Genomic DNA, 113,916 nt, shown 5'->3' with positions numbered 1-113,916 from the left:
ATTGCAGCATCAGTTCGGTGGAATTGACCGGTCGCAGGGCAAGGTCGCTGCCCGGCGGCAGGCGGTTATGGCGCGAGCTCGGATAGCGCTCGGCAAACCGGCCAACCACGCTCTTGTCGCGTGATTCCTTCAGGACGTCCCATGCCTTCTCGACTGCCTCCGAATTGCCGGTGGTCGTCTCGGCCGAGGCGAGCTGATAGCTCGCCGGTGGCGGACCGGGCATGCCGATCTGCCCGGTGGCTTGGCCCGGCTTAGCCGACTTCTCGAGCGAAGCCAGCGCGACCCGGGCGCTCTCGACATGCTGGCCAAACGGATAGAGATCCAAATAGGCGCGGTAGGCCGCGAGCGACTTCTGTCGCTCGACGATCTTCCAGGCGTTCGTTTCAGCCGTCTGCAACTGCGCAATGCGCTGGTCGATCTCGGCCGTATGCGCGCTCGCCGGGAATTGCTGGGCGAAACGGCGCAAGGTCGCGATCTCGTTGGTCGAGCGGACGAACTCCCAGGCGAGCTGCTCGGCATCTGCTCCACCATCGCCGCTTGCGATGTCGGCTTCGCCGTTGAGATAGATGTCGCCCTTCGGCAGCGTCCCGTAGATTGCCGGCTCTTGTGTCCCGGTCTCCTTCCAGACTTCGTCGTGCACGATCCGGAAGAGATAGTTGATCTCGAGTTGCGGCGTTTCGACATGGCGCAGGAGCGAGCCGGAGTAGGGGCTATTCCGCCCGGCCCCGTCGGCCGCCGTCGTGCCGGCAGCGGCCGCAAAGGCAACGAGCACGTTGTCGCTCACCTCGACAGGGGCAAGACCGCGCGTGTCGGCCGCGAAGGGCGTCGGGGAACGGGGGGTGCCGGACACTGGCGCGGCCGCCTTCGATGGCCGCGACGACAGCGCGCGTCCCGCGGCGGCGACCTTCGTCGTTTCGAACGGGTCGTTGCGACAGGCGTCGAGAACCACGAGGCCGATGATCTTCGGCATCACGGAGATATCGATCAGGGTCTCGAGATTGATCGCCTCGGCATAGACATCGATCTCGGACTTGATTTCGGCATCGACCGGAATCAGCCAGTTCTTTCCGTCCATTTCGACGCCATGGCCTGCGAAGAAGATCACCGCCTTGTCGGCCGTCTTCGCCGCATTGCCGAATTCGATGAGGGCCTGCCGGAAATGATTGTAGTCGAGGTCGGCGAGGTGTCTGACGGAATATCCCAGACGACCCAGCGACGTCGCCATGTCGGCGGCGTCGTTGGCCGGGTTGATGAGTTTTGGGACCTTGCGATAGTTGCTGTTGCCGACAACGAGCGCGATCCTGTCTCCGGCGGTCGCCTGCAGTATTGTCGAAACGAGCATCGACAATGCTACGCAGCTGAGAACGGCGATCCGGCGTGCCAGATCCTGCAACGTGAAGAGGGGACGCGAGCTTGCGAGAACGAAAATCCCGAAATGGGCAGGCATCGGCAGAAACTCAGAAAATGAAAAATAGCAGAAACGGGCTAAGGCGGCTTGTTCGTGGATTTTACAGCAAGGGATGCTGGATGACGACATCAAAGGCGTCCGTGTTCAGGATTTCGTGAACCGGGAGTGGCGATGCTTCGACCAAGAGGCTGCACATCGCGAGCGGTGAAACCAGTCGCGCTGCGCTGGTGTTGATGGCGCAGGCGGCCGAGGCCGGCGACATCTTCGGAGACTGCGGATGACCAGGACAGTCAAGTTCGCCCGTGCGCCGATTCTGGCCCTGCCGCTGCTCGTCGCTTTGTGCAGCGTGGCCCGCTGCAATGATCCGGCCGAGTCGTCACGCGACTCGATCATGCAGAACGTTCGAGAGGACGTGCGGCGGCACATCCGGGCACGGGAAGCAGGCAAGCCTAAGAAAAGTTCGGAGCTGAGCCAGGCGGCAACGCCGCGTGGGGCCACCAAGAAGCGAAACCGCTCGACGGCAGAGTAGAGGGACGTCGGCGCGAACCCTGCGTTGAGTTGCGTCTCGTATCCTGGAGTGGCGCTCGGCGTGCAGCGCGGCCTGGGAAAGTGTTGCATATGAGCATCAACTGATGCGCTTGATCAACCCGACCCCCAATTTCGCCTAATCGGGTGAAGACGCCGGGGTGCTGTGCGAATAAATTCGACGCCAGAAGCTTGCGGGAGTTTGTCTCCCGCCAAGGCTCGGGGCTGAACCAGCAGGGGGCTGATCGAATACCATGAGGGCAGGAATTTTCCGCCGCGGCTTTGTCGTGGCCGTACTTTTTTTGCTTAGTCTGTTTGCGACGCGACCGGCCTCCGCACAGGAGGTCAATGTTCCGCAGCAAGTCATCAACAACACCGTTCAGAACATCATCCAGAACGTCCGCGACCAGATTCAGCATCGCAGGGTCGTTGCTCCTCCTGGAATGCTGCGCTTCAGCGGCGAGGCGTCGGATTTCGACCGTGGTGATCCGTTCGCCGCAAGGGGTGTCAGCAATCCGTTCGGTGCGCTGGCCTACGCCAAGGCTCCGGCACTTGCGGCGCCGCCCCCGGCAGCCTGGCTTTACGGAGCGAACCTCGTCGGCAGTGGCGACAGTGCGCAATCGAGCGGGGTCCAGGTCAGCGTTGCGACGGTGACCGGCGCGGTCGATGTGACCAAGATCGGCATCTTCACTGCAACCGACGCGCTGACCTTCATCGGGACTGGCTCCCACTCGTGGGCGCACACCTTCACGAATGGCGGACTGACGGCCGATGGTTCAATTCCATCGACTTCCGGCACCCTGTCGTATCTCAACGGCGGTTTCTCGACTGACTTCACCGCGCTTGCGAGCTGGACTCGCACCACATCCAATCTGCCCCTTGCCGCGACCGCGGACGGCACCGGCATGGCCTATACCTGGAACGGCCAATACCGGTTCGACTTCCCCTACACTGTGTGGTTCGAGCCCACCGTCGGCGTAACCTATTCGGAGAGCTATACCGCCAATTTCGGCAGCAAGACGGGCGATTCAACCGAATTTCACGGTGGCATGCGCGCCGGCTTCGAGACGGACTGGCTGGGCTTTAAGGTCCAGCCGTCGATCTCGGGTCAGTACTACAGGATCGTTGACGCGAGCGGCGCCGGCGCCGTTGGAGGTGCGGTCCCCGTTGCGGCCGGCGTGATCGGTACTAATGGTCTTCGCGGTTCCGCAAAGGTCAACGTGCTCTGGACGCCGCAGCTGTCGTCCTACCTCGAAGTTCATGGCAGCAGCATCACCTTGCCGGACCCCCTGCTGCCTGGGGTTGGCGGATTCGGAACCTCGATCGCGGGTACTCAGGCCGGCCTTCGCTATACCTGGTAGAGTGATCTCGAAGACGGATGCCCGCCGTGCCCGGCGGGCATCTTCTTGCGCTCCTCTCGCGCCTGGCGGAGGCAACATCCCCCGCGGCGCCGTCGCATGGGTGAAACCGAACGAAAAGGCCGCCTGAAGGCGGCCGTTTGGTATCAAACCGGACCTTTTCGGTTGTTCAGCGAATCTCGGACGTGCCCGCGCTGGTCACCACCACCGGCTTGCCGGCCTTGATGACTTGGGTGGACTGGGCGGTCTGGCTGTAATCGGCATGGGTGCGGGCCGCAATCCCGAAGCCGGCCACGGCAATGCCGGCCACCAGCGCCACCACCACGATCTTCAGGTGGGTCGCACGATCAGCAGAATGAATTGAGTGGTTCATCTGAGCCTCCCGACGGGCTTTGCCGTCGTCTACGGGCTCATCTTCTAAGCGCCGTCTGTTTCCGGATGGTTTCGCGGGTTCCGCAAAATGGTTTCATCTCGCCCGGCCGGCAAGTTTCATTCGGACGGCCGCGCTGGGCTGGTCTGGGGCGCCGTTTGGCCGCCTGATCGTCTTTCGGTGATCGCCGCCGAAGCCCGCTGATGTTGCAGCAACATACGGAAATATTGGAGCATTTCTAAGAGTCCTTCTAAGAAGCATTCAATTAGGGAATTCCCGCGCCCTCACATAAGCGTCATCGCGAGCGCATGCCGTTCCGGGGACAGGCGGCATGACGCATCGAAACATGCAGCTTTGGGGTGGCGCGTTGAACAGTCTTGGAATGCTGCGGTCGGCCGTGTTGGCGACCGCATCCGCTTGGGTTTTGATGCCTCAGGCATCGCTTGCACAATCTTCCGCGCAGAGTGGCGCGCAGAACATTCCGCCGGTGACGGTCACGGCGCCGGAAGCGCGCCGCCGCACCGCGGCGACGCCTCAGCGCCGCGCGACGCGGATCTCGGCGCAGACCCCTGCCTCGAACAGGCCGCAGCCACGGCGCGACGTCGGCTTCGTCGAGACGCCGCGCGGGCCGGTGAATGGCTATGTCGCCGGCCGCAGCTCGTCGGGCACCAAGACCAACACGCCGATCATGGAGACGCCGCAGGCGGTGTCCGTCATCGGTGCCGAGCAGATCCGCGACCAGAAGCCGAACAAGCTCGACGAGGTTCTGCGCTACACCGCCGGCGTGCGGGCAGGGACTTTCGGTACGGACACGCGCAACGATTGGTGGCTGATCCGCGGCTTCAAGTCCGAGGACATTGGGCTGTTCCTCGACGGCATGCAGCTGTTCTACACGTCCTATGCGAGCTGGAAGCTGCAGACGCCCAACATGGAGCGTGTCGAGGTGCTGCGCGGTCCGTCGGCGGTGCTGTATGGCGGATCGAGCCCGAGCGGCATCGTCAACGTCATCAGCAAGATGCCGCCGGCCGAACCGATCCGTTACATCGAGACCGGCGTCAACAACTTCGGCAACGCCTATGTCTGCTTCGACATGGGCGGTCCGGTTGCGACCAGTCCTGATAACGGCAAGCTGTTCGCGCGCGTGGTCGGCCAGGTCCAGAACGGCGGTACGCAGGTCAACTTCACACCTGACAACAACTACTTCATCGCGCCGTCGGTCACGTGGAAGCCCGATGCCGACACGACCTTCACGGTGCTGGCGTCGGCCTCGAAGCAGGATACCCGCGGCATCAACTTCCTGCCCTATCAGGGCACGGTGACCAGCGCGCCGTTCGGCAAGATCCCGACCAGCTTCTTCGTCGGCGATCCCAGTGTCGATAAGTTCACGCGCGAGCAGGAGATGCTCGGCTACCAGTTCGAGCGTCATCTCACCGACGATGTGACGTTCCGTCAGAACGCGCGCTTTGCGCATGTTGACATCACCTATCGCGGCTATGTCGGCAACGGCTGGGACAACATCAACACGGCGACGATGGGCCGCTATAACTGGTATGCGAAAAACACCGCGAATCAGGCCAATCTCGACAACCAGCTGGAGTATCGTTTCAACACCGGCGCCGTCAGGCACACGATGCTGTTCGGTGTCGATCTGCGGGGCTATCAAATCGACGATTACCAGGCCTTCGGGTTCGGTGTGCCCTCGATCAACGTCTTCAATCCGGCCTACGGAGGAGCTGAGGTTCCGCTACCCGGCTCGCCGTTCCGCAACTTCCTCATCACGCAGAAACAGGCTGGTACTTACGTTCAGGACCAGATGAAGCTCGGCAATTTCACGCTGGTGCTGAGCGGCCGCAATGACTGGGTCGAGACGACGCAGGAAGCCCGGGACACCGGCGCCACCGTCGCCAGCCGCGACGACAGCAGGTTCAGCGGCCGCGCCGGGTTGATCTACAATTTCGACAACGGCATCTCGCCTTACGTCTCCTATTCAACGAGCTACAATCCAATCATCGGCCTTAATGCGTCGAACCAGCTTTTCCTGCCGGAGACCGGTAAGCAGGCCGAAATCGGCGTGAAGGTCGCGCCGGTCGGATTCGACGGCTATTTCACCGTTTCGGCGTTCGACCTTGTCCGTCAGAATGTCCCGACAACGGTGCCGGGCAGCGTTCCGCTCCTGCAGAACCAGACTGGCGAGGTGACCTCGCGCGGCATCGAGCTCGAGGCGGTGGCCAATGCCACGAAGGAGCTGAAGTTCATCGGTGCCTTCACGGCCTATAATCTCTTTGTGAGCAAGGATCTCGATCCGACGCTCGTCGGCAAGACGCCGACCAACACGCCCGAACTCCTGGTGTCCGGCTGGGCCGACTACACCTTCAAGGACGGACCGCTCGCGGGCTTCGGCTTCGGCGGCGGCGTACGTTACATCGGCTCGTCCTGGGCCGATACCGCCAACACGCTCGAGGTTCCCGCGGTCGTGCTCGGCGATCTCGCGCTCCACTATGAATGGCAGAACTGGCGGACGGCGCTCAACGTGATCAACCTGACCGACAAGATCTACGTCGCGAGCTGTGCGTCGGCCACGTCCTGCTTCTACGGCGACCGTCGGCGCGTCACCGCCAGCGTCTCCTACAAATGGTGAGGGCAGGCGAGGGCAGGGCCGGAAGGCTCTGGGACGAAGCGCAACCGATCGTGACGTTCGCTCGGCTCCACCTGGGCGTCCGCTGATCTGCGGTTACGATGAGCTCGCGGGCCATGCCCCCCGGCCCAAAGCTCATCCGGGCGCGGCGCGAGCGACCGGCAGGTCGCCGCCGCGCCCGCGACCGGCTTGGAGCCAATCGCGGGCACATTCGCCGGACGAGCCCCGGTCCTGTGATGACGCATGGCTCCTCCGATTACTCTGAGCTGTGGACAGGTCTTTCCTGCACCTGAGGCGGCCGCACCAGCATGGGTCCTGGCCGCGCCGATCGGCAAATCGGTCGCCGCGATAACGGGGGGAAGTTGCCCCTGCGGCGCTGCGCTGCCGCACCAAAAACCGGAGCATTCGGTCGATTAGCGCGCAGCGAATAGCTGGCTCGGCCCGAGCGCCGCAATCGCAGAACGGCTGACCTGCGAGACCGTGGCAGCCCTTGCTGGGTGGGGCGATCTGCTCCATACCAGCCGCGGGGTGATTCCGGGATTTTCACCGTTCTGGGGGCGGCAAAGGGCCTGAAAAGAGCGTGTCTTGCGCCCATTGGTGCACTGCGCTAAGGCTCAGAATAATTCCAAATCGGACGAATCCGTGGCTGTCCCGAGGCTGCGGGAAAAGGGCTCGCCAATGAGCGGCATTCTGCAGAACTATCTTCCACTCGTCGTCTTTATAGGGGTAGCGGGCCTGATCGGCCTCGTGCTGCTGATCGCGCCGTTCATCGTGGCGTTCCAGCAGCCGGATCCCGAAAAGCTGTCGGCCTACGAGTGCGGCTTCAACGCCTTCGACGACGCCCGCATGAAGTTCGACGTCCGCTTCTATCTCGTCGCCATCCTCTTCATCATCTTCGATCTCGAGGTGGCGTTTCTGTTTCCCTGGGCGGTGGCGTTCGGCAAGCTTGGCGCGACCGGCTTCTGGTCCATGGTGGTGTTCCTCGCCGTGCTGACGGTCGGGTTCGCCTATGAATGGAAGAAAGGGGCCCTCGAATGGGATTGAACCCGGCTACACAGTCCGCAGGTCCGGTGATCGCACCGGCCCCGAAGGGCATTCTGGATCCTTCGACCGGCAAGCCGGTCGGGGCCAATGATCCGTTCTTCCTCGAGGTCAATTCCGAGCTGTCCGACAAGGGCTTCTTCGTGGCCGCGACCGACGACCTCATCACCTGGGCGCGTACCGGCTCTTTGATGTGGATGACCTTCGGTCTCGCCTGCTGCGCGGTCGAGATGATGCAGGTCTCGATGCCGCGCTACGACGTCGAGCGCTTCGGCTTCGCCCCGCGTGCCTCGCCGCGTCAGTCCGACGTGATGATCGTGGCGGGAACGCTGACCAACAAGATGGCGCCGGCGCTGCGCAAGGTCTACGACCAGATGCCCGAACCGCGCTACGTCATCTCGATGGGCTCCTGCGCCAATGGCGGCGGCTATTATCACTATTCCTACTCGGTCGTGCGCGGCTGCGACCGCATCGTGCCGATCGACATCTACGTGCCGGGCTGCCCGCCCACGGCGGAGGCGCTGCTCTACGGCGTGCTTCTGCTGCAGAAGAAGATCCGGCGCACCGGCACCATCGAACGCTAAGGTTTTACGTCATGGACGACGCCAAGCTCGACGCCCTGGGGCAGACGATCGTTAGCGCGCTTCCGGGCGCCGCGACCGGTCACTCGTTGGCCTTCAACCAGCTCACCGTGGACGTCGAGGCCGCCAGGATCGTCGAGGTGGTCAAGTACCTCCGCGATGACCCGAACTGCCGGTTCGTCAACATCACCGACATCACGGCGGTGGACTACCCGGATCGCGAGAAGCGCTTCGACGTCATCTATCACTTCCTGTCGCCGACCTTGAACGCGCGCATCCGGCTCAAGGCGCAAGCCGACGAGACCACGCAGGTGCCCTCGCTGATCGACGTCTTCCCCGGCGCGGACTGGTTCGAGCGCGAAGCCTACGACCTCTACGGCGTGTTCTTCGTCGGCCATCCCGACATGCGCCGCATCCTCACCGACTACGGCTTCGAGGGCCATCCGCTGCGCAAGGATTTCCCGCTCACCGGCTTCGTCGAGGTCCGCTACGACGACCAGGAGAAGCGGGTGGTGTACGAGCCGGTCCGGCTCAACCAGGAATTCCGCAAGTTCGACTTTTTGTCTCCTTGGGAAGGTGCCGACTATCCGGTGCTTCCGGGCGATGAAAAAGCGGGGCCGAAGGTCTGATCATGAACGAGCAACCGCAGAATCTTCGTAACTTCACGATCAACTTTGGTCCGCAGCATCCTGCGGCGCACGGCGTGCTGCGCCTCGTGCTGGAGCTGGACGGCGAAGTGGTAGAGCGCGTCGATCCGCATATCGGCCTGCTTCACCGCGGCACCGAGAAGCTGATCGAGCAGAAGACGTACTTGCAGGCGATCCCTTATTTCGACCGGCTCGACTACGTCGCGCCGATGAATCAGGAGCACGCCTTCTGCCTCGCCGCCGAAAAGCTGCTCGGCATCGAGGTGCCGCGCCGCGGCCAGCTGATCCGCGTGCTCTATTGCGAGATCGGCCGCATCCTCTCGCATCTGCTCAACGTCACCACGCAGGCGATGGACGTCGGCGCGCTGACCCCGCCGCTGTGGGGCTTCGAAGAGCGCGAGAAGCTGATGGTGTTCTACGAGCGCGCCTCGGGCAGCCGCATGCATGCGGCCTATTTCCGTATCGGCGGCGTGCATCAGGACCTGCCGCAGAAGCTGGTCGACGACATCGAGGCCTGGTGCGATCCGTTCCTCAAGGTCGTCGACGATCTCGACCGTCTGCTCACCGCCAATCGCATCTTCAAGCAGCGCAACGTCGACATCGGCGTGGTGCCGCTGAAGGAAGCCTGGGAATGGGGTTTCTCGGGTGTGATGGTGCGCGGCTCGGGCGCGGCCTGGGACTTGCGCAAGTCGCAGCCCTATGAGTGTTACGCCGAGATGGATTTCGACATTCCGATCGGCAAGAACGGCGACTGCTACGACCGCTACCTGATCCGCATGGAAGAGATGCGCCAGTCCGTGCGCATCATGAAACAGTGCATCCAGAAGCTGAACGCGCCTGACGGCAAGGGCCCGGTCGTCGTCGAAGACAACAAGGTCGCGCCGCCGCGCCGTGGCGAGATGAAGCGCTCGATGGAAGCGCTGATCCACCACTTCAAGCTCTACACCGAAGGCGTCCACGTGCCGGCCGGCGAGGTCTATGCTGCGGTCGAGGCGCCCAAAGGCGAGTTCGGCGTCTATCTCGTCGCCGACGGCACCAACAAGCCCTACAAGTGCAAGATCCGCGCGCCGGGCTTTGCACATCTGCAGGCCATGGACCACATCTGCCGCGGCCATCTGCTGGCCGACGTGTCGGCGATCCTAGGATCGCTCGACATCGTGTTCGGAGAGGTCGATCGGTGATGGCGCAGGCGCCAATCCAGTTTGACCGTGCCTCGGGGGCCCTTGAAGGGGCCAACCTGTGGGAGCGGACGGCTGCCTTGGCGCTGGTGACGGGATCGAAGATCTCTTCGCACTTCTCGCATATGGGCTACATCGCCTGCGCGAATTTGCTGCGCAAGACGCTACCCGAGCGCAACATCGCGATCAGGCTCAATCCCGACGCGGTGTTCGAATTCCCTTACGGCGACGGCTATTGGAGCAAGCTGCTCAACCGCTCCTACATTTACGAGGACGAGCTCGAGCTCTTGTTCGCCGATTCCATCGACGTCGACTACACGCTGCTCGATTGCGGCGCCAATTACGGTTATTGGTCGGTGCTGGTCTCGAGCAAGCCGTTCGGCGCGCATAAGGCGATCGCGATCGAGCCGTCGGGCCAGAACTATTCGAAGCTCGCCAACAATGCCCGCATCAACGCTGGCCGCTTCGAGACCATGAAATGCGCCATCGGCGCGGCGCGCGGCACCGCGCGTCTGTCGGGCACCAAGCACGAAGCCTTCAGCATCGCCGGCGATCAGTCGGCGGGCGGCGAGGAGGTGCCGGTGATCGCGCTCGACAATTTGATCGAGGACGGCAAGGTCGCGGCCACCGGCAAGTACCTGATCAAGCTCGACGTCGAGGGCGTCGAGATCGAGGCGATCAAGGGCGGGGCACGGCTGCTTCAGGCCGACAGCGTCATCATGTGCGAGGAGCACGGCAGCGACCGCTCGCACGCCGTGTCGCGCTTCATCCTCGAACAGACCCCGCTGAAGCTGATCGTGTTCGATCCGCGCAGCAACCGCATGGAGACCGTGACCGAGCTGTCGATCCTCGACCGCATCAAGGTCTCGACCCACGTCGGCTACAACGTTTTCGGCACCGCAAGCGCATTCTGGCAGGACAGGATCGAGGCCATGAACGCCAAGAACCTGGATACCAAGACCGCGCGCCGCATGCAGTGAGAGATTGAAGAGATGTCCGTTCGCCGATTAGCACCGAAGGAAGTCCAACCCGCGAGCTTTGCGTTCACGGAGGAGAACCTCGCATTCGCCCGGCAGCAGATCGCGAAATATCCCGAAGGCCGTCAGGCCTCCGCCGTCATCGCCATCCTCTGGCGCGCGCAGGAGCAGAACGAGGGCTGGGTGTCGGAGGCCGCGATCCGCGTCATCGCCGACATGCTCGACATGCCCTATATCCGCGTGCTGGAGGTCGCGACCTTCTACACCATGTTCCAGCTCGCCCCCGTCGGCAAGAAGGCCCACGTCCAGGTCTGCGGCACCACGCCGTGCCGGCTACGCGGCGCCGAGGATCTGATCCACGTCTGCGAGCACCGCATCCATCACGAGCCCTTCCATCTCTCCAAGGACGGCAATTTCAGCTGGGAGGAGGTGGAGTGCCTGGGCGCCTGCGTGAACGCGCCGATGGTGCTGATCGGCAGGGACACCTATGAGGACCTGACCAAGGAAAGCTTCGGCAAGGTGCTCGATGGCTTCGCTTCGGGCAATCCGCCCAAGCCCGGTCCGCAGAACGGCCGCCAATTCTCGGCGCCGATCACCGGACCGACCACGCTCAAGGAGATCACCTGATGCGTGATCTCGTCGTAACCGGAGGGACCGCGGCCGTGAAGAAATGGGGCTTCGTCGCCATGCACGCCGCGATCGCGGCTGCCTTCATGTTCCTGCTGCAGCGTTACTTCATGAACGCGTCGCAGGAGACCAGTCTGCTCTGGGCGCTGTTCTTCGCCGTCTGCGCCGCCGGACTTGCCTACAAGCAGTCCATTCGTTGATCGGAAAGCACTGATATGCTCGAGGACAAGGACCGCATCTTCAAGAACCTCTACGGCCTCCATGATTGGGGGCTGGAGGGTGCGCGGCGTCGCGGCGCCTGGGATGGCACCAAGAACATCATCGACAAGGGCCGCGACTGGATCATCAACGAGATGAAGGCCTCGGGCCTGCGCGGCCGCGGCGGCGCCGGCTTCCCCACCGGTCTCAAGTGGTCCTTCATGCCGAAGGAATCGACCGACGGCCGTCCCAGCTATCTCGTCGTCAACGCCGACGAATCCGAGCCCGGCACCTGCAAGGACCGCGAGATCATGCGGCATGATCCGCATCTGTTGGTCGAGGGCTGCCTGATCGCGAGCTTCGCGATGAACGCGCATGCCTGCTACATCTATGTCCGCGGCGAGTTCATCCGCGAGCGCGAGCGCCTTCAGGCCGCGATCGACCAGGCCTATGAAGCCAAGCTGATCGGCAAGGACAATCTCAACGGCTGGCCGTTCGACCTCTACGTCGCCCACGGGGCCGGCGCCTATATCTGCGGCGAGGAGACTGCGCTGCTCGAAAGCCTCGAAGGCAAGAAGGGTCAGCCGCGGCTGAAGCCGCCGTTCCCGGCGAATGTCGGTCTGTTCGGCTGCCCGACCACCGTCAACAACGTCGAATCCATCGCCGTTGCGCCCGATATCCTGCGCCGCGGCGCGGCGTGGTTCGCCGGCATCGGCCGCCCGAACAATGTCGGCACCAAGCTGTTCTGCATCTCCGGCCATGTCGAGCGGCCCTGCAACGTCGAAGAGGCCATGGGCATCCCGTTCCGTGAGCTGATCGAGAAGCATTGCGGCGGCATTCGCGGCGGCTGGGACAACCTCAAGGCCGTGATCCCCGGCGGCTCGTCGGTGCGCATGGTGCCGGCCGAGCAGATCATCGACACGCCGATGGATTTCGATAGCCTGAGCAAGCTGCGCTCGGGCCTCGGCACCGCCGCGGTGATCGTGATGGACAAGTCGACCGACCTGATCCGTGCGATCGCCCGCATCTCCTATTTCTACAAGCACGAGAGCTGCGGCCAGTGCACGCCGTGCCGCGAGGGCACGGGCTGGATGTGGCGCGTCCTGACCCGCATGGCCGAAGGCCGTGCCCACAAGCGCGAGATCGACATGCTGCTCGAGGTCACCAAGCAGGTCGAGGGCCACACCATCTGCGCGCTCGGCGACGCCGCCGCCTGGCCGATCCAGGGCCTGATCACGCACTTCCGCCACGAGATCGAAGCGCGCATCGACCAATATTCGCACAAGGCCGATGTCGATGACATCGGGGTCCGCGATCCCGTGAACATGGTCGCGGCGGAGTAAGAGACATGACCAAGCTCATCATCGACGGCAAAGAGATCGATGTCCCCGCCGAGTACACACTGCTTCAGGCGTGCGAGGCGGCCGGCGCCGAGATTCCGCGCTTCTGCTATCACGAGCGGCTGTCGATCGCCGGCAATTGCCGGATGTGCCTCGTCGAGGTGAAGGGCGGCCCGAAGCCGGTCGCGAGCTGCGCCTGGGGCGTGCGCGATTGCCGTCCGGGCCCCAAGGGCGAGCCGCCGGAGATTTCGACGCGTTCGCCGATGGTGAAGAAGGCACGCGAAGGCGTGATGGAATTCCTCCTGATCAACCATCCCTTGGACTGCCCGATCTGTGACCAGGGCGGCGAGTGCGACCTGCAGGACCAGGCGATGGGCTACGGTGTCGACACCAGCCGTTTCGCCGAGAACAAGCGCGCGGTCGAGGACAAATATCTCGGCGCGCTGGTCAAGACCTCGATGAACCGCTGCATCCAGTGCACGCGCTGCGTCCGCTTTTCGGCGGAAGTCGCCGGCGCGCCCGAGATGGGCGCCACCGGCCGCGGCGAGGACATGGAGATCACGACCTATCTCGAGCACGCGCTGACGTCCGAATTGCAGGGCAACCTCGTCGACATCTGCCCGGTCGGCGCGTTGACCTCGAAGCCCTATGCCTTCGCGGCGCGCCCGTGGGAGCTCGGCAAGACCCAGTCGATCGACGTCATGGACGGCGTCGGCTCTGCGATCCGCGTCGACACCCGCGGCCGCGAGGTGATGCGGATCCTGCCGCGCATCAACGAGGCCGTGAACGAGGAGTGGATCTCCGACAAGACCCGGCACGTGGTCGATGGCCTCCGCACCCAGCGTCTCGACCGGCCCTATATCCGCGAAGCCGGCAAGCTGCGCGCAGCGAGCTGGACCGAGGCCTTCGCCGCGATCGCCGCCAAGGCGGCGCGCACCGACGGCAAGCGCATCGGCGCGATCGCAGGCGATCTCGCCGGCGTCGAGGAGATGTTCGCGCTGAAGGACCTGCTCGGCAAATACGGTTCGAGCAATCTGGCGGTGCAGGGCGGCGACGCCTTCGATCCGGCGCTCGGCCGCGGCTCCTACATCTTCAATCCGACGCTCGCCGGCGTCGAGCAGGCCGACGCGCTGCTCATCATCGGCGCGAACCCGCGGAAAGAGGCGGCCGTGTTCAACGCCCGCATCCGCAAGCGCTGGCGTGCCGGCGGCTTCAAGGTCGGCGTGATCGGTGCCAAGGCCGACCTGACCTATGATTTCGACCACCTCGGTGCCGGTACCGAGACGCTGGCCGAGCTCGCGGCCGGCAAGCATTCCTTCATGGACGTGCTGAAGAACGCTGAGAAACCGATCATCCTGGTCGGTGCGGGCGCGGCCGCCCGTCACGACGGCGCCGCCATTCTCGCCGCCAGCGCCAAGCTCGCGCTTGATGTCGGCGCAGTCAAGGACGGCTGGAACGGTTTTGGAGTGCTGCACGAGACCGCCTCGCGCGTCGGCGCGCTGGATATCGGCTTTGCCGCAACCGGCGGCGGCCTCAACGCCGCGCAGATGACGACGTTCGGCACGCTCGACCTGCTATTCCTGCTCGGGGCCGACGAGATCAAGGCGCCGGACGGCACCTTCGTCGTCTATATCGGCACCCATGGCGATCGCGGCGCACATCGCGCCGACGTCATCCTGCCGGCGGCCGCCTACACCGAGAAGTCTGCAATCTACGTCAACACCGAAGGCCGCGTGCAGATGACCGGCCGCGCCGCGTTCCCGCCAGGCGAGGCCCGCGAGGACTGGGCCATCATCCGCGCGCTGTCGGAAGCGCTCGGCAAGAAGCTCGGCTATGACTCGCTTCAAGCCCTGCGCCAGGCGGCGTTCAAGGCCGTGCCGCATCTGATCCGTCTCGACCAGATCGAGGCCGGCTCGGCCGACCAGATCAAGAAGCTGGCGGGCAAGGGCGGCTCGCCCGAGAAGGCGCCGTTCAAGCCTCTGGTCGAGGACTTCTATTTGACCAACCCAATCGCGCGTGCGTCCGCCGTGATGGCGGAATGCTCGCGCCTCGCCTCCGGGCAGATGCTGACCGCAGCGGAGTGAGCGTGATCTGATGGAATTCTTCGAAAGCGCATTCTGGACCGGGTTCCTCTGGCCGCTGATCATCATGGTCGCGCAGAGTGTCCTCGTGCTCGTCGTCCTGCTGGTCGCGATCGCCTACATCCTGCTCGCCGACCGCAAGATCTGGGCGGCGGTGCAGATCCGCCGCGGCCCGAACGTCGTCGGCCCGTGGGGCCTGCTGCAATCCTTCGCCGACCTGTTGAAGTTCGTGCTGAAGGAGCCGATCATCCCGGCCGGCGCCAACAAGGGCGTGTTTCTTCTTGCTCCCTTGGTCTCATGCGTGCTCGCGCTCGCGGCCTGGGCGGTGATCCCGACCAATCTCGGCTGGGTGATCGCCGACATCAATGTCGGCGTCCTCTTCATCTTCGCGATCTCGTCGCTGTCGATCTACGGCATCATCATGGCCGGCTGGTCGTCGAACTCGAAGTATCCGTTCCTCGCCGCGCTGCGCTCGGCCGCGCAGATGGTGTCCTACGAAGTCTCGATCGGCTTCGTCATCATCACCGTGCTGCTCTGCGCCGGCACGCTGAACCTGACGGCGGTGGTCGAGGCCCAGCACGCGCGCGGCCTCGCCAGCCTGATCGGGCTGCCGCAGCTGACGATCCTGAATTGGTACGTCTGGCCGTTGTTCCCGATGTTCGTGGTGTTCTACGTCTCGGCGCTGGCGGAAACCAACCGTCCGCCCTTCGACCTCGTCGAAGCCGAATCCGAGCTCGTCGCCGGCTTCATGGTCGAGTACGGCTCGACGCCGTACCTCTTGTTCATGCTCGGCGAGTATGTCGCAATCGTCACGATGTGCGCGCTGGCGACGATCCTGTTCCTCGGAGGCTGGCTGCCGCCGGTGGACCTGCCGCCCTTCAACTGGGTGCCGGGGATCATCTGGTTCTCGCTGAAATTGTTCTTCATGTTCTTCCTGTTCGCGATGGCGAAGGCGATCGTGCCGCGCTACCGCTACGATCAACTGATGCGCCTCGGCTGGAAGGTGTTCCTGCCGCTGTCGCTGGCGATGGTGATCGTGGTGGCCGGCGTGCTGCATTTCGCCGGCATCGCGCCGAAGTGAGGGCCGTCATGGGTATCAACGTCAACGCCACTGCACGCTCGCTTCTGCTGTCGGAATTCGTCTCGGCGTTCTTCCTCGCCATGCGTTATTTCTTCCAGCCGAAGCCGACGCTGAACTATCCGTTCGAGAAGGGCCCGATCTCGCCCCGCTTCCGCGGCGAGCACGCGCTGCGCCGCTATCCGAACGGCGAAGAGCGCTGCATCGCCTGCAAGCTGTGCGAGGCAGTCTGTCCGGCGCAGGCGATCACCATCGAGGCCGGCCCGCGCCGCAACGACGGCACCCGCCGCACCGTGCGCTACGACATCGACATGGTGAAGTGCATCTATTGCGGCCTCTGCCAGGAAGCCTGTCCGGTCGATGCAATCGTCGAAGGCCCGAACTTCGAGTTCGCGACCGAGACCCGCGAGGAACTCTATTATGACAAGGCCAAGCTGCTCGCCAACGGCGACCGCTGGGAACGCGAGATCGCCAAGGCGATCGAGCTCGACGCGCCGTACCGGTGAGGTGAGGGCATGATCCTTCCCGCGCTGTTCTTCTATCTCTTCGCCGGCGTCTGCGTCGCCTCGGCCGCGATGGTGATTGTCTCGCGCAATCCCGTCCACTCCGTGCTGTACCTGATCCTGGCCTTCGTCAACGCCTCCGGCCTGTTCGTGCTGATGGGCGCCGAATTCCTCGGCATGATGCTGATCGTCGTCTATGTCGGCGCGGTCGCGGTGCTGTTCCTGTTCGTGATCATGATGCTCGACGTCGACTTCCTCGAGCTGCGCGAGGGCTTCATCGAGTACCTGCCGGTCGGCCTCGTGATCGGCGGCATCTTCATGTTCGAGTTGCTGCTCACCGTCGGCTTCTGGGTCATCAATCCCGGCGTCACCAAGACGATCACGGCGGCGATCCCGGCCAATGTCAGCAACACCGAGGCGCTCGGGCTCGTGCTCTATACGAAGTACATCCATTACTTCCAGCTCTCGGGCATGGTGCTCCTGGTCGCCATGATCGGCGCCATCGTGCTGACGTTGCGCCACAAGGAGAAGGTCAAGCGGCAGGACATCAACGTTCAGAACGCGCGCACGCCCGACATCGCGATGGCGGTGCGCAAGGTGGCGCCGGGGCAGGGGCTCTCGGACGCGGATGCGGCGGAGTGGGTGAAATGACGATCGGGCTCGGACATTATCTGGCGGTCGGCGCGATCCTGTTCACGCTCGGCATCCTCGGCATCTTCCTGAACCGCAAGAACATCATCGTCATCCTGATGTCGATCGAGCTGATCCTGCTCTCGGTCAACATCAACCTCGTGGCGTTCTCGACCTTCCTCGGCGACATCGTCGGCCAGGTCTTCGCGTTGCTGGTGCTGACGGTCGCGGCTGCGGAAGCTGCGATCGGTCTCGCCATCCTGGTGGTCTATTTCCGCAACCGCGGCTCGATCGCGGTTGAGGACGTTAATCTGATGAAGGGCTGATCGCATGATCCGGAAAAGTGGGTACCGGTTTTCCGACCAGATCATGCGGAAAGAGTAAGAGCAAATGGTTCAGGCGATCGTTTTCCTGCCTCTGCTGGGCGCCATTCTGGCTGGCCTGATCGCGCTGTTCGGCGCCCATGCCCGCAACCCCTCGGGCGACGAGCTCGAGCATCACGGCGACCACGGCCATGGCGCGCATGCCCATGCGTCCGACAAGATCAACGAGGATGCCTCCGTCATCCACGAGAGCCATCACGACGACGCTCACGACGATCACGGCCATGGCCCGACCGAGCCGCCGGCGGCGGGCTCGCGCGCGGCCGAGCTGATCACCACCGGGCTGCTGTTCGTCTCGGCGGCCTTGTCGTGGATGACGCTGGTCGACGTCGGCTTCATGCATCACGACTACAGGATCCAGCTCTTGCCCTGGATCTTCTCCGGCGACCTCCAGGTCTGGTGGACGCTGCGTGTCGATACGCTCACGGCCGTGATGCTGGTGGTGGTGACGACCGTCTCCTCGCTCGTGCACCTCTATTCCATCGGCTACATGGACGAGGACCCGAACCGGCCGCGCTTCTTCGGCTATCTCTCGTTGTTTACCTTCGCCATGCTGATGCTGGTGACGGCGGACAATTTGGTGCAGCTGTTCTTCGGCTGGGAAGGCGTCGGTCTCGCCAGCTATCTGCTGATCGGCTTCTGGTACCAGAAGCCCTCGGCGAACGCTGCCGCCATCAAGGCCTTCGTGGTCAACCGCGTCGGCGACTTCGGCTTCGCGCTCGGCATCTTCGCGGTTTTCATGCTGGTCGGCTCGACCGATTTCGAGACCATCTTCCACGCCGCGCCCGGCCTCACCGGCAAGACCATCAACTTCCTCGGCTGGCACGCCGACGCGCTGACGCTGACCTGCCTGCTGCTGTTCATGGGCGCGATGGGCAAGTCCGCCCAGTTCCTGCTGCACACCTGGTTGCCAGACGCGATGGAAGGCCCGACCCCGGTGTCGGCGCTGATCCATGCCGCGACCATGGTCACCGCCGGCGTGTTCATGGTGGCGCGCCTGTCGCCGCTGTTCGAGCTCGCTCCGAATGCCCAGGCCGTCGTGATGTTCTTCGGCGCGACCACGGCGTTCTTCGCCGCGACCATCGGCCTCGTCCAGAACGACATCAAGCGCATCGTCGCCTACTCGACCTGTTCGCAGCTCGGCTACATGTTCGTGGCGATGGGAGCAGGGGCCTATTCGGTCGGCATGTTCCACCTGTTCACGCACGCCTTCTTCAAGGCGCTGCTGTTCCTAGGCTCCGGCTCGGTGATCTACGCGATGCACCACGAGCAGGACATCCGCAACATGGGCGGTCTCTGGAAGAAGATTCCCTACACCTATGCCGTGATGGTGGTCGGCACGCTGGCGCTGACCGGCTTCCCGCTCACCGCCGGCTACTTCTCCAAGGACGCGATCATCGAGTCCGCCTACGCCTCGCACAATCTGTTCGCGGTGTACGGCTTCCTGATGACGATCATCGCCGCCGGCCTGACCTCGTTCTACTCCTGGCGCCTGATCTTCAAGACCTTCCACGGCGAGCCGCATGACGAGCATCATTACGAGGCCGCGCATGAGGCTCCGCTCTGGATCCTGATCCCGATCGGCGTGCTCGCGGTCGGCTCGTTCGTCGCGGGCCTGCCGTTCAAGGAGCTGTTCGCCGGTCACGGGGTCGAGGAGTTCTTCCGCGAGTCCGTCAAGATGAACCCGCACATCATCGAGGAGATGCACCACATCCCGCAGACCATCGCCTTCCTGCCGACGGTGATGATGGTGCTGGGTTTCCTCGTCTCCTACCTGTTCTACATCCGCCGGCCCTATCTGCCGGTCGAGCTCGCGAACACGCAGCCGATGCTGTACCAGTTCCTGCTCAACAAATGGTACTTCGACGAGCTCTACGACTTCATCTTCGTCCGCCCGGCGAAGTGGATCGGCTACCAGCTCTGGAAGAAGGGCGACGGCTTCATCATCGACGGCTTCGGCCCCGACGGCGTCTCGGCCCGCGTGCTGGACGTCACCCGCAACGTCGTCAAGATCCAGACCGGCTATCTCTATCACTATGCATTCGCCATGCTGATCGGCGCCGCCGGCCTGATCACCTGGTTCATGTTCGGCTTTGGAGGCCAGTAAATGACAACCTGGCCCATTCTTTCGGTCACGACGTTCCTGCCGCTGGTCGGCGCGCTGATCGTCTATCTGAGCCGCGGTGACGACGAGGCGGCGCGGCGCAATTCGCGCTGGATCGCGCTCTGGACCACGCTGATCACCTTCGCGGTGTCGGTGATCCTGGTCATGCGCTTCGACCCCAGCAACCCCGACTTCCAATTCGTCGAGAAGGCGAACTGGCTCGCCACCGGCATCACCTACCACATGGGCGTCGACGGCATCTCGCTGCCGCTCGTGATCCTCACCACCGCCGTGATGCCGTTCTGCATCATCGCGAGCTGGAAGGCGATCACCAACCGCGTCCGCGAATATATGATGGCGTTCCTGATCCTGGAAACGCTGATGATCGGCACCTTCTCGGCGCTCGATCTCGTGCTGTTCTACCTGTTCTTCGAGGGCGGCCTGATTCCGATGTTCCTGATCATCGGCGTCTGGGGCGGTCCGCGCCGGGTCTATGCCTCGTTCAAGTTCTTCCTCTACACGCTGCTCGGCTCGGTCCTGATGCTGCTTGCCATCATGGCGCTGTACTGGAACGGCGGCACCACTGACATCCCGACCCTGATGCACACCGCCGTGCCGCGGTCGTTGCAGACCTGGGCGTGGCTCGCCTTCTTCGCGTCCTTTGCGGTGAAGATGCCGATGTGGCCGGTGCACACCTGGCTTCCCGACGCGCACGTCGAGGCACCGACCGCGGGCTCCGTGGTCCTGGCCGCGATCCTCCTGAAGATGGGCGGCTACGGCTTCCTGCGCTTCTCGCTGCCGATGTTCCCGCTGGCCTCGCACGACTTCGCGCCGCTGGTGTTCACGCTCTCGGCCATCGCTATCATCTACACCTCGCTGGTCGCCCTGATGCAGGAGGACATGAAGAAGCTGATCGCGTACTCCTCGGTCGCGCATATGGGCTTCGTCACCATGGGCATCTTCGCCGGCACCATGCAGGGCGTCGCCGGCGGCGTGTTCCAGATGATCTCGCACGGCATCGTCTCCGGCGCGCTGTTCCTCTGCGTCGGCGTCGTCTACGACCGCCTGCACACCCGCGAGATCGCGGCCTATGGCGGCCTCGTCAACCGGATGCCGCTCTATGCGATGACCTTCATGGTGTTCACCATGGCCAATGTCGGTCTGCCCGGCACGAGCGGCTTCGTCGGCGAGTTCATGACGCTGCTCGGCACCTTCAAGGTCTCGATCCCGACCGCGTTCTTCGCCAGCTTCGGCGTGATCCTCTCGGCGGCCTACGCACTATGGCTCTATCGCAAGGTCGTGTTCGGAGCGCTGGTCAAGCCGCAGCTGGCGAGCATGAAGGATCTCACCTTGCGGGAGTGCGTCATTCTATTCCCGATGATCGCGCTGACGATCCTGTTCGGCGTCTATCCGAAGCCGGTGCTCGACATGTCGGCCGCTTCGGTCCAGCAACTCGTCAACAATTACAATACCGCCGTGACGGCCGTGAAGGCCGCCGCACTGCTCCAGTGATCGGGCAGGTCAGGATATCGCCATGAGCTTTTCGACTGCAGGTTATCAACTGGCGCCGGTGCTGCCCGAGCTCGTGCTCGCGGTCGGCGCGATGGCGCTTCTGATGCTCGGCGCCTATCGCGGGCAGGAGACGACCAGGACCGTCACGTCGCTGGCGGTGGTGCTCCTGATCGTGGTCGGTGCGCTCGTCTACATGCAGCCCGCGGGCAAGCAGGTGACGTTCGGCGGCAGCTTCATCGTCGACGACTTCGCCCGTTTCATGAAGATCCTGGCCCTGATCGGCTCGGCCGTGACGCTCGTCCTGTCGACCGAGTTCCTGTCAGACCCGTCGCGCCGGATTTTCGAAAACGCCATCCTCGTGCTGCTCTCGACGCTCGGCATGATGGTGCTGATCTCGGCCGGCGACCTGATCTCGCTCTATCTCGGCCTCGAATTGATGTCGCTGGCGCTCTACGTCGTGGCAGCCTCGAACCGCGACAACGCCAAGTCGACCGAAGCCGGCCTGAAGTACTTCGTGCTCGGCGCGCTGTCCTCGGGCATGCTGCTGTACGGCGCCTCGCTGGTCTACGGCTTCACCGGCACGGTGAGCTTCACCGGCATCGCCGCGGCCGCGACGGTCTCGAATGTCGGCCTGGTGTTCGGCCTCGTCTTCCTGCTCGTCGGCCTCTGCTTCAAGGTCTCGGCCGTGCCGTTCCACATGTGGACGCCTGACGTCTACGAGGGCGCGCCGACCCCGGTCACCGCTTTCTTCGCCTCGGCGCCGAAGGTCGCCGCGCTCGCCGTCTTCACCCGCGTCACGCTCACCGCATTCCCCGGCATCGTCTCGCAATGGCAGCAGATCCTGGTGTTCGTGTCGATCGCCTCGATGGCGCTCGGCTCCTTCGCCGCGATCGGCCAGAGCAACATCAAGCGCCTGATGGCCTATTCCTCGATCGGCCACATGGGCTTCGCGCTGGTCGGCCTTGCCTCCGGCACGGTCGAAGGTGCGCAGGGCGTCCTGATGTACATCGTGATCTATGTCGCGATGACGCTCGGCTCGTTCTCCATCATTCTCGCCATGAAGCGCAACGGCCAGGCGGTGGAGCAGATCAGCGATTTCGCCGGCCTGTCGCGCACCAATCCGCTGCTCGCCTTCATGTTCGCGATGCTGCTGTTCTCGCTCGCCGGCATCCCGCCGCTCGCCGGCTTCTTCGCCAAATGGTACGTCTTCGTCGCCGCCATCAAGGCGAACCTGTTCACGCTCGCCGTCATCGGCGTGCTGACCAGCGTGGTCGGCGCCTACTATTATCTCGCGATCGTCAAGACGATGTATTTCGACGAGCCGGCCGGCCGGGTCGATCCGGTGCGCATCGAGGTGCGGACGGTGCTGGGGGTGGCGGGCCTGTTCAACCTGCTGTTTGCGCTGTTCGCGGGGCCCGTGGTGAGCGTCGCCTCCGCCGCGGCAAAGTCGTTGTTCTAGGATGGCCTTCGCGCTCGGTCCTCGCGCATCGGCTGCGGGCTACAGGCTCGCGGCGTTCGAACGGACCGGCTCGACCAATAGCGAGGCGATCGAACACGCCAGGGCCGGCGAGCGCGGCCCGATGTGGTTCGTCACGTCCGAGCAGACCGCCGGCCGCGGCCGGCGCCAGCGCGCCTGGATCGCGCCGCGCGGCAATCTCGCCGCCAGCATCCTCGAAGTCATGGACGTCGCCCCCGCCGTCGCCGCCACGCTCGGCTTTGCCGCAGGGCTGGCCGAGGAGGCGGCACTGGAGAAGGTGAGCCTCGAGGCCGCGCTCCGTCTCGGCGAAGGCCGGCCCCGCTACGCGCTGAAATGGCCGAATGACGTGCTCGCCGGCGGCAAGAAGCTGGTTGGTATTGGCCTCGAGGCCGAGGCCGTCGGTGGCGGCCTTGCCGTCGTGGTCGGCATCGGGACCAATGTGGTCGCCGCGCCCGAGGGCACCCCGACGCCCGCGGTGTCGCTGGCCGCCCTTGGAGTCCAGATCAGCGCCGAGGAGCTATTCATGGCGCTGTCGGATACCTGGGTCGAGTTCCGCGGCATCTGGGACAATGGCCGCGGCTTTGCCGAGATCCGCAGGCTCTGGCTGGAGCGCGCCGCCGGCCTCGGCGAAAAGGTTGCCATCCACACGGGAACCATGACGCTGGAAGGTGTTTTTGACACGATCGACGACACCGGCTGCCTGATCGTCCGCACCGCGGAGGGCCGCCTCGTGCCGGTTGCGGCCGGCGAGGTGTTCTTCGGCCCCGTCGCCTCGGTGGGAGCAGCGTGATGGCAAGGCCGGACGAATTGGTGTTTGCGCCGCTCGGCGGCGTCGGCGAGATCGGCATGAACCTGTCGATCTACGGCCTCGGCAACCGTCACCAGCGCGCCTGGCTCGCCGTCGATCTCGGCGTCTCCTTCGGCGACGAGGAGCATCTGCCGGGCATCGACCTGATCATGCCCGACATCTCCTTCCTGGAGAAGGAGCGCAAGAACCTGATGGGCCTCGTGCTGACCCACGCCCATGAGGATCATTTCGGCGCCATCATCGACCTCTGGCCGAAGCTGAAATGCCCGATCTACGCCACCAGGTTCAGCGCCGCGCTGTTCGAAGCCAAATGCGCCGCCGAGCGCAACGCGCCCGAGATTCCGGTCACCGTGGTGCCCTCGGGCGGCCGTGTCGATATCGGCCCGTTCAACGTCGAGTTCATTCCGGTCGCGCATTCGATTCCGGAGGCACATGCGCTGGCGATCCACACCGACGCCGGCATCGTGCTGCATACTGGCGACTGGAAGATCGACCCGACCCCGACGCTTGGAGCCCCGACCGACGAGAAGCGGCTGCGCGAATTGGGCGAAGAGGGCGTGCTCGCCTTGATCGGCGATTCCACCAATGCCGTGCGCGACGGCCGTTCGCCCTCGGAGGCCGAGGTCGCCCGAACCATCATCGACCTCGTCAAATCCGCCAAGGGCCGCGTCGCGGTGACGACGTTCGCCTCGAACGTCGCTCGTGTCAAAGCGGTGGCTGAGGCCGCGAAAGCCGCCGACCGCGAGGTGGTCGTGGTCGGCCGGGCCATGGAGCGCGTGGTGCAGGTCGCACGCGAGACCGGCTATCTCGAGGGCGTGCAGAATTTCCGTTCGCCCGAGGTCTATGGCCACCTGCCGCAGGACAAGGTGCTGGCGCTGTGCACGGGCAGCCAGGGCGAGCCGCGCGCCGCGCTGGCCCGCATCGCCAATGACGACCATCCTGAAATCACGCTGAACCGCGGCGATAGCGTCATCTTCTCCTCGCGCACTATTCCCGGCAACGAGAAGGCGGTCGGCTCGATCATCAACAATCTGGTGCTGCAGGGCGTCGAGGTCATCACCGATCGCGATGCGCTGGTCCACGTCTCCGGCCATCCCCGCCGCGACGAGCTGCGCGATATGATCTCCTGGGTGAAGCCGCAGATCCTGATCCCGGTCCACGGCGAGGCCCTGCACCTGCATGAGCACGCCAAGCTCGCCCGCGCTGCCGGCGTGCCGCGCGTGCTGGTCTGCCGCAACGGTGACCTCGTCAAGCTCGGCCCCGGCGATCCCGGCATCGTCGGCGAGGTGCCGTCGGGACGTCTGTACAAGGACGGCACGATCCTGGAAGACTCCAAGTCCCGTGCCGTGATCGAGCGGCGGCGCATGGCGTTCTCCGGCTGCGCCTTCGTCGCCATCGCCATGACCGCCCAGGGGGAGCTGGTCGACGAACCCGAGGTCGATCTGGTCGGTATCCCCGACAAGAACAGGGCCGGCGAGACCTTCGACGACATCGTCTTCGATGCCGTGATGTCGACCATCGAAGGCCTGCCGCGGGCGCGGCGGCGCGATCCGGACGCGTTGGCCGAGTCGGTGCGACGCGCTGTCCGGGCCGTGATCAACGAACATTGGGGCAAAAAGCCCCCCTGTCTGGTACATGTACTGACGGTATAGGGAGGGGAACATGTTGGGCCGGCTCAACCATGTCGCGATCGCGACCAAGGACGCCGTCAAGGCCGCGAAGATCTACGGTGCGGCCTTCGGCGCCCAGATTTCCGAGGCCGTGCCGCTGCCCGAGCACGGCGTCACCACCGTGTTCGCGATCCTGCCCAACACCAAGATCGAGTTCATCGAGCCGCTCGGCGAGGCCTCGCCGATCGCGAAGTTCATCGAACGCAATCCCGACGGCGGCATCCATCACGTCTGCTACGAGGTCGTCGACATCATCGCCTCGCGCGACACGCTGGTGAAGGAGGGCGCCAGGGTGCTCGGCGACGGCGTGCCGAAGATCGGCGCCCACGGCAAGCCGGTGCTGTTCCTGCACCCCAAGGATTTTTCCGGCGCCCTCGTCGAGATCGAGCAGGCATAGGGCCGCGTCATGGCCATCCAGATTTCAACCTGGCTCGCGATCTATTTCGTGCTCTGGTGGGTCATGCTGTTCGTGACGCTGCCGTTCGGCGTGCGCAGCCAGCACGAGGACGGCGTCGGCGCGCCCGGCACCGATCCCGGCGCTCCCATCCTCACCCGCATGGGGCACAAGCTGATCTGGACCACGATCATCTCGGCAATCGTGTTCGGCATTGGCCTTGCGGCCTATCATGCCGGCTATCTCTCGATCGAGCGCCTGTCGAAGATGATGGGAATGCCGTTTTAAGTTTTGATTGGCGTTGCTATGGGGTCAAAAATGACATTTCAGCGTATCGTCATTGCGCTTCTGGTGCTGATCGTCGCAGGGCTCGGCGCCATCGGCTATTTCGAATGGCGGATGGCGACGCAGGTGCGCACCCTGAAGGCGTTCGTCGAGGGCTATGTCTTCAACGAGGCCGTGCTGGCCTGCGAGCAGGCCAAAAGCTCCACGCCGTTCAAGTGGAACGGCGGCAAGAGCACCTCGGTGATCGGCCTGAACTCGGTCAAGACGGACAAATACACGGTCAGCGCCAGCTACACGCTGGTCGCGGACAGCGTCTATTGCGACTACGATCCGATCAAGAGAAAGGCCGACATCGGCTCCAGCTTCCTGGAGCGGGAGACTTTCTAGCTAGATCGCGCGGCGCTGCCGGCCGGCGAAGAGACCGTAAACGAACAGCACGATGATCGCGCCGACCACGGCACCGATCAGGCCCGCACCCTCGCCAGGGCGATACCAGCCCAGCGCTTGCCCAAGATACGAAGCGACGAAGGCGCCGACGATGGTCGTCAGGATGAACCCTGAAGGTTCGTTGTCGCCCGGCATGATGAACTTGGCGATCACGCCGGCGAGAAAGCCAATGATGATGGTCCAGAGAATGCTCATGAGTACACCTTTTCGAGTTGAGCCGCTGCTTCTATGCGTCGGGCAGGCGTCCATCCGGCGTGTATTTGTCGATTGCGGAAGGAAGCTCGCGGGTTAGCCGTGAGACGATCTCCTCCTGGGAAAGCCCGGTCTGCTGTGCGAGCTTTTCCAGGACATCGCTGCCGATGGCCTGCTTCAGCTCCGGCGGGGAGATCTCCTTGTTGGGGCCCGGCTTCACCCATGAATCGGCGATCTCGCCCTGCCCATTCTGGTTGAACCTCTCCAGGAGCTCGCCAATCCCGCCATTGAGCAGGCCCCCGATTCCGCCAGCGCCGAGCATGCCGCCGAGATTGCCGAGCATGCCTCCGAGCGGTTGCTGGCCGCCGGTGGAGGAGCCGGCGCCGGCGCCTTTCAGCAGCTCCGCCAGCTTGTCGCGGTTCTGATATCCGGCGATGGCCAGCATCGCCAGCAGGGCAGTCATGGATGGCATTCCGCGGCTCATCGCTAGCTCCTTTTAGAAGGTCAGAAACCCAAAACCGTCTCAGCTTGCTTGAGTTCCTCAATCGCCCAATCGGAGCTCGCGACCAAGCGTCCCAGCTTGGCCGCCACCAAAGCACCGGGTGGCAGACAACGTACATTGTGGCTACGATCCGATGAAAAGAATGGCCGGATCGGCTCGAGCTTGCCAGCATCGGGAGTAGCGATCCGGCCCAGACATGGGATGGGATCGCAATGACCGGGGACCGGGCAGGGGACTATCGGATTTTGCACGAGGCGGACTTGCGAGACTATCTCGCAGGCCTGCCCGATATCGCCGCGCTCCTTGGCGGCGAGGCGTCCTCCTGGGCGATCACCGAGGTCGGCGACGGCAACCTCAACCTCGTCTTCATCGTCAAGGGCGCGCGCGGCGGCATCGCCGTGAAGCAGGCGCTGCCTTACGTCCGCCTCGTCGGCGAGAGCTGGCCCCTGCCGCTGTCGCGCGCCCATTACGAATATCTGGCGCTGTCGCGCCAGGCCCAGCTCGCGCCCGGCCTGGTGCCGGCCGTGCTGCATCACAACGAGGCCTTGGCGCTGACCGTGATGGAGCTGCTCGAGCCCCACATCATCATGCGCAAGGGCCTGGTCGCGGCAACGCGCTATCCACGTTTCGTCGACGATATCACGACCTTCATGGCGCGGACGCTGTTCTTCACCTCAGACCTCGCGCTATCGGCGGCCGAGAAGAAGGAGGCCATCGCGGCCTTTGCCGGCAACCACGCGCTCTGCAAGATCACCGAGGACCTGATCTTCACCGATCCCTACCGCATCGCCGAGCAGAACCGCTGGACCGCGCCCTATCTCGACGGCCTCGCCGCGAGCTTGCGCGAGGATCTGGAGCTGCATGTCGCGGTCTCCCGGCTGAAGCTGAAATTCATGGCGAGCCCGGAAGCGCTGATCCATGGCGACCTCCACACCGGCTCGATCATGGTCACGGACGGCCAGACCCGGGTGATCGACCCGGAATTCGCATTCTATGGTCCCATGGGCTTCGACGTCGGGGCCGTGCTGGCCAATCTCCTGATGGCCTATTTCGCCTCCGCCGGCCACGAGCGCGCGCCGGGCGAACGGGCGGCGTTCGAAGCCTGGGTGCTGGAAACGGTTGAGCAGGTCTGGACCGAGTTTGCCCGAAAGTTCCTCGATCTCTGGCGGGCGGGAGGCACCGGCGATGCCTATCCGGTCTCGCTTTTCGCCGACGAACAGGGTGCCGCGCGGTTGGAAGCCGAGCGACAAAGCTACATGCAACGCCTGTTCGCCGACACTGTCGGCTTCGCAGCCGCAAAAATCATCCGCCGCATCTTCGGCCTCGCCCACAACATCGATTTCGAACTGATCGAGGACCCGCGCACGCGGGCGGTCAGCGAAGCCCGTGCCGTGCGGCTGGCGAGGGCGATGATGGTGGAGACGGCGTCGTTCCGGACCATCGCGGATGTGACGAATGCCGCGCGAAAACTGCGGGACTGGATGCCGGAATTGTCGGGCTGAACCGGCCTCATGAGGAGCCCGCCCACGCTCCGTGATTGCCAGATGAGAGATCGTCCCCGGAACGTTAGTAAAGCCGCATCGGCAGCAGGACGCCGTCCGCGCCGGCCAGCAAACCCCAGGTCTCGTTGGCCGCGACTTCGAACTCCCGGCTCGCTGCCGCTCCGCCGTCCACCTTGAGGGTGACCTTGTACCTGCCGGGCGGCAGATCGAGCTTCTGGCTGTCCGGCAATTCGCCTGCGGCACCGTCGGAGTTCGCCAGTTCTTCGCCGGCGTGCGCCGCCAGATTGACGGCCTGGTCGGCGACGGTGATCACCGCCGCTTCATCCGTCTTGTTGCCGAGCATCAGCCTCACATGCCCGGGCTTCGGCAGGAGGCCGATGGTCGCCGGGGCGAATTTGCGCCTCGACAGCTCGGCAATTGTCTTGCCGTCCTGACGTGAGAGCCGGAGCAGGACCGGTCCCTCTCTCGTCAGAAATGTAATCACGGCCCGGTCCGGCTCTGCCACCGCACCGTCTTTCTCCGTCCCGCCACGCTTGCCGAGTGCGTCGCGATAGAAGCCGAGCACAGAGGCGAAATCGCGCGGTGTCTCGGCGTAGATCGACTGGATCTGCGGCGAATCTTTCGCCGTCGCGAGGGCCCAACCTTCGGGCAGCGGCAGGCCGGTATGCTCGGAGAGCTTGGCTTCGAAACGCGCTCCCGCACCGCGCGCCATCATCCCGACGGGAATGCTGAGCAGTCGTTCGACGAAATTGTCCAGAGTGTCATGGCTCCGGACCGCCCACCAGGTCTGGTCGACATTGTCGTTCGCGCCGGAGGTGCGACTCCAGCCGAACTGGATAGCGTCTGTCGCGCTCTCTCTACCGAGGCCGGCCGCGACCGGGCGCGCCAGCACGGCCGTCGCGGCGACCAGACCGGCCGCGAGCAGGGCAGCTAGCGTTCGGCGATTCATTTTTTCCAGATCCCTTGGGGCTCAGATAATGATCCTGAGCTTGGACGCGTTGATCAGGAAAAATGTTCATCGATCCTGGTCGTCGATGACGCACCGCGTCAATGCCCCGCCGAAAGACTGCCTCAGGAACCGGCATCATTTGCCGTCAAAACGAAGCTTGCTTTCGGCAGGCGACGAATGATCAAATCACTCATCGGAATACGCCTGCGTCGGGGGGACACATGATGTTCAAGACCATCGCGATCGTTGCCGGTTTGGGACTGGCGCTCGCCGCCACAGCCGAGGCGCAGACTCCGCGCAAGGGCGGAACCATCCGCATGACGGCGCCCTACGGCTCGAGCTTCACCAGCCTCGACATTCACACCACGCAGCGCGCCCAGGACGAGATCTACGCCAAGGCCCTGCACCGTTCGCTCTACATCTGGAATTCGGCGGAAGGAAAGCCGGTGCTGGAGCTCGCCAAGGAGGACGTGGTCTCGGGCGGAGGCCTCGTTCACACCTTCAAGCTGCGCGACGACGCCTATTTCCACAGCGGCCGCAAGATGACCGCCGACGACATCATCTGGTCCTACAACCGCATCATGGACGGCAGCAAAGCCTATCCCGGCGCGCGTTACGTCCGCGTGATCGAGGGCGCGGCAGCAGTGGAGAAGGGCCAGGCCAAGGAGATCTCCGGCCTGAAGAAGATCGACGACTTCACCATCGAGATGAAGCTGACCGAGAAGGTTGATCCCGGCTTCTACTTCTTCACCGCGCTGACCTCGATCTATCCCGCCGACGAGGCCGCCAAGGAAAGCTTCATCCAGAAGCCGATCGGTCTCGGTCCGTTCAAGTTCGTGGAGCACGTGCCGGGATCGCGCATCGTCCTGGAGCGCTGGGACCGGTTCTACAAGCCCGGCAAGCCCTATGCCGACAAGATCGTGGTGTCGGTGATGGGCGAGGCCGCGGCGCGCGACGTCGCCTTCCGCAACAAGGAGATCGACACCTCGGTGCTGGGACCTGCGCAGTACGTCGCCTACCAATCCGACGCCGACCTCAAGGGCACCATCGTCGAGGTCGCCGAGGTGTTCACGCGCTACATGGGCATGAATCCCGCGGTCAAGCCGTTCTCCGACAAGCGCGTGAGGCAGGCGATCAATTACGCCATCGATACCGATTTGATCATCAACAAGCTGGTCAAGGGCAAGGCCTACCGCGCCACCAGCTGGCTGCCGCTGACCTCGCCGGCCTACGACAAGGCGATGAAGCCTTACCCCTTCGATCCCGCCAAGGCCAAGCAATTGCTCACCGAGGCCGGCTACGCATCCGGCTTCGAGTTCGAATGGACCACCAGCCAGAATGAAAGCTGGGGTCTGCCGATCGTCTCGGCCGTCATTCCGATGCTGGACAAGGTCGGCATCAAGGCCAAGGTCAAGCAGGTCGAGACCGCGGTGCTGGCCGAGGTGGTTCGCACCGGCGACTATCAGGCCTTCATCTATTCCCAGGCGAGCGGCCCCGATCCTCAGGCCGCGCTCAAATGCTTCCATTCGGCGACGCCGCAGGCGGCCTGTAACTACACGACCTACAAAAATCCCGACTTCGACAAGATCCTCGATGAAGCCGGACAGGCCGACGATCCCACAAAGCGCATCCAGTTGCTGCAGAAGGCCAATGCGCTGCTCTACGAGGAGGCGCCGGTCTGGTTCTTCAACTACAACAAGGCGGTCATGGCGGTGCAGCCCTGGCTGAAGGGAATTCAGCTCAACGCGACCGAGCTGACCCACCAGAACGTCGAGGACCTCTGGGTCGACGAGACCTCGCCCGCGAAGTGACACGCGCGCTCCCTCCAGCGCGACGGGCGAGGGAGGGAGCCGGGAAAAGTTGAGATGCTCGCGTTCCTGATCCGCCGCGTCCTGCAGACCATTCCGACCGTGCTCGCCGTGGTGCTGCTGGTGTTCGTGCTGTTCAGCGTCGTTCCCGGCAGCATCGTCTCGAGCATGAGCGACGACAGCGATCCGCAAGTCGAGCTGCGCATGAAGAAGCAGCTCGGCCTCGATCAGCCCGTCTATATGCGTTTCGGCACCTATATCGCTGGGCTCGCGACCGGCGATTTCGGAACCTCGTTCCGGACCCGTGAGCCTGTCACGACCATGATCGCCAAGCGGGCATGGCCGACGCTGCAGCTGATCTTCGCATCCATGGCGTTTGCGATTCTGCTCGGCGTGCCGCTCGGCTTCGTCGCCGCCTTGCGGCCGGGCAGCCTCGTCGACACCGTCTCGATGATGCTGGCAGTGTCCGGCCTGTCATTGGCCAAGTTCTGGCTCGGGCTGCTCTTGATGTACCTGTTCGCGCTCAAGCTCGGCTGGCTGCCGAGTTTCGGCTACGGTGACGGCAGCCTCAAATACCTGATCCTGCCCGCCGTGACGCTTGGCGTCTCGCCGATGGCGCTGCTGGCGCGGACGACGCGCGCCGCGGTGCTCGAGATCATGACCGCGGATTTCGTCCGCACCGCGCGCTCGAAGGGCATGAGCGAGACCAGGGTCGTCAAGTGGCACGTGATGCGCAACGCGCTCGTCCTCATCCTCACGACCATGGGCCTGCAGTTCGGCGCACTGATGGGGCAGGCGGTCGTGGTCGAGAAACTGTTCTCCTGGCCGGGCATCGGCTCGCTGCTGGTCGACAGCGTGCTCCAGCGCGACATTCCCGCCGTCCAGGGCTCCATCCTCGTCGTGGTGATGTTCTTTCTCGCGATCAATCTGTTGATCGACATGCTCTACGGCGTGATCGATCCCAGGATCAGATACGCATGAAGCTGCGCGCCAATCTCGTCATCGGGGGAGCGTTGTTCGCGCTGGCGATCGTCGTCGGCCTGCTCGCACCATGGCTGGCACATACCGATCCCGTGATGGACGCCAACCTCATGAATGCGGAGGAGCCACCGAGCTGGACCTGGTGGTTCGGCACCGACGCGCAGGGCCGCGACATCTATTCCCGTGTCCTCTACGGCGCGCGCGTCTCGCTGACGGTCGGCATCGTCTCCCAGCTCATCAACAGCGTCATCGGCGTGGCGCTCGGCCTCAGTGCCGGCTATTTCGGCGGCTGGTGGGACGATGTCGTCAACGCCCTGACCAATCTCATGCTCGCGATCCCCTCGCTGATCTTCGCGCTCGCCATCATGGCGGTGCTCGGTCCCGGCCTGACCAGCCTCTTGATCGCGCTCGGGCTGACCAACTGGTCGTTCACCTGCCGGCTCGCACGGGCCTCGGCGCTGTCGCTGCGGAGCCAGGGCTATGTGCAGGCGGCCACCGTCCTCGGCTACGGTGATATCCGCATCATGATCACGCAGCTCCTTCCGAACATGCTGGGACCGATCGTCGTCATCGGCACGCTGGGCATGGGCAGCGCGGTCCTGTCCGAAGCCGCATTGTCGTTCCTGGGCCTCGGCGTCCGCCCGCCCTTTCCGAGCTGGGGCAGCATGCTGTCGGAAGCGCGCGAGCAGATCACGACGGCGCCGTGGCTTTCGATTTTCCCGGGCCTTGCCATCTTCCTCACCGTGCTCGGCCTCAATCTGCTCGGCGATGGCCTGCGCGACATCCTCGATCCGCAATCGCGGAGCCGGCGCACATGACCGGCGCGCCGCTGCTCGAGGTCGAGGATCTCCGCATCGATCTCGATGACGGATTAAGGCGCGTTGCTGCGGCCGAAGGCGTTTCATTCCGCATCGATGGCGGCGAGACGTTCGGCCTCGTCGGCGAGTCCGGTTGCGGCAAGAGCATCACGGCGCTCGCTTTGATCGGCCTGCTGCGGCCACCCTTGTCGATCGGCGGCGGCGTCATCCGGTTCCAGGGCCAGGAGATCCAGCACCTGTCCGCCGCGAGGCAACGGCAACTGCGCGGCAATCGCATCGCCATGATCTTCCAGGAGCCGATGACGGCGCTGAACCCGGTCTCGCCGGTGGGGCGGCAGATCGCCGAGATGTTCGTGCTGCACAAGGGCAAGAGCTGGCGGGAGGCCAACCAGCTGGCTGTCGAGGCGCTCGCGAGCGTCCGCGTGCCCGCGCCGGAGCGGCGCGTGAAGGACTATCCGCATCAGCTGTCCGGCGGGATGCGCCAGCGCGTGATGATCGCGATTGCGCTCGCCTGCGGTCCGGACCTGTTGATCGCCGACGAGCCGACCACCGCGCTCGACGTCACCGTGCAGGCGGAGATCATCGAGCTGATGCGCAATCTATGCGCCGAGCGCGGAACGGCGATCCTGATGATCAGTCACGATCTCGGCCTCGTCGCCAATGTCTGCCGCCGCGTCGCCGTCATGTATGCCGGCCGCATCGTCGAGGAGCGCGGCTCGGCCGATATCTTCCGTGCGCCCTCCCATCCCTATACGCAGGGCCTCGTCGACTCGCTGCCGCGGCTCGGCAGCCGTGCTGCGCTCGGCCGCAGCAGGCTAAAGGAGATCGCGGGCGTCGTGCCGGCGATTACGCGCTTCCCTGATGGCTGCAGGTTCAATCCGCGTTGCGCGCAGGCGACGGATATTTGCCGTACCACCGCGCCGCAGACGGATGGGCTGGAGGCGGGCGGTTTCGTCCGGTGTCACCACCATGCATGAACCACCGAAGAGAGCGGACGACGATGTGATCCTCAGCGTCGAGGATCTCGCCGTTCATTTTCCGCTCGGCGGCGGCCTGCTGGGCCGCGGCCGTCGGCTGCTCCGCGCCGTCGATGGCGTCGACCTCAAACTGAAACGCGGCGAATGCCTCGGCCTCGTCGGCGAGTCCGGCTCGGGCAAGTCGACGGTCGCGCTCTCGATCCTCGGCCTGCTCACGCCGACGCGCGGCCGCATCGTGTTGGATGGGCAGGTCGTCACGAACCGGCAATCGGGCGACCGGAAAGCACTCGCCCGCATCGTGCAGATCGTGTTCCAGGATCCCTACGCCTCGCTCAATCCGCGCCAGACCGTTCGCCGCACGTTAGAGGATCCCCTGCGCGTGCACGGCGTGACCGCGAAAAGCGAGATCGAGGACCGCGTCGCGACGATGCTGAGGCATGTCGGCCTGCGCCCCGAGCAGGCCGACCGCTATCCGCATGAATTCTCCGGCGGCCAGCGCCAGCGCATCGGCATCGCCCGGGCGCTGATCCTCAACCCGAAGATCGTCATCTGCGACGAGCCGGTCTCGGCGCTCGACGTGTCGATCCGGGCCCAGATCATCAACCTGCTGCTGGAGTTGAAGGACACGCTCGGCCTGTCCTACATCATGATCAGCCATGACCTCGGCGTCGTCGAGCACATGAGCGACCGCGTCGCCGTGATGTATCTCGGCCGTATCGTCGAGAACGGCGACTGGCGCGAGATCTTCGAGCGGCCCGCGCACCCCTACACGCAGGCCCTGATCGCGGCGATCCCCGATCCGCTGCGCCATGCCCCGCTGGCGACCACAGGCGGCGACTTGCCGAACCCGCTCAACCCGCCGAAAGGGTGTGCGTTCAGCCCGCGATGTCGGTATGCGGAAGCCGTGTGCCGGAACGAGCCGGGCCCATCACTCGTGATGCGGGCGGATGGGCATACCGTGCGGTGCTGGCGGAGTGAGGAGATAGTGGGGCGGACGGCATTAGTCTCGTCGGAGGGCTGATGCGCCCAAGGGGAAGGCGCGTCTATTCCACCAGGGCGTGTACTCACAGAAAGGCGAATATGTCAGCTTCGAAGGCATAGGAAAATCCTGTGATCAATCAGAGCATTATCGCACGTGATCGGGAGCGGACGTCTTGCGCATGAGCTGGCGACTATGCAGCCCCGTTTGTGCCGAACATGCTATAGCGCCGTCTGCGGTTAGCTGACCGGATGTTTTCGTGCCACAGTTCGTTGTCTTTTTGCGAGGAGCTGACGGAAACCAGTTGGCCCTTGGCCGAGATCGAGCTACCCGTAGCTCATGAGGACGAACAAGACTTTCCGGCTTGTTCTGATCAAGCCGTCACATTACGACGACGATGGCTACGTCATTCGATGGTGGCGCGGCGGCCTGCCTTCGAATTCGCTAGCCTGCCTTTACGGCATCGCGCTCGATTGTCGCGAACGCGGGGTTCTCGGGCCCGATTTCAACATCGAGATCGACGCCATCGATGAGACCAACTGGAAGGTGCGTGTCGCGGATCTGGCGCGCGCGATCAAGGCCGCGGAGGCCGGCATGGTGATGCTGGTCGGGGTCCAGTCCAACCAGTTTCCCCGATCGCTCGATCTGGCGAGGCAGTTTCGCAAGCTCGGAATCCATGTTGCGATCGGCGGCTTCCATGTATCCGGCACCCTCTCGATGTTGCCGAAGCGTGATCCCGGCGTTCAGGAGATGATGGATCTCGGTGTGTCGGTCTTCGCAGGCGAAGCCGAGGGACGGCTCGAGGAGTTGTTGCAGGATGCGGTCGCCGGGCGACTGCAGCCTCTCTACAACTACATCGATGATCTGCCACACCTGGAAAGCCAGCCTTTGCCGATCATTCCCCGCCAGCAGATCGGACGGGTCATCGGCCACACCACAAGCTTCGACGCGGGGCGCGGCTGCCCGTTCCAGTGCTCGTTCTGCACCATTATCAACGTGCAGGGCCGCAAGTCGCGACGCCGCAGCGCCGACGACATCGAGGCCGTGATCCGCGCCAACGTCGCTCAGGGCGTCTTCGCCTTCTTTCTCACCGACGACAATTTTGCGCGCAACAAGGATTGGGAAATTTTGCTCGACCGCATCATCGCGCTGCGCGAGAAGGAGGGCTGGGACCTCCGTTTCACGATCCAGGTCGACACGCTCTGCCACAAGCTGCCCAACTTCATCGAGAAATGCGCCAAGGCCGGCGTCCGGCGATGCTTCATTGGCCTTGAAAATATCAACCCGGACAGTCTGCTCGGCGCCAAGAAGCGGCAGAACAAGATCACCGACTATCGCGAGATGATGATGGCCTGGAAGAAGGCCAGGATCATGACCGTCGGCGGCTACATTATTGGCTTTCCCAACGACACACCGGAATCGATCGTCCGTGACATCGAGATCATCAAGCATGAGCTGCCGATCGACATGCTGGAGTTCTTCTTCCTGACGCCGCTGCCGGGCTCGGAAGACCACAAGACGCTCTACCTGAAGGGCGTCGCGATGGATGCGGACCTCAACAAATACGACCTGGACCACGTCACGACGGACCACCCGGCCATGTCCAAGGCGGACTGGGAGCGCGCCGTCGAGCTCGCCTGGAACACGTATTACAGCTGGGAGCACATCGAGACGCTGATGCGGCGTGCCGCGGCGATGGGCAATAATGTCGGCAAGATCGGCACCTACGCGCTCTATTTCAAAGGCTATCATCCCATTGAGCGCGTCCATCCGCTCGAAGGGGGTGTGCTGCGGCTGAAGAGCCGCGACGAGCGCCGTCCGCATCTGCCGGTCGAGCCTGCCTGGTCGTTTTATCCTCGCTATGCCGCCGACACCGCCGTGAAGGCCGTACAATGGGCTTCGCTCGCTCTGCGCCTCCACCGGCTGGCGCGCAAGGTCAAGTCGGATCCGCACCGGCTCGCTTATGTCGATGCGGCGATCACACTGCAGGCCGACGAGACCGCGAGTCTGGACTTGTACAAGACGCGGTCCAGCCAGGCGTTTCTCGATCAGCGGCGGCATATCGAAGAGGCACAGAAACCTAAGTCAGCCGAGGGATCGTTGCCAACCCGGGTTAGTTGATTTCTCACTCGCCGCAAACCATCGCATCAGATTGACCGACGTCCAGCTGCGCCGAACAGCCTCAAACCATCACTTCGGCTTTTGGTAACACCGACGTCTGGTGAGGCCGGCTTCTGCGCGGCTATCAGGATCTGCGCTCGGCGCGGGTTTAGGGGCGCGCGGAAATCTTGCGATCAATCAGTTCATTATCGCACGTGATCCAGAGCCGAAGTTTATTGATGCCTCCGTAGCGACCGCGAGAGCCCCGAGCGACTTCCTTACTTCCCCTCTAGGACGCTCCGAAGGGCCTTGAGGAGATAATCGGGCCTCCACGATTTTCCGACATTGACGGCGTCGCGCAATACTGGAGCGCCTTGGAGATCGGCGGCAACGTAGCCGCTGGCAAGAATGAACGGTACGGACATCGCCTGAAGCGCTTGCGCGACGGGGGTGACCCATTCTCCAGCGAGATTGACGTCGAGGATGGCCGCGTCGGGCCGGTCAGCCTTCAACAGCTTCAAAGCGCCATCAATGTCTGGGACGGGACCGATCACGCGGTATCCTGCAACCCTCAACTGGGTGTCGAGCTCCAATGCGATGAGGTACTCATCTTCGACAACCAGGATTCGGGGAGCGTCGTGCACAATGTGTCCCCGGGGGTTCAAGACTCCGCAGGCGCGGTGATGTGAACCTTTAAACCGGTTGGCTCATACTTCAGTTCCACCGCGCCGCGTAAGCCCTGCACGGCGCTGAGATCGATCAGTCTGGAGCCGAAGCCGGAGCGAGTTGGCGGAGTGACGGGTGGGCCGTTTTCCTCCCGCCAGTCGATGTGCAGGAAGGATTTGCCCTGCTCTTGCGACGTGCGCCAGCTCAGGTGGACGAGCCCTCCAGAGTTGGAGAACGCTCCATACTTCCAGGCGTTGGTGACGAGTTCATGCAGAATGAGGCTCATCGGCACGACTTGCCGTGGGCTGAGGCGAACTGCTGGCCCGGCGATCAGCCGGTATCGCTCTGGGCCAGCGGCCTTCAACGACTGCTCCACCAAGACACCCAGATCGGCTTCAGCGCTGCCGGCCAGTGCGAGGGTCTCGGCTTCGGCCACAGCTTGGAGCCGCCCCATGAAGGCATCGCGGTACTCCTTGGCTGACCGGCCTTCCACATCGGTCTGATTGGCAAGAGAGCGAATGATCGCCAGGAGGTTCTTCATCCGATGGCGCGTTTCCGCGAGAAGAATATCCTTTTGCGCCTCGCTGTGGCGCGTGTCGGTCACGTCCTCGAACAGGATCAAGATGCTGGTGCTGTTATTATCGGGGTGAACGAGGCGACGCGCACTGACCAGCATTATGCGCGGACCGATCGTCGGGAAGTCGGCTTTTACCTCGTATCCGACGACGGCGGTAGAACGGGGGATGATCTCGCCAACAAGGCGCCTGAGTTCGGGTATGTCCCACTGACCGTCGCCAAGGTCGAACAGGCTGCGCCCGACTGTGTCATCCCGAGCCACCCTGAAGGTTTCGTAGAACCCGCGATTGGCCGTAAGAACACAACCGCTCTGGTCAAGCACCAGCAACGGCTCCTCCAGGGTATCAACGATCCCTTGCGCCTGGACATGCTCGCTGCGCAGAAGCCGGTACAAGTCTTCGAGGTTCATTTCGGCGCTCACCCGAGGAGGTTTCGATTAGGCTAATATGGCGTGCGGTCGTTCACAACGGAATTGGGTTTGTCTGCTGGTGACAGATGCTAATCCAAGGCTCCCACCGAGTTCCCGCCGTTTCAAACTTCACCGGGGTTGAAAATTCAGATGGTCGTGTCGGGTCGAGTGTCATGGTTCAGACTGGAGAAGAAGTTCGGTTTCGTTGAATTGGACGATGGAACCGGTGATGCCTTTCTCCATTTCTCGGTCCTGAAAGCCGCCGGCTATGTGACCGTTCCGGCAGGAAGCAAAGTCCGTGCTCGCGTCGAAAATCAGGGAGACCGGCGGCGAGTTGTTGAAGTGCTTTCGATCGACACCAGCACCGCGCTCGCGAGCGAGCCCGCACCGGTTAGAAGCAAAAAAGCCGATTAAGGGCTCTTACTCCATGGCAGCTCCTAGCCCGTTGAGTCATTTCGCTGCGATGCGGAAGCTAGTGGCGCCCAGTTTGAAAATCGCAGCGGCCTAAGTTGCTTAGGAACCAAGATAACATAGGTTACTTGACCGCTCTGACACAGGGCGGATCAAAATGACGCGGTACTACTTCGATCTGATCGACAAGGATGGTCGAGCGGTTGACGAGGAAGGCCTGGAGTTTTCCACGCTTGAGCAGGTAGAGCGGGAGGCCGCCCGCGCAATGGCTGATGCGACCGCCGACAGTTTTGAACGCCCTGTCAAGCCGAGCAGGTCTTCAATCGAGGTCCGCGACGACTCCGGACCTGTGATGCGGCTTTGGTTCGCAGTCGAGGTAGAACGGCTTAGGACGCAATAAGGCCGCCCATGTTCATGAGCCCTGAAGAGTACCTTGCTGAAGCCGAGCGTTACCGGCAAGCCAAAGAGCAGGCTATCGACCCATTGAGGCGAACGCACCTTGAGGACATGGAACGGAGCTTCAGGATATTAGCGGAGAGCGAGGCGGCGCTGCGCCGCTCCGGCAAGATTGTAGGCGCACTAGATCAACGCGAGCGCCCTGAAGGGTAGGAAACTACGACGCTGCATCGGGATTTGCGGAGCATGCCGAGGTACTTCTTTCACGTCCACAACGTCGCGCCCAGCAAAGATGACATAGGCGAGGACCTCCCTAACGACGAAGTCGCATGGCGCGAGGCCACAAAGTACGCGGGCGCACTGTTGAACGACGTTGATGGTAAGTTCCGGCCCGGCCAGGAATGGAGCCTGGAGGTGGCGAATGAAGCGGGGAAGCCCATCTACTTCATTGCCATCACATCAAAGAAAATGAAGTAGGGCCGCCTCAAACTGGCGTCCTCTTTCATTTCAGCCCATGTTGACTTCCGCTGCTGGCCCAACTCTGACCTCTGCTGAGGCCGGCTTCTGCGGCGGCTATCAGCAGCGCAGCGGACTGCGTCCGCGCTCGGCGCTGGTTTAGGGGCGCGCGGAAATCTTGCGATCGATCAGAGCATTACCGTCCGTGACCCGAAGGTGAACTGCTGCTCTGCTTCTTGAAGGGTGGCGCAATCGCTCTGTCCTTACGTAGAGCGGATCAGATTTGCTCAACCTGAGTTCTTCGCGTTTTGACCAAAAGCAGACATTGGGCCGCAGAGTTTGTGGTTTCCATTCCCACTCGGTGGCGTGTAGTCTTCACCGTGGTCAAGCCGCACGCAGACATTTCTATGGCCGTGACCTCGTAGCGAGAGCAATTTTGAAGCGGCGCGAGTTCCTTGCATCTGTTCTCGGTGGTGCGGCGGCTTCGCATTTTGCGCCGCTATCGGCGCGTGCGCAACAAGCAAGGCTGCCGATCATGGGCGTCCTCGTGTTGGGTACGCCACCGCCCGAGTCGTTTATAAACGGACTTATCGATAAACTTGGGGCACTTGGTTACACCAACGGTCGTAACATACGGATTGAAATTCGTGCGGCCGAAGGAAACTCTGATCTTCTCGCTGCTAAAGCGGCGGAATTGGTGCAACTCAATGTTGATCTCGTTGTGGCATTCCAGACATTGCCTGCCACAATTGCCAAGCAGACAACCGCTCGGATTCCAATCGTCATGGCACTGGTCGGCGATCCAGTGGGTACTGGGCTCGTCGATAGCCTTGCTCGGCCAGGCCGCAACGTCACAGGGACTTCGGCAAGTGCCGCAGAGGTCGCTGGCAAGACCGTGGAATTGATCCGCGAGGTGATTCCACGAGCTCGCCGCTTCACTGTGCTCGCCAACGAGGCTGATCCTTTTACACGGCCATTCCTTGCAGAAAACGTTCGCGCCGCTCAACGCGTCGGCATGGAGGTCGACGCGGTTACAACCCTCCCAGGGAAAGCGTTAGAGACGACGCTAAGCGGCATAGTCGGCAAGCAAATAGATGCCGTCGTTCTGTAGGGAAGCCTGATCAGCAAAGAATCGGTCGACCTTGCAGTGAAAAACAAGCTGCCGGTTTTTTCGGCGTCGCGGCTGGGGCCCGAGCTAGGATGCCTCGTCTCATACACGGCTGATTTGAGCTCGCTGTACCGCGATACGGCAGTCTACGTCGGTAAAATTCTCAAGGGCAGCCGCCCAAGCGACTTGCCGGTGAGTCTTCCTACTAAATTTGAACTGGTCGTCAACCTCGAGGTCGCAAAGATAATCGGGCTTGAAGTTCCAGCGACGCTAGTCGCGCCGAGGTCCACTTAGCTAGGACGGCGCTCGACTTCGGCTTGTGGCCCAACTCTGAGCTCTGGTGAGGCCGGCTTCTGTGCGGCTATCAGTAGCACAGCGGACCTCATCCGCGTTCCAGCTGCGGCGCGGGTTTATGACGGCGCGCCATAGACGGTCATCGCGATTCTTCTCTGCACAGGTAGGGGGTCCGTTGAGTTGAACGGCAGTCCTCGGCTTCCGCACGCAACCTTGGGGCCCCGTCAACTCCCGACGCCGCCGACCAGGCGCGGGCGGCGGTCTGTGAGCGGTTTCGCCGCGGGCAGGGCGCGCAGCCACACGCGAAAACTGACCACCTCCGGACAATCTGCCGTGCCTTCAGGCGCAACCAGCCAATCACCCGGGCCCGATCCCTCATCGATCCGTTCGCAGCGATAGCCGGGATGGTGGCTCACGCCGCGGGCGATCAAGAGGTCCACCTTTCCCTCGACCAGCTCGTGCAGGCCGGCGGGCTGCAGCACGCTCAAGCCGATCTCCGCATGTGCGCTGCGAAACGCCGCAAGTTCGAGGCGGCGCAGGTCGTAACTGCCGTGGACCCCCACTTGCAGCAGCACCGTGCCTGCCGGCTTCAGCTGCGAGGTCGCCTCGGCAATGTGGCGGAAGCCTTCGGATATCCCGGGCAGATAGGCCTGGCCGGCCTCGGTGAGGATGAGCTGCTTATGTAGCCGCTCGAACAGCTGCACGCCGAGCCGCGCCTCCAGAGCTTTCACCTGCTGCCCCACGGCCGCGGGCGTCACGTGCAGCTCGTGCGCGGCCAGCTTGAAGCTGAGATGGCGCGCGGCGGCCTCGAAGGCGCGGAGCGCGTTGAGTGGGGGCAGGGCGTAGGTCATCGCAGCTGCACTTTGACACCGATAGGCCGCGGCCTTGCAATAGATTTTCTTGCGCTGAACCGCAGCAAAGATGCTTTGCGCAGCTTTGAGGCCGCCGGCTACGGTTGGCGAGCAAATCAGGAGAAACGCCATGTCGCCAGCTCACGTCGTCAGCCACAATCCCGCAACGGTTCATCCGCCCGCCGGCGGCTACTGCATGGGACTTGAGCTGAAGCAGCATAACCGCCTGCTGTTCATCAGCGGCCAGGTGCCTCAAAAGTCCGACGGCACCGTGCCTGAAGGCTTCGAGGCGCAATGCGAACAGGCCTGGCGCAATGTCAGGGAGGTGCTCGGCGCGGCAGGTCTCGGAGTCGAGCACCTGGTCAAGGTCACCACGTTCCTGACGGACCGCAGTCAAGTCGTCGCCAACCGCGCCATTCGCCGCGCGGTGCTCGGGGAGCATCAGCCGGCGCTGACCGTCGTGGTGGTCGAGACCGTCGACAGCAAATGGTTGCTGGAGATCGAGGCGATCGCCGCGGAATGAGGCAGCGTCGTCGCTGTTGCAATGAGTCAATCATATCAGGTGTCCAATGGCTGAGATTCATCCGTTCTACCAGACGCATCGCCGCGCGATGGAGGCCGCCATGCGCGAGCGAATAGACCTTGCCGAACCGATGCTCCGCGAGCGCGCGCATCTCTCCGACATCGACGCAATCAGGCAGCAGGTGATGGACGAATTTCAGATCGTCCTCACCCAGATGCCCTATGTCGGCGGCGCGGCAAGCCGCATGAGCGATTTCTTCATGCGTCTGACCGGATTCATGGCGATCAGCCGGGTGCTGCGGCGCCACGGCGTGCCGGTGCCCGTGATCGGCGAGATCGAGCGGGAAACCTACAAGGCGCAGCTGCTGACGATCCCCGAAGCCGAGCGTCTCGCCGCGGGGCGCCAGTTCATGTCGCCGGAGAACCAGGCCTTGATGCGCGAGCAGGCGGGAAGGAGCGTTACAAAAGATCACCAAGCGGAGTTTCCGGAAGATTTCGTCTACGATTTCGTCGAGCCGGGTCCGCACGACAGCTTCGAATTCGGCATCGACTACAAGGCCTGCGGCTTCTGCAAGCTCGCGGCGCGCCGCGGCGACACCGAGATCCTGCCGACCATCTGCGGCCTCGACTTCGTCGCCTACGCCACGCGAGGCATCCGCCTGGAGCGGACCCAGACGCTGGCAGGCGGCGCCAGCCACTGCAATTTCCGCTTCTCGCGGCTACCGTCGAATGTGAAGGCTGAGAGTTAGCCCCGCGTTGTCATTGCGAGCGGAGCGAAGCAATCCAGACTGCCGCCGCGGAAAGACTCTGGATTGCTTCGCTGCGCTCGCAATGACGGGGGGCACAGGCCTTTCGAAGCCGGCTGCCGATGATGACATCATACCCCTGTTTTGCCCGACGGAGCAAATTGGCTTCGCAAAATCCGCAATTTCACGACACCCGCCGGCAAGTCATTGATTCCGCTGGCCCCGGCTACTGTGCATGGGGTTGTTTTCGCACTTTTGTTTTGTCGGCGGTCTACTCCGCCGCTTTCTCCCTCAAGCGCTGCGCATAGACGTTGATGACCAGCGCCGCCAGGAGGATCAGGCCGCGGATCAGGATCTTCAGGAAGCTGTCGATGTTGACGTGGTCGAGGCCGTTGTTGAGTACGCCGAGCACGAACAGCCCGACGATGGTGTTGCCGATGCCGCCGCGGCCGCCGAACAGGCTGGTGCCGCCGACCACGACGGCGGCGATGGAGTCGAGCAGGTAGGTGTCGAACTCGTTCTGCTGCGCGCTGCCGAAATGGGCGACGCCGAGCATGCCGCCTAGCCCTGCGCACACCGCCGAGATCACCATCACCGCACCGAGGATCAGCTTGACGTTGAGGCCCGAATATTCGGCCGCCTCGCGATTGCCTCCGACCATGTAGACGTAGCGACCGAAGCGGGTGTAGGTCAGCACGAGATGGCCGCCGAGCAGCATGATAGCGGCGACGATGACGATCCAGGGGATGCCGCCGATCGAGCCCGAGCCGAGCGTCGTGATCAGGCTCGGCACCTTGTAGGCGATCTGGCCGCGCACCAGCAGCGCGGAGATGCCGGCGGCGATCTGCATCATCGCCAGCGTCATGATGAAGGAGGGGATGCCGATCACGGTCAGCCCCAGCGCGTTGACGAGACCGAGCAGGGCGCAGAGCAGGAGCGACAGGATGATCGCGACTGCGCCTGGCAGGGGGATGTTGGCGATATTGACGTAGGATTCCTGCAGCGTGAAGTAGGCGACCGCAATGCCCGTGACATTGGCAATGCTCGCGACCGACAGGTCGATCTCCGCGCAGAGGATCACGAAGGTGAGGCCGACAGCGATGATGCCCGTCACCGAGACCTGGGTCAGGATGTTGCCGAGATTGTCGAGCGTTGCGAAGGAAGGGCTGGCGAAGGCGAAGAAGGCGGTGAGGAAGATCAGCGTCAGGAACGGGGCGATGTTGCGCATCTGCGAGCGCAGGAAGGGCGCAAGGCCCCGCGCCCGTTGTCCTGTCGCCAAAGCCGTCTCGCTGCTCATGTGCTTCTCCGTCACGCCGCTTCCAGCAGGCGGTCCTTGCTGACCGGCTCGTTCTTGAATTCACGCACCAAGGCGCCGCGCTTGAGCACGAGGATGCGGTCGGCCAGCGACAGCACCGTTTCCGGCTCGGTCGACAGCACGATGATCGCGAGCCCCTTCGTTCTGAGGTCGCGCACGATGTTGATGACGTCGTTCTTGGCGCCGACATCCATGCCGCGGGTCGGCTCGCACAGCACCAGCAGCTTGGGCGGATAGGTCAGCCATTTCGCCAGCGCGACCTTCTGCTGGTTGCCGCCCGAGAGCATGCCGAGATCGAGACCGACCACTGGCGGCCTGATCTGCAGCTGCTCGACCTGGCGCTTGGCGATGTCGCGCTCCTGCGCCGGCTTGAGCAGCAGCGAGGAGATGCGGTCGAGAATGCTGATCGAGATGTTCTTGTAGACCGGCTCCTGGTGGAACAGCATGTCGCGCCGGCTCTCCGGCACCAGCGCCACGCCGGCGCGGCGCGCCGCCGCCGTGCTGGCGAACGTTTTCGTCACGCCTTCGACTGCAAGCGTGCCGCCGTCCGGCTTCAGCTTGCCGAACAGGATGCGCGACAGCTCCTGCTGGCCGCAGCCCATGAAGCCGTAGATGCCGAGCACCTCACCGGCCCGCGCCTCGAACGAGACGTCCTGGAGGCTGCGGGACAGCGACAGCTGGTCGACGCTGAGAATGACCTTGCTGTCGCTCGGCTGGGGCAGCATCAGATCGTCGGTGTAGCTATGCTCGAGCGCCTCGCCGCCGCGGCCGATCATGGCCTCGATCAGCGCGCCTTTGCTGGTCGCGGCGCTCGCCGTCTCCGCAACCTTGCGGCCGTTGCGGAACACGGTCACCGTGTCGGACACCAGCAGGATGTCCTCGATGAAATGCGAGATGAAGACGATCGCAGTGCCTTGCTCGCGCAGCCGCCGGAGCGTTGTGAACAGGCGCTCGACCTCGGGCGGGGAGAGGGCGGAGGTCGGCTCGTCCAGGATGACGATGCGCGCGCCGGAGAACAGCACGCGCGCGATCTCGATCAACTGCTGCAGCCCGATCGGAAGGTCGCCGAGCCGTGCCATCGGATCGACGTCGATGCCGAAGCGGGCGAGCTGCTCGCCCGCCTCGCGCGCCATCCGCCGCCATTGCACGAGGCCGAAGGCGTTGGTCGGCTGGTTGCCGAGGAAGACGTTCTCCGCGACCGTCAGGTCGGGCGCGACGCTGAGCTCCTGGTGCACCATGGCGATGCCGGCGGCGTGCGCATCGCGCGCCGAGCGAAAATGCATCTCCTGGCCGTCGACCAGGAAGCGGCCGGAGAACTCGGTGTGCACGCCGGCGATGATCTTCATCAGCGTGCTCTTGCCGGCGCCGTTCTCGCCGACGAGACCATGGATCTCGCCGGGATAGAGCGCGAAGTCGACACCACGAAGCGCTTCGACGCCGCCGAAGCTCTTCGTGATGCCCTGCAGTTCCAGGATGGGCTGTTGTCCCACGCTCATGAAGGATCTGGAGGCTCAGATCAGGAAGTGATCCTGCATCCACTGCATCCCGGCCGCATTCGCCTTGGTCACGACCGGACCGTCGGTGACGACGTTCTTCGGGATGCCCTGTCCGCTCTTCTCGCCGCCGACCACGGCGGAGACGCCCGCGACGATCGCGCCGCCATGGATGCGGCAGGACGGATTGCGGACGGTCGCGAACATGCGGCCTTCGCTGACCGCCTGGATCGCCGGCGGCATGGCGTCGACCCCGCCGATCAGGATGTTGGTGCGATTGCGCGCCTTCATGATGTTGGCGGCGGCCAGCGCCATGTCGTCATTGTGGAAGAAGGCCGCATCGATCTGCGGGTATTTGGTCAGATAGGTCTCCCAGAGACGGGCGGTCTTCGAGACGTCCCAATCGGCCGGCTGGGTGTCCAGCACTTCGATGCCCGGGAATTGCTTGACGACCGAGTTGAAGCCCTTGGCGCGGCCCTGCGCACCGGTGTGGCCGAGCGCGCCCTGCGTCATGATGATCTTGCCCTTGCCGCCCATGGCGTTGCACAGCGCCTGTGTCACCGAAGCGCCCATGAACTCGTTGTCGGGAGCGAGGAAGGAATGGACGTTGATCTGATCGAGCGGCGCGATCAGCGTGTCCATGTCGATCACAGGCGTGCCGGCATCGATCATCTTCTGCACCGGCTGGGTGAGGGTGCCGATGCCGAAGGCCTGGATCGCGACGAAGTCCCATTTCTGCGAGGCCATGTTGTCGATCGCCGCGCGCTGCTTCACCGCATCGAGCTGCCCGTCGAACCAGGTCACCTCGACATTGAACAGCTTGCCCCAGAATTCCGCCGCCTGCTTGCCTTGCGCGCACCAGGTGGCCTGGAGGCCGGCGTTGGAGAACGCCGCCTTCAACGGCTTCTCGCTGCGTCCGACTGCGGCCAGTGCGGGGTTTATGCCCATGCTGCCGAGGATGGCAGCTCCGGCGCCGGCGGTCGCAGCCGCCTGAAGAAGATCGCGCCTGGTCGTCGAGAAATCTTTCGTCCCGGACATCGCTCGCTCCCATATATTTTGTCGTCGGCGCGTCATTGGTAGCGCTACCGATCTCCGAAAGTCTCTCACAAGAGTTGTTCGCACTCAATCTGCATTCAGCCGCAGCGTCGTCGCAGCCCGTGCGTTGGTGCAGCGCAAAGCGTCAGGTGGCCGCGGCGGCGAATGCGTCGATCTCGGCGAGCAATGTATCCCAGGACTGCGCGATCTCGGGCGTCCATTCATCGCCGAGCAGATCGCGGAGCGCATCCCTGATGACGGCGAAGAACGCGATGAACAGCTCGCGCGGCGTGCCATAGGCGTCGTGCGAGGCGACCTCGCACGCGATTAGCCGGAAATGCCCGCGGCGCTCGCCGGCGAAGTCGAGAATCGCCTCGATCGTCAGCGCCAGCATCGACCCCTTCACGAGGTCACCGCCGTCCGTGCGGAACATCGCCTGCGTTTCCGGATGGAGATCGAACAGACGTCGATAGACGAACGGCGTGAGGTCGGCGCAGCGCGAGGCCGCACGTTCGAAGCTGTCGTGGATGGGATGAAAGGCCGCGTTCATCGACGGTTCAGCGCCGCGGGCAAAAAAAGAGCGGGGCCCTGGCCCCGCTCAAAAATTGTGTCGACCCTATTATCCCCGATCTTAAGATTTGATCTTGATTGACGGGGCGACGCTGCGTTTTGCGCGCCAGGGGCTCCTCCCGAGACTTGGACCACCAGGCCTCGACCTCGCGGTCAGCGCCTGAGCAAGAGGGATGCTAGATCAACTTTTCTCACTTGTCATCATTTTCGGCAACGAATGTTCAAAATAGGAGCAGCTGACGAAACGTTCGGGCTTCTGCCTACCTAAACATATGACAGATATAAGAAATTTGTGGATGGCCGGGCAGGTTTCCCTGCCTTAGATACCGGCCGGGCTCGGGCGTAGGGCGGTCCGGCCACAGCTTTCGAGCAGTTTGCGCAGGGCCCAACAGGCGGTGGAACTGGCCTCGACTCGGCTGCGCCCGAGTGATTAGTTAGCGCACGAACGAATGGTCCGGCGGATGCGCGCACGCCTGCAAAAATTTCTGCCTCTGGTCCTGCTCGCCTTGGTGATGCAGGTGCTGGCGCCGATCGCCGCCTGTCTCGCGGCCGGCCAGGCTGCGGCCGATCCGTTCTCTGCAGGCGTCATCTGCCACAGCGCAAGTGAGCAGGGCGGCCCGGTCGACGAGACCGGGACACCGGCCGCAAAAGCTGGCGCATGTGCGCTTTGTTGCCTCGCGCACGCTGACGCTTCGCTTGACGCGCCGCCCCATGCGGCGTTCTCAACTCCCGTCCGCCCCATCGCCCGCATCGTCTGGCACGTGGCGAACGCGCCCGTCCTCGCCGCCATCGACGGTTCGAGCGCTTGGGCGCGCGCTCCCCCTCGCATTTCCTGATCCGCGAAACCTTCAGCTCCGCGCCGGCTTCGGCCGTGCCGGGATCGCTATGCACCGGCTCTCCGCCGGCATCAGGAATGACCTCATGCCTCGTACAGGCTTCTTTCGACTGCTTTCCGCACGCAAAATTCTGCTTGCCTCAGCTTCTGCCCTCGTTGTGCCATCCAGCGCAATCGCGGAGGAAAACCGACGCGAGCTTCCTCCCGTCACAGTCGACGCGCCGCGGGAGAAACGCGCCTCACCAGCCCGCGCACAGCGAACGCCCGCGCGATCAACGCGGGCCCACGCGCCCGCAACTGCGCGTCCGCAACCGACGGCAGCTTCCGAAGGGACCCCTGGCCCTGGTGCCCTGGCGGTTCTCACCGCCCAGCAGGCACTGAGCGAGATCAACCAGACGCCGGGCGGCGTAGCGCTGGTCGCAGCGGAGGCCTACCGGAATTCGACTCCCGCCAGCACGATCAAGGATGTCCTGGACTACGTTCCCGGCGTGTTTGCGCAGCCGAAATGGGGCGACGACACCCGGCTTTCGATCCGCGGATCCGGCCTGTCGCGCAATTTCCATCTGCGCGGCGTGCAGCTTTACATGGACGGCATCCCGATCAATACGGCGGACGGCTACGGCGATTTCCAGGAGATCGACCCGACCGCCTACAAATACGTCGAGGTGTACAAGGGCGCGAACGCGCTGCAGTTCGGAGCCAATTCGCTGGGAGGCGCCGTCAACTTCGTGACGCCATCGGGACGCGACCGATTTCCGAATGGAGTCTCGCTCGACGTGGGAGCCTTCGGCTTCAGGCGACTGCAGGCCAATGCAGGAGGCGCCAACGGGCCGTGGGATGGTTTCGTCACCGCATCAACGCAGGCCACGGACGGCTTCCGCGATCACAGCTTCGGCTCGGGCAACCGCGTGAGCGGCAATGTTGGCTACCAGTTCTCGCCGGATTTCGAGACGCGATTCTATCTTAACGCCAACGAGGTGCGGCAGCGCATTCCAGGAACCGTCACCAAGGCGTCTGCCTTGACCAATCCGGAGGCCGCGGCTCCGGCGAACGTTGCGCTGGACCAGCAGCGCAACATCGACACGATCAGGCTGGCAAACAAGACGACGATCCGATTCGACGACACCAGGTTGGAGTTCGGCGCTTTCGGCGTCGATCGGCACCTCATGCATCCGATCTTCCAGTGGCTCGATTATCGCTACAAGGATTATGGCGGCTTCGCGAAGGTTACGGACGACCGCATCATCGGCGGTTACCGCAACAGGCTGGTTGCGGGCGTCAACCTGTTGAACGGCAGCATCGACAACCAGCAGTTCGCCAACATTGCCGGACAGAAGGGGGCATTGCTGTCGTCGTCGATCGATCGCTCGGAGAACACCTCGGTTTACGTGGAGGACAGCTTCTACTTTCTGCCGAATGTCGCCGCGATCGCCGGCACGCAATTCCTGCATGCGACCCGCAATCGGCAGGACCGGTTTCTCAGCGACGGCGACCAGTCGGGAGCAACCCGCTTTGATCTGTGGTCGCCGAAGGCGGGCCTGCTGTGGCAGATCGACCCGACGTGGCAGGCCTTCGCCAATGTTTCGCGGAGCGCCGAAGTGCCGAGCTTCGGCGAGAGCGCGCGCGGTCCTGGCATTCCGACGATTCCGTTCACCAGCATCCGCCCGCAGATTGCGACGACCTACGAGATAGGGACCCGCATGCGACGGCCCGACTATTCGTGGGAATTGACCACCTATCGCGCCGATATCCGCGATGAGCTGCTGTGCCTGTACAGCGCGTTCGGCAATTGCAACGTGACCAATGCCGACCGAACCTTCCACCAGGGCGTCGAGGCGGGGGCAGGGGCAGCAATCTTCCGCGATATCTTCGTGACAGGAGGCGCGCCCGACGAGGTGTGGCTCAACCTCGCTTATACTTACAGCGATTTTCGCTTCGACAGCGACACGGCGTTCGGCAACAACCAGCTGCCCGGCGCGCCGCGTCACTATTTGCGCGCCGAGTTGCTCTATAAGCATCCGACCGGGTTCTATGCTGGTCCGAACGTCGAATGGGTGCCGCAGGCCTATTTTGTCGACAGTATGAACACGTTGACGACCGAGCCGTATGCACTGCTCGGATTGAAAGCGGGCTTCGACAATGGCGGGCCGTTCTCCGCCTATATCGAGGGTCGAAACCTCACCAACAGGACCTACATTGCAAGCGTCAGTATCATCGATCGCGCCACCGCGACGTCGGCGTTGTTCGAGCCAGGTGCCGGCCGGGCGGTCTACACCGGAATGAGGTATCGATGGTAAAGCGCACTGAGGCTGCCGAAACCACCAAGACCGACCGTGCTCGATCAGATCAAAGCCGAGGGAACCAAATGAACAGGATCAATCTATCATTTCTCGCCGTCGCTATGCTGCTCGGCACCAGCGCAGGGGTCGCAGCCGAGGACGTCAAGGCCGGCGATCTCGTGGTCTCGCAGGCCTGGAGCCGGGCGACGCCGGGCGGCGCCAAGGTCGCCGGCGGCTATCTGACCATCGAAAACAAGGGGAGCGCCGCCGACAGGCTGGTCAGCGTGTCCGCCGATATCGCAGGCAAGGCCGAGATTCACGAGATGGCCATGGACAACGGCGTGATGAAGATGCGCGCGCTCGACAAGGGACTGGCGATCGAGCCCGGCAAGACCGTGAAGCTCGCGCCCGGCGGCAATCATTTGATGCTTCAGGAGCTGAAGGGGCCGTTCAAGCAGGGCGACAAGGTGCCGGTGACGCTTCAGTTCGAGAAGGCCGGAAAGATCACCGTTGCGCTCGACGTCCAGGGCGTCGGCGCGCAAGCACCGGGCGGTGGGGGGCACTCGGGTCACATGGACATGAAGAAAATGCCGGATCATTCGGGAATGAAGATGAAATGAGACTGTTCTGGACTCTCGGGAGACCGAATATGTCGAAGCGATGCTGCCTGATTCTGATTGCCGCGGTCGCCGCATCACCAGTGGCGGCGCATGTCTCTCTCGAGACCAAGCACGCCACAATCGGCGCGTCCTACAAGGCGGTGTTCACCGTGCCGCATGGCTGCGCGGGCTCGCCGACGGTGAAGCTCCGCGTGCAGATTCCGGAAGGGGTCATCGCGGTGAAGCCGATGCCGAAGGCCGGCTGGACCATCGACGTCGTCGAGGGCAAATATGCGGGGGAATACGACTATCACGGCAACAAGCTCTCGTCCGGCGTCAAGGAGGTGGCGTGGTCCGGCGGTAAGCTGGCGGACAAGAACTATGACGAGTTCATCATGCAGACGGTGCTGACCGACAAGCTCAAGGCGAACACGACCTTGTACTTCCCAGTGGTTCAGGAATGCGAGACCGGCGTTCGTCGCTGGATCGAGATCCCAACCGAGGGGTCAAGCCATTCGCATGAGGGCAAGTCGCCGGCGCCTGGCGTCAAGCTCCTGCCGAAACCCTGATGCGCCTCCTCGCAGCGCTCGCGACGCTGCTCTTCGCTGCGGGCTTCGCGAGCGGTGCGCTCGCGCATGCGGCGCTGATCTCGGTCGAGCCGGCGAGCGGCAGCACGCTCGCGACCGCGCCCAAGGTGGTGGAGCTGCGGTTCAACGAACCGGTAACGCCGGGCGCGATCCGGCTGATCGACGGGACGGGCAGGGCGCGGGACGAGACGCGCGTCAGTGCGTCCGGCGACACGATTTCGATCCAGATGCCGGCGGATCTGCCTGAGGGGACCGCGGTCGTCAGCTATCGCGTGGTCTCGCAGGATGGCCATCCGATCGTGGGATCGGTGATGTTTTCAGTCGGCATGCCGTCGGAGACGAAGCCGTCCGCGAGTACTGACCATTGGTTGGCCGCGCTGATCTGGCTGGCGCGCGTTGGCCTGTATCTCGGTCTGTTCATAGGCGTCGGCGGTGTGTGGTTTGCGCGCTGGATATCATGGTCTCTGGCCGGCATGACCGTGCCGCGCATGGCACTCGCGGTCGGCCTTTCGAGCGCAGTGGTATCGCTCGGAGCGCTAGGCCTCGATCTCCTCGGCCTGCCGCCGGCGGCGCTCGCGACGGCCGCGCCTTGGAAGGTCGCGGTCGCAACCAGTGCCGGCCGCGCGTTTCTAGTTGCTGCCGCCGCGATGCTGTTCGCCTTGCTGGCGCTCCGCAGCGCATGGTCTTCGCGGGCTCTTGCGATCATTGCCATGGTCGGCGTGGGCCTGTCGCTCGCCATGAGCGGGCATGCCGCAACGGCGCCGCCTCGAATGATGATGCGCCCGGCGATGTTTCTTCACGGTCTGTGCGTTGCGCTATGGATCGGCGCTCTTGCTCCGCTCGCGGCTTTGCTGTCGAAGCCGACGCCGGCAACACTCGCCCTCGTGAAGCGCTTCTCGGGCATCGCCATGCCGGCGGTCGGCGTGCTGGCATTGACGGGCCTCGCCCTTGCGATTGTTCAGCTCGAAAAAGTTTCGGCGTTGGTCGAGACCCGCTATGGCCTCATCCTCTCGATCAAGCTCGGCCTGGTTCTCATGCTGCTCGCACTTGCGGCGCTCAACCGCTTCCGCCTCACTCCGGCACTCGCCCGCGATCGTGGAGCCCAGACCATCCTCAAGCGCTCGATCCTCCTCGAATGCGTGATCGCCCTCGCCATCTTTGCCGTCGTCGCCGGCTGGCGCTTCACGCCGCCGCCGCGAACGATCATTCCGGAGACGCCTTTGGCGATCCACATCCACGGCGACAAGGCGATGTTCCAGGTGCTGGTGTCGCCTGGAAAGGTCGGCAAGGACGATTTCGTGCTCCAGCTCATGACCGGCGAGGGGACGCCCCAGGCGGCCAAAGAGGTGACGTTGACGCTCAGCCTGCCTGAGCGCGGCATCGAGCCGATGGAACGGGACGCCTTGCTCGGGCCGGATGGCTACTGGCACGTGCGCAAGGTCGAGCTGCCCTTCGCCGGCCGCTGGCGTGTGCGCATCGAGGCGCTCGTGAGCGATTTCGAGAAGATCACGCTGGCGGATGAACTCGAGGTGCCACCGCCCTAGGCTCACCGGCTTTGCTGAGCACGGTGCTCCTGAAGTCAAACCTGAAGGCAACGGAAAAATGACAAGTATTTCGCCGCGTTAGCGGCTTTTCTTCATTCCCGTCTTGTGTTTTCGCTCCCAATCCGGTTTCACTGCAGGCGATCACTGATTCCCAGAGTATTACCATGCGGTTGTCGCGGTTCTTTCTGCCCATCCTGAAGGAAAATCCGAAAGAGGCGGAGATCGTCTCGCATCGGCTGATGCTGCGTGCCGGCATGATCCGGCAGGAGGCGGCGGGCATCTATGCCTGGCTGCCGCTCGGCTTTCGCGTGCTGAAGAAGATCGAGCAGATTGTGCGCGAGGAGCAGAATCGCTCCGGCGCGATCGAGGTCTTGATGCCGACGCTCCAGCTCGCCGACCTCTGGCGCGAGAGCGGCCGCTACGACGCCTACGGCCCGGAGATGCTGCGCATCGCCGACCGCCACAAGCGCGAGCTGCTGTACGGACCGACCAACGAGGAAATGATCACCGAGATCTTCCGCGCCTATGTGAAGTCCTACAAGAACCTGCCGCTCAATCTCTATCATATCCAATGGAAATTCCGCGACGAGCAGCGTCCGCGCTTCGGCGTGATGCGCGGCCGCGAGTTCCTGATGAAGGACGCCTATTCCTTCGACCTCAACGAGGCCGCGGCGCGTGTCGCCTACAACAAGATGTTCGTCGCATACTTGCGCACCTTCGCGCGGATGGGGCTGAAGGCGATCCCGATGCGCGCCGAGACCGGCCCGATCGGCGGCGATCTCAGCCACGAGTTCATCGTGCTCGCCGAGACCGGCGAATCCGGCGTGTTCATCAATCGCGACGTGCTGGACCTGCCGGTGCCGGGCGAGGACGTGGATTATGAGAGCGACCTGACGCCGATCATCAAGCAATGGACTTCGCTCTATGCGGCGACCGAAGACGTCCACGATGCCGCGCGGTTCGAGCAGGAGGTGCCCGTGGACAAGCGGGTGAACACCCGCGGCATCGAGGTCGGCCAGATCTTCTATTTCGGCACCAAATATTCCGAGCCGATGAAGGCGCTCGTGGCGGGGCCTGATGGTGTCGACGTGCCGATCCATGGCGGCTCGTACGGTGTCGGCGTCTCGCGCCTGCTGGGTGCCATCATCGAGGCTTGCCATGACGATGCCGGCATCAAATGGCCGGAAGCGGTGGCACCGTTCCGCGTCTCGATCCTCAACCTGAAGCAGGGCGATGCGGCCGTCGATGCGGCCTGCGAGAAGCTCTATGCCGAGCTCACGGCCAAGGGCGTCGACGTGCTCTATGACGACACCGATCAACGCGCCGGTGCCAAATTCGCCGCCGCCGACCTGATCGGCATCCCCTGGCAGATCATGATCGGGCCGAAGGGGCTCGCCGACGGCAAGGTCGAGATCAAGCGGCGCAGCGACGGCGCGCGCGAGACCATGTCGCCTGCCGACGCGGTTGCAAGACTTGTGGGCTGAGAAGGCTGATCGGCTGAATATTGTTCATCGCGCGATATCGCGGCCGCCAATCCGGCCACAATTGACCCCGAATCATGGGATTATCGAGCGATGGATGAGACCATGACTGAAACCGTGCAAACCGCGCCTTTCGCGCCATTCGAGTGGATGCTGTCGGCGCGCTATTTGCGGGCGCGGCGGAAAGAGGGATTCATCTCGGTCATCGCCGGGTTCTCCTTTCTCGGCATCATGCTCGGCGTTGCGACGCTGATCATCGTCATGGCCGTGATGAACGGCTTCCGCAAGGAGCTGCTCGATAAGATCCTGGGCCTCAACGGCCACATCCTGGTCCAGCCCCTGGAATCGCCGCTGACCGACTGGAAGGACGTTGCCGACCGCCTCAGCCAGGTCGAGGGCATCCGGCTCGCGGCGCCCGTGGTTGACGGTCAGGCGCTGGCGTCATCGCCTTGGAACGCCTCGGGCGTCCTGGTGCGCGGCATCCGCTCCGACGATCTCAACAACCTCACCTCGATCGCCAAGAACATCAAGCAGGGCTCCCTCGAGGGCTTTGACGAAGGGCAGGGCGTTGCGATCGGCCGGCGCCTCGCCGATCAGCTTTCGCTGCATGCCGGCGACAGCATCACGCTGGTGGCGCCGAAGGGCGCAGTGACGCCTATGGGAACGACGCCGCGCATAAAACCGTACAAGATCGTCGCGGTGTTCGAGATCGGTATGTCCGAATACGATCTCGGCTTCGTGTTCATGCCGCTTGCCGAGGCGCAGGCCTATTTCAACCGCAGCAACGACGTCACCTCGATCGAGGTGTTCACGACCAACCCCGACAGGATCGACGCCTTCCGCAAGGCGGTGACGGAGGCGGCGGGCCGGCCGATCTTCCTGGTCGATTGGCGGCAGCGCAACTCGACCTTCTTCAACGCGCTCCAGGTCGAACGCAACGTGATGTTCCTGATCCTGACCATGATCGTGCTGGTTGCCGCGCTCAACATCGTCTCCGGCCTGATCATGCTGGTGAAGGACAAGGGCAGCGACATCGCGATCCTGCGCACCATGGGCGCCTCGCAGGGATCGATCATGCGGATATTCCTGATCACGGGCGCTTCGATCGGCGTGGTCGGCACGCTGGTCGGCTTCTGCGTCGGCCTCGTGATCTGCGTCAACATCGAATCGATCCGGCAATTCCTCTCCTGGCTGACCTCGACCGAGCTGTTCTCGCCGGAGCTCTACTTCCTGTCGAAACTGCCCGCCGAGATCGACGTCGGCGAGACCACGGCCGTCGTCATCATGGCGCTGACGCTGTCGTTCCTGGCGACGCTCTATCCGTCGTGGCGCGCCGCGCGCCTCGATCCCGTCGAAGCGCTCCGGTACGAGTGAGGGACTGATGGAGCAGCAGCAGGGGGCAGAAGATGTACCGGTCATTTATCTCCACGAGATAAAGCGGCAGTACTTGCAGGGCGAGGTGCCGCTGACGATCCTCGACGGCGCCAAGCTGGCGCTGTGGGCCGGCCAGTCCGTCGCCCTGGTGGCGCCGTCGGGCTCGGGCAAGTCGACGCTGCTGCACATCGCTGGGCTGCTGGAAGCCCCCGATTCCGGCGAGGTCTATGTCTCGGGCGCACCGACCTCGCAATTGCCCGACATCGAGCGCACCCAGCTGCGCCGCACCGATATCGGCTTCGTCTACCAGTCGCATCGGCTGTTGCCGGAGTTCTCGGCGCTCGAGAACGTCATGCTGCCGCAGATGATCCGCGGCCTGAAGAAGTCCGAGACCGTCAAGCGTGCCAAGGAGATCCTGGGTTATCTCGGCCTCGGCGACCGCATCACCCATCGCCCCGCCGAGCTGTCCGGCGGCGAGCAGCAGCGTGTCGCCATCGCCCGTGCAGTGGCCAATGCGCCGCGCGTGCTGTTTGCGGACGAGCCGACCGGCAATCTCGACCCCGGCACCGCCGAGCACGTGTTCCAGGCCCTGATGCAACTGGTCAAGGCGACGCACGTGTCGATGCTGATCGCCACCCACAACATGGAGCTCGCCGGCCGTATGGACCGGCGCGTCTCGCTGTCGAACGGCCAAGTGGTCGAACTCGACTAAAGAGCTCGAAAACAACCCCATGCACAGTAGCCAAGTGCTTGGTGAGACTTCCGAAAAAAATCGAAGACGGCGGTCCGTCGCCGCCTCACAATTCAGGGCCTGATCACCGTCAATTTGAACGGTCCGCCATTGGCGGCAGCATGCGCCACGGCTTCGTTGGCGTGGTCGAGATCGAAGGTCTCTGTCTCGTACTCTTCCAGCCGCAGCAGCCCGGCACGCACCAGTGCGATCAGGCGGCTGGCCGCATCGGGCGGATACATCCAGACGCCGTGGATGCTGATGCAGTTGCGCATGATCCAGGGGTAGGGCAGCTCGAGGCCCGGCCCGCCCGCCATGCCGACGCCACCCATCAGCACGACGCGTCCGTAAGCGCGGACCGTCATGACTGCCGCGCGCACGACGTTCGGGCTCACCGAGGGCGGCATGATGTCGAAGACGCAGTCGATCGGCCCCGGTGCGGCGCGCTTCATCGTCTCACGGTCGTCGTCCTCGTCACCCGAGAGCTTGACCGGCTTCACCCGCGCCCCGAAGCGGCGGACGAGGTCGGCGAGGATCCGTTCGTTGCGGCCCGGCGCGACCACGCAGGCTGCGCCCATCGCCAGCGCGACGGAGACGGCGGCGCTGCCGAAATTGCCGGTGGCGCCGCTCACCAGCACGGTCTCGCCCGGGCGAAGGTTTGCCGCAAGGAAGCCGCCATAGGGCACCAGCAGCGTGCCCAGCGCGCACCATTGTGTCGCCTGCTCGGACGTGATCGGGCCGAGGGGTTTGACGTTCTCGGTCGGCACCCGCATCTGCTCGGCGAAGGAGCCGTGGCGAAAGTGCTGTTGCAGGCGCATGCCGCCGGGTCCCGCGGCGGTCAGGCCCTGCAGGGCGATATCCGGCGGCGCGGCGTCATCGCGCGAGCGCACTGTCGGATCGCAGAACACCCAGTTGCCGACGGCAAGCCTGGTCGCGTCCGGACCGATCGCGCGCACGCGGCCGATGCCGCCTGGGCCTGGAATGATTGGCAGGTCGAGCGCGTAGTTGCGCGTCCCGTCGAAGACCTCGTTCATGTAGGACAGCACGCGCGTCGCGACGACGTCGACGATGACCTCGCCGGTGCCGAGCACCGGTTCGGGGACAGTCTCGATCGCCAGCGGCGAGCCGAAGGATTTGAGTACGGCAGCTTTCATGATGTTCACCTCGAGGTCGGGTGAAGTCCGTATGCGCTGCCCTGGCGGAAGTCAGGAAGGCCTGGTATTATCCTAGTATTTCATAGGCCCTCCATCGCCGGGACACCCGCCATGGTCGATCCACGCCGCGTTGAATTCGGGGACTTCCTGAGGTCCCGCCGCGAAAAGCTGTCGCCGAAGGCGGTCGGGCTTCCGGTGGGCCGGCGCCGGCGCACCGCGGGGCTGCGCCGCGAAGAAGTCGCGCAGCTCGCCGGCATCGGCGTCGACTGGTACATCCGTCTCGAGCAGGGCCGCACGGTCAGCCCGTCCGTGACCACCGTGGATGCGCTGGCCCGGGCCCTCCGTCTCAGCAAGGCCGAGCACGCCCACCTCAAGGCGCTGGCGCGCGAGCCCGCAAGGAGCCCCTTCACCCGCGAGATCGTGCCTCCGCCCATTCGTCGCATGATCGAGAGCCTGCATCAGCCGGCCTACATCACCGGCCGGCGCTGGGACGTGCTGGCCTGGAACGATGCGGCCGAGGAGGTGTTCGGGTTCGGGCGATTGCCGGAGCAGGATCGCAACACGCTGCTTCTTATGTTGACGAACAAGCAGACGCGAAAATCCTACGGCGCCGGCTGGACCGACGTAGCCAAGGCGATGGTGGCGATGTTTCGCGCCAATCACGACGTCTGGGCCGGCGATCCCGCCTTCACGGAGCTGCTGACGCGGCTGCGCGAGAGCAGTCCGGAATTCGTCGAATGGTGGGAGGCGCACGACGTTCGCAGCACCATCTCGGGCCGCAAGACCATGAACCATCCGACCAAGGGCGTGCTGCACTTCGAGCACACCAGCTTCCAGGCCAATGACGATCCCGCGTTGAAGCTCGTGATCTATACGCCGCTCTAAGCCCGCCGTTGTTGAAGACACTTGACCACCTGCATCGCGCGCTGGGCCGAGCAGGACCCGAGAGGCGTCTTGATACTGAGCCGCCCCTCGCGCCGGGAACCGAAGGCCCCACCTACAGTTACTGTCTCATCATTGTGCAGGTGGAGCGAGGGACGTGTTCGGGGTTAACCGATGACGACAGCGACCGGGGGATCCTCGGCCGACCGCAACGCCGTCTTGGCCACCCTCGGCGATCATATTCGAGAGATCGGCAGCCCCGACGATCTCGCCTATGCGGCGGCCGAGCTGCTTGGCCGCAGCCTCAATGTCAGCCGGGCAGGTTACGGCACCGTCGACACCTCCGCCGAGACCATCACGATCGCGCGCGACTGGAATGCGCCTGGGATCTTGAGCCTGGCCGGCGTGCTGCGCTTTCGCGACTATGGCAGCTATATCGAAGACTTGAAGCGGGGCGAGACGGTCGTCTGCGCCGATGCTGAAAAGGACGCTCGCGTCGGCGACCGCGCCCGAGCTCTCGAGGCGATCTCGGCGCGCGCATTCGTCAACATGCCGATCTCCGAGCCCGATGGGGTCGTGGCGCTGCTCTACATCAACAATGCCACGCCGCGCGAATGGACCCCGGCGGAGCTCGAGCTCATCCGCGAGGTTGCCGAACGCACCCGCACCGCCGTTGAACGTCGCCGCGCCGAGAGCGCGGTGCGCCAGAACGAGGCGCGGCTCCTCTTCCTGGACGCTCTCAACAAGGAAACGGCCAAGACGCGCGATGCAGACGGCGTCATGGCAGTGACGACGCGAATGGTCGGTGAGTATCTCGGCGTCTCCAACTGCGCCTATGCCGACATGGATCCCGATCAGGACGGCTTCACCATCCGCGGGGATTGGGCTGCCCCCGGTGCGATGCACATAGTGGGGCACTACAGTCTTGCCGACTTCGGAGAGAAGGCGGTGCGAGAGCTGGGCGCCGGCCGGCCCCTCATCATCAACGACAATCTGAAGGAGATCGCTCCCGAGGAAGCCGCCACATTCCAGCGCATCGGGATCGGTTCGACGATCTGCATGCCCTTGGTGAAGGAAGGGCGCCTGACCGCCTTGATGGCCATTCATCACCGCGGCCCGCATTCCTGGACGCCGCGCGAACTTGCCTTGCTCACCGAGGTGACGGAGCGATCATGGGCGCACATCGAGCGCGTCCGATCGGAGCAGGCGGCGCGCGAAGCTGCCGAGCGGCTCGTCCTCGCCAACAAGGCCGCCGGAATCGGCACCTGGGACTACGATCCGGTCAACGACATTCTTCGATGGGATAACCGCTGCAAGGAGGTGTTCGGTCTCTCACCGGATGCCGAGGTCAGCTACGAGGGCTCATTCCTGAAGGGCATCCATCCCGACGACAGGCAGCGCGCCCATGAGGCCGTCTCGACCGCGTTACAGCCCAATTCTCCGGGAAGCTACAACATCGAATACCGCACCGTCGGCATCGAGGATGGTGTCGAGCGCTGGATCGCCGCAACGGGTCACGCGATCTTTTCTGACGGCCACGCCACGCGATTCATCGGGACCGTGCTGGATATATCCGCGCAAAAGAAGACCGAGCGTCATCTGAGGATCCTCAACGACACGGGAGCATCGGTTGCCCGCGAACGCGATCTCGAGAGGATCGTGCAGATCGTGACGGATGCCGGCGTCGAGCTGACGGGCGCCCAGTTCGGAGCCTTCTTCTACAACGTCCTGGCCGCGGACGGCGGCAGCTACATGCTGTATTCGCTGTCCGGCGTGCCGCGATCCGCTTTCGAAAACTTCCCGATGCCGCGCGCCACCGCCGTGTTCGAGCCGACCTTCAAGGGCACGGGCGTGGTGAGGTCGGACGACATCCTGCAAGACCCGCGCTATGGCAAGAATGCGCCGCGGAAAGGCATGCCCGAGGGCCATCTTCCGGTCCGGTCCTATCTGGCGGTCCCCGTGATCTCGCGCAGCGGCGAGGTGCTCGGTGGGCTTTTCTTCGGTCATGCGGAGGTCGGTCGATTCCACGAGGAGCACGAATCCGCATTGCTCGGCATTGCCGGCCATGCCGCGACGGCCATTGACAATGCCCAGCTGCTGACCAGGCTCGAAGCGCTCAATGCCGAGCTGGAACAACGTGTCGCCGACGAGATCGCCGAGCGCATGAAGGCCGAGGAGCAATTGCGGCAATCGCAGAAGATGGAAGCCGTCGGGCAATTGACCGGGGGGATCGCCCACGACTTCAACAACATGCTGGCCGTCATCCTCGGCAGCTTGAATCTCGCCAAGCGGCGGCTCGGCAAGGGCGAGCTCAACATTGACCGCTTCTTGGATAGTGCAACGGATGGTGCGAACCGTGCCGCCACGTTGACGCAAAGATTGTTGGCGTTCTCGCGGCAGCAGCCTCTTGCGCCCGAGGTCGTGGACATCAACGAGATGGTCGGTGAGATGAGTGAGCTGCTCGAGCGCTCGCTCGGCGAGCTCGTCCGTCTCGAGACGGTCCTCGCGGCTGGCCTTTGGCGCGTCAAGGCAGACCCTGCGCAGCTCGAAAGCGCTCTCGTCAATCTTGCTGTCAATGCACGCGATGCCATGCCGAAGGGTGGCAGGCTGACGATCGAAACCGCCAACGCCTCGATAGATCGAAAATACGCCCGCGAATACGCGCTGCAGCCCGGGCAGTACGTGCTCATTGCGGTGACGGACAACGGCACGGGCATCGCGGCCGACGTGCTGGGAAAGGTCTTCGATCCGTTCTTTACGACCAAGGTCGTCGGCAAGGGGACTGGACTTGGCCTCAGCCAGGTATACGGCTTCGTGCGGCAGTCGGGCGGCCATGTCAAAATCTATTCGGAGGTGGACGTCGGCACGACCGTGAAGATCTATCTTCCACGCTTCGCGGGCGAGGAGCCTGTCTCAACCCCGTCGCACGGCGTGCTGCATCCCGGTGCAAGTCCGCAGAGCGAGACCATCCTCGTCGTCGAGGACGACGAGCGGGTCCGCGGCATCTCGTCCGAAAGCCTGCGCGAGCTTGGTTATACCGTCGTCGAGGCCGCCAGCGCCCGGGAGGCGATCGGCAAGATCGAAGGCGGTTTCGTTCCGGATCTGCTGTTCACCGACGTCGTCATGCCCGACATGACCGGTGCCGAACTCGCGGCCGAGCTGTCGAGACGATACCCGGATCTGAAAGTGCTGTTCACCACCGGCTACACGCGCAACGCGATCGTCCACAATGGCGTGCTCGATGCCGGCAAGCATTTGCTGTCCAAGCCCTTTGCGATCGAAGACCTGGCCGCCAAGGTCCGCTCCCTGCTCGATGAGGGTTGAATGAATGTTGCGTGTTGAATCGCCCGCCCGGGGCGATGTCCGACGTCATTTCAAGGCGACGGAGCGGGCCGAGGGTTTGTGCTGACGGTCAGTTGGGGGGCGGGCGTCCAAGGGCTCTCGGGCCAATGAACTGCCTGCCAGGGAGCCGCTTTCCCAGGCGTCGTCGGCCAGGAGCTTGTCGGGCCCGGCGTCGGCAATGCGCAGGATGCCTTGAGCCGAGCCCATTGTGACGGCAGGCCCGCCAGGTCGAGCTCGAATGTCATGATGTCCGTCTTGTCGTCCGCGATCGGCGTGCTTTCGCGGACATGCAGGGAGCGGGAGGCCAGTATCGCCTTGACCATGTCGGGGTCGATGTTGCTGCGCCAGACCTCGTGCTTGCCGGTCCGCACCGGAGATCCTCCGGCCGTCTTCTCCTTGTCGGCATCCGCCGTGATCAGGATCGTGCTCTTGCCGGTGGCCGTTTCGTCGACCTCGGCCGCAAATGTCAGCGGTGCGCCCTTGCTGCTTTCGCAAGACAGGCGCAGCTCCATCGTTCGGAACGCGGAGCCGTTCGCCTTCTTTGCGGTGGCGATCTTGCGAACGAACGGCCGGGCCTCCTTCTCCAGCGACCAGTTTGTCTCAGCGAGCGGTCGCGTGTCGATGCCGAAACCGTGGAGCTCGGATCGCGTCAGCACGTGCAGGCTTTCGAATTTCACCGTCCGGATCAGCGAATCGAGCTCGCGACCAATTCCCATCGCGGCGATGAACGCGGCACGATCGCGATCGGCCGCCAAGAGCCGGCGGCGCCTGTATTCCGCGACCGCCGCCGGATCGGGCCGTCCGTCGAAGGCGAGCACCAGCTTGGAATTATGGACCGCTATTGTGGCGTCGGGGGCGACCTCGCGCGATGCCGCCCCGAGAAACAGGTATGCGCAGGCCGAGTTGCACATGGCACGGTTCGTGGTGAGTTCGGCCTCGACCTCGCCGCTCGCGTTCTTGAGCTTCAAGCAAGCGGCGTCTCCCTGCGTGCCCGCGGCGCAGGCGGTCGCGATCGTCCGGCCGACCCTGGCAATCGCCTTGCGGCTGCGCAGCAACCGCGCGATCGCGTAGGACTGCTCGACGTTGCCGCCGGGCGAATGGAGATAGATCGGACGCTGCAGGTCCTTGACGGTGGCAAGGAAGCGGCGAATGCGCAGCGCCGCCTCCCGATCGATTTCGCCCTCGATGGCAATCCAGCGATCGCAGCCCGGCCCGCATGCGTCGGCAGGTCCCTTGGCGAGATAGATCGTCAGCCTGGAGGCGAAGCCGGCTTTCTCGGCCGGCATTGCTTCGGCACGCAAAGTGCCGGGAAGCAAGAGCGAGGCAAGGAGGAGCAGGATACGGACATGCATGCAGCAAGCGACCACGCACGGCGAGGAAGAGGTTCGACCCTACATGAGGACCACCGTTATCACAACTTTTGATGGCCGGCCGGTGCACGCTTATTTCGTTCACCGGCCACCGCAGCAACGCACCCATGCGCGGCGTGCTGTCGTCCGTCAGTCAAGATCAGGTCAGACGATCGATGATTTGCAACAGTCGATCGCAGGACGCCTCAATTCGTTTGAGCGGAGACGTTGCCACGCCGAGCAAAAGTCCCGGGCGCACTGATCCGTTCGACGCATACCAGAGCGATAGCGGCGTAGGCGCAAGTCCCAGCCGTGCTGCTTCCCTGGCGACGGCCAGATCGGGTGCTCCGTCCGCCAATTGCAGGACCGCCGCCAACCCGGCAAGCGCAATGTTCGCGGTGCGCGCGCGAAGGTACTTCAGCAATGCATCGCCTTGTGCAGCGTAAACCCGCTTCGTGCGCCGAAGATGCCGCAGATAATGGCCCTCGCGCATGAAGTCGGCCATCGCGCGCTGCACCGCCGGCCCAGGCGCGGGCGCAAGGCACGCAGCAGCTTCGGCAAATTGCGACGCCAGGGCGGCCGGTGCGACGACAAAGCCCAGCCGCAGGGCAGGCGTCACCGTCTTGCTGAAAGAGCCGATGTGAATGACGCGGCCGGCGCGGTCGAGCGATGCGAGCGCCAGCGTCGCCCGGCCCTTGAGCTGAAGCTCGCTGAGATAGTCATCCTCGATCACCCATGCCTTGCTTTGCGCTGCCCAGTCGAGCAGGCGTGAGCGCCGCACAAGCGACAATGTGGAGCCGAGCGGCGCCTGCTGGCCCGGTGTCACGACCACCAGTGCCGCATCAGGAGCATGTTTCATGCCGTAATCGACATCGATGCCGTCCGCATCAACGGGGATCGGCGCAACCGACAATCGCGCAAGCGCGAGACCGTGCCGGGTAAAGGGAAAGCCAGGGTCCTCCATCCAGGCCTTCTTCTGCTCGAGTCCGAGGACGCGGAGCGCCAAGCCAAGGCCGCCGCTGAAACCGGCAGTGACGATGATCTGGGACGGCGCGCATTCGATCCCGCGCGCCAGCGCGAGGTAGGCCGCGATCTCGCGCCGCAACGCCAGCTCGCCGCGTGGATCCGGGTAGATGGCCGGTGCGCTCACCTCCGCCCGAACTGCCTGCGCGCGCATCCGCGCCAGCAATGTCGCGGGAAGGGTCTCCTGCGCAGGCACGCCCATCTGGAAGATCGCGGGCCCCGCCGTCAGCTCCTGGTACATCTCCATGAACGAGCCGGGCGACGGGGCGCTGTCCCGCCTTACTGGGAACGGGGGCCTGTCGGCGACATGGGTTCCAGTCGCGCGGCTTGCGACGATCAGTTGGGCGGATGAGAGCTTTTCGTACGCCACCCGTACGGTGCCGCGGGCGACGCCGAGTTGGGCGGCGAGATCCTGCCAGGAGGGCAGGCGTGCGCCGGGGGCGAGAACGCCGCTTTCGATCGCGGTCCTGATCCCCTTGTGGATCTGCTCGGCCAGCGGCGTCTTTGCAGATCGATCGAGCTCCAGATGCAGCGGCCTCGTCATGCCTGCGTGGTACACGAGTTTTGTACGTTCTTGGTGCTTTTTTGTGGACCAGTGCAGGGGCACCTAAGGGGGCAAGAGGGAGGGTTCATCCCCCGATCATCAAGGAGCAGGCAGATGAGCGAACGGCTCAACTACAATCACGTCGCACCGGCAGGTATGAAGGCGCTGAGCGGTGTCTACGGCTACGTCATGCAGAGCGGACTTCCCGCGACGCTTGTCACCCTGGTCTATCTTCGCGTGTCGCAGATCAACAATTGCGCCTACTGCCTCGACATGCATACACGCGACCTGCTGAAGAGCGGCGTGAAAATCGAAAAGATCGCGCTGGTCCAGGCCTGGGCCGAGGCGGGCCATCTTTTCGACGAGCGCGAGCGTGCGGCTCTCGCATGGGCCGAGACGATCACCCGCGTCGCCGAGACCAACGTCCCGGATGAGGCCTATCAAGCCGTTCGCAAGGTCTTCGGCGAGCGCGAGCTGGTCGATCTCACGATCGCGATCAGCCTGATGAATGCGTACAATCGCATGTCGATCAGCTTTCGAAATACGCCGCAGGCTGCGCTCGAGGAGGCCGCCTGACCCGCGAAGGAATCAGCCGAAGCAGAGAGCAGGAACCTGAAAATGACGAGAGTGATCTCCGGCGTCAAAATTCCCGACAGCCAACTGGCTCGCGAGGCCGCCGAGCTGGTGCGCAGTTACGAAGACGAGATGTTGTTCAACCATTCCGTTCGCGTCTACGTGTTCGGCGCGATGACGGGATTGCGCCAGAAGCTGAAGTTTGATTCCGAGCTTCTCTATGTCGCGGCCCTGTTTCACGACCTCGGCCTCGTCGATCACTACCATACCGCGACCAAGCGGTTTGAAGTCGACGGTGCCGATGCAGCGCGCGAGTTTCTGCGGGCACGCGGCATCGCTGATTCCCAGGCCGATCTGGTGTGGGAGGCCATCGCCCTGCACACCACGCCCGGCATTCCGCAATATATGAGACCGGAAATCGCGCTCACCAACGCAGGCGTTCTGGTGGATGTGGTGGGCATCGGGTATGATCACTACACACCGGAGCAGCGCGAGCAGGTGATCTCGGCGTTCCCGCGCGGTGACTTCAAGAACGAGTTCGTGAAGGTACAGACCTGCTCGGCGCTGAAGAAACCGCAGACGACGTTCGGGACGGTCAACTTCGACTACATCGCAGATCACGATCCGAGCTTCCAAAGGCCGAACGCGTGCACGCGGATCCGCAATGCGCCCTGGCAAAGCTGAGCAGACGCAGCGCGCTCATCGCAGGGCTATGGCATTTGAGAGCTGTTCAGCCGTTCCTGCGACCATCCTTCGAGATGCCCGCTTCAGGCGGGCTTTTCAGGTGAAAGACGGTGTGTGAGGCTGCAGCTTCCAAAAGGCACTGTCGCTGATTGGCCTCATCACGCAGACGACTCTGATCGCGTATGGGGTGTCGCTTTGTCCGGCGAAGTACGCGCGGAGGCGAGCTAGCGATTGACGCGCCCACGAATGTGATGAAAGCGAGCGAAAAGATGGCGACAATTTGGATGAGGAACTTGTTCGCATTCGCCTCTTCCATCACGCGAATGTGCGCGCGACGATGTTGCGCGCGCATGCAGCTTGTCTCGCCTCGTCAACATTGAAACTGCTGCAAAACCCCTTGTTTGATGGGGTGTCCGCGATGCTCGATTAACATTCGTTAATGAGCAAAGTCCTTTCGATCACACTGTGGCGCCGCGGCTACAGCAATTCCGTCGATCGCTGTTATGACGACCCACGGCCGGGGGGCCCACTACTGAAGAAACTGGAACGGGAATCAAATGAAGAAGAATTTGTTGCTTGCAGCTGTCAGCCTGGTCGCGCTTGGTGCGACTGCGCCGGCACTTGCGGCTGATCTCGCGGCACGGCCCTACACCAAAGCACCGCCCGCGGCGATCGCTGCGGTGTATGACTGGAGCGGCTTCTACATCGGTATCAACGGCGGCGGCGGTTCGGCTGACACGTCGTGGGATCTGGTCGGCTTCGGTCCGGAAGGCTCCCACAACTCGACCGGCGGCACCGTCGGTGGCCAGATCGGTTACCGCTTTCAGTCCGGCCAGTTCGTGTTCGGTCTCGAGGGCCAGGGCAACTGGGCCGACTTCTCGGGTGACAACATCAGCGCAATCACCGGTTTGCGGAACCGGACGCGCGTCGATGCGTTCGGTCTGATCACAGGCCAGGTTGGCTATGCCTGGAACAACGTCCTGCTCTACGCGAAGGGCGGTGCGGCGGTCGTCAGCAACAAGTACGACGTCTACAGCGTCGTGACGGGTGCGAATCTCGACCGGGCCGACGAGACCCGCTGGGGTGCCACGGTTGGCGCGGGCCTGGAGTTTGGTTTTGCTCCAAACTGGACGGTCGGCGTCGAGTACAACCACATCTTCCTCGGCGACCACAACGTCACCTTCGCCAGTGGCGCTGTCGAACGCATCGGGCAGGACATCGACATGGGTCTCGTCCGCCTGAACTACAAGTTCGGCGGCCCGATGATCGGCCGTTACTGAGACTGACCGCTCCACGTGAGTGGCTGACGAAAGCCCCGGCCTCGGCCGGGGCTTTTTGCTGTTTGTCTTCAGCGAGTTAACCATCTCCTTTCGGCGGCTTCCGGATCGCTTGACTCCATAGAACAAAATGAGAACACTGTTCTTCATACGTTCCAACAAGGGAGCCGGCCATGTTCAGGGTTTTCGTGGAAGAAGCCGCCGCACTGGCGTCCATCACGCTGTTCGTCGGGATGATCGCGATCTGGGCCCAGGTCATTCCGCAGCTGTAGGCCGGCTTTCTCCGACCTCTTGGGGAAAAGCGGGACGACGCGCCCAAGCGGCCGCTCCGGCGTGGACTCTCAAGCTGTGAGACCCCACCATTGAGAGGCGAGTCGGCCGCGAGTGCATGATGCCTTGAGGCGCCGGAGACCGCTCCATCTCATCTGCAAGAGGCCGTCACGCGACCATGCCGAGCGCCGGATTTGTTCACCTTCACGTTCACTCGGCCTATTCGCTGCTCAAGGGCTCGATCAAGATCGCCAAGCTCGCCGAGCTTGCCAAGAAGGACCACCAGCCGGCGCTGGCGCTGACCGACACCGACAATCTGTTCGGCGCGCTGGAGTTCTCCGACAAGATGGCGAGCTCCGGCATCCAGCCGATCGTCGGCTGCGAGCTCGCCATCGATTTCGGCGATCAGGATCCCAACGCGCGCAACGCGATGGGACCCTCGCGCGTGGTGTTGCTCGCCGCGCAGGAGCGCGGTTATCGCAGCCTGATGCGGCTGAACTCGCGCGCGTTTCTGGAATCGCCGGACAGCCATGCTCCGTTCATCAAGCTCGACTGGCTCGAGGGCGAGACCGAGGGCCTGATTGCGCTGACGGGCGGGCCGGACGGGCCGATCTCGCTGGCGCTCGCCGGCGGCATGGCCGAGCTCGCCGGCGCGCGGTGCGAGCGTCTGGCCGCTCTTTTCGGCGACCGTCTCTACATCGAATTGCAGCGCCACAACGCCGAGAAGGAGCGGCGCGTCGAAGGCGGCCTGATCGACATCGCCTACGCCAAGGGACTGCCGCTGGTTGCGACCAACGAGCCGTATTTCGCAACCACCGACGATTACGAAGCACATGATGCGCTGCTCTGCATCGCCGGCGGCCGGCTGATCGCCGAGACCGACCGTGTGCAGCTGACGCCGGATCATCGCTTCAAGACGCGCGCCGAGATGGCGGTGCTGTTCGCCGACATTCCGGAGGCGCTGGCCTCGACGGTGGAGATCGCCGAGCGCTGCTCGTTCCGGCCGATGACGCGCAAGCCCATCCTGCCGTTCTTCACCGTCGGCGCCGCGGCGAGCTCGGATGCCGCCGCGGTCGAGGCGGCCGAGCTGAAGCGCCAGGCGGAGGAGGGGCTCGCCAACCGTCTGCGCGTGCACGGCCTCTCTCAGGGCACGACGGAAGAAGACTACAACAAGCGCCTGGCGTTCGAGCTCGACGTCATCATGCGCATGAAGTACGCGGGCTACTTCCTGATCGTGTCCGACTTCATCAAATGGGCCAAGGCTCACGGCATTCCGGTCGGGCCGGGCCGCGGCTCCGGCGCAGGCTCGCTGGTGGCGTGGGCGCTGACGATCACCGACCTCGACCCGATCAGGTTCGGCCTGCTGTTCGAGCGCTTCCTCAATCCGGAACGCGTCTCGATGCCGGACTTCGACATCGACTTCTGCCAGGACCGCCGCGGCGAGGTGATCAGTTACGTGCAGCAGCGCTACGGCCGCGACCAGGTCGCGCAGATCATCACCTTCGGTACGCTGCAGGCGCGCGGCGTGCTGCGCGACGTCGGCCGCGTGCTGCAGATGCCCTACGGCCAGGTCGACAAGCTGACCAAGCTGGTGCCGCAGAATCCGGCGGCGCCGGTGACGCTGGCGGCCGCGATCGAGAGCGAGCCGAAGCTGCAGGCGTTCCGCGACGAAGATCCCGTGGTGGCGCGCGCCTTCGACATCGCCCAGCGTCTCGAAGGCCTGACCCGCCACGCCTCGACCCACGCGGCCGGCATCGTGATCGGCGATCGCCCCTTGAGCGAGCTCGTGCCGCTCTACCGCGATCCCAAATCCGACATGCCGGTGACCCAGTTCAACATGAAATGGGTCGAGCCGGCGGGCCTCGTGAAGTTTGACTTCCTCGGCCTGAAGACGCTCACCGTGCTCGACGTCGCCTGCAAGCTGCTCAAGCCGCGCGGCATCGATGTCGATCTCGCCACGCTGCCGATCGACGATGCCGAGAGCTATCAGATGCTGGCGCGCGGCGACGTGGTCGGTGTGTTCCAGGTTGAAAGCCAGGGCATGCGGCGGGCGCTGATCGACATGCGCCCCGACCGTTTCGAGGACATCATCGCGCTGGTCGCGCTCTATCGGCCGGGCCCGATGGCGAACATCCCGACCTATTGCGCGCGCAAGCACGGCGACGAGGAGCCGGAATATCTGCATCCCGTGCTCGAGCCGATCCTGAAGGAGACCTTCGGCGTCATCATCTACCAGGAGCAGGTGATGCAGATCGCGCAGGTGATGTCGGGCTACTCGCTCGGCGACGCCGACCTCCTGCGCCGCGCCATGGGCAAGAAGATCCGCGCCGAGATGGACAAGCAGCGCGACATCTTCGTCGCGGGCGCCGTGAAGAACGGCGTGCCGAAGGGGCAGGCCGAGACCATCTTCGAATTGCTCGCGAAATTCGCCGACTACGGCTTCAACAAGAGCCACGCGGCGGCCTATGCGCTGGTGTCCTATCACACCGCCTACATGAAGGCGCATTATCCGGTGGAGTTCATCGCCGCGTCGATGACGCTCGATCTCAACAACACGGACAAGCTCTCCGAATTCCGCTCCGAGGCGCAGCGGCTCGGCATCAAGGTCGAGCCGCCGAACATCAACCGGTCGGGCGCGACCTTCGAGGTCGGCGAGAACACGATCTACTACGCGCTCGCCGCGCTCAAGGGCGTCGGCATCCAGGCGATCGAGCAGATCATCGCGGAGCGCACCCGGGGGGGCCTGTTCACCTCGCTCGCCGATTTCGCCGCGCGCGTCTCGCCGCGCGCGATCAACAAGCGCATCATTGAAAGTCTCGCCGCCGCCGGCGCCTTCGACACGCTGGAGCCGAACCGGGCGCGCGTCTTTGCCGGTGCGGATGCGATCCTCGCCGCCTGCCAGCGCGCGCATGAAGCTGCGACCATCGGCCAGAACGACATGTTCGGCATGTCGGCGGATGCGCCGACCATCATGCTGCCGCAGGTCGAGCCCTGGCTGCCGGCCGAGCGGCTGCGCCGCGAATACGACGCGATCGGCTTCTTCCTCTCGGGACATCCGCTCGACGATTACGCGACCGTGCTGAAGCGGCTGCGGGTGCAGAGCTGGGCCGAGTTCTCGCGCGCCGTGAAGACCGGCGCCACCGCCGGCAAGGTTGCCGCGACCGTGGTCTCGCGCATGGAGCGGCGTACCAAGACCGGCAACAAGATGGGCATCATGGGGCTGTCCGATCCCACCGGCCATTTCGAGGCGGTGCTGTTCTCGGAAGGCCTTGCGCAATATCGCGACGTGCTGGAGCCGGGCGCGGCCGTGCTGCTGCAACTCGGGGCCGAGCTTCACGGCGAGGACGTCCGCGCCCGCGTGCTGCATGCCGAGCCGCTCGATGATGCCGCGGCCAAGACGCAGAAGGGGCTGCGCATCTTCCTGCGCGACACCAAGCCGCTGGACTCGATTGCCAAGCGTCTCGCCGGGCCCGAGATGGCGGCTTCCAACGGCGGCGCGCCGAAGGTCGGCAGTCCCGGCATCGCACCGCGCGGAAACGGCGACGGCGAGGTCTCGCTGGTGCTGATGCTCGACCTCGAGACCGAGGTGGAGATGAAGCTGCCCGGCCGCTTCAAGGTCTCGCCGCAGATCGCCGGCGCGATCAAGGCGGTGGCAGGCGTCGTCGACGTGCAGCAGCTTTAGCTTCTCCGCCACGCGTTCCGGTTTTTGCAAAGTCGTCATACTGCATCGGTTGCAACCCTGCGCTGATTCCGACTAGCATGTCCCCGGGGAATGGAATGGGGCGTGTGATGCTGCGACAGGTTGCGTTGTTGTTGGCCGTTTGTGCCATGCTGACGGGGTGCGTCAGCAATCAGGTTGGGACGGACTTTGCGTCGGTGTCGAAAAAGGTTGGTCCTCCGCGCGCGGGGCACTCGCGTGTGGTGTTCCTGCAGGACAAGAGGAGCGGCTTGAGCATGGCCATTTGCGCCTGCGAGGTGAAGCTCGACGGTGCGCCGCTCGGAAAAGTCGTGGCCGGAAAATACGCCTATGCCGACCGTCCTGCCGGGCGTCACGACGTGCTGCTCACCGAGCTGATGTTTCCGGGCGAGACCAAGCGCGAGATCGTCATGGAGGCAGGCCGGACGCATTTCTACCTGATCAAGAGCAGCCCCCGGCACGATGCGGCCATGGGCGGCGCCGTGCTCGGCGGTTTGGCCGGACTTGCGGTCGTGTCCGTCGCGACGGCGGGCGAGGCCAATCTCGGTCCGGGCGAGCTCGTCGCGCTGGATGAGGCAACCGCGCGGACGAAGCTCGCGGAGCTGGAAGCCGTCGAGTAGGGCGCGCGGTACGACGACGTGCCTTTGATCGCGCCGGGCGCAGGGGCTCTTTGGCGGGCTGATCTCGAATGCATGCAGGCGGACGCATGTTCGTGCAATCGTCGGGCGCGGAATGACCGGCCTTTCGGCTTGCAGCATAGCGCGCGGTGCAGCAATCATCGGTTGCATCAACTAACAGTTGTTATTTCTTCATATCGGCGCACCTATCTTCGCGACGCTTCATTCGTCCACTGACCCGAGGAGACGTCACATGTGCGACAAGTGTTCTGACACTCTGCATCACCAATCTCTGCGCCAAGACATCGCGCCGTCGCGGCGATCGGCGATGCTGTTTGGCGCCGCCGCGTTCGGCATGACCTTCGCCGGTGGAGCTTTCGCCAGTGGCGCCTTGGCCAAGGACGCCAAGCAGCCGCCGAAGCCGCAGAATGTGCTGTCGCCCGACGCGTCGCTGAAGCGGCTGATGGAAGGCAATGGGCGCTACGTCGCCGGCGTGTCGCGACGTCACGATTTCAAGCACGAGCGCGAGGCGCTGGCCGGCGGACAGAATCCGTTCGCGGCCGTGCTGAGCTGCGCCGACTCGCGCATCGCACCGGAATATGCGTTCGACGCGGGGCGCGGCGACCTCTTCGTCTGTCGCGTCGCCGGAAATTTTGCCGGCACCGAGACCATCGCAAGCATGGAATATGCGGTGGCGGTGCTGAACACACCGCTGATCCTCGTGCTCGGCCATGATGCCTGCGGCGCGGTCGACGCGACGCTGAAGGCGATCAAGGACAATACGTCGCCGCCGGGGCACATTCCCTCGTTGGTCGATGCGATCGCGCCCGCCGCAAAGGCGGCGATGCAGCAGGGCGGGGACGTGCTCAACAAGGCGATCCGGCAGAACGTGGTCGACAACATCGCCAAGCTGAAGACGGCTGCGCCGATCCTCAATGCGGCCGCGGAGCAGGGCAAGCTGAAGGTCGTCGGCGGCATCTACCGGCTAACCACTGGCACGGTCGATCTGATCGCCCAGGGCTGAACGGGCCGAGGAGCCTTGTGCCGCAGTGCGGTCGCGAGGCTTGCAGGCCTCACGTGGAGGTTCGAGGTTTGACGTGAGGTTTGGCGTGGAGGTTTGAGTTGGGCGGCGGCGCCATGCCGCCGCCTCAATCCGCGCTTTTCGTTCAAGTGCCATTCAGCTGGCCGCGCGCCTGATATGCGGTATATGCGGTGGCCACCTCAACGACAAAAGCAGGCACAAGCCATGCGTGGGACGCTCAAAGTCTTCCTCTGCCTTCTCCTGCCGATGGCGGTCCTTGCCGCAGGCGCGCCGCATCAGGCGCGTGCCCAGCAGCAGGAAAAGCGTATCGCGCTCGTGGTCGGCAATGGCGCCTACGCCAAATCGCCGCTGGCGACCACCGCGAACGATGCCGGCCTGATCGCGCAGACGCTACAGGCGGCCGGCTTCGACGTGGTCGGCGCGCGCGATCTCGACGGCGACACGCTGCGCAAGAGCTTGCGCGATTTCATCCAGAAGGCCCAGGCGTCGGGCCCGGGCACCGTCGCGATGATCTATCTTGCCGGCTACGGCGTGCAGCTCGCCGGCGAGAACTATTTCATCCCGGTCGATTCCAACATCAGCCGCGACACCGACATACCGACCGAGGCCCTGCGCATCAGCGACTATGCGCGCCAGCTCGCCTCGATTCCACTCAAGGCCAATATCGTCGTGCTCGACGCAGCCCGTGCGCAGCCCTTCATCGAGGGCGGTCAGCCGATCGCGAGCGGTCTGGCGCTGGTCGAGCCCGAGGCGAACATGCTGATCGCCTTCAATGCCGCGCCCGGCACGGTGGCGCCGGAGGAGCCGGGGCCCTACGGCATCTATGCGCAGTCGCTCGCCGAGATGATCCGCACCGGCGGCCTGCCGCTGCCCGAGGTGTTCGACCGCGTCCGCCTGCGCGTCAACGAGGCCTCCAAGGGCGCGCAGGTGCCCTGGAACGAGCAGAAGATCTCGGCGCCATTCTCGTTCTTCGAGCGCGCGCCCGATGCGCCGCCGCCGCAGGCTGCGCCCGACCAGGTCGCCGCGATCCGCGGCAAGCCGATCCGCGATCTCGGGGTGCAGGACGCCTATGCCGCCGCGCTCGAGCGCGACACGCTGGCGGCCTATGAAGAGTTTCTCGCGGCCTATCCGAACGATCCCCTCGCCAAGCGCGTGATGGCGATCGTTGCCGCGCGCCGCGAAGCCATCACCTGGCGGCGGACCTACCGGACCGACACGCCGGAGGCCTATTGGTCGTATCTGCGCCGCTATCCGCGCGGGCCGCATGCGGCGGATGCGCGGCGCCGCCTTGCGATCCTCACCGCGCCGCCCGAGCCGCCGCCGACCTTCGCGATGATCGACTACGACGTGCCGCCACCGCCGCCGGAGGAGGTGGTCTATGTCGATCGCCCGGTGCTGTATTTCAGCGATCCCGATTTCGGCTTCGCGCCGCCACCGCCGCCGCCGGTCTATTATCTGCCGCCGCCGCCGCCGGATTTCGTCGTGCTGCCGCCGCCGCTGCCGGTGGTCGGTCTGTTCGTGCTGCCGCAGCCGGTGTTCGTGCCGATCCCGGTGTTCGTGAGGCCGCCGGTCTATGTCGCGCCGCCGCCGAACAACATCATCTACCAGAACATCCACAACACCACGGTCATCAACACCGTGATTAACCGCCCGCCGGCGCCGCCGCCGGCCGCGGGGCCGGCGCTCGGATCTGGGATCGGACCTGGCAATCTGGCGCCGGCGGTTGCCGGCCGCGCCACGCCGGCAGGTCCGGCCGTGCCGCAGGCGGTCGTTCAGCGTGCCGCCCTGATCCAGCAGGGCAAGGCGCCGATGCCGCCGAGCGCGACCATCCAGCCGACGGCAAGGCCGGGTATCGCGACTCCGGCTCCGGCCAATGTCGTCCCTGGCACGACAGCGCCGCCGCCCGCCGGCGCCAAGCTGCCGCAGGCCAATACTGTGCCGCCGCCGGGAGCTCCCGGCAGCCCGCCAGCCGGAGCGGCGCCCGGAGCTGGGACGCCGGGAGGCACACCCAGTCCGACCGCAAACGCTCCCGCCGGCAGCGCCGCTACAACCCCGCAAGCGCTGGCCCCGACCAAGCCGCCGCCGGCCAATACGCTGCCGGTGCCGGGATCTCCGGGCAGCCCGCCGGCCGGAGCGCCGCCCGCGACGGGGACGCCCGGCGGCACGCCCAGTCCGAGCGCGAACGCTCCCGCCGGCAACGCCGCAGCAACCCCGCAAGCGCTGGCCCCGACCAAGCTGCCGCCGGCCAATACGCTGCCCGTGCCCGGCACCCCCGGCGGGCCGCCGCCGGCCAGGGCAGGGGCTGTGCCCGGGACCGTCTCATCCCCTGGCAAGCCCGCCGCGACCGCCACGGCGCCGAGCGGCAACGTTCCGCCGGCGCAGCCGAACGCGGCAACGACGCCCAATCACCCGCCGGCTTCCGGAACCGCGGCGAGCCCGTCCGCGGCCCTGCCCAGGCCGCCGGGGACAACGACCCCGCCTGTGCCTGACCTGCGCGGCAGGCCGGGCGGGCCCCAGCCGGGCGCTTTGCCGCCGCCGAGCGCGGCCACCGGCAAGCCCGCGGCCCCGACTGCGGTCAAACCCGCGACACCTCTGCCGCCGCCTGTAGCGGCGCGGACACCGTCCGGAGTTCAGGATCATCGGCCCGCGCCACCGCCACCGCAGGCCGCCAGGACCGCCGCTCCGCCGCCGCCTCCTCAGGCTCTGGCAAGGCCGACGCCGCCGCCTCCGCCGCGCGTTGCGCCACCTCCGCCGCCGCGAGCGGCGCCTCCGCCCGTGGCCGTGGCGCGGCCGGCGCCGCCGCCACCTGTTGCCCGGCCGGCGCCGCCTCCGCCTCCGCCAGTAATGGCGCGGCCGGCACCACCTCCGCCGCCGGTTGCGCGGCCAGCGCCGCCGCCGCCGCCACCTCCGGTCGCCCGACCGGCGCCGCCGCCGATGGCCGCCGCGCCGCATGCGCCTCCGCGGCCGGCCGGCCCGCCACCGAAGAGCTGCCCCCCGGGCCAGCCCAGGTGTTAGGAGGCGCGAGGGGCAGGGGATACCGGGATGCGACAGCAGCCTAGAGGCGTCCCCAAAGGCCGTTATTTCCTTGCTTCTGGCCGAAATGGCGCTATATAGCGCGCCATCTCACACGGAAACATGGCTCACAAGGCCGTCCGGTGGCAACCGGGGCGTGAACGCTCCGTTTTGCTCACACGTTTCCGGAGGAACCAACCGGAGAATTAGAACGATGGCACTGCCCGATTTCACTATGCGTCAGCTGCTCGAAGCTGGCGTGCACTTTGGTCACCAGTCTCACCGCTGGAATCCGAAAATGGCTCCGTTCATTTTCGGCACCCGCAACAACATCCACATCGTCGACCTCGCCCAGACCGTGCCGATGCTGCACCAGGCCCTCCAGGCCGTCAGCGACACGGTGGCCAAGGGCGGCCGCATCCTGTTCGTCGGCACCAAGCGCCAGGCGCAGGACGGCGTTGCCGACGCGGCCAAGCGCTGCGCGCAGTATTTCGTCAATTCGCGCTGGCTCGGCGGCACGCTGACCAACTGGAAGACGATCTCGGCCTCGATCAAGCGCCTGCGTCACCTCGACGACGTGCTCTCGGGCGGCGAAGCCAATTCCTACACGAAGAAGGAGCGCCTGACGCTGCAGCGCGAGCGCGACAAGCTCGACCGCTCGCTCGGCGGCATCAAGGACATGGGCGGTCTGCCCGACCTGATCTTCGTGATCGACACCAACAAGGAAGACATCGCGATCCAGGAAGCCCAGCGGCTCAACATCCCGGTCGCTGCGATCGTCGACACCAATTCGGACCCGAAGGGCATCACCTATGTGGTGCCGGGCAATGACGACGCCGGCCGCGCCATCTCGCTGTACTGCGATCTCGTCGCGCGTGCGGCGATCGACGGCATCTCGCGCGCGCAGGGCGATTCGGGCATCGACGTCGGCGCCTCGGCCCAGCCGGTCGCCGAAGAGCTGCCGGCGGCGTCCTCGAGCGGCTTCCAGGGCCTTGCGGGTCCCCGCGGCACTGCCGACGACCTCAAGAAGCTCCCGGGCGTGTCGGGCGCGATCGAGAAGAAGTTCAACGACCTCGGCATCTTCCACTATTGGCAGCTCGCCGAGCTCGACCACGACACCGCGCACACGATCGGCGAAGAAGTCGGTCTGCCGAGCCGTGCGGATGCCTGGGTGGCCAAGGCCAAGGCGCTGACCGCGGAAGCGGAATAGTCAAAAAGAGCGATGGGTTGGCCGGATAGGATCCGGCCACCATTTCAGTTGACGCGAATTCCTGAGATGGACCGCGGCGGGGCGATTCGATGCCGCGCCGCGGCAAACCGGCAGGCACAAAGGATTTTCAACGATGGCAACGATCACAGCTGCGATGGTCAAGGACCTGCGCGAATCGACCGGCGCGGGCATGATGGACTGCAAGGCCGCGCTCACCGAAAACGACGGCAACATGGAAGCGGCGCAGGACTGGCTGCGCAAGAAGGGCCTGTCCAAGGCCGCCAAGAAGTCGGGCCGCGTCGCCGCCGAGGGCCTGATCGGCGCGCTCACCAAGGGTACCAAGGGCGTCGTGGTCGAGGTCAACTCCGAGACCGACTTCGTTGCGCGCAACGGCCAGTTCCAGGGCCTGGTCAAGATGATCGCCCAGGTCGCGTTCGACGTCGGAGCGGACGTCGAGAAGATCAAGGCCGCCAAGGTCGGCGACGTCACGATCGAAACCGCCATCAATGATGCGATCGCCACCATCGGCGAGAACATGACGCTCCGCCGCGCCGCCGCGCTCGAGGTGAGCCAGGGCGTTGTCTCGCACTACGTCCATGGTGCCGTCATCGACGGCGCCGGCAAGATGGGCGTGATCGTGGCGCTGGAATCGCCGGGCAAGGCCGATGAGCTCGCAGCGCTCGGCCGTCAGATCGCGATGCACATTGCGGCCGCCAACCCGCTGGCGCTCGATCCGTCCGGCCTCGATCCGGCCGTGGTCAAGCGCGAGAAGGACGTACTGGCCGACAAGTACCGTCAGCAGGGCAAGCCCGAGAACGTGATCGAGAAGATCGTCGAGTCCGGCCTCAAGACCTACTACAAGGAAGTCTGCCTGCTCGAGCAGGCCTTCATCCACGACACCGGCAAGTCGGTGGCGCAGGCGGTGAAGGAGGCCGAGGGCAAGGTCGGCGGGGCTGTGAAAATCGCGGGCTTTGTGCGCTATGCTCTCGGCGAGGGAATCGAGAAGCAGGAAAGCGACTTCGCGGCCGAGGTCGCCGCGGCCAGCGGCAAGAAGTAAGCGCCGGAAGTTCCTTCCGGCGTGCCGCCGGAAGCGGCGCCCGGACAAGGAAAGTGCTCATGACTGATCCGGTCTATCGTCGCGTCGTGATCAAGCTGTCCGGCGAGTATCTCGCGGGACGGCAAGGCTTTGGCATCGATCAGCCGACCGTCGACCGGGTTGCGGACGATCTGATCGCGGCCCGCCATCTCGGCACTGAGGTCGCGGTCGTGATCGGTGGCGGCAACATGGTCCGCGGCGTCGAGGTCTCATCCCGCGGGGTGTCGCGCACCACCGGCGACACCATGGGCATGCTCGCCACCATGATGAATTGCCTCGCGCTGGAAGCGGCGATCGAGCGCAAGGGAACGCCGGCACGGACCCTGTCGGCCTTCGTCATGCCCGAGATTTCCGAGCTGTTCACCCGCACTGCGGCACACAAATACCTGGCCGAGGGCCGCATCGTGCTGCTCGGCGGCGGGACCGGCAATCCGTTCTTCACCACCGACACGACCGCGGTACTGCGGGCCGCCGAGATCGGCGCGCAGGCGGTCCTGAAGGCGACGAATGTCGACGGGGTCTACTCGGCCGACCCGAAGCAGGATCCGACCGCGACGCGGTTCGACCGCCTGACGCATTCGCAGGCGATCGAGGGCGGTTACAAGGTGATGGATGCGACCGCCTTCGCGCTTGCCCGCGAGACATCGCTGCCTATCATCGTATTCTCGATCGCGGAGCCGGGCTCGATCGGCGCGATTCTGCGTGGCGTCGGCCACGGAACCATCGTCGCCGGCTGACGGCTCATCTGGCGCGCCGAAAGGACGGTGCGGAGCGGTCGCCGGGATTTTGAAGGAGAAACGTGATGGCCACGGGTAATTTCGATCTCAACGAAGTGAAGCGTCGCATGCAGGGCGCCGTCGCCTCGCTCAAGCACGAGCTCGGCGGCCTGCGCACGGGACGCGCCTCCGCCTCGATGCTCGATCCGGTGCAGGTCGAGGCCTATGGCAGCCACATGCCGCTCAATCAGCTCGCCACCGTCAGCGTGCCGGAGCCGCGGCTGATCTCGGTGCAGGTCTGGGACAAGTCGATGGTCAAGGCCGTCGAGAAGGCGATCGTCGATTCCAATCTCGGCCTGTCGCCCGCGACCGAGGGCCAGGTGCTGCGCCTGCGCATTCCCGAGCTCAACGAGGAGCGCCGCAAGGAGCTGGTGAAGGTCGCGCACAAATATGCCGAAGCCGCCAAGGTCGCCGCGCGCCATGTCCGCCGCGACGGTCTCGACGTGCTCAAGAAGCTCGAGAAGAATCACGAGATGTCGGAGGACGACCAGAAGCGTCACGCCGACGAGGTGCAGAAGGCGACCGACGGCACCATCGCCGAGATCGACCAGTTGCTGGCCGCCAAGGAAAAAGAAATCCTCACCGTCTAAACCGCGATGAGTATCATCATCGCGCTCTAGACTATTGTTCGCGCATGATTTTGTCGGAAAACCGCTTCGCACTTTTCCGGATCATGCTTTAAGGCATCGCCTTCATGTCCAACGCCGCCGCGCCCGCAACGGAAGGACCCGACAGGTCCGAGGCGCCTGCGCATGTCGCCATCATCATGGACGGCAACGGGCGTTGGGCGGCCGCGCGCGGTCTGCCGCGTGCGGAAGGGCATCGCCGCGGCGTCGACGCGCTGCGCCGCGTGGTGCGCGCCTCGCACGAGCTCGGCATCCGTTATCTCACCATCTTCTCGTTCTCGTCGGAGAACTGGTCGCGCCCGGCGAGCGAGATCGGAGACCTGTTCGGCCTGCTGCGGCGCTTCATCCGCAACGACCTGGCGAGCCTGCACCGCGACGGCGTCAAGGTCCGCATCATCGGCGAGCGCGAGGGGCTCGAGAGCGACATCTGCGCCTTGCTGAACGAGGCCGAGGAGCTGACGCGCGACAATACGCGCCTGACGCTCGTCGTTGCCTTCAACTACGGCTCGCGGCAGGAGATCGCGAAGGCGGCGCAGAAGCTGGCCCGCGAGGTCGCGGAGGGCAGGCGGGATCCTGCCACGATCGACGCCGAGACGCTTGGCGCGCATCTCGACGCGCCCGACATCCCCGACCCCGATCTCATCATCCGCACCAGCGGCGAGCAGCGCCTGTCCAACTTCCTGATGTGGCAGGCCGCCTATAGCGAGCTCGTGTTCGTGCCGATCCATTGGCCAGACTTCGACAAGGCGGCGCTGGAAAGCGCGATCGCCGAATTTGCCAGACGCGAGCGCCGTTTCGGCGGCCTGGTTGCGAAGACCGCCTCGTGAACGAACCCGATCCTGCATCGGCGGGCGCCAAGCCTGCCCCGAGCAATCTGGCGATGCGGGTCCTCGCAGCGCTGGTGCTGGCGCCGCTGGCCATCGCGATCGCCTATGCCGGCGGCTGGTTGTGGGCGCTTCTCGTCACCCTGGTCTCGATCGGGCTGTTCGCGGAATGGCTGATGGTGGTGGGCGCAGCATCGGCCGCGCTGACCGGGGCAGGGACGGTCGTGATCGCCATGATGGGAGCCTCCGTCGCTTTCGGCGCGCTCAAGACCTCCGTCGTCACCGGCCTCATCGGCGGTGCCATCGTGACGCTGATCGCCCGGGGCAAGTTCTTGTGGGCGGCGAGCGGGTTTGCCTATGCGGCGGCGGCGCTGCTGGCCTCGATCCTGGTGCGCAAGGATCTCGTCAACGGCTTCTCCGCGCTTATGTTCGTGCTGCTCGTGGTGTGGGCGACCGACATCGGCGGCTATTTCGCCGGACGCAGCATCGGCGGCCCGAAATTATGGCCGCGCGTGAGCCCGAAAAAGACCTGGGCCGGCGCGCTCGGCGGCTTTGCGGCGAGCCTTGCGGTCGCGGCCGGCTTCGCCGCCTGCGGGATCGGAAAGCTGGTTCCGCTGCTGCTTGTCGGCGCCGTCCTGTCGGTGGTGTCGCAGCTCGGCGATCTCTTCGAATCGGCCGTGAAGCGGCGCTTCGGTGTCAAGGATTCCAGTCACTTAATTCCCGGCCATGGCGGGCTTATGGACCGCCTGGACGGATTTGTCGCCGCCATCCTGGCGGCCTGGTTTATCGGCTTTTTCCGCCATGGTGTGCATAGCGCCGGAAGCGGTCTTATGGTTTGGTGAGGATATGAGCGCCGTTCCCTTGCGTAACAACAGGCTTGCTGCGTCCGACATTCGCAGCGTCACGGTCCTCGGTGCCACCGGCTCGATCGGCGACAGCACGATGGATCTCTTGCGCGCCTCGCCCGAGCGCTACCGTGTCGAGGCGCTGACGGCGAACGGCAATGTCGCAGCGCTTGCCAAGCTCGCCAAGGAATTCAACGCGCGCTATGTCGCGATCGCCGACACCTCCAAGCTCGCCGAGCTCAAGGCTGCGCTCGCGGGCACCAGTACCGAATGCGGCGCCGGCGAAAGCGCGGTGATCGAGGCCGGCGCGCGTCCGGCCGACTGGGTGATGGCGGCGGTCAGCGGCGCTGCCGGGCTGAAGCCGGCGCTCGCCGCGGTCGATCGCGGCGCGCATGTCGCGCTCGCCAACAAGGAGTGCCTGGTCTGCGCCGGCGACTTCTTCATGCAGCGCGCGGCAAAAGCCGGCGCCTGCATCCTGCCGGCCGATTCCGAGCACAACGCGCTGTTCCAGGCGCTGAGCTCAGGCAATCGCGACGAGCTCGTCCGCGTTATCATCACCGCCTCCGGCGGCCCGTTCCGGACCTGGAAGCCCTCAGACATCGAGCAGGCGACGCTCGAGCAGGCCCTGAAGCATCCGAACTGGAGCATGGGCCAGAAGATCACGATCGATTCGGCCTCCATGATGAACAAGGGGCTCGAGGTGATCGAGGCGTCCTATCTGTTCGCGCTCTCGCCGGACGAGATCGACGTGCTGGTTCATCCGCAGTCGATCATCCACGGCATGGTCGAGTTTTCCGACCGCTCGGTGGTGGCCCAGCTCGGTGCGCCCGACATGAGGACGCCGATCGCCCATTGCCTCGGCTGGCCCGATCGAATCAAGGGCCCGGCGGCCAAGCTCGATCTTGCCAAGGTCGGCCAGCTGACCTTCGAAGCGCCGGACTTCGAGCGCTTCCCGGGACTGCGGCTGGCCTACGAATCGCTCCGGACCGGGAAGGGCGCGACCACCGTCTACAATGCCGCCAACGAGGTCGCCGTGGCCGCCTTCATCGACGGCAAGATCCGGTTCGGTGCGATTGCCCGGCTGGTCGAGGCGACCCTTGAGGATTGGATCAAAGGCGGCAACCAGGCGCCCCTGACCTCCGCAGACGATGCAATCTCTGTTGACCATGTTGCGCGAAATAGGGCTGCCGCCCTATTGCCTCAAATTGCCTTAAAGGCATCCTAGTTGGTTCGGGACCAGGGCCTTGCGGCGCTGGGTGAGGGAATTCGATGATCGACTTTTTCGTCCATAGTTTCAATACTTTGAGCCATGGGCTCCTCGGCTACGCGGTTCCCTTCCTGTTCGTCCTGACCATTGTCGTGTTCTTCCACGAGCTCGGCCATTTCCTGGTCGCGCGCTGGGCGGGCGTACGCGTGTTAACCTTTTCGCTCGGCTTCGGCCCCGAGCTGGTCGGCTTCAACGACCGCCGTGGCACCCGCTGGAAGATCTCGGCGATCCCGCTCGGCGGCTACGTCAAGTTCTTCGGCGACGAGAGCGAGGCCTCGACCCCGTCGGCCCAGACGCTGGCGGCTATGTCGGCCGAGGAGCGCGCCGGCAGCTTCCACCACAAGAAGGTCGGTCCCCGGGCGGCGATCGTCGCGGCCGGACCAATCGCCAATTTCATCCTGGGCGCGCTGATCTTCGCCGGAATGGCGCTCTATTACGGCAAGCCGAGCACGATCGCCCGGGTCGACGGTGTCGTCGCCAACGGCGCGGCGGCTGCCGCCGGCTTCAAGGTGGGCGACGTCGTCATCCAGATCGACGGCAAGCCGATCGAGAGCTTTGCCGACATGCAGCGAATCGTTGCGATGAACGCCGGTTCGGCTCTTACCTTCCAGGTGAAGCGCGACGGCGCCGTCGTCTCGCTGACCGCGACCCCGGCGCTGCTGGAGCGCAAGGACCCGTTCGGCAACAGCCACCGTCTCGGCGTTCTCGGCATCGAGCACAAGTCGCAGGCCGGGGAGGCCTCGACCACCCCGGTCGGCGTCGGCGAAGCGCTCAAGATCGGCGTCGAGCAGGTCTGGTTCATCATCACCAGCACTTTCAAGTTCCTGGGCTCGCTGTTCGTCGGCCAGGGCAATCCGAACGAGGTCAGCGGCGTCCTGGGAATCGCGAAAATGTCGGGGCAGGCGGCCAGCGCCGGGTTCCAGTTCGTGATCAATCTCTGCGCGGTGCTGTCGGTGTCGATCGGCCTTTTGAACCTGTTCCCGATCCCGCTGCTCGATGGCGGCCACCTGATGTTTTATGCGGCCGAGGTGGTCCGGGGCCGGCCTTTGTCCGAGCGGACCCAGGAAATGGGGTTCCGAATCGGGCTTGGCCTGGTGCTGATGTTGATGGTGTTTGCGACCTATAACGACATCCTGCGGATGGCAGCTTCCTGATAGGGGCTTTTTTGTGGCGTTGCTGTTGAGCAACGTCTTGGAATGAAATTGAAATTACGGCGCTTTCGGCCGTTTGCGGCGTCGGCGAAATTGGCTACAAGCGGCCTGAACTTGGGGAATCTCCGGACCGGCGTTGGGGTTGGGTCTGGCAGGGAATGATAAGGGCGCGTTGCGCGATGAAGTTTGGACTGCGACTCCGGGGGGGCTTGCTCGCGACCCTGATCTTGTTCGGCGCGCCGGTGGTTGCCCCGGTTGGGGCTGTTTTCGTGTCTTCGTCTGCGCTCGCCCAGACCGTGCAGTCGATTTCCGTCGAAGGGAATCGCCGCGTCGAGGTGGAGACGATCCGCTCCTATTTCAAGCCGGGTCCCGGCGGCCGGCTGGATCAGGCCGCCATCGACGACGGCCTCAAGGCGTTGATCGAGACCGGCCTGTTCCAGGACGTCAGGATCAACCGCGGTTCCGGCGGCCAGCTCATCGTCTCCGTGGTGGAAAACCCGGTGATCGGCCGTATCGCCTTCGAGGGCAACAAGAAGATCAAGGACGAGCAGCTCACTGCTGAAGTCCAGTCCAAGGCCCGCGGCACCTTCTCCCGCGCCATGGTGCAGTCGGACACGCTCCGTATCGCCGAAATCTATCGCCGCTCCGGCCGCTACGACGTGCGCGTCACGCCCGAGATCATCGAGCAGCCGAACAACCGCGTCGACCTGATCTTCACGGTCGAGGAGGGCGTCAAGACCGGCGTCCGGTCGATCGAGTTCGTCGGCAACAATGCCTTCTCGTCCTACCGCCTCCGCGACGTGATCAAGACGCGCGAGACGAATTTGCTGAGCTTCCTCGGCAGCGGTGACGTCTACGATCCCGACCGCGTCGAAGCCGATCGCGATCTGATCCGCCGATTCTACCTCAAGAACGGCTTCGCGGACGTGCAGGTCGTCGCGGCGCTGACCGAGTACGATCCGGAGAAGAAGGGCTTCAACGTCACCTTCAAGATCGAGGAAGGTCAGCAATACCGCGTCGGCGCGGTGGATTTCCGCAGCAGCATTCCGAACTTCGATCCGAGCTCGATGCGCGCCTATTCGCGCCTCAATGTCGGCTCGCTCTACAACGTCGAATTGGTCGAGAAGTCGGTCGAGGAGATGCAGATCGAAGCCTCCCGCCGCGGCTATGCCTTTGCCGTGGTCCGGCCCGGCGGCGACCGCAACTTCGAAGCGCACACAGTGTCCGTCGTGTTCAACATCGACGAGGGCCCGCGCACTTATATCGAGCGCATCAACCTGCGCGGCAACACCCGCACGCGCGACTACGTGATCCGCCGCGAGTTCGACATCTCGGAAGGCGACGCCTACAACCGCGCGCTGGTCGACCGTGCCGAGCGGCGCCTGAAGAACCTCGACTATTTCAAGAGCGTGAAGATCACGACCGAGCCGGGCTCGTCGAGTGACCGCGTCATCCTGATCGTCGACATGGAAGAAAAGTCGACCGGCGACTTCTCGGTCTCGGGCGGTTACTCCACCACCGACGGCGCGCTGGCCGAAGTCTCGATCTCCGAGCGCAACCTGCTTGGTCGTGGCCTGTTCGCCAAGGCTGCGGTGACCTATGGCCAGTATGCGCGCGGCTACTCGCTGTCGTTCGTCGAGCCGTACCTGCTCGACTACCGCGTCGCGCTCGGCCTCGACCTCTATCAGCGTGAGCAGAAGTCCAACAGCTACATCTCCTACGGCACCAAGACGCTCGGCTTCTCGCCGCGCCTCGGCTTCTCCTTGCGTGAAGATCTCTCGCTCCAGGTGCGCTACTCGATCTATCGGCAGGAGATCACGCTGCCGAGCTACCTGGCGAACTGTAACAACGTGGTTGGTTCGGCGGCCTTCAATCCCAGCCCGGCCTTCTCTGCTGCCACCGGTATACCTCTGGATCCGTCCACCAACGGCCTCGGCTGCTACAACGATGGCGAAGCCTCGCTGCCGGTGCGCAAGGAGCTCGCCAACGGCAAGACGCTGACTTCGGCGCTCGGCTACACGCTGACCTACAACACGCTGGACAACAACAAGAACCCGACCGACGGTCTGCTCGTCGACTTCCGGCAGGACTTCGCCGGCGTCGGCGGCGACGTCTCCTATCTGAAGTCGGTCGTCGACGCGAAGTACTACACGCCGCTGGTGTCCGACATCGTCGGCCTCGTCCGCCTGCAAGGCGGCATGCTGAACAAGATCGGCACCGATCTGCGCATGCTCGACCACTTCCAGATGGGCCCGAACCTCGTCCGCGGCTTCGCCCCGAACGGCATCGGTCCGCGCGACTTGAACCCGTTCGGCACGCAGGATGCGCTCGGCGGCACCCAGTATTGGGGTGCTTCGTTCGAATTGCAGATGCCGTTCTGGTTCCTGCCCAAGGAAGTGGGTCTGAAGGGCGCGGTCTATGCCGACGCCGGCGGCCTCTATGACTACAAGGGACCGACGAGCTGGACCACCACCAACGAGGTCAATGCGCCGGGATGTATCCCGTCGAGCATCAATCCCTCGAGCACTGGGACCTGCACCGGTCTCGTCTATGACGACAGCAAGGTCGTTCGCTCGTCGGTCGGTGTCGGCGTGATCTGGCAGTCGCCGTTCGGACCGCTGCGCTTCGACTACGCCGTGCCGCTCAGCAAGGGCAAGTACGACCGCACGCAGGAATTCCGGTTCGGCGGCGGCACCACGTTCTAATTCGATCAGCACGGCACGATCCGGATCACCGGAACCGGTTTCGGAAAGGGATCGTGCCGATCCAGGACATGAGGCATGATGCGGCCTGACCGCTTCATGCCGAAGCCGGACCGCGACGGGGTGGAATGGCGCAGCCGATCTTCTTCACAAAGCCGCCTGCCGCAGCGTTGGCCGACATTGCCACGCTGACAAAGGCGCAGCTGGTCGACCCCGCGAGGGGCGGCCACGTCATCACGGGCCTTGCTTCGCTCGACGAAGCGGGCCCGATGCATCTGGCGTTCTTCGACAACCTCAAATACGCCGATCAGCTCAGGGCGACCAAGGCGGGGGCCTGTCTGGTCAGTCCGCGCTTCGAGGCCGAGGTGCCCGAACATGTGGCCGTGCTGCGGGTGGCGCAGCCATTCCGCGCCTTTGTCCGGATCGCGCGGGAATGGCACGCCGACGCGCTGCGGCCGCAATCCTGGGTCGGCAACGATGGTATCGCGCCATCGGCCATCATCGATCCCACGGCCCGGCTCGAGGACGGAGTGGTCGTCGACCCCCTGGCCGTGATCGGCCCGGACGTCGAGATCGGCAGTGGCACTGTGATTGGCGTCGGGGCGGTGATCGGTCCCGGCGTCAAGATCGGCCGGGATTGCAATGTCGGCGCCCGGACCGCTATCCAGTGCGCCCTGATCGGCAACAACGTGCTGATCCATCCCGGCTGCTCGATCGGCCAGGACGGCTACGGCTTCATCTTCTTCGGCCCCGAGGGCCATCTGAAGGTGCCGCAGACCGGGCGCGTGCTGATCCAGAACGACGTCGAGGTCGGGGCCAACACCACGATCGACCGCGGGTCCTTGCGTGACACTGTGATCGGCGAGGGGACCAAAATCGACAATCAGGTCCAGATCGGCCACAATGTGACGATCGGCCGGCACTGCCTGCTCGCGGCCCAGATCGGGCTCGCCGGCAGCCTGACCATCGGCGACAACGTGGCGCTCGGAGCGAAGGTTGGCATCAACAATCACCTCAAGATCGGCGACGGGGCGCAGGTGACGGCGATGAGCGCGGTCAAGGACGACATCCCGCCGGGCGGCCGCTGGGGCGGGCACTTCGCCAAGCCGACCAAGCAATGGTTCAAGGAGATCATCGCGGTGGAGCGGCTGGTACGCGACAGCAAGGCCGATCCGAAGGACGAGGGACGGGAATGACGGCGGAATCACCTGTTAAGTTCGAGCTGGTGGACATCAACGCGATCCTCCAGACACTGCCGCACCGCTTTCCGATGCTGCTGATCGACCGCGTGATCAACATCCGCGCCGATTACAGCGGCATCGGCATCAAGAACGTCACCTTCAACGAGCCGGCGTTCCAGGGACATTTCCCCGAGCGTCCGGTCTATCCCGGCGTCATGATGATCGAGGCGATGGCGCAGACCGCGGGCGTGATCGGCATCAAGTCGGTCGAGGGCACCGAGAAGCCGCGGGCGGTCTATTTCCTCACCATCGACAAGTGCAAGTTTCGCAAGCCGGTACTGCCGGGCGACACGATCGAGTATCACATGCGCTCGCTCGGCCGCCGCAAGACCATGTGGTGGTTTCACGGCGATGCAAAGGTCAACGGTCAGGTCGTTGCCGAAGCCGACGTCGGCGCCATGCTGACCGATTGAGCGGCACTGGGCTCAGGTGCAATCGTAGCGGCTGCCGGTCGCATCCCGCCTGATAGTCCGGTTGAAGAACTGGCCCATGGAGGGCGCGCCGAGGAGGCGTTCGACGGTGTCGGCCGTCACGCCGCAATAGCGGTGATAGGCGCCGTTGCTCGCGACGATCAGGTCCTGCTGCGCGCGATCGTAACAGACCCGCTGAAGCACCGTGCTGCGGGTGATGTCCCGGCACTCGAATGTCCGCAGATCGACCAGGCGGTGTTCGCCGGTCTCGACCGCCTCCGACACGATCGGAGTATCCGCGAGCTGCGCCAGCAGAAGGATCAGGGCCCTGACCACGATCGTTGAAGCTCCGCATGAACCTGACGACGGGACGGGAAGGCCGCCTCATCCGGCACTTGAAACACGGCGAGATGATACGTCACTGGACAGATCGGGCATAGTCGCGCTAACCAGCCGAAAACCGAGCGACTTCAATACATAACCCGACCTTCTTGACGAGTAAGATTGGCTTGATGAGCAAGATTGATCGCACCGCGCGGATCGCGGACGGCGCCGTGATCGGCGAGGGCACCGAGATCGGACCCTATTGCATCATCGGCCCGAACGTCGTCATCGGCGCGAACTGCAAGCTGATCGGGCATGTGCACATCACGGCGCAGACCACGATCGGCGACGACTGCACCATCTATCCGTTCGCTTCGCTGGGCACGCCGCCGCAATCGCTCAGCTATCGTGGCGAGCTGACGCAGCTCAGGATCGGCGCGGGCTGTACCATCCGCGAATCCGTCACCATGAACGCGGGTACCGTCGCTGGCGGGGGCGTCACCTCGGTTGGCGACCGCGGCTATTTCATGAACTGCAGCCACGTCGGCCACGACTGCCATCTCGGCAACGACGTGATCTTCGCGACCTCGGCAACGCTCGGCGGCCATTGCGAGATCGGCGACTTCGTCTTCATCGGCGGGCTGTCCGCCGTGCATCAGTTCACCCGTATCGGACCGCAGGTCATGGTCGGCGGCGTGTGTGGCGTGCGCGACGACATCATTCCGTTCGGTCTCGTCAACGGCCAATATGCCGTGCTCGAAGGCCTCAATCTGATCGGCATGAAGCGTCGCAAGTTCACCAAGCAGCGGCTTGCCACCGTGCGTGCGTTCTACCAGAAGCTATTCCATGGCGCCGGCACCTTCGCCGAGCGGCTGGAGGCGGCGCGGCCGCTCGCGGGCGAGGACCCCGCGATCGCCGAAATCCTCGACTTCATCGGCAAGGGCAAGCGCCCGCTCTGTCTTCCCGCCATCGCGAAGTGATCTTGAAATGATCTTGGAGTGATCTTGGGATGGCCGCGGGCACGACATCGGCGGCTTTGCAGGTTTCGTCACCGGTCGGCATCGTCGCCGGCGGCGGTGCCATGCCGTTTGCGGTCGCCGAGTCGCTCGCCGCGCACGGCATCACGCCGGTGCTGTTTCCGCTACGCGGGGCCTGCGATCCCCAGCGGGTGGAGAAGTACCGGCATCGCTGGATCTCCGTCGGCCAGCTCGGACGCGCGATGCGGCTGTTCCGCGAGGAGGGCTGCCGCGACCTGATCTTCATCGGCACGTTGGTGCGGCCTTCGCTGTCCGAGATCCGGTTCGACTTCACGACGCTGCGCCTGCTCGGCAACGTCATTCGCGCCTTCCGCGGCGGCGACGATCATCTGCTGTCGGGTGTGGGCCGCATCCTCGAGCAGGACGGCTTCCGGATGGTCGGCATCAAGGACGTCGCGCCGGATCTCCTGATGCCCGAGGGCTGCATCAGCCGCGCCTGGCCGAGCGATGCCAGCAACGCCGACATCGCGCGCGGCCGGGCGGTGCTGACCGCGCTCGGCCCGTTCGACATCGGCCAGGCCGTGGTCGTGATCGATGGCCACGTGGTGGCGGTCGAGGACATCGAGGGCACCGACGCGCTGCTCGCCCGCGTCGCGAGGCTGCGCGAGGAGGGCCGCATCCGCGCCGCCACCGGACGCGGTGTGCTGGTGAAGGCGCCGAAGAGCGGCCAGGACCTGCGCTTCGACCTGCCGACGATCGGTCCGCGCACCATCGAGGGCGTCGCGGCTGCCGGCCTTGCCGGCATCGCCGTCATCGCGGGCAACACCATCGCCGCCGAGCCGCAGGCCATGATCGCGCTTGCCGATGCCAAATATCTCTTCGTCATCGGCCTGCCCGCGTGATGTCGCGTGATCCCAAGCGCAAGATCTTCCTGATCGCGACGGAGGAATCCGGCGACAGGCTCGGCAGCGCCTTGATGAAGGTGCTGCGCCAGCGCCTTGGCGACGGCGTGCAGTTCGTCGGCGTCGGCGGCCGCACCATGGCGCGCGAGGGCCTGGAATCGCTGTTTCCGATCGAGGAGCTCTCGATCGTCGGGTTTGCCGCGGTGCTGCAGCAATTGCCGAAGATCCTGCGGTTGATCCGGCAGACCGCCGACGCAGTGACCGAGGCCGCGCCCGACGTGCTCGTCATCATCGACAGCCCCGACTTCACCCATCGCGTCGCCCGCCGCGTGCGCGCGCGCAATCCCGCGATCCCGATCGTCGACTACGTCTCGCCGCAGCTCTGGGCATGGCGGCCAGGACGGGCGCGGACCATGCTCGGCTATGTCGACCACGTGCTCGGCCTGCTGCCGTTCGAGCCCGAGGAATACCGCAAGCTCGGCGGCCCGCCCTGCAGCTATGTCGGCCATCCCCTGATTGAGCAATTGGGCTCGCTGCGGCCGAGTGCGGAGGAGCAGGCGCGCCGCGACAGTGAGCCGCAGGTGCTGCTGGTGCTGCCCGGCAGCCGCCGCAGCGAGGTCAGGCATCATCTCGACGTGTTCGGCGCAACGCTCGGTCGCTTAAGGGGTGAGGGCTGTGCGTTCGAACTGATGCTGCCGACCATGCCGCATCTCGAAGCCACCATCCGCGAAGGCATCGCGAGCTGGCCGGTCAAGCCTCAGATCGTGATCGGCGAGAACGAGCGGCGTGCGGCCTTCCGCATCGCTCACGCCGCGCTGGCGAAATCCGGCACGGTGACGCTCGAGCTCGCGCTGTCGGGCATTCCGATGGTGACGGCCTATCGCGTCGGCGCGATCGAGGCGTTCATCCTGCGACGCGCGATCCGTGTCTCCTCGGTGATCCTTGCCAATCTCGTGATCGGCAAGGATGTCATTCCCGAGTATTTGCAGGAGGAATGCACGCCGGAGAAGCTGGCGCCGGCGCTTCGGGACGTGCTGACGGAGTCTCCGCTGCGCCGGCAGCAGGTCGAGGCCTTCGCCAGGCTCGATCAGATCATGTCGACCGGCAACACATCGCCGAGCGTGCTCGCCGCCGACATCGTGCTCGCAACGATGCGCCAGGGTCGGCGAACGAGCCAGGGTGTTTCATAGAAGTCTGCTTGAGCCGCCCCCTCCAAAGCGTGAGCTGCCCTCCAAAGAGCAGACGCCAAGAAACGCAACAGCGAAGGCGTGAGTTACGCTAAAGCGACGTGGGTCACTCCTGTTGCGAAGGCAGACTAAAGTGAAACACCGCCCCCCGTGGTTCATTGGCACCGGTCCAAAGTCGTCCTCCGTGCGCTTCGATGATCGATTGGCAGATCGACAAGCCCATGCCGGTCCCGTCGGGCTTGGTGGTGTAGAAGGGCTCGAACAGGCGATCAACGATTGCGACGTCAAGTCCAGGTCCGGTATCCCGTACGGCGACAACAACGAGATTTGTATCTGCAGCCGTGCTGATCCGCAGCTCTCGTCCGCCAACGTCGACGCAGTTCATTGCCTCGATCGCGTTGAGGATCAAATTGAGAACCACCTGTTGCAGCTGAACGCGATAGCCCTTCACGAGCGGCAAGCCCGGAGCGAGGTCGGTCTGGATCGAGACATCATGTTTGAGCAGCTCGCTACGGGCGATGGTGATCACGTCCAGGATTGCACCATTGACATCGACGCTCTCCTTCGGCGCCGGAGCTTTCTTGATCAAGGAACGGATCCAACTGATGATCTCGCCGCCTCGCTTGGCTTCTGTGACGATGGATACGAGCGCCTGCTGTGCCTTTTCGAAATTCGGAGATTGTGTTCCTAGCCAGTTCAGTGCGGCCTCTGCGTTGCAGAGCACCGCGGTGATTGGTTGGCTTAGTTCGTGTGTCACCGAAGCCGTGACCTGGCCCATTGCCGCCGCGCGATTGGCGTGTGTTAGTTCAGCTTGCATCTCGCGGAACGTCTCGGCGGTTCGCTTGCGTTCGGTGATGTCGCGGCTCAGACAAATGATTCGTGACTGTCCGACTTCGCAGAACTCGCGCATACGAACTTCGACGGGAAACACAGTGCCATCCTTTCGGCAATAGCGCCTCTCGAGCGTAGCGATGCCGCCGGCCTTGAGACGCTCGCGGTTGCGACGCCAAGTCGCTTCATCCATCTCCAGATCGAACAAGGCCGCAGTTGCCCCAACCAGTTCGGTCCGGCTGTAGCCGAGACTTTCGCAGGCATTCCGATTCACATCGAGAACGTGACCATCTTCACTGTGCAGCATGAACGTATCGGTCGCGTGGTCCACGAAGGTACGGAAACGGGCCTCGCTCTCGATCAGCGCCTGTTCGGCGCGCTTGCGCTCCGTGATGTGGCGCCCCACACCTCGGTAACCCACGAAGTTCCCTGTCTTGTCAAAGATGGGCAGCCCAGAGACGGAAATATAGCGCTTGCCGCCGTCGGGCATCGGCCGCGCGAGCTCGAAATCGCGAAACGGGAGGTGAGCGTCGAGTATCTCCCGGTGTTTGCGCCAGCCATCTGCGTCAGGTTCGAGATACGGGATCTCCCATCGTGTCCTGCCGATCTCGGAGACCGGCGGCTCGGGAAGCGTCTCGGCGAACTCCTGGCGGATGAAGCGATGCTCCGCGTCCGTTTCCCAGTACACATCGAAGGAGAATTGCACCAGCGTGCGAAAGCGCTCCTCGCTCTCGCGCAGTGCCTCCTCGGGGCGCTTGCTCTCATTCGAATCGAGGGCGACCGACGGCACTTCAATCGCATGTTGCATGATCATCTCTTGCTCACGCGTGATGGATCAATCGACAGATTTCTCGTGCCGGATCGCGTCCCCCCGGAGCCGATCAAGATCGATCGGGAATATGCCTTTGGCGACTATACTCCCGTATACAGGGCTTCTCTATAGCGACGTGGCTGTGACGACCCCGAGCCGAAACAACGCGAGCTAAAACCCGGTTCCATCAACGTATGCGTGTGAGGTGGGCCCTGTTTCTGTCTCGCGGGTGGCCGACGCTCATTTGCAAAGTAACGACGCGGCCGACATGGACGGGAGGGCAAGGACGTTCGTGGTGAGCTCTTAACCAGTGTTTCTGACCGCCTCAGCCAGAATGGCGTAAAGCTGCTGCCGGCTGAATTCCTTTGGCAGCTCCCTCTCTGCTGTACTCGGCGACACCCTCCGCGCGATGGGACGGGCGCAGGCGGCCGACGACGGCCTCAGCTTCGGGGCCGGCCTTATCTGGGGCTGCGCTGTGGGCGGCTTGTGGCCGCGCTTCAGGCCCAGACGGTTCAGCATACCGCATACCGCGTTACGACTGCAGCCGAGATGGCGCGCAATCTGCGCCGCGCTCTGCCCCGCGGACCAGAGCCTTTTGAGAAGCGCTATGTCTTTCGCATCCCAGCCCATGAGAGATAGTATAACGGCGACTGCCAGACACCGGCTAGTCTAGTCTTCGTCCGGCTCGCGCACGACCGCCGGTTCGTCGGCATCATCTTGCTCATCCTCGTCTTCGTCCTCCTCGTCTTCATCCTCCTCGTCTTCATCGGGATCCCTGGGTGGCATCACGATGCGCATCCGCATGAGCAGTTTCCTGGCTGTGGTGGAAAATGCTTCGGAGGTGTGTTGCTTCATGGCATTGTGCTCCTCGAAAATTAGCGCAGTCGCCAGATTCTTGGCCGGCATATGCCGGTGCCGGGGCGCGACCGCCGCAAACGCGATGCAGGTCGGGTAGACTGCACGATCAGCGGGCGGCGGGCCATGCAACAGGCAGCGTTTTCGGCTACTTGATGCCCGAGGACCCATTGGGCTCTAAGTTCACCAAAACCTCGCCGGCAGCGATTTCAGGAACTCCAAGATCGAGGTCGGGTAGACTGGCTTGAACAAATGCCAGTATCTTGGCGTTCGCTGCGTTGGCGCTTTCGCGGTCGTCAAATATCATCACCGCGATACCGACACCGTCGCCCGCATCCAGCACATGGTAAGATTTGAATCCCCGCGATTGTCTTAGGATCTCACCGACGCCGCTCTTGGCGCGACGAGCGGCGTCGGCGACCGAACGAACCTTACTGTACTTGCGAATGACCATGTACATGGGGCCACCACGCGCCATACGCTCCTTCGCATCAAAGCATTTCAGTCCCGCTCGGACTAGTGCCAACTTCCGGGATGGGCCACAGCGTCCGGCTGGCGGACCGCAACGCGCCTGTCCAATGAGCCGTCCTCGCCCGAAGCGGCGAGGTGCTGAGGCTCAGGAGCCCTCGAACTTGAACGATACGTTGAGCTTGGCGCGATAGGCCTCAACTTTTCCCTTGTCATCCAGTTGCATATCGAGCTTGACGACCTCTGCAATGCGGAGATCTCGGAGAGATTTAGCAGCTTGCTCGACTGCGTTAGCGGCCGCCTTCTCCCATGAGTCGCTGCTGGTACCGACCAGTTCAATGACCTTGTAGACGCTATCGGGCATGTTCGTCCTCCCAATCGCTAGGAGCAGGAAGTCTAGCACTGGGATCTCGACGCTGATACATCTCGGGATGCCGCGGAAAGGGTCCGATTGGCTGTCACTTTCCTGTTCGACCCAAAAGAAGAACTCGGGTCGTCCTGTCGGAAATTATGTTCGCATTTTCAGCCCGAACGAACGCGGACAGGTATCTTCTTCGCGCTCTCCGGCTTCCGAGTATAATTTTGCGCGCCTAAGTCGTCATTGCCGCCAAGGTTCCGATCCATGAAGCGATGGCACCGCGTAAGCGTCAGCAGCTTGGTGATTGCCCTGAGTCTGGTGTGTGCCGGGGCCCTGGTGGTCAATCAATCGCACGTGCCATCGGAAGCCATAGCGTCATCGGTCACACGTACTCCGGAGCTTATTGAGCGTGCGTGGCACCTGCCCGTGGCAGCAACATTTGAACGACACGTTGATTGGCAGTCAAATGGCTCTCGCTGCGGACCTGCCGCTGTTGCAAACGCGTATCGGTCCCTTGGCGAGGCGGCAAGGACGGAAGGCAAGGTGTTGGCCGGGACGTGGAGTTGCTGGACAGGCGTATGCATCATGGGGCTCACGCTTGACGAACTGGCCAACATCGCCCAGTCCAACACCAGCCGGAAAGTTACTGTCTTGCGCGATCTCAGCGAAAACGAGTTTCTGGAGCATCTCCGTCGCTCCAACGATCCGCGGCGACGCTACATCGTGAATTTCGATCGCGCTCATATTTTTGGTGCTGGTAGTGGACACCATTCCCCAATTGGGGGCTATTTCGAAGCCGAAGACCTCGTTTTCGTGCTCGATGTCAATTTCGATTTCCAGCCGTGGCTAGTCGAACGGAAGCGGCTGTTCGACGCTGTAAATACGTTTGACGGCGATAAGAAGAGGGGACTGCTGTTCATAGAGTGACATCCCGCTCCATGTCGCCTCGTGACCCTTAGCCGGATCATTTGAGGCAGTTGGGATGTCGTCTATCGGCGGTGGACAGAACGCGGGGGGCCGTCTTGCCTCGACTGGCGCTTGTGCGCCCTATGACGGCCCGCCACTTGCCCCCGGGGTCTCGCTCCACGCGTACACTGAGCGCGACATACTGACCCCGGGAGGACATTTGGGCGGCAACCAGGCGGACGACACGCTAACCCGGGACCGCATGCGACCCGTGAATTGGCCACTTCCGGCGCCCGCGCAACTCGCCGTAGACGCAGAGCAGGCCGAGTGTTCTATTTCGGAGTGCCGGTCTGGCTACCCGAACCCGTGGTCTGCTCACTTCCCGGTCGGCCCGGAGGATGCGCCGAAGCGGCCGGCTTGTCTTGATCGGCCACGTATCCGGACTCTCCGGAGTTGCGGGTCTTGATCCCTTTGTCCGCATCGCGCTGCATCTGCTCGTTGGGCTGGCCAGCCTTGAGCTCCCGGTCCACGTCGCGCTTCATCTCCTCCTTGGTTTGCTCACTGGGTGCGGCCTTTTGCTGTTGGGCCGTTGCTTGGAAGCTCATTGCGCTTCCGGCAACTACAATCAATGCGAGAATTGCTGTTCGCATGCTTCTCCTCCACGGCTTGCTCCGGCCCCTAAACGCGCGAACCTCCCAAGGTTTCCTAGTTCCAATCACTATTGTCGAACGTCACGTAGGGCTAAGCAAAGGGCACTCGAACGGTCTTATGCGCACCGGCCTAGGCGAGTCCGCCATCAACCCTGAAACACTGGCTGGTGATGCGCTGGCTTTCGTCGGAGGCGAGGAACAGTGCCATATTGGCAATGTCTTCGGGCGTTACCGCATCGGGCACCGCCTGGCGCGAGCGTATCTCGGCGATGACCCGATCGTCCGGATACCACAGCCTGCGCTGGCGCTCGGTGATGACCATGCCCGGCGCGATCGCGTTGACGCGAATGCGGTCGGGGCCGACGGAGCGCGCCAGCGAGTTGGTGAAGCCGACGATCGCCGCTTTCGCCGCGGCATAGACCGGCAGCGCCGGCGCGCCGCGCATCCAGGCGATCGAGGACATGTTGATGATCGAGCCGCCGCCGCGCGCCTGCATCTGTGGCACCACCGCTTGCGCCGCGAAGAAGACGTGCTTGAGATTGACGCCGATCATCCAGTCGAACTCGGACGGCGTGACCTCGGCGAGAGCCTGGCGCTGATCGTTGGCGGCGTTGTTGACGAGAACGGCGGCGTCGCCAAGCGAGCGGCGGGCTTCTGCCATCGCGCTGCGCAGGGCATCGATGTCGAGGAGATCGCAGGGCACGAACAGCGGCGCAGGCCCGGACGAGGCCGCTATTTCCCGCACCAGGGCTTCGCCGGCGTCCTTATCGATGTCGAAGAAGGCGACCCGGGCGTCTTGGCCCGCGAAGGCCCGGACGAAGGCGGCGCCGATGCCGCTGGCGCCTCCGGTGATCAGCACCACGCTGCCGGCTAGGCTGGAATAGGTCGTCTTCGTCATGCGATCAGGCGCTCCGTCTCGGGGTCGAACAGGCAAATGCGGCGGGTGTCGAGCGCGAAGGCGGCGGACGTGCCGGGCGCGGGGCGGATATCCGGCGAGACTCGCGCCATCACGGGCTCGCCGCCGAGCCGCAGCAGCACCATGGTCTCGGCACCGGTCGGCTCGACCAGCTCCACCGGCGCTTCGACGAGGACAGGCGCTTCGCTGGAGAACGTGCGGCTGCCCTCGGCAATGCATTCCGGCCTGATTCCGAACACCACCTTGCGCCCGACAAAAGGTGCTGCGGCGTCATATCCCCTGAGGCGCAGACGAAGCTCGTCGGGTCGTCCCGCGCCGATCACGACGACTGGGCCGTCATTTTCGGCCTCGAGCCGGGCCGGTATGGTGTTCATCGGCGGCGAGCCCATGAAGCGGGCGACGAACAGATTGGCGGGGTAGCGGTAGACGGTGTCGGGGTCGGCGAATTGCTGCACGCTGCCCTGATGCATCACGGCGATCCGCGTCGCCATCGTCATGGCCTCGATCTGGTCGTGGGTGACGTAGACGATGGTGGCGCCGATGCGCTGGTGCAGGCGCTTGATCTCCATCCGCATCTCGACGCGCAGCTTGGCGTCGAGATTGGAGAGCGGCTCGTCGAACAGGAAGAGCAGGGGATTGCGCACCAGCGCGCGCCCCATCGCCACGCGCTGGCGCTGGCCGCCGGACAATTGCGAGGGCTTGCGGCCGAGCAGCGGCTCGATCTGGAGCAGTTTTGCGACATTGCCGACCGCAGCGTCCTGCTCGGCTTTGGGAACGTGACGGCATTCCATGCCGAAGGTGATGTTCTGACGCACGGTCATCGAGGGATAGAGCGCGTAGGACTGGAACACCATGGCGATGTCGCGGTCTTTCGGCGCGACGTCATTGACGACGCGCCCGCCGATTTCGATCGTTCCCGCGCTCGGGCGGTCGAGCCCGGCGACGATGTTGAGCAGGGTGGACTTGCCGCAGCCGGACGGGCCGACCAGCACGGTGAACTCGCCGCTCTCGATGTCGAGCGCGATGTCCTTCAGCACCTCCAGATTGGCGTAACGCTTGGACAGGGCGCGAATGCTCAGTGCTGCCATGACAACTCCATCATTTCACGGCCCCGGCAGTCAGGCCGCGGACGAAGTACTTGCCGCCGAGCAGGTAGATCAACAGCGTGGGCAGCGCGGCGATGATCACCGCTGCGCTCTGCACGCCATGCTGCGGGATATCCGCGACGGCGGCGGACAGCGCGATAAGCGCTGCGGTGACGGGCTGCTGCTGGCCGGTGGTGAACGTCACGCCATAGAGGAACTCGTTCCAGATATGGGTGAACTGCCAGATCACCGTGACGATCAGGATGGGACCTGAGAGCGGCAGGATGATGCGCCAGAAGATGCGGAAGAAGCCGGCGCCGTCGATGCGGGCGGCCCTGATCAGTTCATGGGGAATGGCGACATAATAATTCCGGCAGAACAGCGTGGTGAATGAGAGCCCCTGAATGGTGTGAATCAGCACGAGGCCGGTCAGGGTGTTGATGAGGCCGACGTCCCGCAGCACGATGGTCCAGGGCAGCAGGCGCATCTGCTGGGGGAGGAACAGGCCAAGCGTCACGATGCCATAGATCCAGTTGTCGCCTCGGAAGCGCCAGAGCGACACGGCGTAACCGGCGATTGCGCCGAGCAGGGTGGAGAAGATCGTGGCGGGAATCGTGACCAGCGCGGAGTTCAGCATGTAGGGCCGGATGCCGGCGCAGGTCTCGGCGACGCAGAAGCCGCTCCAGGCTGCGGCGTAGTTGCTCCAGGCCAGATGCTGCGGCCAGCCGATCATCGATCCCTGCGCTATCTCCTCGTTGCTCCGCAGCGAGTTCAGCACCACGACCACGAGCGGCGCGAGCCAGGCCGCGGCGATCAAGAAGACGGCGAGATAGACCAGAATCCGGGTCGGTGCGAAGCTGCGGTCAGGCATGGGCGCCTCGCCGTCGCTGGATGTATCGCCACGCCGCGTAGGGCAGCAGCACCGCGAGAAGAATGAGCAACATCAGCACGGCCGCCGCCGCGCCGCGGCCGAGCAGGCTGCGCTGGAACATCAGGTCGTAGACGACGAGTGCCGGCAGCTGGGTCGCGATTCCCGGTCCGCCGTTGGTGAGCGCGCGCACGAGATCGAAGGTCGAAATCGCGAACTGCAACTGGATCACCACGACGGTGACCGTGATCGGCCACAGCGACGGCAGGATGATACGCCGGTAGGTTCGGACCGCTCCCGCGCCGTCGATCTGCGCGGCCTTGATGATGTCGGGATCAACCGAGCGAAGGCCGGCAAGGAACAGCGCCATGGCAAAGCCGCAGGATTGCCAGATCGCGGCGATGACAATGGTCCAGATCGCCATGTCGCGGTCGATCAGCCAGTCGAACTTAAAGGAGGTCCAGCCGAGGTCGTGCACCAGCTTCTGGATCCCGAGACCGGGATTGAGCAGCCAGCTCCAGACCGTGCCGGTGACCACGAAGGACACCGCCAGGGGATAGAGGAAGATGGAGCGCAGCACGTTCTCGCCACGAATGCGCTGATCGAGCAGGATCGCGAGGATGAGGCCGGTCGCTGCGCTCAGCAGCACGAAAGCGCTGCCGAACAGCAGCAAATTGTCGAAGGCGATTTGCCAGTTGCGCGATGCCGTGACCGCCGTGTAGTTGCGCAAGCCGACCCAGCCCGCAACGGGAACGAGGGTGGACGGCGTGAACGAGATCCAGATCGTCCAGAGCGAAAACGAGACGAGGTGCGCCGCCGACAGCAGCAGCGGCACCCAGATCGTCAGATATTCGGGCAGCCGGCGCACCCATTCGGGAAGAGCCGGCCGGCCCGGTCTCATCGTGGCGGCATTGCTCAACGCGCGCCCTCGACGGCCTCGGCGAGGCGGGTGGCTGCCTGCTCCGGCTTGATCGTCTTGTTCTTCACGTACTCCGTGATTACGTCGATCATCGCCGCGGTCATTCCGTTTTCCTGCGCCATGTTGTGCGCCATGCTGAGGACGGCCTGATCGCTGGCGATGGCCTCCTTCAAGGCCTTCGAGGTTGTTCGTTGCCCTTCCGACCAGCCTTCGCCTGATAGATCGACGTCAGTGCGCACGGGGATGGAGCCGGTGATCTGCGAGTACATGGTCTGGATCGCCGGATCCATGACGAGCTGAGCCATCAGGGTCTGGCCGGCTTGCAGGTCCGCCTCCTTGCGCTGCCAGAAGATGAAGGCGTCGGCATTCAACAGGAAGACCGGCTTGCCGTTGTCGCTCGGGCCTGGCGCAATCAAGAAGTCCTCGAGCTTGAAGCCGGCATTGCGCAATACGCCCTGCGCCCATCCGCCCATGATCATCATGCCCATGTCGCCGTCGATGAAGCGCTTCAGGTTGGTCGAGAAATGCTGGGCGCCGACGTTGGGGTCCATCCAGTCGGCGATCTTGCGCACCTGGGCGAACGCGGCCTTGATCTCCGGACCCTCGAGGGCCTTCTTCTCGAGATTCATGATGGCCGCGCGATAGGCGAGCGGACTGATGCCCGCGAGAGCCGCCTCGAATTTCTGTCCGTCGTCCGGGCGGGTGCCGCCATTGGCGATGGGAGAGGCGACTCCGCCCGCCTTCATCTTTTCGGCGAGGTCGTTGAAGTCGGCCCAGGTGACGGGGACCTTGTCCGCCTTCGCCTTGTCCATCGCGCGCTTGGACAGGAAGAGCATGTTGGTGCTGTAGATCTGTAGCGGCAGCGCAATCCATTTGCCGCCGGGCTTGTGCAGCTTTGCAAGGTCCGGAGCGACAACCTTCTCGTAGCCGGCGGCCGCGACGAGGGCATCGAGATTTACGGTGGGCGCAATCTTCGACCAGGCCGCAATCTCGGGCCCCTTGAGCTGCGAGCAAGCCGGCGGATCGCCGGCCATGATCTGCGCGCGCAGCTTGTTCATCATCTCGGTGGTGAAGCCGGGGACGGGCGAGTGCTGCCAAACGCCGCCCTTCTCCTCGAATTTCTTGCCGAGCGCCGTAATGGCCGCCCCGTCGCTGCCCGCCGACCATTGCGAGATCGCGGTCAGTCGCGGCTTGGCCGCGCCTTGCGCGCGGGCAAGGTGCGGAAATGCGAGCGCGGCAGCGGAGCCAGCGAGCAGACGACGCCTTGTTGTTGTGATCGGCATGGCAGTTCCTCCCGGTGTGAAATCTTTCGCGCTTTACAGGCCGTTTGGGCTCAGCGCATGTCAGGCCGCCTCCGTCGATGCCGCGGGCATGCCGCCACGGCTGGCGAGACAAAAGGCGGCGAAGGCGAGCGCAGCCTGCGGATCGTTGCCGGTCGACGGCGGCACGAAGGCGAGGGAGACCTGCGCCAATTTGCGTCCGCCCAGCAGGCAGGCGTCGATGCCATCGACCAGTGCTTGCCGATCCTCTTCAGCGAGAAGCGACGGCCAGCCGCTGATCGCAACGCCGCCGCACGGCTTGACGTTCAGCGTATTGCCGATCGCAAGGCCGAGCCGGAACAGCCGACGGCGCAAATCCTGCCGCACGCGCGATGAGATCGGGACCGTGTTGACCCATTCGTTGCCGAGCTGGAGCAGCTCGGTCTCGGAAACGCCGAGAAGCGCAGCCAGCGCGGGAATCGACGTATAGGCCTCGACGCAGCCGTGATGTCCGCAGCGGCAGCGCGGTCCGTCAGGCCCGAACACCATGTGGCCGAGCTCGATCGGCTGCAGAGCATCGGTCTCGGCCGGATCATCCATCCAGGCGCCGGCGACGCCGTGGCTGACGAGCACGAACAGATGCGTGTCGTTGAACGGGTAGTTTTCCGTGCGGCAGCGGTGAAAGGTGGCATGCGCGACGACCGAATTGGTGAATTCGAGCGGCACGCCCGCGAACGTCTCGCCGAACATGTCGCTGATGCGAGCGACGTCGCAGGGAATGATCGGATTGGCCGATATGCTGAGACGGCCGAGGCCGGGAATCGAGACGCCGATCTGCGAGAGGGTGATCCGGCGGCGCCGCGTCCAGTCGCGCAACAACGTCATCGCTTCGCGAAATGCCCGGCCGACGGTCTCGACGTCAGGCGTCTTCGGGAGCGGCACACGCTCGGTGTAGTGCAGCTCACCCGACAGGCCGCCGACCCCGACGCTGAGCCGCTGCGTCGTCAGCTCGAAGGCTGCCAGCGCCACCGCGTGGTCCAGCGACACGAGACCGGTCGGGCCGCCGACGTAAGGGGCAGGGCGCCGCACTTCCTCGATCAGGCCTTCGGCCTTCAGGTCAAGCAGGATGCGCGACAGGCTCGCTTCCGACAGACGCACGGCCTTGGCCAGTGGCGGACGAAACGAGCCGCCCGACTGAAGCAGATGAGTCAAAATGGCAGCGCGCGTCTGCCGCCGACTTCTCGGCTGCTCCGGCATTTCCATCCCTGTCGTCATTCTTACTTAGAGTAAGAATGCGCGCGGAGCATTTCGGCTGTCAAGGCGCTTGCCGCCGTGAGCATGGACTTGTTGTTGTGCGCGGCAGCACGAGGAAAGTGCGGGCGCAAAACAAAACGGCGCCATCTTGCGATGGCGCCGCTGCGAAAGGCGTGATGGCCTGACGTTAGCGCTTGTCGATCGGCACGTAATCGCGCTTGGCGACGCCGGTGTAGAGCTGGCGCGGGCGGCCGATCTTCTGTTGGGGATCCTCGATCATCTCGCTCCACTGGCTGATCCAGCCGACGGTGCGGGCGACCGCGAACAGCACGGTGAACATCGAGACCGGGAAGCCCATCGCCTTCAGCGTGATGCCCGAATAGAAATCAACGTTCGGGTAGAGCTTGCGGTCGATGAAGTACTGGTCGCTGAGCGCGATCTTCTCGAGCTCCATCGCCACCTTCAGCATCGGATCGTCGCCATGGCCGGTCTCCTTGAGCACGGCATGACACATCTTCTGCATGATCTTGGCGCGCGGATCGTAGTTCTTGTAGACCCGGTGGCCGAAGCCCATCAGGCGGACTTCGGAATTCTTGTCCTTCACCTTGGCGATGAACTCGGGGATCTTGTCGACCGTGCCGATCTGATAGAGCATGTTCAGCGCGGCTTCGTTGGCGCCGCCATGGGCCGGGCCCCAGAGGCAGGCGATGCCGGCCGCGATGCAGGCGAACGGGTTGGCGCCCGAGGAGCCGGCGATGCGCACCGTCGAGGTCGAGGCGTTCTGCTCGTGGTCGGCGTGCAGGATGAAGATCTTCTCCAGCGCGTCGGCGAGCACCGGGCTGACCTTGTAGTCTTCGCAAGGCACCGCGAAGCACATGTTCAGGAAGTTCTCGGCAAAGCCGAGCGAGTTCTTCGGATAAACGAAGGGCTGGCCGACGGTGTATTTGTAGGCCATCGCAGCCAGCGTCGGGATCTTCGCGATCATGCGCATGGAGGCGATCATGCGCTGCTTCGGATCGTTGATGTCGGTGCTATCGTGATAGAACGCGGCGAGGGCGCCGACGGCGGCAACCATGATCGCCATCGGATGGGCATCGCGGCGGAAGCCCTGGAAGAAGCGGGCCATCTGCTCGTGCACCATCGTGTGATGGGTCACGCGGTAGTCGAAATCCTTCTTCTGCGCGGCGGTCGGCAGGTTGCCGTAGAGCAGGAGGTAGCAGGTCTCCAGGAAGTCGCCATGCTCGGCGAGCTGCTCGATCGGGTAGCCGCGGTATTCCAGCACGCCCGCGTCGCCGTCGATATAGGTGATCTTGGACTGGCAGCTCGCGGTCGAGGTAAAGCCCGGATCGTAGGTGAACAGGCCGGACTGGCCGTAGAGCTTGCCGATATCGATGACGTCAGGCCCGACGCTGCCGCTGAGGATCGGAAGATCGAAATTCTTGTTTCCGACCGTCAGCGTCGCGGTCTTTGGGCTTTCTTTTGCGTCCATCAGAGGTCCCCGATGTGTGGTGAGACGGGCCGGAGCCGGAGACCCCCAGGGCGACCATGGGGGCAGGCCGGATGTTCCAGAATGTGGAGGAGATGGGTATATTATTGCTATGTGCGCTGCAAGATCGCCGCACGCATGGTCGACTTACGTCGTAGACTGATCCCTAAGTCGGCCGAGGCTTTCCTGGCGTCCAAGCACCTCCAAAACCTCAAATATACCAGGGGACGTCGTCCGTCCGGTGAGCGCCGCCCGAAGCGGCTGGGCGACCGCGCCGAGCTTGAGACTATTTTCCTCGGCAAAGGCGCGCAGCGCGGCCTCGGTGGTGGCGCCGCTCCACGTCTCGACTTTCTCCAGCGCGGAATGTAGCTGGCCGATCAGCTTGCGGTTCTCGGGCGTCAACAGCGCCTGCGCCTTGGGATCCGGCGCCAGCGGCCGGTCGGCGAAGATGAAATGGGCGCCGTCGATCAGCTCGATCAATGTCTTGGCGCGCTCCTTGAGCGCCGGCATGGCCTTGAGCAGCTGCGCGCGCGTGGTGTCGTTTAACTTGGCCTTGATCTCGTCGCGGCTCGGCACGACGTGGTCGAGCACGTCCTCGAACATCTTCACGAGCGATTGATCGTCGGCGTGGCGGATGTAGTGGCCGTTGAGGTTTTCCAGCTTGGCGAAATCGAAGCGGGCGGCGGCGCGGCCGACGCTGCCGAGATCGAACGCGTCGATCATCTCCTCGGTCGAGAAGATCTCCTGGTCGCCGTGGCTCCAGCCGAGCCGGACCAAGTAGTTGCGCAGCGCAGCCGGCAGGTACCCCATCGCGCGGTAGGCATCGACGCCGAGCGCGCCGTGCCGCTTGGAGAGTTTCGAGCCGTCCGGGCCGTGGATCAGCGGGATATGGGACATGCTGGGCAGCGCCCAGCCCATCGCATCGTAGATCTGCTTCTGGCGGGCGGCGTTGATCAGGTGGTCGTCGCCGCGGATCACATGGGTGACGCCCATGTCGTGGTCGTCGACCACCACGGCGAGCATGTAGGTCGGGTTGCCGTCGCCGCGCAGCAGGACGAGATCGTCGAGGTTCTCGTTTTGCCACACCACGCGGCCCTGGACCTGGTCCTCGATCACGGTCTCGCCGGTCTGCGGCGCGCGCAGGCGGATGGTGGGCTTGACGTCGCTCGGCGCCGTCGCCGCGTCGCGGTCGCGCCACATGCCGTCATAGAGGCGGGTGCGCCCCTCGCTGCGCGCCTTCTCGCGCATGGCGGCGAGCTCTTCGGCGGTGGCGTAGCAGCGGTAGGCCTTGCCATCGGCGAGCAGCTGCTCGGCAACCTCGCGGTGCCGGGCGGCGCGGGCGAACTGGTAGATGACCTCGCCGTCCCAGCCGAGCTCGAGCCACTTCAGCCCGTCGAGGATGGCGCCGATCGCCGCCTCCGTGGAGCGTTCCCGATCGGTATCCTCGATCCGCAGCAGCATCTTGCCGCCGTGCTTCTTGGCATAGAGCCAGTTGAACAGCGCCGTGCGGGCGCCCCCGATATGGAGGAAGCCGGTCGGCGAGGGAGCGAAGCGCGTGACGACGGAATCGGACATTCTTGGCAGGGCCTATGCATTGGAGGCGGTGGTGTATAGCAGGAACGGGACATAACTAAAGGGCGACGGCGGACCCGGCAGGCCTTGCTTATGCTCTTGGCGCGGCCACGCGAATTTGGCAGAAGAACCGCTGATTTCCCTACAGGATTTTCGTAATGACAGAACCGGTGGCAGCTGAGGTTGGGCGCGATTTCATTCGTGACATCATCCAGGCCGACCTCGATCAGGGCAAATACAAGGAGATCGTGACCCGGTTCCCGCCGGAGCCGAACGGCTACTTGCATATCGGCCACGCCAAGTCGATCGCACTCAACTTCGGCGTCGCCCAGGAGTTTCCGGGCCGCTGCCACCTGCGCTTCGACGACACCAACCCGGTCAAGGAAGAGCAGGAATATATCGATTCAATCCAGGCCGACGTGCGCTGGCTCGGCTTTGACTGGGGCAAGAACCTGTTCTTCGCCTCGGACTATTTCGACCGCCTGTACGAATGGGCGGAGCAGCTGATCCGCGACGGCCTCGCTTATGTCGACGACCAGACCCAGGAGGAGATCCGCCTCTCGCGCGGCACGTTGACCGAGCCCGGCAAGAATTCGCCGTTCCGCGAACGCTCCGTGGAGGAGAACCTCGACCTGTTCCGCCGCATGAAGGCGGGCGAATTCCCCAACGGCGCGCGCGTGCTGCGGGCCAAGATCGACATGGCCGCGGGCAACATCAATCTGCGCGACCCAGTGCTGTACCGCATCCTGCATGCGCACCATCCGCGCACCGGCAACGCATGGTGCATCTACCCGAGCTACGACTATGCCCACGGCCAGTCGGATGCCATCGAAGGCATCACGCATTCGATCTGCACGCTGGAGTTCGAGGACCACCGACCGCTCTACGACTGGTTCATCGAGAAGCTGCCGGTGCCCTCACAGCCGCATCAGTACGAATTCGCGCGGCTGAATCTCACCTATACGCTGCTGTCCAAGCGCGTGCTGACCCAGCTCGTCCGCGACGGCCATGTCGCGGGCTGGGACGATCCGCGCATGCCGACCATGGCGGGCATGCGTCGCCGCGGCGTGCCGCCGGCTGCACTTCGCGAGTTCGTCAAGCGCATCGGCGTCGCCAAAGCCAACAGCGTGGTCGATGTCGGCATGCTGGAGTTCTGCATCCGCGAGGAGCTGAACCGCACGGCGCAGCGGCGCATGGCGGTCTTGAAGCCGCTCAAGGTGGTGATCGAGAATTATCCGGAAGGGCAGACCGAGGAGCTCGAGGCGATCAATCATCCCGACGATCCCTCGGCCGGCACGCGGAAGATCACGTTCGGCCGTGAGCTCTATATCGAGCAGGACGACTTCATGGAGAACCCGCCGAAGAAGTTCTTCCGCCTGTCGCCTGGCAACGAGGTGCGGCTGCGCTATGCCTATTTCGTCAAGTGTACCGGCGTGATCAAGAACGACAAGGGTGAGGTGGTGGAGCTGCGCTGCACCTATGATCCCGCGACCAAGGGTGGCAACGCGCCCGACGGCCGCAAGGTCAAGGCGACCATGCACTGGCTGCCGGCGGCGGCCTCCAAGCCGGCGGAGATCCGCATCTACAACCAGCTGTTCGCCAATCCGAGCCCGGATGCCTCGAACTTCGCGACCGATCTCAACCCGAACTCGCTGGAGATCCTCGCCGATGCGCGGGTCGAGGCGTCCGTTGCGGAGAGCAATTCGACCGAGCCGATGCAGTTCGAGCGCCAGGGCTATTTCGTGCGTGACAAGGACTCGACGCCCGGCAAGCCGGTGTTCTCGCGCACGATCGGTCTGCGCGACACGTTCGCGAAGGAAGTCGCCAAGGGTTGAGAAGGGCTGAGCAGGACATGAGCAGCGAGGCCGACGCCATCGTTTCCGCCATCATCGCGAAATGGTGCGCCGGCTTCGCGACGCTCGATGCGGCCGCGCTGTCCTCGCTCTATGCGAAGGACGCATTCTTCTTCGGCTCCAACCCGAAGCTCTATCGCGGCCGGGACGGCGTCGCCGAATACTTCAACGGCCTGCCGCGCTGGCGCAGGCCAAGCGCCGCGTTCTCCGATGTGCACGCCGCGCAGGCCGGCCCTGATCTGATCAACATGGCCGCGACCATCACGTTCGGTCTCGCGGGCGAGCGGGATGATCTCGTCGTCAAGATGAGCTGGGTCATCATCCGCGAGGACGGCGGCTGGAAGATCGTCAATCACCACGCCTCGTCGCAGGCGCCGCTGATCTAGCAACGGGCGCCAGCCCGGAGAAAGTAGGGCGGTCTTCGCCTGTTCCCGATCCGTACCGCTATTCGCGCAGCCGCACGGTCCGGTAGCCTCCGCAGCCGTCGCGTATCGTAAGGTGCAGGGGAATGGCGGAGCCGGGCCGGCCAGGACGGTCCCAGGGAGTTGCCGGGACGTGGCCGGTCGGCCGCGCTACCCCGGCCGGCGGTTTTGCGCCGGCGGGCTTTGGCATCTGGCCGGCGATCATCGAGACGCTGCGCCAATGGGCTCGGGGCGAGGCCGGGCCTGGCCGGCTGTTGCCGTGGGTGCCGGTCGCCTTCGGCGGCGGCATTGCGCTTTATTTCGCCGCCGATCATGAGCCGGTGCTGTGGGTGGTTGCCGCCACAGCCATCGCGCTGATGCTCGGCGCGGTGCTGCTCCGGCGGAGCCGGCTGTTTGCGCCCGCCATCATGCTCGCGGCGGTCGCGGCTGGTTTTGCCGTGGCGACCTGGAAGACCGCGCGTATCGCGCACACCGTTTTGGCAAAACCGCTCTATTCGGTGTCGCTGTCGGGCTTCGTGGAAGCGCGCGACATCCGCGAGCGCACCGACCGCTTCGTGCTGCGCGTCAGCGCGATGGAGGCGCAGCGCAGCGACGTCAAGCTCGAGCGCGTCCGCCTCTCGGTGCGCAAGGGCACGGCGCCTGAGGTTGGCAGCTTCGTGCAGCTGAAGGCGCGGCTGCTCCCGCCGATCTCGCCGGTGCGCCCCGGCAGCTATGATTTCTCGCGCGACATGTTCTTCCAGGGCATCGGCGCCTCCGGCTTCGTGATGGGCGCGATCACGGCGTCCACGCCGCCGGATGCTGGCGGCCTGCGGCTGCGCTACGCGGCCTTCATGCAGGGCCTGCGCGATGCGATCGATGCGCGCATCCGCGCAACGCTCGAAGGCGATAACCGCGCGATCGCGACGGCGCTGCTCACGGGGCGGCGCGATGCGATCACCGCGCCTGTGAACGATGCCATGTTCGTCTCGGGACTCGGCCATGTGCTGTCGATCTCCGGCTATCACATGGCGGTCGTCGCCGGCGTCGTCTTCTTCGCGGTGCGCGCGCTGCTGGCCTTGATCCCGGGGCTGGCGGCCGGCTCTGCCATCAAGAAATGGTCGGCCGCCGCGGCGCTGGTCGCGGCCGCGTTCTACCTGTTGCTGTCGGGCGCGGAGGTTGCAACGCAAAGATCGTTCTTCATGACGGCGGTGGTGCTGATCGCAGTGATGGTCGACCGCCGCGCCATCACCTTCCGCACGCTGGCGGTTGCCGCGCTGATCGTGCTTGCGGTCGCGCCGGAGGCGTTGGTGCATCCAAGCTTCCAGATGTCGTTTGCGGCAACGCTCGGGCTGGTGGCGCTGGTGCAGATCGGCATGCCGAACCTGCTCGCATCGCCCGATCATTCCGCGACTGCGCGGATCGCGTTGTGGGGCGGCCGGGAAATCGCGATGCTGTTCCTGGCCTCGCTGATCGCGGGGCTCGCGACCACGCCATACGCCGCCTTCCACTTCCATCGCGTGACCCCATACGGCGTGCTCGCCAATCTCGGCGCCATGCCGGTGGTCTCGGCGCTGGTGATGCCGGCCGGGCTGTTGGGGCTGCTCGCGGCGCCCTTCGGGCTCGACGGCGTGTTCTGGTGGTTGATGGGGATCGGCATCGAGTGGATGGTCCTGGTCGCGCGCTGGGTGGCGGCCCTGCCGGGCGCCGTCGGCCGCATTCCCGCCTTCGGGATCGCGCCGCTGATCGCAGCGAGCCTCGGGCTCATCGTGATGGGCCTGTTGCGCACGCCCTTGCGCTGGTCCGGCGCCCTGGTGCTGCTGGCAGCGATCCTCTGGGGACTGTCGGTGCGGCAGCCCGATATCCTGATTGCCGGGGATGGCGCGAGCGTCGCGGTCCGGGGCGGGGATGGGCGCTTGCAGGTGATCCGCGCCAGCAAGGACAGCTTCCTGCTGAAGGAGTGGTTGGCTGCCGATGCCGATCCGCGCGATGCCGGCAACGCCTCGTTGGCGAGCGGGGTGTCGTGTGACGAGTCCGGCTGCGTGGCGCCGCTCGCGGACGGACGACTGATCGCGTTGGCGACGCGTATCGACGCGCTGGCCGATGATTGCAGCCGCGCCGCGCTGGTGGTGACGGCGCGGCCTGCGCCACCCGATTGCGCGGCGATGGTGGTCGATCGGGCGCGTCTTGCCAGTCAGGGCGCACTGGCTCTGACGAGACGCGGCGAGGGCTTTTCGGTGCAGGCGGTGAGGACGAGGGGAGCAAGCCGTCCCTGGCTGCCGGCCGGCGCCGGCGAGGGGGATTTCGACGGCAGCCTCGTGCCGAAGGCGGCCGTGCCCCGCAACCGGGACGCAACGCCATCGGAGGCCGACTTGCAGGCCGACGATTGACGCGGATCACAAATACCAGGCCAGCACGGCGTCAAGCCTTCCGTTGCCGATAACCGGCAGGGCCACCATTCGGCTCAGCCCGGCTGCGCAGGCTTCGGAGCCGGCGATCGAGCCGTCAGAGGTGAGATCGTCGTTGAGCGCGGGCATGCCGGCGGCCCAGGCGCCGCCGATGCTGCCTTCGCCCCTGGCGATGGACTGCGCCGCATAGCGTGCGGCGAGGTCGGTCTGCGCGCTGCAATCGCCGGCGCGAAAGACCAGCGCCGAACGGCCCTCGTTCGGGACCCAGATCTCGAAGCGTCGTGCAATCGGCGTTGCCTGCGCGGAGAGGAATGTCAGAACCCAGGTCTGGTCGGTACCGGTTCGGTAGGGCACGCCGACGCCGAGATTGATCCCGACCTTGGCGGCGTCCTCCCAGCGCAGGAAACTCTTGGCGTCGTGCAAGTCCTTGATGATCAGCGGCAGGCCCGCCTTCCAGGTGCGTCCGGGCAGGCCGAAGCCGCGCGGAAATCTGGTGTGGCGGGAGTTGAATTCGAACATGTCCGCGGTGCCGTAATAGCCATCGACGAGCCCCATCTCATGCGAGAGATCAGGATCGTTGTGCCAGAGTTCGATCGCGCCGACATGCGCCTCGTCGTCGCCGCAGAACAGCACCAGCACGGCTTGCAGGAATTCGCCCGCGAACACCGGCACCGCCACGCCGCAGGTGAGGCCGGCCGCAGCGGCCTGATCGGTCCGCTTGAAATAGGAGTTGGCGAATTTCGTGAGGATGACGGGGTGGCCACAGGCCCAGGCCTTGCCTGGAAGTCCCTCGTCATATCCGAAGTGCAGCTCTTCGCTGACGGCTTTGAACGCGGACAGCCCATCGTCGTAGAGGCCGCCGCCGAATTCCAGCCGCATGCGCGTCCGGTCGGGTACCCAAAGTTCAACGACGCGAATGAAGGTCTTCATCGAGCGTGTCCGCCGCCTCAAACCACGACAGCATCGGTCATTTGGCTGCGGAGCGGACGTTCAAAATGCGGGCAGCACGGCCCAAACTTCGTGCGACGACGAGGCGCGGCGGTGGGCTCGCCGATCGAATGTCCTGAAACACAAACTTACCGGGCTCGCCGGCCTCGGCCGGCGACGGCAATTTCAATCCCGGGCTCGGCCTGTCGGCCGAAGGGCGTCAGCCGATCGGCAGGCGCGTGATCGTGGGCCGCGTGTCGGCGACGATCTGCGGCTTGTGCTCGCGCTCGGGGGCTGGCTGCGTCACCGGCAATTGCAGCACGGTCGCGCGCTGACCTTCGACGAGCTGCGTCACCAGCACGTATTTGCCGTCGGGGAATTCGATCGCGTCATGATGGCGATCGGGAATGTGCGGGTCGATCTTGCCGAACTTGCCGACGCGAGAGTTCACGGTGCGCGTCCAGATCCAGCGGTTGTCGTAGCGGACATTGTCGGCGAAAGCGAGCTCCGTCCCCGGCAGCAGACAGACCGCGACGGAGGGATCGGCTTCGGAAGCGAAACCGCGCGTCGAGGTGCCGCGGAAGGTTGTCGTGACGATCGTCTCGCCGACTTCGGCGGGGCGCGTCGCGACGGCATGCAGGCTGTAGTCACACATCGGGTGCTCCTCATGCTGGGATAGCGACCCGCGTCTCTTTCGAGGCGCAGGCCTCTATCAGAGTGGAAGCATACAACGCTCTGCTCGGTTATGGGCAAATCTGCGGCTCGCGTCCGCAGCGCGCGATCACATTATCTTTCCCGGATTCGATAGGAACAAACCTCGCGTCCTTGCATTCGGCCGGAGCTATCAGCACTGCCGGCACAACTCTACCGGCGAAGCAGAAATGGCTGCGCGCCTGCGCGGGGGAATGTCGCGCGGGAAGATGGACCGGACAGCCGGCGCAGAACCAGAGAAACCGTCCAGCCGGAGCGGACAAGTATCCGCTCCGATCCTGGATCGCCGATGCCGATCGAAACGCGCGCGGCGCTTGATGTTTCCCGTATCAGTACTTCCGGTAAAGCCCGATCAGCTTGCCCTGGATCTTCACGCGGTTCGGCGGAAGAATGCGGACCTCGTAGGCGGCATTGGCGGGCTCGAGCGCGATCGAGGCGCCGCGGCGGCGGAAGCGCTTGAGCGTGGCCTCCTCGTCGTCGATCAATGCCACCACGATGTCGCCGGTATTTGCGGTCTCGTTGCGCTGGATCAGCGCCATGTCGCCGTCGAGGATGCCGGCCTCGACCATCGAATCGCCGCGCACTTCGAGCGCGTAGTGCTCGCCCGAGCCGAGCATGTCCGGCGGCACGCTGATGGTATGGCTGCGGGTCTGCAGCGCCTCGATCGGCGTGCCGGCGGCGATGCGGCCCATCACGGGCACCGCGACGGGGCGCTCGCCCTCGTCCGCGGGCGGGCTGGAGCTCGCGCGCACCTTGCCGAGATTGCCCTCGATCACGCTCGGGGTGAAGCCACGGCGATTGCCGGCGGCGGCCTGGAGCTCGGGCAGCTTGATCACCTCGATGGCACGGGCACGGTTGGGCAGGCGGCGAATGAAGCCGCGCTCCTCGAGCGCAGTGATCAGGCGATGGATGCCTGACTTCGAGCGCAGGTCGAGCGCATCCTTCATCTCGTCGAAGGACGGCGGCACGCCGCTTTCCTTCAGACGTTCGCTGATGAACCGCAGAAGCTCGTATTGTTTGCGCGTCAACATCTCG

105 protein-coding genes and 1 pseudogene (1 of these 106 only partly in view) are annotated in these 113,916 nt (G+C 64.4%); 73 read left to right on the top strand and 33 right to left on the bottom strand.

Translation table 11 applies throughout. From position 1 onward, the window contains the following. Positions 1-1,342, bottom strand: the 5' portion of a protein-coding gene (locus I6F09_RS19515) for a caspase family protein (protein ID WP_225188816.1). Its footprint begins 749 nt before the window's first position; only the first 1,342 of its 2,091 coding nucleotides appear in the window; the start codon lies at positions 1,340-1,342; the stop codon falls past the left edge of the window. Between the two features lie 343 nt (positions 1,343-1,685). Here I6F09_RS19515 and I6F09_RS19510 point away from each other — a divergent pair, with 343 nt between their 5' ends. Together I6F09_RS19510 and I6F09_RS19505 are read left to right on the top strand one after the other, a co-directional pair. Beyond that, complete coding sequence (locus I6F09_RS19510) at positions 1,686-1,937, top strand: hypothetical protein (protein ID WP_225188815.1); 252 nt, start codon at positions 1,686-1,688, stop codon at positions 1,935-1,937. Positions 1,938-2,187: 250 nt separating this feature from the next. Then, positions 2,188-3,294 (top strand): autotransporter outer membrane beta-barrel domain-containing protein, encoded by a 1,107-nt coding sequence (locus tag I6F09_RS19505; protein WP_225188814.1) that lies wholly within the window; start codon positions 2,188-2,190, stop codon positions 3,292-3,294. 166 nt (positions 3,295-3,460) lie between these two features. Here I6F09_RS19505 and I6F09_RS19500 read toward each other — a convergent pair whose 3' ends face one another. After that, on the bottom strand, positions 3,461-3,664 hold the full coding sequence (locus I6F09_RS19500) for a hypothetical protein (RefSeq protein WP_036010204.1): 204 nt from the start codon (positions 3,662-3,664) through the stop codon (positions 3,461-3,463). Between the two features lie 379 nt (positions 3,665-4,043). On the opposite strand from I6F09_RS19500, the gene I6F09_RS19495 reads away from it, so the two are divergent. The 22 genes from I6F09_RS19495 (at position 4,044) to I6F09_RS19390 (ending at position 26,197) form a co-directional block, all read left to right on the top strand. Beyond that, entirely contained in the window at positions 4,044-6,299 is a 2,256-nt protein-coding gene (locus tag I6F09_RS19495; RefSeq protein WP_225188858.1) for a TonB-dependent siderophore receptor, read from the top strand. A 675-nt stretch (positions 6,300-6,974) separates the two neighbouring features. Further along, entirely contained in the window at positions 6,975-7,340 is a 366-nt protein-coding gene (locus I6F09_RS19490; protein ID WP_008136158.1) for an NADH-quinone oxidoreductase subunit A, read from the top strand. Next, positions 7,337-7,921: an NADH-quinone oxidoreductase subunit B gene (locus tag I6F09_RS19485; protein ID WP_172783815.1), complete on the top strand. Its 585-nt coding sequence runs from the start codon at positions 7,337-7,339 to the stop codon at positions 7,919-7,921. The genes I6F09_RS19490 and I6F09_RS19485 overlap by 4 nt, the downstream gene beginning before the upstream one ends. 11 nt (positions 7,922-7,932) lie before the next feature. Then, entirely contained in the window at positions 7,933-8,547 is a 615-nt protein-coding gene (locus I6F09_RS19480) for an NADH-quinone oxidoreductase subunit C (RefSeq protein ID WP_057029443.1), read from the top strand. 2 nt (positions 8,548-8,549) lie between these two features. Next, positions 8,550-9,746, top strand: coding sequence for an NADH-quinone oxidoreductase subunit D (locus tag I6F09_RS19475; protein ID WP_036010192.1), 1,197 nt, complete (start codon positions 8,550-8,552; stop codon positions 9,744-9,746). Then, the gene (locus tag I6F09_RS19470) at positions 9,746-10,723 is read left to right on the top strand and encodes an FkbM family methyltransferase (RefSeq protein ID WP_036025345.1); all 978 of its coding nucleotides are present in this window, start codon (positions 9,746-9,748) and stop codon (positions 10,721-10,723) included. The genes I6F09_RS19475 and I6F09_RS19470 overlap by 1 nt, the downstream gene beginning before the upstream one ends. A 12-nt stretch (positions 10,724-10,735) precedes the next feature. Further along, complete coding sequence (gene nuoE / locus I6F09_RS19465; protein ID WP_225188813.1) at positions 10,736-11,347, top strand: NADH-quinone oxidoreductase subunit NuoE; 612 nt, start codon at positions 10,736-10,738, stop codon at positions 11,345-11,347. Next, positions 11,347-11,547: a hypothetical protein gene (locus I6F09_RS19460; protein ID WP_050991808.1), complete on the top strand. Its 201-nt coding sequence runs from the start codon at positions 11,347-11,349 to the stop codon at positions 11,545-11,547. Before nuoE ends, I6F09_RS19460 begins: the two co-directional genes overlap by 1 nt. A gap of 15 nt (positions 11,548-11,562) precedes the next feature. Further along, positions 11,563-12,888: an NADH-quinone oxidoreductase subunit NuoF gene (nuoF, locus tag I6F09_RS19455; RefSeq protein ID WP_036025343.1), complete on the top strand. Its 1,326-nt coding sequence runs from the start codon at positions 11,563-11,565 to the stop codon at positions 12,886-12,888. Positions 12,889-12,893: 5 nt separating this feature from the next. Next, entirely contained in the window at positions 12,894-14,969 is a 2,076-nt protein-coding gene (gene nuoG, locus I6F09_RS19450) for an NADH-quinone oxidoreductase subunit NuoG (protein ID WP_225188812.1), read from the top strand. A 10-nt stretch (positions 14,970-14,979) separates the two neighbouring features. Beyond that, positions 14,980-16,047: an NADH-quinone oxidoreductase subunit NuoH gene (gene nuoH, locus I6F09_RS19445; protein WP_085969087.1), complete on the top strand. Its 1,068-nt coding sequence runs from the start codon at positions 14,980-14,982 to the stop codon at positions 16,045-16,047. Positions 16,048-16,061: 14 nt separating this feature from the next. Further along, positions 16,062-16,550 carry an NADH-quinone oxidoreductase subunit NuoI gene (gene nuoI / locus I6F09_RS19440; protein ID WP_027550624.1) on the top strand — a complete coding sequence of 163 codons (489 nt, stop codon included), beginning with the start codon at positions 16,062-16,064 and terminating at the stop codon, positions 16,548-16,550. 9 nt (positions 16,551-16,559) lie between these two features. Further along, positions 16,560-17,198: an NADH-quinone oxidoreductase subunit J gene (locus I6F09_RS19435; RefSeq protein WP_225188811.1), complete on the top strand. Its 639-nt coding sequence runs from the start codon at positions 16,560-16,562 to the stop codon at positions 17,196-17,198. Continuing rightward, positions 17,195-17,503 carry an NADH-quinone oxidoreductase subunit NuoK gene (nuoK, locus tag I6F09_RS19430; protein ID WP_008547737.1) on the top strand — a complete coding sequence of 103 codons (309 nt, stop codon included), beginning with the start codon at positions 17,195-17,197 and terminating at the stop codon, positions 17,501-17,503. Before I6F09_RS19435 ends, nuoK begins: the two co-directional genes overlap by 4 nt. Before the next feature lie 64 nt (positions 17,504-17,567). After that, a complete protein-coding gene (gene nuoL / locus I6F09_RS19425; RefSeq protein WP_225188810.1) occupies positions 17,568-19,667 on the top strand; it encodes an NADH-quinone oxidoreductase subunit L in 2,100 nt (699 codons plus the stop codon). Continuing rightward, positions 19,668-21,176: an NADH-quinone oxidoreductase subunit M gene (locus I6F09_RS19420; RefSeq protein WP_036010164.1), complete on the top strand. Its 1,509-nt coding sequence runs from the start codon at positions 19,668-19,670 to the stop codon at positions 21,174-21,176. A gap of 22 nt (positions 21,177-21,198) precedes the next feature. After that, positions 21,199-22,635, top strand: coding sequence for an NADH-quinone oxidoreductase subunit NuoN (gene nuoN, locus I6F09_RS19415; protein WP_225188809.1), 1,437 nt, complete (start codon positions 21,199-21,201; stop codon positions 22,633-22,635). A 1-nt stretch (position 22,636) separates the two neighbouring features. Then, the gene (locus I6F09_RS19410) at positions 22,637-23,443 is read left to right on the top strand and encodes a biotin--[acetyl-CoA-carboxylase] ligase (RefSeq protein ID WP_225188808.1); all 807 of its coding nucleotides are present in this window, start codon (positions 22,637-22,639) and stop codon (positions 23,441-23,443) included. Beyond that, complete coding sequence (locus I6F09_RS19405) at positions 23,443-25,113, top strand: ribonuclease J (RefSeq protein WP_225188807.1); 1,671 nt, start codon at positions 23,443-23,445, stop codon at positions 25,111-25,113. The genes I6F09_RS19410 and I6F09_RS19405 overlap by 1 nt, the downstream gene beginning before the upstream one ends. A gap of 10 nt (positions 25,114-25,123) precedes the next feature. Beyond that, complete coding sequence (gene mce / locus I6F09_RS19400; RefSeq protein ID WP_225188806.1) at positions 25,124-25,528, top strand: methylmalonyl-CoA epimerase; 405 nt, start codon at positions 25,124-25,126, stop codon at positions 25,526-25,528. Between the two features lie 9 nt (positions 25,529-25,537). Beyond that, on the top strand, positions 25,538-25,813 hold the full coding sequence (locus I6F09_RS19395) for a DUF1467 family protein (protein ID WP_025036606.1): 276 nt from the start codon (positions 25,538-25,540) through the stop codon (positions 25,811-25,813). 30 nt (positions 25,814-25,843) lie between these two features. Next, the gene (locus I6F09_RS19390; protein ID WP_225188805.1) at positions 25,844-26,197 is read left to right on the top strand and encodes a hypothetical protein; all 354 of its coding nucleotides are present in this window, start codon (positions 25,844-25,846) and stop codon (positions 26,195-26,197) included. Here I6F09_RS19390 and I6F09_RS19385 read toward each other — a convergent pair whose 3' ends face one another. Beyond that, positions 26,198-26,452, bottom strand: coding sequence for a GlsB/YeaQ/YmgE family stress response membrane protein (locus tag I6F09_RS19385; protein WP_225188804.1), 255 nt, complete (start codon positions 26,450-26,452; stop codon positions 26,198-26,200). Between the two features lie 31 nt (positions 26,453-26,483). Continuing rightward, the gene (locus I6F09_RS19380; RefSeq protein ID WP_036025325.1) at positions 26,484-26,933 is read right to left on the bottom strand and encodes a YidB family protein; all 450 of its coding nucleotides are present in this window, start codon (positions 26,931-26,933) and stop codon (positions 26,484-26,486) included. A 230-nt stretch (positions 26,934-27,163) separates the two neighbouring features. Between I6F09_RS19380 and mtnK the strand changes: the two genes are divergently transcribed. After that, positions 27,164-28,453, top strand: a complete 1,290-nt coding sequence (mtnK, locus tag I6F09_RS19375; protein WP_225188803.1) for an S-methyl-5-thioribose kinase — start codon at positions 27,164-27,166, stop codon at positions 28,451-28,453. Between the two features lie 64 nt (positions 28,454-28,517). Here mtnK and I6F09_RS19370 read toward each other — a convergent pair whose 3' ends face one another. Further along, the gene (locus tag I6F09_RS19370; RefSeq protein WP_225188802.1) at positions 28,518-29,402 is read right to left on the bottom strand and encodes a hypothetical protein; all 885 of its coding nucleotides are present in this window, start codon (positions 29,400-29,402) and stop codon (positions 28,518-28,520) included. A gap of 224 nt (positions 29,403-29,626) precedes the next feature. Between I6F09_RS19370 and I6F09_RS19365 the strand changes: the two genes are divergently transcribed. The 6 genes from I6F09_RS19365 to I6F09_RS19340 all read left to right on the top strand — a co-directional run bounded on the left by I6F09_RS19365 (position 29,627) and on the right by I6F09_RS19340 (position 37,086). Beyond that, the gene (locus tag I6F09_RS19365) at positions 29,627-31,213 is read left to right on the top strand and encodes an ABC transporter substrate-binding protein (RefSeq protein ID WP_057029468.1); all 1,587 of its coding nucleotides are present in this window, start codon (positions 29,627-29,629) and stop codon (positions 31,211-31,213) included. 54 nt (positions 31,214-31,267) lie between these two features. Continuing rightward, complete coding sequence (locus I6F09_RS19360; protein WP_128265629.1) at positions 31,268-32,191, top strand: ABC transporter permease; 924 nt, start codon at positions 31,268-31,270, stop codon at positions 32,189-32,191. Beyond that, positions 32,188-33,009, top strand: coding sequence for an ABC transporter permease (locus tag I6F09_RS19355; RefSeq protein WP_128265630.1), 822 nt, complete (start codon positions 32,188-32,190; stop codon positions 33,007-33,009). Before I6F09_RS19360 ends, I6F09_RS19355 begins: the two co-directional genes overlap by 4 nt. Then, positions 33,006-33,986, top strand: coding sequence for an ABC transporter ATP-binding protein (locus tag I6F09_RS19350; RefSeq protein ID WP_225188801.1), 981 nt, complete (start codon positions 33,006-33,008; stop codon positions 33,984-33,986). Before I6F09_RS19355 ends, I6F09_RS19350 begins: the two co-directional genes overlap by 4 nt. After that, entirely contained in the window at positions 33,979-35,007 is a 1,029-nt protein-coding gene (locus I6F09_RS19345) for an oligopeptide/dipeptide ABC transporter ATP-binding protein (RefSeq protein ID WP_225188800.1), read from the top strand. The genes I6F09_RS19350 and I6F09_RS19345 overlap by 8 nt, the downstream gene beginning before the upstream one ends. Positions 35,008-35,304: 297 nt before the next feature. Next, positions 35,305-37,086 carry a radical SAM protein gene (locus I6F09_RS19340; protein ID WP_225188799.1) on the top strand — a complete coding sequence of 594 codons (1,782 nt, stop codon included), beginning with the start codon at positions 35,305-35,307 and terminating at the stop codon, positions 37,084-37,086. Between the two features lie 257 nt (positions 37,087-37,343). Here I6F09_RS19340 and I6F09_RS19335 read toward each other — a convergent pair whose 3' ends face one another. Both I6F09_RS19335 and I6F09_RS19330 read right to left on the bottom strand, forming a co-directional pair. Then, positions 37,344-37,709: a response regulator gene (locus I6F09_RS19335; RefSeq protein WP_225188798.1), complete on the bottom strand. Its 366-nt coding sequence runs from the start codon at positions 37,707-37,709 to the stop codon at positions 37,344-37,346. A 17-nt stretch (positions 37,710-37,726) separates the two neighbouring features. Beyond that, entirely contained in the window at positions 37,727-38,716 is a 990-nt protein-coding gene (locus I6F09_RS19330) for an HWE histidine kinase domain-containing protein (protein ID WP_225188797.1), read from the bottom strand. 150 nt (positions 38,717-38,866) lie between these two features. Between I6F09_RS19330 and I6F09_RS19325 the strand changes: the two genes are divergently transcribed. The 5 genes and pseudogenes from I6F09_RS19325 (at position 38,867) to I6F09_RS19305 (ending at position 41,381) form a co-directional block, all read left to right on the top strand. Then, positions 38,867-39,130 carry a cold shock domain-containing protein gene (locus I6F09_RS19325; RefSeq protein ID WP_225188796.1) on the top strand — a complete coding sequence of 88 codons (264 nt, stop codon included), beginning with the start codon at positions 38,867-38,869 and terminating at the stop codon, positions 39,128-39,130. A gap of 154 nt (positions 39,131-39,284) precedes the next feature. Beyond that, positions 39,285-39,527 (top strand): hypothetical protein, encoded by a 243-nt coding sequence (locus tag I6F09_RS19320; protein WP_225188795.1) that lies wholly within the window; start codon positions 39,285-39,287, stop codon positions 39,525-39,527. Positions 39,528-39,535: 8 nt separating this feature from the next. Continuing rightward, positions 39,536-39,736, top strand: a complete 201-nt coding sequence (locus I6F09_RS19315) for a hypothetical protein (protein ID WP_225188794.1) — start codon at positions 39,536-39,538, stop codon at positions 39,734-39,736. A gap of 33 nt (positions 39,737-39,769) precedes the next feature. Next, positions 39,770-40,000, top strand: a complete 231-nt coding sequence (locus tag I6F09_RS19310) for a hypothetical protein (protein WP_225188793.1) — start codon at positions 39,770-39,772, stop codon at positions 39,998-40,000. A 514-nt stretch (positions 40,001-40,514) separates the two neighbouring features. Further along, positions 40,515-41,381: pseudogene (locus I6F09_RS19305) on the top strand (ABC transporter substrate-binding protein). 224 nt (positions 41,382-41,605) lie between these two features. On the opposite strand, the gene I6F09_RS19300 reads toward I6F09_RS19305, so the two are convergent. After that, a complete protein-coding gene (locus I6F09_RS19300; RefSeq protein ID WP_225188792.1) occupies positions 41,606-42,232 on the bottom strand; it encodes a LysR family transcriptional regulator in 627 nt (208 codons plus the stop codon). A gap of 130 nt (positions 42,233-42,362) precedes the next feature. Between I6F09_RS19300 and I6F09_RS19295 the strand changes: the two genes are divergently transcribed. Together I6F09_RS19295 and I6F09_RS19290 are read left to right on the top strand one after the other, a co-directional pair. Then, complete coding sequence (locus I6F09_RS19295; protein ID WP_225188791.1) at positions 42,363-42,755, top strand: RidA family protein; 393 nt, start codon at positions 42,363-42,365, stop codon at positions 42,753-42,755. Positions 42,756-42,801: 46 nt separating this feature from the next. Continuing rightward, positions 42,802-43,503 carry an L-2-amino-thiazoline-4-carboxylic acid hydrolase gene (locus I6F09_RS19290; RefSeq protein WP_225188790.1) on the top strand — a complete coding sequence of 234 codons (702 nt, stop codon included), beginning with the start codon at positions 42,802-42,804 and terminating at the stop codon, positions 43,501-43,503. Between the two features lie 268 nt (positions 43,504-43,771). On the opposite strand, the gene I6F09_RS19285 is transcribed toward I6F09_RS19290, so the two are convergent. The 4 genes from I6F09_RS19285 to I6F09_RS19270 all read right to left on the bottom strand — a co-directional run bounded on the left by I6F09_RS19285 (position 43,772) and on the right by I6F09_RS19270 (position 47,893). Next, the gene (locus I6F09_RS19285) at positions 43,772-44,797 is read right to left on the bottom strand and encodes an ABC transporter permease (RefSeq protein WP_225188789.1); all 1,026 of its coding nucleotides are present in this window, start codon (positions 44,795-44,797) and stop codon (positions 43,772-43,774) included. A gap of 11 nt (positions 44,798-44,808) precedes the next feature. After that, positions 44,809-46,311: a sugar ABC transporter ATP-binding protein gene (locus tag I6F09_RS19280; protein WP_225188788.1), complete on the bottom strand. Its 1,503-nt coding sequence runs from the start codon at positions 46,309-46,311 to the stop codon at positions 44,809-44,811. A 15-nt stretch (positions 46,312-46,326) separates the two neighbouring features. After that, positions 46,327-47,346, bottom strand: coding sequence for a sugar ABC transporter substrate-binding protein (locus tag I6F09_RS19275; protein ID WP_225133764.1), 1,020 nt, complete (start codon positions 47,344-47,346; stop codon positions 46,327-46,329). Between the two features lie 142 nt (positions 47,347-47,488). Further along, complete coding sequence (locus I6F09_RS19270; protein WP_225170919.1) at positions 47,489-47,893, bottom strand: globin; 405 nt, start codon at positions 47,891-47,893, stop codon at positions 47,489-47,491. A 481-nt stretch (positions 47,894-48,374) separates the two neighbouring features. On the opposite strand from I6F09_RS19270, the gene I6F09_RS19265 reads away from it, so the two are divergent. The 8 genes from I6F09_RS19265 to I6F09_RS19230 all read left to right on the top strand — a co-directional run bounded on the left by I6F09_RS19265 (position 48,375) and on the right by I6F09_RS19230 (position 57,324). Continuing rightward, positions 48,375-48,749 (top strand): DUF2946 family protein, encoded by a 375-nt coding sequence (locus I6F09_RS19265; RefSeq protein WP_193374985.1) that lies wholly within the window; start codon positions 48,375-48,377, stop codon positions 48,747-48,749. 85 nt (positions 48,750-48,834) lie between these two features. Further along, entirely contained in the window at positions 48,835-51,045 is a 2,211-nt protein-coding gene (locus tag I6F09_RS19260; protein WP_225188787.1) for a TonB-dependent receptor, read from the top strand. Positions 51,046-51,149: 104 nt separating this feature from the next. Continuing rightward, positions 51,150-51,647, top strand: coding sequence for a copper chaperone PCu(A)C (locus tag I6F09_RS19255; RefSeq protein ID WP_225188857.1), 498 nt, complete (start codon positions 51,150-51,152; stop codon positions 51,645-51,647). Positions 51,648-51,676: 29 nt separating this feature from the next. Beyond that, complete coding sequence (locus tag I6F09_RS19250; protein WP_036010104.1) at positions 51,677-52,195, top strand: YcnI family protein; 519 nt, start codon at positions 51,677-51,679, stop codon at positions 52,193-52,195. Continuing rightward, on the top strand, positions 52,195-53,757 hold the full coding sequence (locus tag I6F09_RS19245) for a CopD family protein (protein ID WP_225188786.1): 1,563 nt from the start codon (positions 52,195-52,197) through the stop codon (positions 53,755-53,757). Before I6F09_RS19250 ends, I6F09_RS19245 begins: the two co-directional genes overlap by 1 nt. Before the next feature lie 164 nt (positions 53,758-53,921). Further along, the gene (gene proS, locus I6F09_RS19240) at positions 53,922-55,241 is read left to right on the top strand and encodes a proline--tRNA ligase (protein ID WP_225113118.1); all 1,320 of its coding nucleotides are present in this window, start codon (positions 53,922-53,924) and stop codon (positions 55,239-55,241) included. A 90-nt stretch (positions 55,242-55,331) separates the two neighbouring features. Further along, entirely contained in the window at positions 55,332-56,612 is a 1,281-nt protein-coding gene (locus I6F09_RS19235) for a lipoprotein-releasing ABC transporter permease subunit (RefSeq protein WP_036010095.1), read from the top strand. A gap of 7 nt (positions 56,613-56,619) precedes the next feature. After that, positions 56,620-57,324 carry an ABC transporter ATP-binding protein gene (locus I6F09_RS19230; protein WP_036010093.1) on the top strand — a complete coding sequence of 235 codons (705 nt, stop codon included), beginning with the start codon at positions 56,620-56,622 and terminating at the stop codon, positions 57,322-57,324. A 92-nt stretch (positions 57,325-57,416) separates the two neighbouring features. Here I6F09_RS19230 and I6F09_RS19225 read toward each other — a convergent pair whose 3' ends face one another. Continuing rightward, positions 57,417-58,496 (bottom strand): zinc-binding alcohol dehydrogenase family protein, encoded by a 1,080-nt coding sequence (locus I6F09_RS19225; protein WP_225188785.1) that lies wholly within the window; start codon positions 58,494-58,496, stop codon positions 57,417-57,419. Positions 58,497-58,607: 111 nt separating this feature from the next. On the opposite strand from I6F09_RS19225, the gene I6F09_RS19220 reads away from it, so the two are divergent. Then, entirely contained in the window at positions 58,608-59,381 is a 774-nt protein-coding gene (locus I6F09_RS19220) for a helix-turn-helix transcriptional regulator (protein ID WP_225188784.1), read from the top strand. 171 nt (positions 59,382-59,552) lie between these two features. Continuing rightward, positions 59,553-62,702 (top strand): GAF domain-containing protein, encoded by a 3,150-nt coding sequence (locus I6F09_RS19215; RefSeq protein ID WP_225188783.1) that lies wholly within the window; start codon positions 59,553-59,555, stop codon positions 62,700-62,702. A gap of 50 nt (positions 62,703-62,752) precedes the next feature. Here the strand turns inward: I6F09_RS19215 and I6F09_RS19210 are convergent, their stop codons facing one another. Further along, positions 62,753-64,072 carry a hypothetical protein gene (locus tag I6F09_RS19210; protein WP_225188782.1) on the bottom strand — a complete coding sequence of 440 codons (1,320 nt, stop codon included), beginning with the start codon at positions 64,070-64,072 and terminating at the stop codon, positions 62,753-62,755. Between the two features lie 157 nt (positions 64,073-64,229). Continuing rightward, entirely contained in the window at positions 64,230-65,636 is a 1,407-nt protein-coding gene (locus I6F09_RS19205) for a PLP-dependent aminotransferase family protein (RefSeq protein ID WP_225188856.1), read from the bottom strand. A gap of 114 nt (positions 65,637-65,750) precedes the next feature. On the opposite strand from I6F09_RS19205, the gene I6F09_RS19200 reads away from it, so the two are divergent. The 18 genes from I6F09_RS19200 to fabZ all read left to right on the top strand — a co-directional run bounded on the left by I6F09_RS19200 (position 65,751) and on the right by fabZ (position 88,959). Then, a complete protein-coding gene (locus I6F09_RS19200) occupies positions 65,751-66,212 on the top strand; it encodes a carboxymuconolactone decarboxylase family protein (RefSeq protein WP_225188781.1) in 462 nt (153 codons plus the stop codon). A gap of 42 nt (positions 66,213-66,254) precedes the next feature. After that, the gene (locus I6F09_RS19195) at positions 66,255-66,893 is read left to right on the top strand and encodes an HD domain-containing protein (RefSeq protein WP_036025269.1); all 639 of its coding nucleotides are present in this window, start codon (positions 66,255-66,257) and stop codon (positions 66,891-66,893) included. Between the two features lie 557 nt (positions 66,894-67,450). Continuing rightward, positions 67,451-68,173 carry an outer membrane beta-barrel protein gene (locus I6F09_RS19190; protein ID WP_225124086.1) on the top strand — a complete coding sequence of 241 codons (723 nt, stop codon included), beginning with the start codon at positions 67,451-67,453 and terminating at the stop codon, positions 68,171-68,173. A 445-nt stretch (positions 68,174-68,618) separates the two neighbouring features. Then, a complete protein-coding gene (dnaE, locus tag I6F09_RS19185) occupies positions 68,619-72,122 on the top strand; it encodes a DNA polymerase III subunit alpha (RefSeq protein WP_225188780.1) in 3,504 nt (1,167 codons plus the stop codon). 77 nt (positions 72,123-72,199) lie between these two features. Continuing rightward, the gene (locus tag I6F09_RS19180) at positions 72,200-72,757 is read left to right on the top strand and encodes a DUF2846 domain-containing protein (RefSeq protein WP_085974531.1); all 558 of its coding nucleotides are present in this window, start codon (positions 72,200-72,202) and stop codon (positions 72,755-72,757) included. Positions 72,758-73,007: 250 nt separating this feature from the next. Beyond that, the gene (locus I6F09_RS19175; protein WP_109143609.1) at positions 73,008-73,778 is read left to right on the top strand and encodes a carbonic anhydrase; all 771 of its coding nucleotides are present in this window, start codon (positions 73,008-73,010) and stop codon (positions 73,776-73,778) included. Between the two features lie 222 nt (positions 73,779-74,000). Further along, entirely contained in the window at positions 74,001-76,811 is a 2,811-nt protein-coding gene (locus tag I6F09_RS19170; protein WP_225188779.1) for a caspase family protein, read from the top strand. A 211-nt stretch (positions 76,812-77,022) separates the two neighbouring features. Further along, positions 77,023-78,018: a 30S ribosomal protein S2 gene (locus I6F09_RS19165; RefSeq protein WP_036010040.1), complete on the top strand. Its 996-nt coding sequence runs from the start codon at positions 77,023-77,025 to the stop codon at positions 78,016-78,018. Positions 78,019-78,151: 133 nt separating this feature from the next. Then, a complete protein-coding gene (gene tsf / locus I6F09_RS19160; RefSeq protein ID WP_225112543.1) occupies positions 78,152-79,075 on the top strand; it encodes a translation elongation factor Ts in 924 nt (307 codons plus the stop codon). A 59-nt stretch (positions 79,076-79,134) separates the two neighbouring features. Continuing rightward, positions 79,135-79,851, top strand: a complete 717-nt coding sequence (gene pyrH, locus I6F09_RS19155; protein ID WP_036010035.1) for a UMP kinase — start codon at positions 79,135-79,137, stop codon at positions 79,849-79,851. A gap of 65 nt (positions 79,852-79,916) precedes the next feature. Continuing rightward, entirely contained in the window at positions 79,917-80,480 is a 564-nt protein-coding gene (frr, locus tag I6F09_RS19150) for a ribosome recycling factor (protein WP_025036556.1), read from the top strand. Between the two features lie 104 nt (positions 80,481-80,584). After that, a complete protein-coding gene (locus tag I6F09_RS19145; RefSeq protein WP_036010029.1) occupies positions 80,585-81,343 on the top strand; it encodes an isoprenyl transferase in 759 nt (252 codons plus the stop codon). Further along, positions 81,340-82,182, top strand: a complete 843-nt coding sequence (locus I6F09_RS19140; protein WP_225188778.1) for a phosphatidate cytidylyltransferase — start codon at positions 81,340-81,342, stop codon at positions 82,180-82,182. The genes I6F09_RS19145 and I6F09_RS19140 overlap by 4 nt, the downstream gene beginning before the upstream one ends. A gap of 4 nt (positions 82,183-82,186) precedes the next feature. Next, positions 82,187-83,410: a 1-deoxy-D-xylulose-5-phosphate reductoisomerase gene (gene dxr / locus I6F09_RS19135; protein ID WP_225188777.1), complete on the top strand. Its 1,224-nt coding sequence runs from the start codon at positions 82,187-82,189 to the stop codon at positions 83,408-83,410. Positions 83,411-83,454: 44 nt separating this feature from the next. Continuing rightward, positions 83,455-84,606 carry an RIP metalloprotease RseP gene (gene rseP, locus I6F09_RS19130; RefSeq protein WP_225140033.1) on the top strand — a complete coding sequence of 384 codons (1,152 nt, stop codon included), beginning with the start codon at positions 83,455-83,457 and terminating at the stop codon, positions 84,604-84,606. A 176-nt stretch (positions 84,607-84,782) separates the two neighbouring features. Next, positions 84,783-87,308 (top strand): outer membrane protein assembly factor BamA, encoded by a 2,526-nt coding sequence (bamA, locus tag I6F09_RS19125; RefSeq protein ID WP_225188776.1) that lies wholly within the window; start codon positions 84,783-84,785, stop codon positions 87,306-87,308. Positions 87,309-87,433: 125 nt separating this feature from the next. Continuing rightward, the gene (lpxD, locus tag I6F09_RS19120) at positions 87,434-88,501 is read left to right on the top strand and encodes a UDP-3-O-(3-hydroxymyristoyl)glucosamine N-acyltransferase (protein ID WP_036010017.1); all 1,068 of its coding nucleotides are present in this window, start codon (positions 87,434-87,436) and stop codon (positions 88,499-88,501) included. Next, the gene (gene fabZ / locus I6F09_RS19115; RefSeq protein WP_036010015.1) at positions 88,498-88,959 is read left to right on the top strand and encodes a 3-hydroxyacyl-ACP dehydratase FabZ; all 462 of its coding nucleotides are present in this window, start codon (positions 88,498-88,500) and stop codon (positions 88,957-88,959) included. The genes lpxD and fabZ overlap by 4 nt, the downstream gene beginning before the upstream one ends. 12 nt (positions 88,960-88,971) lie before the next feature. On the opposite strand, the gene I6F09_RS19110 is transcribed toward fabZ, so the two are convergent. Next, positions 88,972-89,292, bottom strand: a complete 321-nt coding sequence (locus tag I6F09_RS19110; protein WP_225188775.1) for a KTSC domain-containing protein — start codon at positions 89,290-89,292, stop codon at positions 88,972-88,974. A gap of 176 nt (positions 89,293-89,468) precedes the next feature. Between I6F09_RS19110 and lpxA the strand changes: the two genes are divergently transcribed. The 3 genes from lpxA to lpxB are packed head-to-tail and all read left to right on the top strand — an operon-like array spanning position 89,469 to position 92,349. Then, positions 89,469-90,260 (top strand): acyl-ACP--UDP-N-acetylglucosamine O-acyltransferase, encoded by a 792-nt coding sequence (lpxA, locus tag I6F09_RS19105; protein ID WP_225188774.1) that lies wholly within the window; start codon positions 89,469-89,471, stop codon positions 90,258-90,260. A 29-nt stretch (positions 90,261-90,289) separates the two neighbouring features. Next, positions 90,290-91,159 (top strand): UDP-2,3-diacylglucosamine diphosphatase LpxI, encoded by an 870-nt coding sequence (gene lpxI, locus I6F09_RS19100; RefSeq protein WP_225188773.1) that lies wholly within the window; start codon positions 90,290-90,292, stop codon positions 91,157-91,159. Then, positions 91,159-92,349, top strand: a complete 1,191-nt coding sequence (gene lpxB, locus I6F09_RS19095; protein ID WP_225188772.1) for a lipid-A-disaccharide synthase — start codon at positions 91,159-91,161, stop codon at positions 92,347-92,349. The genes lpxI and lpxB overlap by 1 nt, the downstream gene beginning before the upstream one ends. A gap of 103 nt (positions 92,350-92,452) precedes the next feature. On the opposite strand, the gene I6F09_RS19090 is transcribed toward lpxB, so the two are convergent. From I6F09_RS19090 to I6F09_RS19070, 5 genes are all read right to left on the bottom strand, one after another. Further along, positions 92,453-93,985 (bottom strand): PAS domain-containing sensor histidine kinase, encoded by a 1,533-nt coding sequence (locus I6F09_RS19090; RefSeq protein WP_225188771.1) that lies wholly within the window; start codon positions 93,983-93,985, stop codon positions 92,453-92,455. A gap of 306 nt (positions 93,986-94,291) precedes the next feature. Beyond that, a complete protein-coding gene (locus tag I6F09_RS19085) occupies positions 94,292-94,618 on the bottom strand; it encodes a GcrA family cell cycle regulator (protein WP_036010004.1) in 327 nt (108 codons plus the stop codon). Positions 94,619-94,657: 39 nt separating this feature from the next. Then, positions 94,658-94,843, bottom strand: a complete 186-nt coding sequence (locus I6F09_RS19080) for a hypothetical protein (protein WP_036025247.1) — start codon at positions 94,841-94,843, stop codon at positions 94,658-94,660. A 148-nt stretch (positions 94,844-94,991) separates the two neighbouring features. Then, positions 94,992-95,303, bottom strand: coding sequence for a hypothetical protein (locus tag I6F09_RS19075; protein ID WP_057030484.1), 312 nt, complete (start codon positions 95,301-95,303; stop codon positions 94,992-94,994). Between the two features lie 156 nt (positions 95,304-95,459). Next, positions 95,460-95,675, bottom strand: coding sequence for a dodecin family protein (locus I6F09_RS19070; protein WP_035699963.1), 216 nt, complete (start codon positions 95,673-95,675; stop codon positions 95,460-95,462). A gap of 258 nt (positions 95,676-95,933) precedes the next feature. Here I6F09_RS19070 and I6F09_RS19065 point away from each other — a divergent pair, with 258 nt between their 5' ends. Beyond that, the gene (locus I6F09_RS19065) at positions 95,934-96,596 is read left to right on the top strand and encodes a phytochelatin synthase family protein (protein WP_225188770.1); all 663 of its coding nucleotides are present in this window, start codon (positions 95,934-95,936) and stop codon (positions 96,594-96,596) included. Positions 96,597-96,907: 311 nt separating this feature from the next. Here the strand turns inward: I6F09_RS19065 and I6F09_RS19060 are convergent, their stop codons facing one another. The 9 genes from I6F09_RS19060 to gltX all read right to left on the bottom strand — a co-directional run bounded on the left by I6F09_RS19060 (position 96,908) and on the right by gltX (position 106,587). After that, complete coding sequence (locus tag I6F09_RS19060) at positions 96,908-97,225, bottom strand: hypothetical protein (protein ID WP_141697647.1); 318 nt, start codon at positions 97,223-97,225, stop codon at positions 96,908-96,910. Between the two features lie 130 nt (positions 97,226-97,355). After that, on the bottom strand, positions 97,356-98,123 hold the full coding sequence (locus I6F09_RS19055) for an SDR family oxidoreductase (protein WP_036009989.1): 768 nt from the start codon (positions 98,121-98,123) through the stop codon (positions 97,356-97,358). Continuing rightward, positions 98,120-99,229, bottom strand: a complete 1,110-nt coding sequence (locus I6F09_RS19050; protein ID WP_225188769.1) for an ABC transporter ATP-binding protein — start codon at positions 99,227-99,229, stop codon at positions 98,120-98,122. Before I6F09_RS19050 ends, I6F09_RS19055 begins: the two co-directional genes overlap by 4 nt. Before the next feature lie 10 nt (positions 99,230-99,239). Next, positions 99,240-100,097, bottom strand: a complete 858-nt coding sequence (locus tag I6F09_RS19045; protein ID WP_225188768.1) for a carbohydrate ABC transporter permease — start codon at positions 100,095-100,097, stop codon at positions 99,240-99,242. After that, positions 100,090-101,013 (bottom strand): sugar ABC transporter permease, encoded by a 924-nt coding sequence (locus I6F09_RS19040; protein WP_057030489.1) that lies wholly within the window; start codon positions 101,011-101,013, stop codon positions 100,090-100,092. Before I6F09_RS19040 ends, I6F09_RS19045 begins: the two co-directional genes overlap by 8 nt. Next, positions 101,010-102,296 carry an ABC transporter substrate-binding protein gene (locus I6F09_RS19035; RefSeq protein ID WP_225188767.1) on the bottom strand — a complete coding sequence of 429 codons (1,287 nt, stop codon included), beginning with the start codon at positions 102,294-102,296 and terminating at the stop codon, positions 101,010-101,012. The genes I6F09_RS19040 and I6F09_RS19035 overlap by 4 nt, the downstream gene beginning before the upstream one ends. 60 nt (positions 102,297-102,356) lie before the next feature. Continuing rightward, positions 102,357-103,535 carry an ROK family transcriptional regulator gene (locus tag I6F09_RS19030; RefSeq protein ID WP_225188855.1) on the bottom strand — a complete coding sequence of 393 codons (1,179 nt, stop codon included), beginning with the start codon at positions 103,533-103,535 and terminating at the stop codon, positions 102,357-102,359. Positions 103,536-103,713: 178 nt separating this feature from the next. Next, on the bottom strand, positions 103,714-105,015 hold the full coding sequence (gene gltA, locus I6F09_RS19025; protein ID WP_036009984.1) for a citrate synthase: 1,302 nt from the start codon (positions 105,013-105,015) through the stop codon (positions 103,714-103,716). Positions 105,016-105,159: 144 nt separating this feature from the next. Continuing rightward, positions 105,160-106,587 (bottom strand): glutamate--tRNA ligase, encoded by a 1,428-nt coding sequence (gltX, locus tag I6F09_RS19020; RefSeq protein ID WP_036009982.1) that lies wholly within the window; start codon positions 106,585-106,587, stop codon positions 105,160-105,162. A 155-nt stretch (positions 106,588-106,742) separates the two neighbouring features. Here gltX and I6F09_RS19015 point away from each other — a divergent pair, with 155 nt between their 5' ends. The 3 genes from I6F09_RS19015 (at position 106,743) to I6F09_RS19005 (ending at position 111,225) form a co-directional block, all read left to right on the top strand. Then, the gene (locus I6F09_RS19015) at positions 106,743-108,419 is read left to right on the top strand and encodes a glutamine--tRNA ligase/YqeY domain fusion protein (protein WP_036009979.1); all 1,677 of its coding nucleotides are present in this window, start codon (positions 106,743-106,745) and stop codon (positions 108,417-108,419) included. Between the two features lie 17 nt (positions 108,420-108,436). Next, a complete protein-coding gene (locus I6F09_RS19010; protein WP_225188766.1) occupies positions 108,437-108,823 on the top strand; it encodes an SgcJ/EcaC family oxidoreductase in 387 nt (128 codons plus the stop codon). Between the two features lie 122 nt (positions 108,824-108,945). Beyond that, complete coding sequence (locus tag I6F09_RS19005; RefSeq protein WP_225188765.1) at positions 108,946-111,225, top strand: ComEC/Rec2 family competence protein; 2,280 nt, start codon at positions 108,946-108,948, stop codon at positions 111,223-111,225. 6 nt (positions 111,226-111,231) lie between these two features. Here the strand turns inward: I6F09_RS19005 and I6F09_RS19000 are convergent, their stop codons facing one another. The 3 genes from I6F09_RS19000 to lexA form a co-directional block, all read right to left on the bottom strand. Then, positions 111,232-112,173, bottom strand: coding sequence for a GAF domain-containing protein (locus tag I6F09_RS19000; RefSeq protein WP_225188764.1), 942 nt, complete (start codon positions 112,171-112,173; stop codon positions 111,232-111,234). 217 nt (positions 112,174-112,390) lie between these two features. Beyond that, positions 112,391-112,825: a hypothetical protein gene (locus I6F09_RS18995; RefSeq protein ID WP_025036527.1), complete on the bottom strand. Its 435-nt coding sequence runs from the start codon at positions 112,823-112,825 to the stop codon at positions 112,391-112,393. A gap of 385 nt (positions 112,826-113,210) precedes the next feature. Further along, positions 113,211-113,912 (bottom strand): transcriptional repressor LexA, encoded by a 702-nt coding sequence (gene lexA, locus I6F09_RS18990; protein WP_036009965.1) that lies wholly within the window; start codon positions 113,910-113,912, stop codon positions 113,211-113,213. Between the last annotated feature and the right edge of the window lie 4 nt (positions 113,913-113,916).

Source organism: Bradyrhizobium sp. IC3195 (assembly GCF_020193585.1).
Taxonomy (GTDB): Bacteria; Pseudomonadota; Alphaproteobacteria; order Rhizobiales; family Xanthobacteraceae; genus Bradyrhizobium; species Bradyrhizobium yuanmingense.
Note: the sequence above shows the minus strand (reverse complement) of the source record. Positions and strands in the feature narration are given on the sequence as shown.

Coding starts and splice junctions, on each gene's coding strand:
- I6F09_RS19230 (WP_036010093.1), top strand. CDS start 56,620: ATGGAGCAGCAGCAGGGGGCAGAAGATGTACCGGTCATTTATCTCCAC.
- I6F09_RS19200 (WP_225188781.1), top strand. CDS start 65,751: ATGAGCGAACGGCTCAACTACAATCACGTCGCACCGGCAGGTATGAAG.
- I6F09_RS19075 (WP_057030484.1), bottom strand. CDS start 95,303: ATGTACATGGTCATTCGCAAGTACAGTAAGGTTCGTTCGGTCGCCGAC.
- frr (WP_025036556.1), top strand. CDS start 79,917: ATGGCCACGGGTAATTTCGATCTCAACGAAGTGAAGCGTCGCATGCAG.
- lpxI (WP_225188773.1), top strand. CDS start 90,290: ATGGCCGCGGGCACGACATCGGCGGCTTTGCAGGTTTCGTCACCGGTC.
- I6F09_RS19205 (WP_225188856.1), bottom strand. CDS start 65,636: ATGACGAGGCCGCTGCATCTGGAGCTCGATCGATCTGCAAAGACGCCG.
- rseP (WP_225140033.1), top strand. CDS start 83,455: ATGATCGACTTTTTCGTCCATAGTTTCAATACTTTGAGCCATGGGCTC.
- I6F09_RS19055 (WP_036009989.1), bottom strand. CDS start 98,123: ATGACGAAGACGACCTATTCCAGCCTAGCCGGCAGCGTGGTGCTGATC.
- mce (WP_225188806.1), top strand. CDS start 25,124: ATGTTGGGCCGGCTCAACCATGTCGCGATCGCGACCAAGGACGCCGTC.
- I6F09_RS19405 (WP_225188807.1), top strand. CDS start 23,443: ATGGCAAGGCCGGACGAATTGGTGTTTGCGCCGCTCGGCGGCGTCGGC.
- I6F09_RS19340 (WP_225188799.1), top strand. CDS start 35,305: ATGAGGACGAACAAGACTTTCCGGCTTGTTCTGATCAAGCCGTCACAT.
- I6F09_RS19180 (WP_085974531.1), top strand. CDS start 72,200: ATGTCCCCGGGGAATGGAATGGGGCGTGTGATGCTGCGACAGGTTGCG.
- I6F09_RS19190 (WP_225124086.1), top strand. CDS start 67,451: ATGAAGAAGAATTTGTTGCTTGCAGCTGTCAGCCTGGTCGCGCTTGGT.
- I6F09_RS19460 (WP_050991808.1), top strand. CDS start 11,347: ATGCGTGATCTCGTCGTAACCGGAGGGACCGCGGCCGTGAAGAAATGG.
- I6F09_RS19390 (WP_225188805.1), top strand. CDS start 25,844: ATGACATTTCAGCGTATCGTCATTGCGCTTCTGGTGCTGATCGTCGCA.
- I6F09_RS19270 (WP_225170919.1), bottom strand. CDS start 47,893: ATGAACGCGGCCTTTCATCCCATCCACGACAGCTTCGAACGTGCGGCC.
- I6F09_RS19245 (WP_225188786.1), top strand. CDS start 52,195: ATGCGCCTCCTCGCAGCGCTCGCGACGCTGCTCTTCGCTGCGGGCTTC.
- I6F09_RS19310 (WP_225188793.1), top strand. CDS start 39,770: ATGCCGAGGTACTTCTTTCACGTCCACAACGTCGCGCCCAGCAAAGAT.
- I6F09_RS19370 (WP_225188802.1), bottom strand. CDS start 29,402: ATGAATCGCCGAACGCTAGCTGCCCTGCTCGCGGCCGGTCTGGTCGCC.
- I6F09_RS19500 (WP_036010204.1), bottom strand. CDS start 3,664: ATGAACCACTCAATTCATTCTGCTGATCGTGCGACCCACCTGAAGATC.
- I6F09_RS19225 (WP_225188785.1), bottom strand. CDS start 58,496: ATGAAAGCTGCCGTACTCAAATCCTTCGGCTCGCCGCTGGCGATCGAG.
- I6F09_RS19175 (WP_109143609.1), top strand. CDS start 73,008: ATGTGCGACAAGTGTTCTGACACTCTGCATCACCAATCTCTGCGCCAA.
- lpxA (WP_225188774.1), top strand. CDS start 89,469: ATGAGCAAGATTGATCGCACCGCGCGGATCGCGGACGGCGCCGTGATC.
- lpxB (WP_225188772.1), top strand. CDS start 91,159: ATGTCGCGTGATCCCAAGCGCAAGATCTTCCTGATCGCGACGGAGGAA.
- nuoE (WP_225188813.1), top strand. CDS start 10,736: ATGTCCGTTCGCCGATTAGCACCGAAGGAAGTCCAACCCGCGAGCTTT.
- fabZ (WP_036010015.1), top strand. CDS start 88,498: ATGACGGCGGAATCACCTGTTAAGTTCGAGCTGGTGGACATCAACGCG.
- gltX (WP_036009982.1), bottom strand. CDS start 106,587: ATGTCCGATTCCGTCGTCACGCGCTTCGCTCCCTCGCCGACCGGCTTC.
- pyrH (WP_036010035.1), top strand. CDS start 79,135: ATGACTGATCCGGTCTATCGTCGCGTCGTGATCAAGCTGTCCGGCGAG.
- I6F09_RS19385 (WP_225188804.1), bottom strand. CDS start 26,452: ATGAGCATTCTCTGGACCATCATCATTGGCTTTCTCGCCGGCGTGATC.
- proS (WP_225113118.1), top strand. CDS start 53,922: ATGCGGTTGTCGCGGTTCTTTCTGCCCATCCTGAAGGAAAATCCGAAA.
- I6F09_RS19010 (WP_225188766.1), top strand. CDS start 108,437: ATGAGCAGCGAGGCCGACGCCATCGTTTCCGCCATCATCGCGAAATGG.
- I6F09_RS19045 (WP_225188768.1), bottom strand. CDS start 100,097: ATGCCTGACCGCAGCTTCGCACCGACCCGGATTCTGGTCTATCTCGCC.
- bamA (WP_225188776.1), top strand. CDS start 84,783: ATGAAGTTTGGACTGCGACTCCGGGGGGGCTTGCTCGCGACCCTGATC.
- I6F09_RS19030 (WP_225188855.1), bottom strand. CDS start 103,535: ATGGAAATGCCGGAGCAGCCGAGAAGTCGGCGGCAGACGCGCGCTGCC.
- I6F09_RS19050 (WP_225188769.1), bottom strand. CDS start 99,229: ATGGCAGCACTGAGCATTCGCGCCCTGTCCAAGCGTTACGCCAATCTG.
- I6F09_RS19380 (WP_036025325.1), bottom strand. CDS start 26,933: ATGAGCCGCGGAATGCCATCCATGACTGCCCTGCTGGCGATGCTGGCC.
- I6F09_RS19145 (WP_036010029.1), top strand. CDS start 80,585: ATGTCCAACGCCGCCGCGCCCGCAACGGAAGGACCCGACAGGTCCGAG.
- I6F09_RS19435 (WP_225188811.1), top strand. CDS start 16,560: ATGATCCTTCCCGCGCTGTTCTTCTATCTCTTCGCCGGCGTCTGCGTC.
- I6F09_RS19510 (WP_225188815.1), top strand. CDS start 1,686: ATGACCAGGACAGTCAAGTTCGCCCGTGCGCCGATTCTGGCCCTGCCG.
- I6F09_RS19090 (WP_225188771.1), bottom strand. CDS start 93,985: ATGCAACATGCGATTGAAGTGCCGTCGGTCGCCCTCGATTCGAATGAG.
- dxr (WP_225188777.1), top strand. CDS start 82,187: ATGAGCGCCGTTCCCTTGCGTAACAACAGGCTTGCTGCGTCCGACATT.
- I6F09_RS19210 (WP_225188782.1), bottom strand. CDS start 64,072: ATGCATGTCCGTATCCTGCTCCTCCTTGCCTCGCTCTTGCTTCCCGGC.
- gltA (WP_036009984.1), bottom strand. CDS start 105,015: ATGGACGCAAAAGAAAGCCCAAAGACCGCGACGCTGACGGTCGGAAAC.
- I6F09_RS19475 (WP_036010192.1), top strand. CDS start 8,550: ATGAACGAGCAACCGCAGAATCTTCGTAACTTCACGATCAACTTTGGT.
- I6F09_RS19235 (WP_036010095.1), top strand. CDS start 55,332: ATGGATGAGACCATGACTGAAACCGTGCAAACCGCGCCTTTCGCGCCA.
- I6F09_RS19490 (WP_008136158.1), top strand. CDS start 6,975: ATGAGCGGCATTCTGCAGAACTATCTTCCACTCGTCGTCTTTATAGGG.
- nuoL (WP_225188810.1), top strand. CDS start 17,568: ATGGTTCAGGCGATCGTTTTCCTGCCTCTGCTGGGCGCCATTCTGGCT.
- I6F09_RS19315 (WP_225188794.1), top strand. CDS start 39,536: ATGTTCATGAGCCCTGAAGAGTACCTTGCTGAAGCCGAGCGTTACCGG.
- I6F09_RS19350 (WP_225188801.1), top strand. CDS start 33,006: ATGACCGGCGCGCCGCTGCTCGAGGTCGAGGATCTCCGCATCGATCTC.
- I6F09_RS19395 (WP_025036606.1), top strand. CDS start 25,538: ATGGCCATCCAGATTTCAACCTGGCTCGCGATCTATTTCGTGCTCTGG.
- I6F09_RS19250 (WP_036010104.1), top strand. CDS start 51,677: ATGTCGAAGCGATGCTGCCTGATTCTGATTGCCGCGGTCGCCGCATCA.
- I6F09_RS19065 (WP_225188770.1), top strand. CDS start 95,934: ATGAAGCGATGGCACCGCGTAAGCGTCAGCAGCTTGGTGATTGCCCTG.
- I6F09_RS19420 (WP_036010164.1), top strand. CDS start 19,668: ATGACAACCTGGCCCATTCTTTCGGTCACGACGTTCCTGCCGCTGGTC.
- lpxD (WP_036010017.1), top strand. CDS start 87,434: ATGGCGCAGCCGATCTTCTTCACAAAGCCGCCTGCCGCAGCGTTGGCC.
- I6F09_RS19060 (WP_141697647.1), bottom strand. CDS start 97,225: ATGCGAACAGCAATTCTCGCATTGATTGTAGTTGCCGGAAGCGCAATG.
- I6F09_RS19290 (WP_225188790.1), top strand. CDS start 42,802: ATGGCTGAGATTCATCCGTTCTACCAGACGCATCGCCGCGCGATGGAG.
- I6F09_RS19320 (WP_225188795.1), top strand. CDS start 39,285: ATGACGCGGTACTACTTCGATCTGATCGACAAGGATGGTCGAGCGGTT.
- tsf (WP_225112543.1), top strand. CDS start 78,152: ATGGCAACGATCACAGCTGCGATGGTCAAGGACCTGCGCGAATCGACC.
- I6F09_RS19285 (WP_225188789.1), bottom strand. CDS start 44,797: ATGAGCAGCGAGACGGCTTTGGCGACAGGACAACGGGCGCGGGGCCTT.
- I6F09_RS19410 (WP_225188808.1), top strand. CDS start 22,637: ATGGCCTTCGCGCTCGGTCCTCGCGCATCGGCTGCGGGCTACAGGCTC.
- I6F09_RS19325 (WP_225188796.1), top strand. CDS start 38,867: ATGGTCGTGTCGGGTCGAGTGTCATGGTTCAGACTGGAGAAGAAGTTC.
- I6F09_RS19360 (WP_128265629.1), top strand. CDS start 31,268: ATGCTCGCGTTCCTGATCCGCCGCGTCCTGCAGACCATTCCGACCGTG.
- I6F09_RS19365 (WP_057029468.1), top strand. CDS start 29,627: ATGTTCAAGACCATCGCGATCGTTGCCGGTTTGGGACTGGCGCTCGCC.
- nuoG (WP_225188812.1), top strand. CDS start 12,894: ATGACCAAGCTCATCATCGACGGCAAAGAGATCGATGTCCCCGCCGAG.
- I6F09_RS19275 (WP_225133764.1), bottom strand. CDS start 47,346: ATGTCCGGGACGAAAGATTTCTCGACGACCAGGCGCGATCTTCTTCAG.
- I6F09_RS19330 (WP_225188797.1), bottom strand. CDS start 38,716: ATGAACCTCGAAGACTTGTACCGGCTTCTGCGCAGCGAGCATGTCCAG.
- I6F09_RS19470 (WP_036025345.1), top strand. CDS start 9,746: ATGGCGCAGGCGCCAATCCAGTTTGACCGTGCCTCGGGGGCCCTTGAA.
- I6F09_RS19080 (WP_036025247.1), bottom strand. CDS start 94,843: ATGAAGCAACACACCTCCGAAGCATTTTCCACCACAGCCAGGAAACTG.
- I6F09_RS19070 (WP_035699963.1), bottom strand. CDS start 95,675: ATGCCCGATAGCGTCTACAAGGTCATTGAACTGGTCGGTACCAGCAGC.
- I6F09_RS19035 (WP_225188767.1), bottom strand. CDS start 102,296: ATGCCGATCACAACAACAAGGCGTCGTCTGCTCGCTGGCTCCGCTGCC.
- dnaE (WP_225188780.1), top strand. CDS start 68,619: ATGCCGAGCGCCGGATTTGTTCACCTTCACGTTCACTCGGCCTATTCG.
- nuoF (WP_036025343.1), top strand. CDS start 11,563: ATGCTCGAGGACAAGGACCGCATCTTCAAGAACCTCTACGGCCTCCAT.
- I6F09_RS19265 (WP_193374985.1), top strand. CDS start 48,375: ATGCGCGCACGCCTGCAAAAATTTCTGCCTCTGGTCCTGCTCGCCTTG.
- lexA (WP_036009965.1), bottom strand. CDS start 113,912: ATGTTGACGCGCAAACAATACGAGCTTCTGCGGTTCATCAGCGAACGT.
- I6F09_RS19255 (WP_225188857.1), top strand. CDS start 51,150: ATGCTGCTCGGCACCAGCGCAGGGGTCGCAGCCGAGGACGTCAAGGCC.
- I6F09_RS18995 (WP_025036527.1), bottom strand. CDS start 112,825: ATGTGTGACTACAGCCTGCATGCCGTCGCGACGCGCCCCGCCGAAGTC.
- I6F09_RS19000 (WP_225188764.1), bottom strand. CDS start 112,173: ATGAAGACCTTCATTCGCGTCGTTGAACTTTGGGTACCCGACCGGACG.
- I6F09_RS19165 (WP_036010040.1), top strand. CDS start 77,023: ATGGCACTGCCCGATTTCACTATGCGTCAGCTGCTCGAAGCTGGCGTG.
- nuoH (WP_085969087.1), top strand. CDS start 14,980: ATGGAATTCTTCGAAAGCGCATTCTGGACCGGGTTCCTCTGGCCGCTG.
- nuoK (WP_008547737.1), top strand. CDS start 17,195: ATGACGATCGGGCTCGGACATTATCTGGCGGTCGGCGCGATCCTGTTC.
- I6F09_RS19005 (WP_225188765.1), top strand. CDS start 108,946: ATGGCGGAGCCGGGCCGGCCAGGACGGTCCCAGGGAGTTGCCGGGACG.
- I6F09_RS19505 (WP_225188814.1), top strand. CDS start 2,188: ATGAGGGCAGGAATTTTCCGCCGCGGCTTTGTCGTGGCCGTACTTTTT.
- I6F09_RS19220 (WP_225188784.1), top strand. CDS start 58,608: ATGGTCGATCCACGCCGCGTTGAATTCGGGGACTTCCTGAGGTCCCGC.
- nuoN (WP_225188809.1), top strand. CDS start 21,199: ATGAGCTTTTCGACTGCAGGTTATCAACTGGCGCCGGTGCTGCCCGAG.
- I6F09_RS19345 (WP_225188800.1), top strand. CDS start 33,979: ATGCATGAACCACCGAAGAGAGCGGACGACGATGTGATCCTCAGCGTC.
- I6F09_RS19215 (WP_225188783.1), top strand. CDS start 59,553: ATGACGACAGCGACCGGGGGATCCTCGGCCGACCGCAACGCCGTCTTG.
- I6F09_RS19480 (WP_057029443.1), top strand. CDS start 7,933: ATGGACGACGCCAAGCTCGACGCCCTGGGGCAGACGATCGTTAGCGCG.
- I6F09_RS19015 (WP_036009979.1), top strand. CDS start 106,743: ATGACAGAACCGGTGGCAGCTGAGGTTGGGCGCGATTTCATTCGTGAC.
- I6F09_RS19300 (WP_225188792.1), bottom strand. CDS start 42,232: ATGACCTACGCCCTGCCCCCACTCAACGCGCTCCGCGCCTTCGAGGCC.
- I6F09_RS19280 (WP_225188788.1), bottom strand. CDS start 46,311: ATGAGCGTGGGACAACAGCCCATCCTGGAACTGCAGGGCATCACGAAG.
- mtnK (WP_225188803.1), top strand. CDS start 27,164: ATGACCGGGGACCGGGCAGGGGACTATCGGATTTTGCACGAGGCGGAC.
- I6F09_RS19295 (WP_225188791.1), top strand. CDS start 42,363: ATGTCGCCAGCTCACGTCGTCAGCCACAATCCCGCAACGGTTCATCCG.
- I6F09_RS19195 (WP_036025269.1), top strand. CDS start 66,255: ATGACGAGAGTGATCTCCGGCGTCAAAATTCCCGACAGCCAACTGGCT.
- I6F09_RS19170 (WP_225188779.1), top strand. CDS start 74,001: ATGCGTGGGACGCTCAAAGTCTTCCTCTGCCTTCTCCTGCCGATGGCG.
- I6F09_RS19085 (WP_036010004.1), bottom strand. CDS start 94,618: ATGGGCTGGGATGCGAAAGACATAGCGCTTCTCAAAAGGCTCTGGTCC.
- I6F09_RS19260 (WP_225188787.1), top strand. CDS start 48,835: ATGCCTCGTACAGGCTTCTTTCGACTGCTTTCCGCACGCAAAATTCTG.
- I6F09_RS19355 (WP_128265630.1), top strand. CDS start 32,188: ATGAAGCTGCGCGCCAATCTCGTCATCGGGGGAGCGTTGTTCGCGCTG.
- I6F09_RS19495 (WP_225188858.1), top strand. CDS start 4,044: ATGCTGCGGTCGGCCGTGTTGGCGACCGCATCCGCTTGGGTTTTGATG.